Here is a 114,366-nt window from a genome sequence, read left to right as displayed (position 1 = left end):
GGATGGTAGAACAGGCCGTTACAGAGCGGCCGATGTCAGTTCAGCAGCTTGAATTCCAGCATCATGTTCCGTTGCAAAAACGAGTGGTTGTCGTCGGACACCAGAATGAGATGTGTCGAGCCGTCGGCCGCCTTGATGACATCCATCCCTTCCATGTTGTCGATCTGGTCGGAAAGGTCGGCTTCGATGAGGACTTCACCGTCAACCACCGCGCCGGGCCTTATCGTATCTGCCTTGATGCGACGGATGCGCATGCCGACGCCGACGGACAGTTCGAACCGTCGCTCGAGCAGCAACAGATCGCCATCAGGCAGAAACGCGCCATCCGTCACGGAATAGGAATGGTCGTGGGCAACGGAAAACAGTCCTTTTCGCGGACCTTCCAGAATGGCGGCAAACAGGTTTCCGTCACCGTCAAAGCTTGCCTCGGCAACCACAACCATGGAACCGCGAAGCGGCCCGTCTGCGGGAGACACGGCAATCGTCTCCATGCCTGCGTTACGGCGAAACTCGTCATCGGGTATGAGATGTGGCAGCTGCCCGATCGGCTTTGCCGCGTCCAGCGTCTCCGTCGAATAGATCATGATGCGGGGCCGCTGCTCGTAGCTGACGAAGGCTCGGTTGCCGCGCAGCGCCAACCCTTCCGAGTCCATCTCGCGTTTTCGTTTTGCCTCGTGGCCAGCCTTGTCGAGCATGGGCGCGATGCGGACCTGCGATAGCCCCGAAAGGTCGCCCGACGCATGACGCTCCACAGTGCCGGACAGGAAGTGGCCGGTATCCAGAACCGCAAGGAAACTGCGGCCATCGGGCATGAACCGGATGCTGGAGATAGCACCGAACAGTGGCTCGGGCGAGCGCATGACCAACCCGCCGACGAATTGAAGTTTGCCGAACCGTTTTTCCGGAGAGTCGACTTTGAACTGTGAGACCAGGCGCGCACTGACCGGCACATCGACCGTGCCGGCAGCCATGCCGGACGGGATGAGGGTTGTCGCCAGTGTCACTGCTAAAGCGGCAAACCCGAACCATCCACGTCTTGCCGACCTGCTACCGCGGGGCTTAGCCCGCACGGCGCATCCTGCCGGAACGGCGCGGAGCCGCACTGGTGTCTTCGAACAGGGCCGCAAGCTGCTCCGTCATCGCGCCCGCCAGTTCGTCCGCGTCCACGATCGTCACGGCGCGGCGATAGTAGCGCGTGACGTCATGGCCGATACCGATGGCCAGCAGTTCGACCGAGGACTTCGTTTCGATCTGTTCGATGACCGCACGCAGATGGCGCTCGAGATAATTGCCCGGATTGACCGACAGCGTGGAATCGTCCACCGGCGCGCCATCGGAGATCATCATCATGATCTTGCGCTGTTCGGGCCGGTTGATGAGGCGGTTATGCGCCCACATCAGCGCTTCGCCGTCGATGTTTTCCTTGAGCAGGCCTTCACGCATCATCAGGCCGAGATTGCGGCGCGAACGGCGCCATGGCGCATCTGCCGACTTGTAGACGATGTGGCGCAGGTCGTTGAGGCGACCGGGCGATGGTTGCTTCCCACCGGCCAGCCACTGCTCGCGCGACTGTCCGCCCTTCCAGGCCTTGGTCGTGAAGCCCAGGATTTCGACCTTGACGCCCGAACGCTCCAGCGTGCGCGCCAGAATATCGGCGCAGGTGGCCGCAACCGTAATCGGGCGACCACGCATGGAGCCGGAATTGTCGATGACCAGCGACACCACGGTATCGCGGAACTTCGTATCCCGTTCCTTCTTGAAGGACAGCGGCTGCATCGGATCGATGACCAGGCGCACCAGACGTGCAGGGTCGAGATAACCCTCCTCCAGATCGAAATCCCAGGAGCGGTTCTGCTGCGCCATCAGGCGGCGCTGCAAACGGTTGGCCAAACGGCCGACCGCGCCTTGCAGATGCGCAAGCTGCTTGTCGAGAAAAGCACGAAGACGGTCAAGCTCGGCTTCGTCGCAGAGTTCTTCGGCAGAGATTTCCTCGTCGAACTCCTGCGTGAAGATGCGGTAATCCACCTTCTCGTTGAAATCGTCGAAAGGGCTGTTGGGGCGACGGGTTTCGCCGGGTGTTTCGGAGTCCTCGTCCAGATCGTCGGACATTTCGTCCTCAGACATCTCGGCGCCATCCATCTCGCCGTCTTCCATCTGCTCCTGGGAGGCTTCGCTCTCTTCGGCAGGGGCGGCATCGGAACCGGCCTCTTCCTCGACCTGTTCTTCCTGCGTCTCGTTGCTGGCGGGCTGGTCTTCCTCGGATTCCGTTTCCTGGCTCTCGGGCTGATCGTCCTCGTCGCCGAAATCCTCCGCCATCTGCATCGAGGTCAGCATCTTGCGGATGAGCTTGGAAAACGCCTTCTGATCTTCAACGACCTTCGACAGATCTTGCAGGTCGGCGGATGCCTTGTCCTCTATGAAGGAACGCCACAAGTCCAACACCTTGCCAGCGCTTTCAGGCGGTTTTTCGCCCGTCAGCCGTTCGCGCACCATCATCGCAATGGCCTCTGCGAGCGGCGCGTCTTCCTGCGTATTGATGTTGACGAAATTCGCCTTGGCATATTTTTCGGTGTTCATCGCCCGCATGTTGGCGGCCATGCCGGGCATGCGCCGCGCACCGATGGATTCAACGCGCGCCTGTTCCACGGCATCGAAGATAAGCCGAGCATCCGGCCCCTGCGGGGCCATGGTGGCGTGCACATCGCTATCGTGACAGGCAATGCGCAATGCCATGGAATCGCCGAGGCCACGGGTGATCGCGATTTCCTGGGCGGTCGGCTTCTTGGAGATTTCCGGCAGGCGCATGCGCTCTCCGGCAAGACCGGGGCGCTCGTTGGCGAAGGTGACTTCGATTTCCGAATCGCCCGCAATCGAGCGCACACATCCGGTAATGGCCTGACGCAGCGGTTCCGCGTCGATCATCATTCCGGATTTGGGTCTCACATTGTCGCCACGGCCTGCCATTGTCTTTCCTGTCGATTCCAGACCGTCACCCCTCCAGCAAGGCAGCGGGGTGACGTCTTCAACTCATGGGTGATATCATCCGGAAAAGCCGGAAAATATCAGGCGCTGAGAACGATGTTCGCAGCGCTTTCCTTCAACTCGACGCCGAATGCGCGTTGATAATGCTCGGCCACCAGGGTCCGCTCCAGCTCATCGCACTTGTTGAGGAAGGTTACGCGGAAGGCGAATGCGACATCACCGAAAATATCGGCATTTTCCGCCCAGGTGATAACGGTACGCGGGCTCATGACGGTGGACAGATCGCCATTGACGAAGGCTGAACGGGTCAGGTCGGCAACGCGCACCATCTTCGACGCGGTTTCGCGACCCTTGTCGTTATCGAGGCTTTTGACCTTGGCGACGACGATGTCCACTTCCTGCTGATGCGGCAGATAGTTCAGCGTGGTGACGACAGACCAGCGGTCCATCTGCGCCTGATTGATCTGCTGCGTGCCGTGGTAGAGACCCGTCGTATCACCAAGACCGACCGTGTTGGCGGTCGCGAAGATACGGAAAGCGGGGTGCGGACGGATAACGCGGCTCTGGTCGAGAAGTGTCAGGCGGCCGGACGATTCCAGCACACGCTGGATGACGAACATCACGTCCGGGCGGCCCGCATCATACTCATCGAAAACAAGCGCGACATTGTGCTGATAGGCCCAGGGCAGGATGCCGTCCTTGAATTCGGTGACCTGCTTGCCGTCCTTCAGAACGATGGCGTCCTTGCCGACGAGATCGATACGGCTGACATGGCTATCGAGATTGATGCGCACGCAGGGCCAATTGAGGCGGGCAGCGACCTGCTCGATATGGGTGGATTTACCGGTGCCGTGAAAGCCCGAAACCATGACGCGTCGATTGTGCGCAAAGCCCGCAAGAATGGCGAGCGTCGTATCGCGATCAAAAAGGTAGTCAGGGTCCAGGTCCGGCACATAGGCGTCGCCCTTCGAATAGGCGGGCACGCGCAGATCGGTGTCGATACCGAAAACATCACGCACGGAAACGGTTGTATCCGGCAGGTTGGTAATATCCAGGTCAATTTTGCTCATAACGTCTCCAAGGCGGGTAGCAGCCACCCGGCCACATATCTATCAGGCGGTCACAGGAAAGGACTTAGCAGAAACCAGATTGCTTTAACAATTGGTAGGCTTGAATAACAGCCCGAAAACGATCTTCCGAACCACGATCACCACCATTAGCATCAGGATGATGCTTTTTGACAAGCTCCTTGTAGCTGCGTTTGATCTGTTCCTGCGTTGCATTGATGCTCAACCCCAAGGTATCGAAGGCCTTCTGCTCCAGTGTCTTGAGCTTGCGGGCCTGCTGATAACGCGGGCCACCCGAGCGCCCCTGGCCTGCAAAGCCGAAAGGGTCGCGAATGCGCGCATTCGCCGCGCCCGAGCGCAGCGTCGAATGCAGGGGGCTATCGCTGGCTGTCTTGTTGACGCCGACCGTCCAGGTGGGGCGATGGCCGGTAATGGCCTCTTTCTGGTACCGCGCGATCTCGCTATCGGAGAGGCCAGAAAAATAGTTGTAGCCCTTGTTGTAGTCCTTCACATGCTCGAAACAGAACATGAAGAACTGCCCCTCGGCATTGCGGCCGACGGGTGCGCGATGGACGCCCGGCTTGTCACACCCGTCCCACTGACAGGTCGGTGCCTTGATTTCAGGCTCCGGATCCCGTCTGCGGCGTGTGCGAATGCGGTCGAAATATTTCGAATCCAGTTTCATGGTATCCTAATTATGGGACGCGAAAACGCGCCAAACAAGAATTGACAAAGTGGAATGTTGCAGGCTTCTAGAGAGCCCCTTCGACGCGCAAGACTGATTTGGAGACCGAAACGATGGCCCTGCGAGAGCGTATAGAAAACAAGCTCAACGAGACGTTTTCGCCAATCCGGCTGAATGTTATCGATGAAAGTCACCTGCATGCAGGCCACCAGCCAGATATGACTGGCGCAGGCGAGACACATATGCGGGTCCAGATCGTCTCGGAAAGCTTTTCCGGCAAGTCACGGGTGGACCGCCACCGCGCCATCAATGCGCTGCTGAAGCCAGAACTCGATGCCGGACTTCACGCGCTCGCGATCGACGTGGCGGCACCGGGTGAAGCGACCCGGTTCTAACCGTGTCCAAGGCTTTCAGCCAGGGTGCTTTTCGCTGAGGAAAGACTGCACTTCGGATGCGGCAACATCATCGGCCACGAAGGATTGTCCGACGCCGTGGGTGAGGATGAAGGTGAGCTTGCCGCCCTTGACTTTCTTGTCCTGCGCGATCGCCGACATCAACGTCTCGACTGGCGGCAGTTGTCCTGGAATATCCTTCATCGTCGTCGGCAGGCCAACCGCCGTCAGATGCGCCTCGACACGGGCGGCATCATCAGGACTTGCAAGATTGAGGCGGGCGGAAAACTGGTGGGCGAGCACCATGCCGATGGCGACACCTTCGCCGTGGACGAGACGTTTGCTGTCGTATTCCGTCGCCGCTTCCAGTGCGTGACCGAAGGTGTGACCGAGGTTGAGCAATGCGCGAACGCCATTTTCCTTTTCGTCTGCCACCACCACATCGGCCTTGGCCTGGCAGCTCGTCGCAATCGCCTGAATGCGGGCCGGACCACCCTTCAAAACGTCTTGCCAGTTCTTTTCCAGCCAGGCAAAGAAATCAGGCTTGTCGATGAGCCCATATTTGACGACCTCGGCGTAGCCGGCGCGAAACTCACGCGGGCTCAGCGTATCCAGCACCGCCGTATCGGCCAACACCAGATCCGGCTGGTGGAAGACCCCGACGAGGTTCTTGCCATGGCGCGTGTTGATGCCGGTCTTGCCGCCCACGGACGAATCGACCTGCGCCAGAAGCGAGGTCGGTATCTGCACGAAGCGCACACCGCGACGCACGATGCCCGCGGCAAAGCCCGTGAGATCGCCGATAACGCCGCCACCCAGCGCAATCACGGCATCGTTGCGTTCGATCCGCGCTGACAGCACCGTGTCGCAAACCGTCATCAGATGCTCAAAACTCTTGGTCTTTTCACCAGCGGGCAAAGTCAGCGACACGGCCTCGATACCATCGGTCTGGAGACCGTCCATCAGCGCTTCGAGATAGAGCGGCGCGACATGTTCATCCGTGATAATGGCGGCGCGCCTGCCCTTGAGGCGTGAGGAAATCTCGCCACCGGCACGTGCCACCAGACCTGGACCAATCAGAATGTCGTAGGCACGTTCGCCCAGGGGCACGTGAACGAGGCGTTCGTCTGTAGAGAGGTCGTCGAATGTCATGGGATCAGGCCTTAAGTTCCGTACTGGCAATGGCTTCCAGTACCTCCTTCACGATGATGTCCTTGCGAACATCCCGCGATTCGATGGTTATGTCGGCTTCCTGATAGATCGGATACCGTCGTTCCATGAGTGCCAGTAACGTGGCCTTGGGGTTTTCGGTCTTCAGAAGCGGACGATGCTCGCGCTTGCTGACCCGCTCCCACAGGACCTCGATATCCGCTTTCAGCCACATGGAAATGCCGCCACGTTTGATATGCCTGCGCGTATTGTCATTGACAAACGCGCCGCCCCCGGTCGACACGACTTTCGGGCCGCCGCGCAGCAGGCGCTTGATCACACGCATTTCCAGCGCGCGGAACTCGTCTTCCCCGTAAGAAGCAAACAGTTCGGAGATCGTCATGCGCGATACGCGTTCGATTTCGGAGTCGGTATCAACGAAAGGAATTTTGAGCTGCTGGGCAACGAGCCTCCCGATGGCGGATTTTCCAGCGCCCATCAAGCCGACGAAAATCACGTTGCGTCTTCCAAGCTTTGCCCGGGCTTTCTCGCCGATAGTCTTGTCACCCAAACCAGAGTGAGGAGTCGTGCTGGTTTCGCTCATGAATGATGGCCCGTTTGGCATCGGTATCTGCAAATGTTTACCAAGCGTCAAGCCTAATTGCGCCTAATGGAAAGAGAATCGCCTCGGAGACGCGTTTCAAGGTCACGGCATCGGTCTTGCCGTTGATCCATGCGCATCTCATATACTGCAAGAGACCTGCCCGGAGTATCCATGCCAACTCTTTTCCGCTTCATTTTTGTTCTGGCTGCCATTGCGGGCATCATCTATGGCGGCATGATTTCGCTGGTCATGCTGGTGCAACCGCGCGAGCGCGAGGTGACGGTGCGCATACCCTCCGAAAAGCTGAACCCGCCCACACCATGATGACAGGGAAACACGCCTGAATGGCTGGACAGGACACAGCACGGCTGGAGAGCTTTCTGGAGATGATGAGCGCCGAGCGGGGGGCCGCGTTCAACACGCTTGCATCCTATGAGCGCGATCTCAACGATCTCAGAGACTTTCTGGCACCGCGCCATACGCCTGTCGCCGATGCGGCGACGTCCGATCTGTCCGCTTATCTCGGCCACCTCTCGGCACAGGGCTTTGCCGCCTCGTCACAGGCGCGGCGACTGTCCTGCCTGCGGCAATTCTACAAATTCCTCTATTCGGAAGGGCTGCGGGGCGACGATCCGACGAGCATTCTGGCATCGCCCAAGAAGGGGCACACGCTTCCCAAGCTCATGAGCGTCGCCGATGTCTCCGCGCTTCTGTCGCAGGCGCAAAAGGAAGCGGAAACGGAAGGGGCCGGGCAATTGTCACGCATTCGCATGCATCTTTTGCTGGAGCTGCTCTACGCCACCGGCATGCGCGTGAGCGAGCTTGTTTCCCTGCCCGCGACGGTGTTGCGCCACGAGGGCCGGTTTTTGATGATCCGCGGCAAGGGTAACAAGGACCGGATGGTGCTTTTGTCGCGCACGGCGATGGAAGCGATGGACACCTACGACCAGGCCCGCAAGAAACTCGTACCCACAGCGGAGGGAAAGCCCGACAGTGTGTGGCTGTTTCCATCCAACGGGAAAGAGGGCCATCTGCCGCGGCAGGTGTTCGCGCGCGATCTGAAAGATATCGCCATCAGGGCCGGATTGACGCCCTCGGCCATCTCCCCGCATGTCATCCGGCATGCCTTTGCCAGCCATCTGTTACAGAATGGTGCAGACCTGCGCGCCGTGCAGGAATTGCTGGGCCATTCGGACATTTCCACGACACAAATCTATACACATGTGCTGGAAGAACGGTTGCAAGAGCTGGTACAAACGCACCACCCTCTTGCCAAACAGGCCAAAAACCTTGAATAGAGCGGTCGGAACCGCCGGGGTCACCCGGTCAAACCTTGCGCAAAACGATCGGAAACGGATCTCATGCACAGCTACCTCGACTTCGAAAAACCTATCTCGGACCTTGAAGGCAAAATTCTGGAGCTGAAAAAGCTCGCAGCCGAAGACGAGAGCATAGACACCTCGGAGGAGATCTCGCGTCTTGAATCCCGCGTTCGGGACGCAATGCTGGACATCTACTCCAAGCTGAACGCGTGGCAGAAGACGCAGGTCGCGCGCCATCCGCAGCGCCCGCACTTCGTGGATTATGCCAAGGCGCTGTTCACCGACTTCACGCCGCTTGCCGGCGACCGCAAATTTGCCGAGGACGCCGCCATCCAGGCTGGTCTCGGCCGCTTCAACGGCCAGCCCGTTGCGATCATCGGACAGGAAAAGGGCAACGACACGAAGTCGCGCCTCAAGCATAATTTCGGCAGCCCCCGCCCTGAAGGATACCGGAAGGCCATCCGCGTTCTGGAACTGGCCGACCGCTTCTCGCTGCCGGTTATCACGCTGATCGATACGGCAGGTGCCTACCCCGGTGTTGGCGCTGAAGAGCGCGGCCAGGCGGAAGCCATCGCCCGCTCCACCGAAATGTGCCTCAACGCGAAGGTTCCGATCATTTCCGTCGTGATCGGTGAGGGAGGCTCGGGCGGCGCGATTGCGATTGCCACCGGCAACCGCGTTCACATGCTGGAACACGCCATCTACTCGGTCATCTCGCCGGAAGGTGCGGCCTCCATTTTGTGGCGTGATTCGACCCGTGCCAAGGAAGCCGCCACCAATATGAAGATCACGTCGGATGATCTTAAAGCGCTGGGTGTGATCGATTCCATTATTCCAGAGCCGCTGGGTGGCGCACATCGCGACCCGGCAACCGTCATCGAAGCGACCGGCAAGACCATCGCGGCCGCATTGAAGGACCTCACGCCCCTGTCCGGCAGCCAGCTTCGTGCGGAGCGCCGCCAGAAATTCCTCGATATCGGCCGCAACCTCTAACACCGCCGCCGACACACCGAACAGGGCCCACCAGCAAGCAAAGCGGTGGGCTTTTTTTGTGAAACAGTTCAGCTTCGCGCCAGCGCGTTCGTCGATAAAAGCGAACAACTTAACCATTAATGCGGCAACGTCTTGCATATGGGATAGACGCTGGATACGTACGAACAAACTTAAAAGCTACGGGGTCTGGGTTGGCAAAACTATCTGCGTTCGTTAGGCGAACAATGATCATGTTCGGTTTGGGCGTCCTGCTGCTTGTCGGCATGGTTGCGACCTCGCTATGGCTTGTGCAGGCGAACAATAAATACTCGCAGGAAACCGCTGAACTGCGTCGTTTGCGCGCTTCCATTCTGGACGTCCTGACCGCGATACAGGATGCAGAAACGGGCCAGCGAGGCTACCTTCTGACCGGTGACGAGCGCTATCTCGCGCCCTATCAGGACGCGCTGAAGACCTTGGGTGAAAAACGGCAAAGGCTTGTCGAGCGTATCGGTAACAAAGCCGAATATCTCGACGATCTGCCCCAGTTCCAATCCAACCTCGACGCCAAAATGGCCGAGATCGGACGAGCTATTCAGTTGATGAACGACAACCGCACGTCCGATGCCATCGAGTTGGTGCGCAGCGATACCGGCCTTGCCTATATGCGTGATATCAGAGCCACGCTCGGTCGTTACCAGGAAACGGCCGACAACCGGCTGCGCATCATCGTCGCAGATCAATTGGCGGCCGCCGAAAATTTGCGGTGGGTGACCGTCATCGGCGCTATCGCCATCCTTGCCGTGCTGACCGGCGCTGTGGTGCTGATGATGAAATATATCCGCGAGCTCATGCGTTCGCGTGAAGAAGTAGACGAACTGAACAGGGGGCTGGAAGAGCGCGTCGACGAGCGCACCAGAGACCTTGTCCGCGCCAACCAGGAAATCCAGAAGTTCGCCTATATCGTGACGCATGATCTGCGGGCACCACTGGTCAACATCATGGGCTTTCTGTCTGAATTCGATGCGTCCTTGAAGCCCGTTCAGGCTTTCGTGCTGGCGGATGGCAAGCCGCTATCCGACAATGATGTGCGCGATGCCAGGCTGGCCGTGGAAGAAGACCTGCCGGAAGCCATGCGCTTCATCCGCTCTTCGACCCGCAAGATGGACCAATTGATCAACGCCATTCTCAAGATTTCGCGTGATGGCCGCCGAAAGCTGCAGGCCGAGAAGGTGGATCTGAAAGATTTGCTGATGACGGCGGGGGCAAGCGTGCAGCATCAGGTGAGCGCCGTCGGTGGGAAAATCGATGTGGACGTGCAGAGCTTCACGGTCGTGACCGACAGGATTTCGATCGACCAGATTCTCGGGAATCTGTTCGACAATGCCGTGAAATACCAGATGCCCGGTCGTCCCCTGGAATTGACCGCCCGTATTCTGCCGCAAGGGCGCGGTATCGTTCGCATTGACGTGAGCGATAATGGTCGCGGTGTGGCCGAAGACGATCTGGAACGCATTTTCGAGCTTTTCCGCCGCGCGGGAACGCAGGACCAGCAGGGGGAAGGCATTGGCCTCGCCCATGTTCGATCGCTCATCAGAAATTTAGGTGGAGACATTACTGTCGCGTCCGAGCTCGGCAAAGGAAGCACGTTTCACCTGACATTGCCGACAGATCTACGGAAAATAACGCGAGGGAACGACATATGAAAGCAACGGGACAAGAAGTCACGATCGTCATGATCGAAGACGACGAGGGGCACGCGCGCCTCATTGAAAAGAATGTGCGCCGCGCAGGTGTGAACAACAAGATCGTGCCGTTCACGCTCGGCCATGAGGCGCTGGATTTCATCCTGGGTCCTGAACGGGACGGTTTGGTCAGCAAGGACCGTTACCTGCTGATCCTGCTGGATCTCAATTTACCGGATACGTCGGGCATTAAAATTCTTGAAGCAATCAAAAACAATGAATACACCAAACGCCTTCCGGTTGTGGTACTGACGACGACAGATGACGAAACCGAGATCCAGAAATGCTATGATCTCGGCGCGAATGTCTATATTACCAAGCCAGTGGACTATGAGGGGTTTGCAACCGCCATCAGAAATCTCGGTCTTTTCTTCTCCGTAATTCAGGTCCCGTGAACGCTTAATGACTTTACGAATACTCTATGTTGATGACGATCCTACCCTTGCTAAGCTCGCCCAGCGCGTGCTGGGTCGGCATGACATAGACGTCATTCATGCGTCCTCCGTGTCTTCGGGCCTCGAAGAATTTCACGCCGGCACGTTCGATGCCGTGGTTCTGGACCATTATTTCCAGAACGGCACGGGCCTTCAGTTCCTCGCCGCAATCGGCGATGCCTGCCGGGTGATTCCGGTACTCTATGTGACCGGAGCCAGCGAGGCCCAGATTGCCATCGATGCGTTGAAAGCCGGTGCGGCCGACTATGTGATCAAGAATGTCGCAGACGATTTCTTCCCGCTTCTGCTGAATTCCATCCATCACGCCCTTGATAACTTCCAGCTTCGCCGGGAAAAGGAAGAGGCCGAGCGGCAGTTGGTGCAGGCGAAAGAGCGGGCCGAACTGATTTCCAAGGAAATGAACCACCGGATCGCCAACAGTCTCTCTCTTGTGTCAGCCATGATCCGCATGCAGCTGAACGCCGTGACGACGGCCGAGGCCCGCACCGCGCTTCTGGAAACGCAGAGCCGCATTTCCGCCATCGCCGGCGTTCATCGCAGCCTCTACACGGCCTACAATGTCGGCGAGGTCGAACTCGATTCCTATCTGTCGTCCATCATTCAGGATCTTGCCAAATCCGCCCGCGACAGCGAAAAAGTCCAGATCTCCACACAGATGGAAGCCGTCAAGGCCTCACCCGACCAGGCCGTGGCACTGGGCGTGATCGTGACCGAGTTGACAACCAACGCGTTGAAATATGCCTATCCCGGTGGTGTCGGCGAAATTCGCATTCTTCTGACGATGGACGGCAGTCTCGTGCGGCTCATTGTCGAAGACGATGGCGTCGGCATGGACAGTACCAATCCGCCCAAGGGTACCGGCCTTGGCACAAGGCTGATCTCTGCCATGGCGCAGAGCCTGAAGGCACAGCTCACCCAGTTTCCAACGCCATCATCCCAAGGCGCATCCGTTTGCGTCGAGTGGGAAGGAAACATTCCCTCCCACTGAGCCAAGCGCTTTTCCGCTCAATAATATGGGTCCGGGTAGGGCTGATCCTGCATGGGTGCCAAGCCCGGTGCCACGGCCATCGATTGCGATTGCGACGCACCCGCACCGGCCATGACGACAATCGGTGTGCCGTCGGGCACGCGGTTGTAAAGATCGATGATGTCCTGGTTCATCAACCGTACGCAGCCCGATGACACCGACTTACCGATGCTCCACCATTCCGGCGAACCGTGCAGACGATAGATCGTGTCCTGTCCGTCTTTGAAGATGTAGAGTGCACGAGCGCCGAGCGGGTTCTTGAGGCCCGGCTCCATACCGCCATTGGCAGCACTGTAAGGCACAAGTTCCGGCTGGCGCGCTACCATCTCGTCCGGCGGTGTCCAGCGCGGCCATTGGCGCTTGTACTGGATGACGCCCCTGCCCGACCATTCGAAACCGGCACGGCCGAGGCCGACGCCATAGCGCATGGCCTGATTGCCCTCATAGGTCAGGTAGAGAAAATGGTTGGCGGTATCCACCACGATGACACCAGGACGTTCGCCCGTGGGGTTATCCACCATCTGACGATAAAAGCGCGGGTCGATTTTTTCGTATGGGATGGCTGGCAGCGGGAACTGCTCATCCGGCTTCGGCCCATAAATTTCGGCATAGAACGGATCCGCGACAGGACGAACTGTCCGCTGCGTCACCTCGCGCGGCGTGGTGTTACATCCGGCAAGCGCCGTTATGGCCAATCCTCCGGTACCCAAGAGGAAAGACCTGCGCGTCGTATAGTCCATTTTCAATCGGTGTCCTTGTCAGTCTGTTATCGCGAGCCCGCAAAGGGGTCAGCGAGGGCCGCTTCCGGGCGGCTGATCGGGTATTTCGTGCCGGATACCTTTTCCGCCATGCTCTTTGCGCCATTGTTCTTCAAAATGGCGCGGAAGCTGGGATGCATGCCGCCATCGACATAAGAGTTGACTGCGCTGGAGGTTCCCTCGTTCAGTGCTGCAACGAGCTTTTGGTTCTCGGCACTCAGCTTGGCGGCTACGGCGGGTTCCGTCTGGTTGATAACTGCGGGACATGCCGCGAGCGGATCGGTAGGCTCCCCGCCAGAGAATTCACTGTTGAAGACATAGCGACGGCCACAGACGGAGACTTTCGGCTGACGTCTTGTCAGTTCGAAACTGTCATAGCCTTCCTTAAGGGTCTTCCAGAACGGGAAGTTCGGGTCATCCTTATAGGCCGCCATGTTCTTGGCCGTCATGCGAAACGGATAGGCCTGAACCTGGAACCTGTCTTGCCCGCCTTTGAGCGCTCGATCGACAATCGCATAGATTTCACCCACCTGCTGGTCCGTCATGGCGTAGCAACCCGACGAGGAACACGCGCCATGTACCATCAGCGCCTCGCCGGTATAGCCCATCGCGGATTCCAGCCGGTTCGGGTAGCCGAGATTGAACGACACATAAAACTGCGAATTCGGGTTCAGCATGCCTGCCGAGACATGGTAGAAACCTTCAGGTGCCTGCCTGTCACCGCTTTTGGTCTTGGGGCCGAGTTTACCCGACCAGCGGCACATGGGGTAAGTCTTGAACAGCGCGTAGTTGCCTGACTTGTCCACCTTCCACACTTCAAGTTCGCTCTCCTGCTTGAAGATGCGCACGAGCACGGGGCTTTCTGGCTTCATTCCCTTGGAGGCCATGGAGGCGGCGACTTTGGACGACAGCTTCGGCGGTTCCTTTGAGGCGGTATCGAAACCCATGGATGTGCATGCGGCCAAAGCGCCGCACAGCGCCGCCACCGATGCCACACGCACGGATGCGTCCATGAATTTCCGCAGCCTCACGGGAACCAACCCTAGAAGATCTGTATACGCCATAAAGAGTCTTGCCCGCCTTATTCATGGAAACCGTACATAAAGAAGTTGACCGGATGACGGCAACCACGTCGCGAGACAAAGCTTCGTGAATTTGCGTTACTGTTTCGTTAATCATACGAACACAAGGCTGTGACGGCGCAGATCAGACGAGCAGGCCTTGCCCGCCATCGATCCAGACCGGGCTACCGGTGATATGGCGCGATTTCGAGCCCGCCAGAAACACGACGAGATCGGCCACGTCCTCGCTGGTTCCCGGATGTCCCTTGGAAATGGGGATTTCGCCCTGTGGCCATTCGACGGGAATGGCCGTCTCTTCTCTATCGCGGATCTGCGTGTTGTCATCGATATCGGTTTCGATGGCGCCAGGGCAGACGGCATTGACGCGGATGCCATAACGGGCCAGTTCCAGCGCCAGCTGCTGTGCCATCGCCAGCTGTCCTGCCTTGGTCACGCTGTAGGCTGTGGCACCTGGCGAGGTGAAGGTTCTGGTGCCATTGATCGAGGAAACGATCACGATCGAACCGCCGTGCTTTTTGAGATGCGGCACGGTTTTGTGGATGGTGAGATAGGTACCGCGCAGGTTGACGCTCATGGTTTTGTCCCACTCGTCCGGCGTCAGGTCCTCAATGGGCGCCCACACGCCGTTGATGCCGGCATTGGCCACCACCACATCGATCCGACCGAAGTGGTCGACCAGCTTCACTGTCGCTTCATCCATCTGGGCTTCGTCCGAGACATCTGCCAGGAGCGCGACTGCCTTGAACCCTTGCGCGACAATATCATCGACAACCGCATCCAGCTCTTCTTTCGTGCGGCCGAGAACGCCGATGTGATAGCCTTCCCTGGCAAGCGCAAATGCGGATGCTCTGCCAATTCCGGAGCCCGCACCGGTGACCAGTGCAACTTTCCCATCGATCATGCTGTTCTCCTTGCGATCGGATATTCGACTATTGATGTCATCTCATCAAACCATAACAGCACTTTCTCCGTGTTGTTCCCTCACGCGCGAGCCCGCATGAACCTCCTTCCGCAGAGTTATTATCTGAGAGACGCCGTGACGGTCGCCAAAGACCTGATTGGCTGCGCATTTCGCGTGAACAATACGGGCGGGATCATCGTCGAAACCGAGGCCTATAGTCCCGACGATCCGGCATCGCACAGTTTCAATGGACCGACCCGACGCAACAGGACGATGTTCGGGCTCCACGGACACCTCTATGTCTACAGATCCTACGGACTGCACTGGTGCGCCAATATCGTTTGCACACCGGGTTCGGCGGTTCTGATCCGCGCCATCGAACCCACCCACGGTATCGACCTGATGAAACTGCGGCGCAACACCGATGACATTGCCAATCTTTGCTCGGGGCCGGGAAAACTGACGCAAGCGCTTGGGATCACGCAAGACATGGACGGTCTGCCCGTGACGAAAGAGCCCATCGCCGTTTCGCATGGCGCCGATATCATCTCGACAGTCACCGGCCAGCGCATCGGCATATCGAAAGGCGTGGAGCAGCCCTGGCGTTTCGGGCTGGCAGGCTCGCGATTTCTCAGCCGAAAATTCTAATCGGCATACATTCTCCGCAATGCGGTGGTGCCATTACACCCGGCGTCCATCACTGCCGAAGACGTGCGCATTGGCGAGGTCGAAGGACAACGGGACTTTTTCTCCCATGCGAAACTGCTTTTGCCCCTCCAGCAGAACAGTTACGGGCTGGCCATCGGCTGTGTTGGTGTAGATGACGGTTGATCCGCCCAGATGCTCGACAAGCTGGATATCGCCCTCGCCCAACGTGGATGATTGTGTCTGCGCCTGAATATGTTCAGGACGAATGCCGAATGTCAGCGCTTCATCGATTTTGGCGTCCAGAGGACGCTCCAGCACGATGTGCTGACCGGCAATCTCGATGGTGCGGCGAGCGGTATCGGATGCGACAAGCTTTGCTGCCAGAAAGTTCATTTTCGGCGACCCGATAAAGCCCGCCACGAACTGGTTGTCCGGCCTGTTATAAAGATCGAGCGGACGCCCGACCTGCATGATCTTGCCTTCGCGCAGCACGACGATCTTGTCGGCCATGGTCATGGCCTCGACCTGGTCATGGGTGACGTAGATCATCGTGCTGCCGAGCTTCTGGTGAAGCTTGGCGATTTCCACCCGCATCTGCACACGCAGTTCCGCATCCAGGTTCGACAAGGGTTCATCGAAGAGGAAGATTTTCGGCTCCCGGACGATGGCACGACCAATGGCCACGCGCTGCCGTTGCCCGCCCGACAGCGCCTTTGGCTTGCGTTGCAGGAGAGGCCCGATCTGCAACACGTCTGCCGCCTTCTGGACGCGCGCCTCGATTTCCGGCTTCTTGTATCCAGCGGTTTCCAGACCGAAAGCGAGGTTCTTGTAGACGCTCATATGCGGGTAAAGCGCGTAGGACTGGAACACCATGGCGATACCACGCTTGGAAGCGGCTGTGTCGTTGACGCGCTGACCGTCGATACGAAGCTCTCCATCGGAAATCTCCTCAAGCCCCGCGATCATCCGCAACAGCGTGGATTTTCCGCAGCCGGAGGGGCCGACGAAAACGGTGAACTCGCCCGGTTCTATCTGAAGGTCGATGCCGTGCACGACGGGGAAAGCGCCGAAACGCTTGACGATCTTTTCAAGGGTAATGCTGCTAGCCATAGTGTTCCTCGCATCCGACGCTTATGGTCGCCAGCTGATATATTTCGGATGATCCCGGGTAATCGGCAGGGCGACATCCGTTTTCGTCTCGTTGGAATGATAGATCGCTGCGATGAGCGACAACGAACGCCTTGCATCTTCCGAGGTGACCGGCGGCTTCTCGCCGCTTTCCAGCGTGTGGTAAAAGGCTTCCATCTGCCCCGTAAAGCGACGCCCGGTGGGGACGATGTCCGCAAGCAGAGCTTCGATCCTGGCGCCGATCTCGTCGTTGGCGGGCAAGATGCGCCAGGGTCCATCGCCGGGTGAATAGGGTTCGGTGTTGCTTTCGAACATGACGTTTTCAAAGGCCAGCCGCAACCGGCTGATCTCATCCTGAGAGCCGAGCGTGGAGGTGGACGACACAAGCGCACCGCTTTCCATCAGGAAACTGGCCGATACGCAGTCTTCAACTTCAATGGCATTCACGCGGGTTGCGGTGCGGGCAAACACCCGCTCCACCGGCCCCATCAGATAGGTCAGCATGTCATGGTTGTGGATGGCATGGGTCATCAGCACGCCGCCAAGTTCGGTTGCCCAGCGCCCGCGCCAAGGATTGTCGTAATAGGCCGCGCCACGCTTCCAGAATGTCTCGACCGTCCCGGCATAGGGTTTGCCGGCCAGACCGCTGTCGATGATACGACGTGCCTGCTGCACGCCTGTGCCATAGCGATACTGGTAGATCGGCATCAGCACGCCTTTGGCGCTCGCTTCGGCAGCGGCCACATCGTCCAGTTCCTTGAGCGAGCCTGTCAGCGGCTTTTCACAGACAACGTGTTTTCCGGCAGCCAGCCCCTGCAAAACGAGTTTTGTGTGAATGGCGGGAGGCGTGCAGATATCGATAATGTCGATGTCATCCATGGCCATGAGTTCGTCGGAGGACCGGGTGCGGCCCTTGACGCCGAACGCGTCTGCAACGGCGTTCAACCTCACCTCATCCAGATCGCAAAGATATGCGACGTCGTATTTATCAGGATGGGCGGCGTAGCCTTCCTCGATATGCGTTCTGCCGATACCGCAGCCGATGATGCCCACTCTGTAACGCTTAGCCATGTTGATGACCCTCCGCAAATTGTTGAGCTTTGAGAGCGATCTCCATCGCTGCAAAGCAGCGCGCCTGCGGCATGGCAGTCTCGGTGCGATTGCGGATATCCGACAGGAGCTGCGAGCCATAGGGCAGCGGCACATTGGAGCAATCGAAATAATGCATGCCGGTCTTGTCGGTCAGGAACAGATGGTTTGCACCTTCACGTCCGGCCACATCGATATTCTTTCGGATTTCGATCGCACCTTCCGTGCCGGTGAGGAACAGGCGCCCATCCCCCCAGCTCGACAGACCATCCGGGGTGAACCAATCGACCCGAATGAAGCCGTCCACGCCCTTGGTCGACAGATGAATATCGCCGCTGTCCTGCAGGTCCGGTGTCTGCGGATTGGCCTTGTTGGCGACCTTCGCAAACAGGATATCGGCCTCCTGCGCATTGGTGAAGAACAGGAACTGTTCGCACTGGTGGGAGGCGATATCGACCAGAATGCCGCCATAGCGCTGCCGCTCGAAGAACCATGCCGGGCGGGTGGATGCCCTCAACCGGTGTGGGCCGAAACCCGCCATGGAGACCAGTTTGCCAATGGCGCCAGCCGCGATCAGTTCGCCAGCCTTGACCGTGGCGGGGTTTTCAAAATGCTCGGAATAAAGCACCGAAAAGATCCGGCCGGTTTCCGCCTGAACTTTCTTGACCTCGTCCAGTTGCGCCAGCGTTACCATGCCGGGCTTGTCGACCATCACATCCTTGCCGGCGCGCATGACCTCGATGGCAAGGGCCGCCCGCTCATCGGGAATACCCGCGCTGATGATGAGGTCGATTGCGGGATCGTCCAGCAAACGGCGCTTGTCATCGACGCGGGGAACATGGGGGAAGGCCTGCGCATATTCCTGCGCCAGATCATCTTCGATGGCGTGAAAGCCGACATGCTCGGCACCGGCCGCAAGCATGCAGCTCGTCTGTCCGAAGATGTGGTTGTGGTTGATACCGATTGTCGCAAACCGAACGGGTTTCATGGTGCAATGCCTTGATGTCAGCGCTTCATGCCAGTGGTGGCAATGCCCTCAATGAGGAGGCGCTGGAAGAAGAGGAAGAAAAGGAAAACAGGAATGAGCGAGAGGTTGGACATGGCAAACAGCGCCGTCCAGTCCGAACTGCCGGTACTGTCCACGAAGGAGCGAAGGCCGAGCTGAACCGTGTAGGTGTTGATATCGCTGAGATAGATCAGCGGTCCGAAGAAGTCGTCCCAGGTCCAGATGAAGGAGAAGATGGCAGCCGTAGCCAGAACCGGCGACGACAGCGGCAGCATGATTTTCCAGTAGATCCGGAACGGGCTGCATCCATCCATGACCGCCGCCTCATCCAGCTCCCGCGGAATACCCCGGAAGAACTGGACCATGAGGAAGATGAAGAAGGCATCGGTCGCCAGATATTTCGGCACGATCAGCGGCAGCGACGTGTTGACCCAGCCCAGCTCCAGAAACAGGATATATTGCGGGATGAGCACCACATGATAGGGCAGCATCAAGGTGCCCAGCATGAGCGCAAACCAGAAATTCCGTCCGCCGAACCGGAGGCGCGCAAAGGCGAAAGCGGCGAGCGAACACCCGACCACGTTGCCGAAGGTTGCCAGAACCGAGATGAAGAACGAGTTCCAGAAGAACTGCCCGAACGAGACCTGAAGACCGGTCCAGCCTCTGATATACCCGCCCCAGTCAATCGACGAGGGAATGAGTGAGGATGAGCCGAAAAGTTCATCCTGCGGGCGGAACGAACCCGAGATCATCCACAGGATCGGGTACATCATGGCGATGGAGGCGGCGATCAGAACGGCGTGGAGCAGAACCGACTTCCACAGCGGACGCTGCACCGTTTGCCCAGGACGAAGCGAAGAGACGGCATCAGTCATCGTAATGCACCCAGTAACGTGCGCTCAGGAAGGAAAAGGCCGTGAAGAGCGAGATGATAACGACAAGAATCCAGGCCAGGGCCGAGGCATATCCCATGCGGAAGAAGCCGAATGCTTCCTGATAGAGATAGAGCGTGTAGAACAGCGTCGAATTGATCGGACCGCCGGACCCTTCCGAGATGATGAAGGCAGGTGTGAAGGCCTTGAAGGCATCGATCGTCTGGATGACCGCGTTGAAAAAGATCACGGGCGTCAACAATGGCAAGGTGATGCGGAAAAACTGACGCATCTTGCCCGCTCCATCCATTTCCGCCGCCTCGTACATGTCCTGCGGGATTTGACGCAAACCGGCGAGGAAGATGATCATTGGCGAACCGAACTGCCAGACAGACAGGATGACCAGCGTATAGATCGAATAGTCCGGATTGGAAATCCAGCTTGGGCCTTCGTACCCGAAGGCCTGCCACAGGACCATGTTGACCAGACCGTCGGAGGCGAAAAGCTGACGCCAGAGGACGGCGATTGCAACGCTGGAGCCGAGCAGCGACGGCAGGTAAAAGACCGCGCGATACATTGTCAGCCCCTTGATGCCGCGGTTGAACGCCATGGCGACCATCAGAGCGAAGATCAGTTTCAGCGGCACGGACAAAAGGACGTAGGTGAACGTGACCTTCATGGCGGCTGCGAATTTTGGATCGGCAGTTGCGATGCGCACATAGTTGGAAGCGCCCACCCAATCTGGCGATTGCAGCAGATCGTAATTCGTGAACGACAGATAGAGCGACGCCAGCGCGGGACCAAGCGTCAGGCCGAAAAAGCCGATGAGCCACGGCAGCAGAAACACATAGGCGTGAAAATTGCGATCAAACGCTTTTCGCACACGGCCCTGCCCTGGAAGAGCCGCAGACCGGCCCTCTCCTGTTATCGGTTCGGATCGAAACGTCATGGATCGTTACTTCCGTTTGATCACGGTTTCCGCTTCGGTCACCAGCTGTTTGCCGCCTTGCTCAGGCGTCATTCTGCCGAAACCGACCTCTTCCGAGGTGCGCTTGAGCACGAAGGCGAACTCGCCGGCACCCGGAGGTGGTGACGGTGGCAATGCCCCCACACCCGGCGTAACCTCGGCGATGTAATCGACCATCGCCTTGCTGACCTCGTTGAGCTTGGGGCTGAGCTGATCCCGCATGGACGCAGACGCAGGAACGCCGCGTTCGACGCCGAGGATATCCACACCTTCAGGCACGGCCACGAGGAAGTTGATGAAATCCACCGCAGCCTCGATACCAGCACTACCATTGGCCACGCTCATCAGCATCGATGGCTTCAGATAATGACCGGACGGGCTGTCTGCCGCGACCTTCGGATAGGATGTGATCGACAGCTTGGCCTTGTTGATGGCCTGATAGCCGACGAACTGGTTGGAGTGGGCGAATGCCGTTGCCGCCTTGCCGGTCGTCAATGCATTGCTTTCGATGTTCAGCTGATCGAGCGCCTGAATGTCAGCGGGGACGCAGGCTCCGGCCTCGCGCATGGCCGCCCACATGGCAAACCATTCGCCGGCGTCCTTGGCATCGTACCCCAAACCGCCGCCTTCAACGAACAGCGATTTGTTTTTCTGACGCAGCCAGTTTTCAAAGCTCGGCTCGACGCCACTGGCATCGGCTGTGGCATAATAGCCGGGCTTGGGCTTGTTCTTGCCGAACTCTGCCGCGTTCTTGGCAAAGTCTTCCCATGACTGGCCAGCCGATGGTGGCTTGGCACCGGTCTTTTCCCAGCCCTTGGCGTCATAAAACACGGCGGATGAATTCACGCCGAGATTGATGCCGTAAAGCTTGCCGTCAACTCGGCCGGAATCGATGTTCGGGGTGCCGAAATCATCGATCTTCAGCGACTTGCCGAGATAATCATCAAGGGGCGCCAGAGCACCGCGACGGGCATATTCGAAAATATACCGATAATCCATCTGGATGAGATCCGGCGCGTTGCGTCCGGCGACCTGCGTGGCCAGACGGGGCCAGTAATCCGACCACCCGGCGAACTCCCCGGCGATATCGAGATCGGGCTTGACCTGCTTGAAGGCAGCGATTGCCTTGTTGGTGCGGTCAGCGCGCTCCTGAGAGCCCCACCACAACAAACGAATTCGCGCAGCCTGTGCGAAAGCGGGTCCTCCACCCACCGCCGCAAGCGAAAGCGCAGCCAGACCTGCCGAAAGTACGGCACGCCTCTGTAGCATCATGGACATTGGCAACTCCTCCCTAATTGAATGCCAAATTGAATGATGACGGCAATGAAGACTTGCCGTTTTATAACTATCTGGTTACATGGGAACACCGATCAACAGCATTGTCAAGCGACCTTTGAAGATGGATGAAACCAGCAAACCGGCGACCGAAGACACAAACGAGGAAACCGGGGCCAAGCCAACTTCAACACGAAAGAAGGCAGCAGCGCAATCTCGCAATCCCGAGCGAACACGCGCAGCCATTCTGGAAGCCGCCCGCCGTGAGGTGGCGGCCAAGGGGTTGGCCGGTGCGCGGATCGATGTGGTTGCAAGACGCGCCGGCACCAACAAGCGAATGATCTACCACTATTTCGGCGACAAGGATGCGCTCTATCTGGCCGTGCTGGAAGATGCCTATCAGCACATCCGCAATGCCGAACATCGGCTGGATCTGACCCGCAAGCCACCGGTGGAAGGTTTGCGGGAACTGGCCCTGTTCACGTGGCACTACTTTCTTGACCACCCGGAATTCCTGAGCATTCTGGCGACTGAAAATCTCAATCAGGCCAGATACTTGCGACAATCCTCGACGATTACGGAAATGCATTCGAACTTCATATCCGAATTGAAGGATGTGCTTTTGCGCGGTGAAAAGACCGGCGACTTTCGTCCGGGTCTCGATCCGGTCGATGTTTATCTGACGATTGCGTCGCTTGGATTTTTCTATCTTTCCAACCGCTATACGCTCTCGACGATCTTTCAGCGGGATCTCGTGGCACCCGCCGAGCTGGAGCGTTGGGGCCAGCACATCGTCAACACGGTCATTGCTGCACTGCGGCCGCTTTAACATCTGAAGCTAATTTATATAACAAGAACAATCGCCGCAACCTTCGCATGTGCGAAGGCGCAAAGGATGTGGGACGCCTCGTCACCGCTCCTGGAAATTTCCGTTTCTGTTCACCTCCGCGTTTTCATCTGAAAAACCACTTGACAGAAAGCCGGTTCGACAATCACAAATAACCAAACAGTTACAAATTTTCGATCTGATAAAATTGCGTCCTGACGGGAGTGGGATGCTTTGGGAGGAATTTTCATGCAACGTATCGGCGTCATCATGCACGGCATCACCGGCCGCATGGGGTATAACCAGCATCTCGTCCGCTCTGTTCTTGCGATCCGAGATCAGGGTGGGGTTACGCTGAAGAGCGGCGAGAAGGTCATGCTGGACCCCATATTGGTGGGTCGCAATGGCGATAAGATCGAGGCCATCGCCCAAAAGCACAACGTCGAGCGCTGGACGACCGATATCGATTCGGCTCTGGCCAACCCTGACGACACCTTGTTTTTCGATGCCGGGACGACGCAGATGCGCGGCAGTCTGCTGACCAAAGCCATCCAGGCGGGCAAGAACGTCTATTGCGAAAAGCCGATTTCCGACACTCTGGAGGAGGCCATTGCCGTGGCAAGGCTGGCAGAAAGCGCCGGTATCAAGCACGGCGTGGTGCAGGACAAGCTTTTCCTGCCGGGTCTTCGCAAACTGGCCATGCTGCGCGACAGCGGTTTTTTCGGCAAGATTCTCTCCGTACGCGGCGAGTTCGGATATTGGGTTTTCGAAGGCGACTGGCAACCGGCGCAGCGCCCCTCCTGGAACTACCGCGCAAAAGACGGCGGCGGCATCATTCTCGATATGCTGTGCCACTGGCGCTATGTGCTGGACAATCTGTTCGGCGACGTCAAAGCCGTCAGTTGCCTGGGCGCAACCCATATTCCGCAACGCTTCGATGAGCAGGGCAACGCCTATGTGGCAGATGCCGACGACGCGGCCTATGCCACATTCGAGCTTGAGGGCGGTGTCATCGCCCATATCAACTCGTCCTGGGCCGTGCGCGTTCGCCGCGACGATCTCGTCACCTTTCAGGTAGACGGTACCCACGGTTCGGCGGTGGCGGGCCTGACCAAATGCTGGACGCAGCACCGCACCAACACACCAAAGCCCGTGTGGAACCCCGACCAGCCACAGACGATCGATTTCTACAAGACCTGGCAGGAAGTGCCGGACAACGTGGTCTACGACAACGGCTTCAAGGCACAGTGGGAAATGTTCGTGCGGCATCTGGCCGATGACGAGCCGTGGCCTTACGGACTGATGGAAGGTGTCAAGGGCGTGCAGCTTGCAGAACTGGGGCTGAAATCCTGGAAGGAGCGCCGCTGGCTCGACGTTCCCGCGATTGTCTGAGGTGACCGGGATGACAGAACTGAGGCTACCGAGACATGATCGCTCCACCGAAACCTACCGCTTGACCGGTACACCGATCGCGCTGGAAAGACGCGATGCTGCCGATTTCAACCGCGTGGCCTTCGCCGCCGCGCATGTAGTGGCAGACCCGCTGGCCGACAACGACCCCTGGCTGACACCGGCCATCGACTGGGATGCTACGCTTGCCTTCCGGCACCGGCTGTGGGACCTGGGTCTCGGCGTCGCAGAAGCCATGGACACCGCCCAGCGCGGCATGGGTCTTGGCTGGTCACAGGCGCAGGAACTCATCACGCGGGCCTTGAAGGAAGCGGCAAGCCGCTCGGATGCTTTGATTGCCTGCGGTGTTGGAACCGACCATCTGACCGGCACCGGCTACAGTCTCGACCAGATCGTCGATGCCTATCAGGAACAGCTGGACTTTGTCCAAGGCCAGGGCGGGCGCGTCATTCTGATGGCCAGCCGCGCACTGGCGGCCAGCGCTCGTTCCCCGGATGAATATCTCGAGACCTATGCCCGTGTGCTCGCCCACGCCAATGAAAAAGTCGTCATTCACTGGCTCGGTGAAATGTTCGATCCCGCGCTGGAAGGGTACTGGGGTTCGTCCGACCATATGGCGGCGATGGACACCTGCATCGACATGATTGCTGCCAACGTGGACAAGATCGACGGCATCAAGATTTCGCTTCTGTCGAAGGAAAAGGAAATCGCCATGCGCCGCCGCCTTCCCGCTCTGGTGCGCATGTATACGGGTGACGATTTCAACTACGCCGAACTGATTGCCGGCGACAGCTACGGACATTCCGATGCCTTGCTCGGCATCTTCGACGCCATCGCTCCAGCGGCGTCCAGGGCGCTGGCCAGTCTGAAGCAGGGTAACGAAGCAGAGTTCTTCGATACGCTGGAGCCGACGGTGGCGCTATCGCGACACATCTTCAAGGCACCCACGCGCTTTTACAAAACAGGTGTGGTGTTTCTGGCCTACCTCAACGGCCTGCAGGACCATTTCACCATGATCGGCGGGCAGGAGAGCACCCGTTCAACTCTGCATTTCGCCGAACTTTTCCGGCTGGCGGACAAGGCCAATGTTCTTGCAGACACCGACCTTGCGACCCAGCGCATGAAGACGTTTCTCAGTGTGCGGGGCGTCAATTGAGATGGATGGAACCCGTGCGGGCAACTTTTGAGGAGGCCATGACATGAGCCTTGAAGGACTTTCCATTAACTTCGCCACCATCAAACAGGGCGGATCTTTCGCCACCCTGGTGGACGCATGTCTCCACCACGGCATCACAACGATTTCGCCGTGGCGGGACCATGTGCATGGCGTGGGCCTTGAAGAGGCGGCACGGATCGTCGCACAGAACGGTATAAGGCTGTCCGGTCACTGCCGGGGCGGGTTTTTTCCCGCTCATGACGCGCAGGGAAGGCGCGATGCAATCGAAGACAACAAACGCGCCGTCGATGAAGCCGCCGCCATGAACGCCGATTGCCTGGTGCTGGTCGTCGGCGGTTTGCCCGTCGGCTCCAAGGACATCAACGGCGCCCGACAGATGGTGGAGGACGGCATGGCGGCATTGCTGCCCTATGCCAGACAGGCCGGCGTGCCGCTGGCCATCGAGCCGCTGCACCCCTTTTATGCGGCGGACCGCGCATGCTTCAACACGCTCAAGCAATCGCTCGATCTGTGCGACAGGCTGGGTGAAGGCACCGGCGTCGCCATCGACGTCTACCACGTCTGGTGGGACCCGGAACTGGAGGAACAGATGGCGCGCGCGGGTCGAAATGGGCAGATTCTCGCGCACCATATCTGCGACTGGCTGGTGCCGACGACGGATCCACTCAATGATCGCGGGATGATGGGCGACGGTGTGATTGACCTCAAGGCGTTTCGCAGAATGATCGAGACGGCCGGTTTTACGGGTCCGCAGGAGGTCGAGATTTTTTCAAACACCTGGAACGCCAGGCCGATCGACCAGGTGTTGACGACGGTCGTGGAGCGTTATCGCGCTCTTTCCGCGGATTGAGCCATTTTCATCGGCTGTCACGGGTGTTGAATCAGATGATAATCGTCTAATACGAGGGACGGCCTCCCCGTCCTCATCTGCCCAACATCAGAGTTTTCTAATGCCCTCCCAGTCTATCGGTTACCTTTACGCGCTTGCCGCCTTCACGATTTTTGCAGCGCAGGACGGCATATCGAAGCATCTGGGTTCCGCCTATCCGCCCGTCTTCGTCACGATGCTGCGCTATTGGGCCTTCGCCATCTTTGTGATCATTCTTGCGATGAGATCGAGTGGTGGCATTCGCAAGGCCATTTCGACGGACAGACCATGGTTGCAGGCAAGCCGTGGCGTCGTTCTGGCCGTGCAGATCGTGCTTTCGATCTTCTCTTTCTCGCTGGTGGGCCTGGCCCATACGCATTCGATATTCGCGTCCGTTCCGCTGATCGTCGCGGCACTCTCGGTACCCATCCTCAACGAGAAAGTTGGATGGCGGCGCTGGTCGGCGATTCTCGTCGGTTGCCTCGGGGTGATCGTTATTCTCAAGCCCGACGAGAGCGGCTTCGACGCCACGCTTTTGATCACATTTGCAGCCGCCGTGCTGCTTGCCCTTTACGGTGTGATGACGCGGCTGGCCAGCCGCAGCGATCCGGCCATGACGAGCTTCTTCTATACCGGCGTTCCCGGTGCGATTGCCCTGACACTGATCGGGCCATTCTACTGGGTCAACATGGCGCCGGGCGACTGGGGCTGGATGGCGGCGCTTTGCGTGACGGGCATGACCGGCCACTACCTGCTGATCCGTGCTTTCGAGCTGGCCGATGCGGCGTCGGTCCAGCCATTTTCCTATTATCAGCTTGTGCTCGTCTCCATCGTTGGCATCACCATCTACGGCGAGATTTTGACGATAAACATGCTGATTGGCGCGGCCATCGTGGTTGCGGCGGGCCTGTTCACCATCTGGCGTGAGCAGATGGTGGCCCGCCGAAACCGGCAACCGCGGCTATGATGCCAATGCCGCGCGTGATTTTAACGATGCCTCGCATCTCAGCAGCATGCCATAGAGATCGCGCGGTTCGTCGGGATCGGCCAGGAGATCGAGCTCTTCGTAGAGGCCCGTCGCCTCAAGCTTCGATCTGACGTAGCGCAGAGCGGAAAAATCTTCCGTCGCAAAACCGACGCTATCGAAAAGGGTGATCTGTCCCTCTGACGTTCGCCCGTCGGCCGCACCCGTCATGACCTGCCACAGCTCGGTCACGGGATGATCCTTCGCCAATTGCTGGATTTCACCTTCAACACGGGTTTGTGGCGGATACTCCACGAAGATATCCGAGCGCAGCAGGATATTCCGGTGCAATTCGGTTTTACCGGGGCAGTCACCACCGACGGCGTTGATGTGAACGCCAGGGCCGACCATGTTGTCGGTCAGGATCGTGGCGCATTGCTTGTCCGCCGTGACAGTGGTGATGATCTCAACGCCTTCCACGGCGCGTTCGGCGCTGTCGCAGATCTCGATGGAAAATCCCAGCCCCTCCAGATTGCGCTGGCATTTCGCACTGGCCGCCGGATCGATATCGAACAGTTTAAGGGTGTCGATGCCCATAATGGACTTGAAGGCGCGCGCCTGAAACTCACTCTGCGCGCCGTTGCCGATGATCGCCATCGAGCGCGCGTCCTTGCGGGCCAGATACCTAGCGACGACGGCCGATGTGGCTGCCGTTCGCAAAGCGGTGAGGATCGTCATTTCCGAGAGCAGCATGGGGTAGCCGTTGCCCACATCCGACAACACGCCGAATGCCGTCACCGTCTGGCGGCCTTGCCTGGTGTTCTTCGGATGGCCGTTGACGTATTTGAAGCCGTAGAGCGTGCCATCGCTCGTCGGCATCAGCTCGATGACACCATCAGGGGAATGGGCCGCAATCCGCGGGGTCTTGTCGAAGGTTTCCCACCGCCGAAAGTCCTCTTCGATAACCTCGGCCAGTTCCCGCAGGAACGTGTCGATACCCACGGTCAGCACCAACTTCATCATATGATCGACGCTGACGAAGGGAACAGTGTTGAGATGTTGATTGAATGTCATGGCTGCACCCTCATCCGGCTCTCGTTGGGCGGTCCAGAACGCGTTTGCCCATCAGGCTTGCGGTCAGGTCCACCATCAGACGCGCGGTTCTCCCGCGCTCATCGAGAAACGGATTGAGCTCGACCAGATCGAGACTGGAGACCAGCCCGCTGTCGCACAGCATTTCCATCACCAGATGCGCCTCCCGGAACGTCGCCCCACCGGGAACGGTCGTGCCGACGGCGGGCGCGATGGAAGGGTCCAGAAAATCGACATCCAGACTGACGTGCAGAAGGCCGTGGGCAGCGGTCACCCGCTCCAGAAAGGCGCGCAAAAGCACACCCACACCATGTTCATCAATCATCCGCATATCGTGGATCGTCACGCCGGTTTCGCCCAAGGCGGCACTTTCGGCGGGATCGACACTGCGAATACCGATCATGCAGATATTCGCGGGATCGACAGGGTTGGGAACGGGAGGGAAATAACCGTCGAAGCCGTCGCGACCGCTATAATAAGCAACCGGAGTGCCATGCAGGTTGCCGCTGCGCGTCGTCTGCAGGGTATGATAATCCGTGTGCGCATCCAGCCACAACACGAAAAGCGGCCGGTTGCGTTGTGCTGCACGCCTGGCAACACCCACCACGCTGCCAGCCGAGAGCGCATGATCGCCCCCCAAAAAGATCGGCATCGCATTTTCGCTCTCGCGATAGGCAACCTCCATCAGCGCTTCGGTCCAGGCAACGGTTTCATCCAGATGATGCACGGCCTTGTTCGGATGATCGAACTTGCGAAAGGGTGCGGGCAAGACATTGCCGATATCGGCCACGGTGTGGCCCAGTTCTTCCAGCGCGGTTTTCAACCCGGCGATGCGCAGGGCGCTCGGCCCCATTTCACAACCCAGTTGCCCTGCACCGATTTGCAAGGGCACTCCAATCAGCGTGCAATCCATCGACTATTCTCCCCAGTCATCAGTGTGAGAATTCAAACATGACGACGCGGCGAATTGAACAATCAATATTGGCAATTTTTACAGTTTGATCTATCATTTCGATCATCTTAATAGCCAAAGTGATACGCCATGGATGACCTGGATACGAGGCTCGTTACGCTGCTGCGGCACAATGGTCGGCGCAGCATATCCGACCTCGCCCTCGAGACGTCCTCATCGCGGGCAACCGTCCGCGCCCGGATCGAGCGTCTGGAGCAGAGCGGTGCCATTTTGGGTTTCACCGTGATCTTGCGCGCGGATGCCGTCGAAGAAGCCGTCCGTGGCATCATGATGATCGAGATACAGGGGCACGTTACCGAGAAGGTGATCCGTGCGCTGGGCGGGTTTCCAGAAATATCCGAGATACACACCACCAATGGCCGCTGGGATCTTATCGCAGAACTCAGCGCCTCCACATTGGCAGGCTTCGATTCCGTTTTGCGTCGAATCCGTCTCGTGCCGGGCATTACGGGAAGCGAGACAAGCCTGCTGCTTTCAACGCCGCGCTCGACACGGGCGCGACTTTGACCGCGAAATGATCAGGATGCGACAGAACTTTCCACCGCCTTGAGAGTTTAAAAAGCCGGAGGAAACAATCATGCCGCTCGCTCTTGAAGGTCGCCAATATCTCGTGGTCGAGGACGAGTATCTCGTGGCCTCTCATCTCTTGATGACGCTTGAAGACGCTGGTGCGAGGGTCTTTGGACCGATATCGGACGTGAAGCGAGCCATAGAGGTCCTGTCTGATCCGGATTTTCCGGTTGATGCGGCCATACTCGATATCAATCTCGGTGGAGAACTGGTGTACCCGGCCGCCGAACTTCTGGCCCACCATGGAAAACCGTTCGTATTCGTCACGGGCAGCAATATCACAGCGATGCCCGCAGAGTTCCAACACGTGCCGCGATTGATGAAGCCGTACGATACCGATGAGCTTATTATCACGCTTCAACGTGTGACGGGATAACCCTCGATTATCTCCAAGAGGGGGGGGAGACCGGCGCAGCCGGTCCCGACTTCCTTATTGACCGGTCACGTGAAGAGCCCCGGCTTCACCCAAGCTGCGTTGAACGGCAGCGAATTGGCTGTTGGACACATCCGCAGAAACCTCGATTTCGCCTTCCAGTGGCGCATCATCACGCACGCCATCGGCTTGCGAGGCATCGCCACCCGATGGGGCTGAGCCGACGGTGTTTTTCGCGGTCGTGGACTGAATAAAAATATCCGGGCGCGGCACACCGTGCTGCTGGACGAGATGCTCGACCGCCAGATCTGCCGCGGCACGCGTTGCGAAGGTAGCGCGGATTGTGTTGGTACTGTCGTCTGCCATGGGGTGGCCTCCCTTTTTTATAAGCTACGTGAGCAAACGCCATGGGGCCGCGCTTGTTGCCAAGAAAAAACGATGGGCAAACAAAAAAATCATGGACGGTCTTGAAACTATTTTTGCCAAAACCAGATCATTCTCGTCGGTCGCCATCAAGGGGCCGACAAACCGGGGACGGGAATATCCACGTCTCCATTCCATCTCGCTTTACGGAGGATTTGGTTATGAGAAACGATCTAGATTTTGCACCCCTTTATCGCTCGAGCATCGGCTTTGACCGCGTTTTCAACCTGTTGAACAACGCGCAGCGCCTGCATGCCATCGACAGCTGGCCACCCTATGACATCGTCAAAACCGGTGACGATGCCTACCGCATCGAAATGGCCGTGGCAGGTTTCGGCGATGAGGAACTCGACATCACGCAGGAGCGCAATCTGCTCATCGTCAAGGGCCACAAGGCAGACGCCAAGGACGGCGAATATCTGCACCGTGGCATTAGCGGACGTACATTCGAGCGCAGCTTCGAACTGGCAGACCACGTCCGTGTCGAGACTGCCGCGCTGAGCAACGGCCTCTTGAGAATTTCGCTCAAGCGCGAGGTTCCCGAAGCCATGAAGCCACGCAAGATCGCGATCGGCACCGGCCCGGCAAAACCGGAGCCTCTTCAGATCGACGCTGAGCGTCAGGTCGCATAACGTCGATACAGAGCCATGCTTTTGCTGAGCTCTCAATGAGATAGACAGCGCCGAGCACCTCGGCGCTGTACGACTATGGCAAGCAATCGGGCTATGGAAAGGACAAGGCTATGAAACCCGATCTGTTCACCACACCTGTCAACGTCCTCGTCGGCCTAGGCTTGCCCACGCCGATACATTCCGTGACGGACGCCTACCAGCTTTTGATGGACTGGCGCGGTTCACCCCATGACGGCGCAAAAGCCATGGCCCTGAAGGCTTGCAAGGCGGCGTTAAAGGGCGAAATAGATCCGGATGTCGCCCGCGGCGTGTTTGTCGCCTATGCCGAAAAGCACGATCTGCTTGCGCCAGATGTTGCCGCACCCGCTTTCAAACGCGCGCACAGTCGCAATCCCCACACGTGTTGATCGTGAAGGCAGCCACAGTTCGCTTCCGAACGCGCGGCGTTATCCGACATAATCGGGGAACGTCGCGCTAATGACATCTGCCACGGAAAGCGTGCCGGACAGGTGGGCTCTCAGGGCCGACTGCGCCTGATCAGGTCTGCCCGACGCGATTGCGCTGACGATGGCCTCATGGTCGGCGATGACCGTCTGCATCTTGCCAGGCATGGGCAGGTTGAGGCGCCGCAGCCGATCAAGATGGACACTCTGGCGCCGAACATTGCTCCACAGCTGCAATATGCCCGTTTTCTCATAAAGTTTACGGTGAAATTCACGGTCTATATCATCGAAGAGATCGTAGGTTGCCGGAGCCGCTACCGCTTTTTGCCGATCCAAGATATCGCTGAGTTCCGACGCCGTTTGAGCAGCGGCCTCCTTGGTTAAGCGCCTCACGGCCTCAAGCTCAATGGAGAGCCGCAGGAACTGGGCTTGTTTTGCGTGCTCGATGTCGATCTTCGCCACCACGGTTGCGTATTGTGGATAGACATCGACGATGCCTTCCTCCTGCAAACGCATCAGCGCATCCCGCACCGGCGTCTGACTCACGCCAAATTCCAGTTGCAACGAAGCCCGCGACAAAACCGTTCCCGGCGCCAGTTGCACCTTGAGAATACGCTCGCGCAAAATATCTTGGATCTGAAGCGAGACCTGCCGTGATCGATCCAACTGCCCGCCCCTGATCATTCCAACCATACACACCCCGCTGTCGTTCTCATGACGCCACTAAACCACATATCAGGGATTGATGCACTGATGTTTTAGTGCTTCAATGTCTGCAAGTTTGTAACCGGACTTGCAACTGCCCTTGATGAACTGTGACGTGTTCGAAGGGCGGAAACGTAACATCCGGACCAGAGCAAATGACGACCAGCGTGAATGTCCGGCGCAGCTTAGCCACTTTCACTCTCCCCTGATTAGGTCACATGCCATGACAGACAGAAAAACACCTGAAACGCTGCGGAGCGCACGGTGGTTCGCGCCCGACGACCTGCGCACCTTCGGCCACCGCTCGCGCATGATGCAGCTTGGATATTCCGAAGAGGATTTCGCAGGAAAGCCGATCATCGGCGTGCTCGACACATGGTCGGAGCTCAACACCTGTCACGCGCATTTTAAGGAACGCGTACAGGATGTGAAACGCGGTGTAATGCAGGCGGGCGGTTTCCCGGTGCAGATGCCCTCGCTGTCCGTCGATGAGAGCTTCACCAAACCCACCTCCATGCTCTATCGCAACATGCTGGCGATGGAGACGGAAGAGATGATCCGCTCTCACCCGCTGGATGGCGTGGTGCTGATGGGCGGCTGCGACAAGACCACGCCCGGCCTCGTCATGGGTGCGATTTCCGCAGGCGTCCCGATGATCTATCTGCCTGCTGGTCCGATGCTGCGCGGCAATTATGCGGGGAAAATTCTGGGCTCCGGCTCCGATGCCTGGAAATACTGGGATGAGCGCCGCGCTGGCAATATTTCAGACGAGGAATGGCTGGGCGTGCAAGGTGGTATCGCCCGTTCCGCCGGCACGTGTATGACGATGGGCACCGCATCCACCATGACCGCGATTGCCGACGCCATGGGGCTGACATTGCCCGGTGCGTCCTCCATCCCCGCCGTGGATGCCAACCACCAGCGCATGGGCGCAGATTGCGGCCGCCGGATCGTCGACATGGTGTGGGAAAACCTCACGCCGGACCGCATCGTGACCGAGGCCGCATGTCGCAACGCCGCCATCGTTGCCATGGCGACAGGGTGTTCCACCAATGCCGTCGTGCATCTGATTGCAATGGCGCGCCGTGCCGGTGTCGATCTGACATTGGATGATCTCGACGCGCTTGGCCGCGTCACCCCGCTGATCGCCAATGTTCGCCCTTCAGGCAAAGATTACCTGATGGAGGATTTCTTCTATGCGGGCGGTTTGAGAGCACTGATGAAGCAGATCGAGGACCGGCTCGATCTCACCGCACTGACGGTGACCGGCAAGACCATGTGGGAGAATCTGGAGGGTGCAGTTGTTTACAACGACGATGTCATTCGCCCGCTCTCCAATCCGGTCTACCATGAGGGTTCGCTTGCCGTTGTGCGCGGCAATCTCTGCCCGAATGGCGGCGTCATCAAGCCCGCGGCCTGCGATCCCAAATATCATGTGCATGAGGGACCGGCGATGGTGTTCGACAGCTATCCGGAAATGAAAAAGGCCATCGATGACGAGAACCTCGACGTCACGCCGGAACATGTGCTGGTCTTGCGCAACGCAGGCCCGCAAGGTGGTCCGGGCTTTCCCGAATGGGGCATGCTGCCCATTCCCAAAGCTTTGATCAAGCAGGGTCATCGCGACATGCTGCGCATTTCCGACGCGCGCATGTCCGGTACGTCCTATGGTGCCTGCGTGCTTCATGTGTCGCCCGAGAGCTTTGTCGGAGGCCCGCTGGCACTTCTCAGGAACGGTGACACCATTCGCCTCGACCTGCCCAATCGCACCCTCGACATGCTGGTGAGCGACGAGGAACTTGCGCAGCGAAAGGCGGAATGGAAAGCGCCGGAACCACGCTTCCAGCGCGGCTATGGCTGGATGTTCTCCCGCCATGTGACCCAGGCCGATCAAGGCTGCGACTTCGATTTTCTGGAAACCGGTTTCGGCAAGACCGCAGGCGAACCGGACATTTACTGAACCAAGGAAAGAGACTGCCATGACCGACTATGTGTTGAGCGAAGCCACGCGCCAAAAGTTCAAGAAAATTTCCACCGCTTCCATTGCCACTGCCCTGTTCAAGCGCGGTTTGCGAAACCAGTTCATTCAGGGCGTTGTCCCGGTTTCTCCAAAGCCCGAAGTGATGGTCGGTCAGGCATTCACCTTGCGATACATTGTTGCCCGCGAAGACAGAAATCCGATCACCGTCTTTCGCAATGCAGACCACCCGCAGCGCGTGGCGATCGAAACCTGCCCGGTAGGCCACGTGCTGGTGATGGACAGCCGCAAAGATGCGCGTGCGGCAACCGCAGGTTCGATCCTGATCACACGACTGGCGCTGCGCGGTGCAGCGGGCGTCGTCACCGATGGCGGATTTCGCGATGCCGCCGGCATCGGCGCACTTGGCATGCCATCCTATTACGCGAAACCATCGGCACCCACCAATCTGACACTCCACGAAGCCATCGACATCAACGTCCCCATTTCCTGCGGTGATGTTGCTGTGTTCCCCGGCGATGTTCTGGTGGGAGACAATGACGGCGTCATGGTCATTCCCGCCCATCTGGCGGATGAGCTTGCCGAGGAATGCACCAGCATGGAAAGCTATGAGGAATTCGTGCTCGAACAGGTGAATGCGGGCGAAGCCATCATCGGCCTCTACCCCTGCACAAAGGACGAGTATCAGCAACGCTACGACGCGTGGCGCGAAAAGACCGGGAAATGATCTAGGGCCGGATTTATGTCAACGAAGCCTGATGGTGTCGATCAGGCGCGTGATGTAACCGGAAAAGACGGTCACCATGTCGAACTCTTCAGGTGATCTCAGCCAGAGCATCTGAAGTCCGTCCATCATGCTGATCAGTTCGGCGGTAATGGCTTCCGGGTCGGTCTCCGGCCTGATTTCGCCATCTGCGATCCCTTTTTGCAGACAGAATGCAAGATTGGTCTTCAGCGTCACGACGCGTGCGGCAAACCACGCACTTGCCGGATGATCGGCGGTGAGGCTTTCGGCGTTGAGGACGGCAAAAGCCTGCACCACATTCGGGATCGTCTGGTTGATCGCCGCGATCTCCACCAGACCGTGCAGTACCTTGCGCCAATCCAGATAATCTTCCCCCACGCTCGACGCGCTGTCGAGATCGCGCTTTTCGAGAATGGCGAGCAACAGAGCGACCTTCGTCGGAAAATAATGAAGAAGTCCCGGCAAGGACAGGCCGACATCGGCAGCGATGGCTGCAAAGGATGCGCTTTGATATCCATCTCTCGCAAAATGCTGCATGGCCGTCGTCAGAATAGCCTCTTTTCGGGCCATCCCTTTCGGCGATTTGCGCCGTCTGGGCGGTGCTTGGTCCAAGACGGGACCGTCATTCATCTTATCAGTCATAGCCATTCCATATCATCTGCATCGCATCGTCTTTAGACGGAATTTTGCTGTTTTGTCCCGTTGGCCCGGCCTTCGATCATGGCAATTGCAGGATACAAAAAAGTTGACTAATTTCAATTACCGAGTAGTCGGTAGGTTTATTGCAACGTTCGTTGGGGGATGACGTTGTTGTCAAGTTATTGCGGTGGAGGGTTTTATCATGAGTATGACAGCATCAACTATTGCCGCCGGGTCGTCCGGCAAACCCATTGAAAAATCGGTTGGCCTCCCGTTTATTCTGACCTACGGGCTGGCCAGTGTCGGCTTTTTCACGGCTGTCATGACACCCGTCGCCATGACACTGGCCGTTCGCGTCAACACGCTTGATCCTGTCGACAAAGGTGCAAGTCTCGGAACGATCCTCGGCCTCGGTGCGCTCTTTGCGCTTCTGGCGAATCCGATTTTCGGCCAGCTTTCGGATCGCACGCGCTCACGCTTCGGGCGGCGCAAACCCTGGCTGCTCGGCGGTGTGATCGTCGGCAGTCTGGCGCAGGTCTTCATGGCCTACACGTCCAGCCTGATCGTCATCGGCATTGCGTGGTGCGTGATCCAGGCCGCGTATAACGCCATGCTGGCAGCACTTGTCGCAACGGTGCCGGACCAGGTCCCGGAACACCAACGCGGCCTCGTATCAGCGCTGGCGGGCATGTCGATCTACATCGCTCTTCTGATCGGCAGCGGCATTCTCGCTTTGACGGGAACGACCAGCAACGCGATGTTCCTCATCCCCACGGCAATCGGTCTCGTATCGGTCATCATCTTCGTACTGGTGATCGAGGACCGCCCTTTGACCGACACCTCGGAAAAGTCCATCCCAAGCGTGGCAGAACTGCTGGGCAGTTTTTGGGTCAACCCCGTCAAGCATCCGGATTTCGGTTATGCCTGGCTCAGCCGTTTCATGGTGTTCTTCGGCTTTGCCGTTCTCACCTCCTATCAGGTCTATTATCTGATGGACCACTTGAAGATCGCGGAAGCCGATATCGGCGACATCATGTTTTTCTCAACGCTGATTACCGCCATCTGCGTCGTCGGCTCGTCGTTCGTTTCGGGATACGTCTCTGATCGCATCGGTCGCCGCAAAGCCTTCGTGCTGCTGGCTGCCATGACCTACGCGCTGGGCATCGTCGTCATCGTTTTCGCAAGCGATCTGGCGGTGTTTTACAGCGGCATCGCCGTTACCTCAGTCGGCTTTGGGGTCTATATGGCTGTCGATCAGGCGCTGGTGGTGGATATTCTGCCCGACAGGGAAACGCATGCGGCGAGAAATCTGGGCGTTCTCAACATTGCCAACGCCGTCCCGCAATCCATTGCTCCGGCTGTCGCACCCTTTCTTCTGGCTATCGGCAATACCGGCGGGCAAAACTATGGCGTTCTCTATGCCGTGGCAGCCGTCTGCGCCTTCCTCGGGGCGCTGGCCATCGCACCCGTTCGCGGTGTTCGTTGATACTGTAAATTTCTCTCTAACCAACAGCCAATATCGGAGGCTCGTATGATCGAGAACATTTTGACCCAGATGACGCTTGAAGAGCAGGTTTCGCTGCTGGCCGGTGCCGACTTCTGGACAACCGTGCCGGTCGAGCGCCTTGGCGTTCCGAAGATAAAAGTCACCGATGGACCCAATGGTGCACGTGGTGCAGGCTCTCTGGTCGCGGGCGTCAAAGCGACCTGCTTTCCCGTGGCCATCGCGCTGGGCGCGACCTGGAACCCCGAGCTTGTCAAACGCATGGGGGTGGCACTGGCAGGACAGGCAAAAAGCAAGGGCGCTTCGGTGCTGCTGGCACCGACCGTCAACATTCACCGCTCGGGCCTCAATGGCCGTAATTTCGAGTGCTATTCCGAAGATCCATTGCTGACGGCAGATCTTGCCGTTGCCTATATTCAAGGTGTGCAGAGCAAGGGTATTGCAGCAACCATCAAGCACTTCGCAGGCAACGAATCCGAGATCGAGCGCCAAACGATGTCATCGGATATCGATGAACGCAGCCTGCGCGAAATCTATCTGCTGCCATTCGAACGGGCGGTGAAGAAGGCCGGCGTGATGGCGGTGATGTCGTCCTACAATCGTCTCAACGGCACCTATACCAGCGAGCACGATTGGCTGCTGTCGACCGTCTTGCGCGAGGAGTGGGGCTTTGATGGGATCGTGATGTCGGACTGGTTCGGCTCGCATTCCACCGCCGCCACGGTCAATGCCGGCCTTGACCTCGAAATGCCTGGACCGACCCGAGACCGTGGCGAAAAGCTTGTTCAGGCCGTGAAGAATGGCGAGGTGAAAGCAGAAACCGTACGCGAAGCAGCCCGCCGCATCCTGACGCTTCTGGAGCGTGTCGGCGCGTTCGAAACAGCGCCCGATCTCACCGAAAGCTCGCTCGATCTGCCCGAAGACAGAGCCCTCATCCGCCAGATTGGCGCGGAGGGAGCCGTTCTGCTGAAAAACGAAGGCGTGTTGCCCCTCGCCAAGACCACGCTGGATAGCATCGCGGTTCTCGGCCCCAATGCCGCCGAAGCGCGCGTCATGGGAGGCGGCAGTGCACAAATCGCGGCGCACTACACCATCAGCCCGCTTCAGGGCATCAAGGCAGCGCTTTCCAACGCCAATAGCGTGCACCACGCGATTGGATGCAGCAACAATCGCCTCATCAATGTGTTCAGCGGCGATATGCATGTCGATTATTTCAAGGGTCGGAAGCTGGAAGGCTGCCCCGTACACAGCGAACCTGCCGCCAAGGGCGAATTCTTCTGGTTCGACCTGCCATCGCCAGATCTCGATCCAGCCAGCTTTTCCGCGCGGATCATCGCAAGTTTCGTCCCCGCTGAAAGCGGAGAGCACATCTTCGGCATGACGAATGCCGGCCTCGCCAAACTCTATGTGGATGGAAAACTGGTCGTGAACGGCTACGACGACTGGACGCCTGGCGACAATTACTTCGGCACGGCCAACACCGAACAGAGACAGGCGGTGGAACTGGAGGCGGGACGCAGCTACACGCTGGCAATCGAATATTGCTCGCCAGCAGATACCACGGATGGAATTCACCTGACGGCCATTCGCTTCGGTGTGGAAAAGCCGCTGGGTGATGCTGCAATAGAGGACGCTGTTGCCAAGGCTGCGGCCTGCGATGTCGCCATCCTTTTCGTTGGCCGTGAGGGCCAATGGGACACGGAGGGTCTTGACCTGCCCGATATGCGGCTTCCCGGGCGTCAGGAAGAGCTAATCGAGAAGGTTGCGGCCGTCAACTCGAACACGGTGGTCGTGCTGCAAACGGGCGGCCCTGTGGAAATGCCTTGGCTGGACAAGGTTCAGGCGGTTCTACAAATGTGGTATCCGGGCCAGGAACTTGGAAACGCGGTCGCCGACGTTCTGTTTGGCGATGTCGAACCCGGCGGTCGTCTGCCGCAGACGTTCCCGAAGTCGCTGTCCGACAACTCCGCCGTCACCGACAATCCACGTGTCTACCCCGGTCAGGACGGCCATGTGCGCTATGACGAGGGTGTCTTCGTCGGCTACCGCCACCATGACAGTCATGGCGTGGAGCCGCTCTTCCCGTTCGGCTTCGGGCTTGGATATACGCAATTTGCGTGGAGCGACGCCAAGGCATCCTCATCTCAGATGGGTGAAGACGGGATCACCGTCACGCTCGACGTCACCAACACGGGTGCGCGCAAGGGCTCTGAGGTGGTGCAGCTTTATGTGCGACCACTTGGTTCTTCTGTTTCAAGGCCGGATAAGGAATTGCGGGCCTTCGCCAAGCTTGAACTCGAGCCAGGCGAAACCAAAACGGCAACGTTGAAAGTGTCGGTACGCGATCTCAGCTTCTTCGATGTCGACGCAAAGGCGTTCCGGTCGGAGGCTGGTGACTATGAATTGGTGCTGGCCGCCAATGCCGCCGATATCAGAAGCCGGATCGCGATTACCAACCCGGCAGTTTGGTTGGGCAAAGCCAGCGACGTCTCAATCTGAGAAATCGGTCGGCACAGGTGTCTATTCCCCTGTGCCGACCGCCAGCACACCCCTCTACACTCAGATTTGGCCGCCACGTTGGCGCGTGAGAGATGAGAGGTCGCGACGCAGATAGCCGCCCTGCCCGATCTGTTGAGCAAAATGCCCGTCTTCCACAATGGTCTTGCCGCGCAACAGCAACCGGACCGGCCATCCACGGATATCCAGCCCCTCGTAAGGCGTGTAATCTGCACCGTGATGCAGCATATCATTGCGGACGGTGACGCTTTTGTTTGGATCCCAAAGCGCGATATCGGCATCGGCGCCAACAGCGATGGTGCCTTTGCGGGGGTAGAGCCCATATAATTTGGCGTGATTGGTCGATGTCAGCGCCACGAACTGGTTGATGTCGATCCGGCCCTTCATCACGCCTTCCGAAAACAGGATCGGCAGGCGCGTTGCAACGCCGGGGATGCCATTCGGAATCCAGCGAAAGTGTCGCTTGCCCTTCTCGTTGAGCTTGCCTTCCGGATCATCGAAGCGGAAGGGGCAATGGTCGGACGAGAACAGATCAAAAACGCCCTGTTCCAACCCTTCCCAGCAGGCGTCCTGACTGGACTCATCGCGCGGCGGCGGCGAGCAGACGTACTTTGCGCCTTCCATCTCGCTCTGATCAAGATCGTCGGCGGTCAGCATAAGATATTGTGGGCAAGTCTCACCGGCAATTTTCTGGCCACGCTGGCGCGCTCGGCGGATTTCCTCCATCGCCTCGCGGTTGGAGACGTGAACGATGACGATGGGCACATCAACGATTTCAGCCAGCGACAATGCCCGGTGGGTCGCCTCGCGCTCGGCAGCAATCGGTCGCGTCGTGGCGTGGAATTTCGGTTCAAATTTGCCGTCTTCCTCGTGGCGACCGATCAGGTAGCGGATAGCATCCTCGTTTTCGCAGTGAACCATGACCAAAGCGCCGGTGCGCCGTGCGGTATCCAGCGTGGCGAGGATTTCGTCGTCACGAAGCCGCAGGCCCTCATAGGTCATGAAAACCTTCAGTGAGGTATAGCCATCCTCGACCAGCGCCGGCAGTTCCTGCCCGAGCACTTCTGCGGTTGGATCGGTAATGACCAGATGGAAGGACACGTCGACATGGCATTTGCCTTCCGCCTTGGCGTGATAGACCTTCAGCGCCTCACGCAGCGATTGCCCCTTTTCCTGCATGCAGAATGCCAGAACCGTGCTGTTGCCGCCGATGGCGGCCGAGCGGGTGCCGCTGTCGAAATCATCGGCCATGACAATGCCGTCGCCTGAGGGCTGGTCGAGATGGACGTGGCTGTCGATGCCGCCGGGTAGGACAAAGAGGCCTGTGGCGTCGATGATCTCGTCCGCCTCGGTCAATTCAGCGGCCAGTGCGGCGATGCGGCCATCCTTGATGCCGACATCGCTGACGAAGGTGTCACTCGCTGTCACCACGGTTCCGTACCTGATCACCGTATCGAAACGCATCATTCCATGTCCTTCTTGTCGTTCATATGGTCAGCTTGCCTTTGCAAATCCCGCATCGCCAGAGAGGATGCGGTCAAGTGCAGCCGTGAAGCGATCGACCTCTTCAAGCGTGTTGTAATGCACCATCGAGACACGCAGCATGCCGCCATGGTCGGTCAGGCCGAGATATTCGGCAAGCCGTCTCGAGTGGAAATCACCAAAGCGCATGGCAATGTGGTCGTTATCCATCGCCTTGCAGAGCTCGCCAGCATCGCGGCCATCGAAGCGGAAGGCAATCGTCGGTACGCGTGTCTCATCATGGTTGAAACGCTGTCCGACGATCCGGCAATCATTGCGGGAGCGCAGGTAGCTCAAGAGCCGCTCAGCCAGCAGGTTTTCCTGTGCCGTGATGGCTGCAAACGCCGCCTCTATCTTCCGGCGCACCGTGCCTGTCTCGCCTGCCTGCTCACCAAGAGCGGTGAGGTAGTCAACGATACCGCAGGTGGAATAGGCAAGCTCGTAATTCGGGTTGCCCGGCTCCAGCTTGCCCGGCACTTTGTCCTTGCCGTAAAAGTAGTGATAAATCGTATCGAGCTCGAGCAGCAGATCGTACTTGCCATACATCATCGCGTAATGCGGGCCATAGGTCTTGTAGAGGCTGAAGACGTAATAATCGACATCGAAGGCCTGCACATCGACGGCCCGGTGTGGGGCATAGGCTACAGCGTCGACACAAATCTTTGCTCCGCGCGCATGGACGAAATCGGCGATCTCCCGGATAGGATTGATCGACCCGAGGATGTTGGAGACGTGCGTGACGCAAACCATTTTCGTCCGCTCGCTCATCAGTGGCTCCAGATCGGCCAGATCGAGCTGAAGCGTTTCCTTGTTCAGCGGCCAGAATTTCAGCGTAATGCCCGCATCCTGCAACCTGTCCCAAGGCCCAATGTTGGATTCGTGATCGCTGACGGTGACGATGATCTCGTCACCGGTGGACAACTGGCTTTGCATGGTGCGGGCCAGATTTTGCAAAAGCGAGGTCGTGGAACTACCAAAAACGATCTCCTCCGGACGCGAGGCGTTGACCAGATGCATGGCGGCGGTGCGGGCTTCGTAGAGCGCTTTCGCGGCGTTCTGCGACACCTCGTAAGAGCCGCCGATCTGGACGTTTGTCTCGATCAGGAAGGTCGTGATGCGCTCCAGCGCGCTTTTGAGGATTTGCGATCCGCCCGCATTGTCAAAATAGGTCCAGCCGCGAGATAGGCCCGGAAACTGACTGCGGACATAATCCATGTCGAGTGGTGAAGGTGTGGTCATCGCTGATATCTCCCGGACTGTATCTTTTTTTAATGATTGAGAACGGCGCGGAGAAAGCCGCGTGTTCGCTCTTCTTTCGGAGTGTCGAAAATTTCTGATGGCGCACCCCATTCAACAAGGCGTCCGCCATCCATGAAGATGACGCGATCTGCGACCTGTCGGGCAAAACCCATTTCGTGCGTGACGATCACCATCGTGACACCGGTGCCTGCCAGCTTGCGCATCACGTCCAGAACCTCGCCGACCATTTCCGGGTCGAGTGCCGATGTGGGCTCATCGAAAAGCAAGACACGCGGCTCCATGGCCAGAGCGCGAGCAATCGCCACGCGTTGCTGCTGGCCGCCGGAAAGCTGCCCGGGAAATTTCTCCGCCTGCTCGGAAATACCGACACGCGCCAAAAGCTCGCGGGCCTTGCGTTCTGCTTCTGCTTCCGGCGTTTTTCTCACCCGGATGGGCGCGATCATGACGTTTCTCAGCACCGTCATATGCGGAAACAGGTTGAAGGACTGAAACACCATGCCAACTTCGGCGCGTACCTTGGCCAAAGCCGGACCGGGCGCAACGCGGATGCCATCCACGGTAATGGTGCTTTCGGGGGCAAAGGCCTCCAGATGATTGATGCAGCGAATGAGTGTCGATTTGCCGGAACCGGATGGACCGATGACACAGACAACCTCCCCCTCGGCGACATCGAGATCAATGTCGTGCAGAACGGTGAAAGTGCCGTAGGCTTTGGTCAATCCGCGTATGGAAATGAGGGGCGTGCCGTTCTTTTCCATTACCGTTTCCCCCGGTTGAAGTGCTTTTCAAGGCGCGCGACCACCGCGACCATGGGCCAGAGCAGGGCGATGTAAATAAGGGCGGCCCCGATCAGCGGCGTCGGGTTGGCATTCAGGGCCTGCGCCTGCGTTGCCTGTTTCAACAGGTCCGGCATGGCGACCACGGACGCAAGAGCGGTGTCCTTCATGACATTGATGCAATTATTGGTCAGCGGTGGAATGACGATGCGGATGGCCTGCGGCAGAATGATGTCGACCATCGTGTTGCGGTTGGAGAGGCCAAGTGCAGCGGATGCCTCAAACTGACCATGGGGAACAGCCTCTATGCCAGCGCGAAAAATTTCCGCGGTGTAGGCGGCGGACACGAGCGACAGTGCGGTGACCGCCGAGAGAAAGGGCGACAGTCTGATACCGACGAACGGCAGGGCGTAATAAACGACAATCAGCAGGACAAGCAGTGGTATGGACCGAAAAATATCGATGTAAACGCGGATCAGCAGTTTGACGAATGCCGGCGCATAAAGACGCGCCACCGCCAGAAAAAGACCGCCGACCAAGCCGCAGATAATGCTGGTCATGCCGATCTGGAGCGTGACGGCCAGTCCCCAGAGCAGTTGCGGCAGACTGTTGAGAAAGACTGAAGCATTGAAGAAGGTGTTGATGAGGTTCATGCCGGACAGGCTCCCTTGGCGATCCGGCGAGACAAGCTTGTCCCGCCGGATGCTGTTTAAACCTTACTTGGCCTTCGGCATATCGAGAACGGCAACGGTCGAGGTCGTGTCCTCGGCCTTTGCACCGAACCATGTCTCGTGCAGCTTGGCGATGAAGCCTTCGCCCTTCAAAGTGGTGATGACCTTGTTGACCTCTTCTGCCAGTGGATCACCCTTGTTGAACATGATCGAGTATTTCTCGCCAGTCGGAATACGCTCGACAACCTTCAGCTCCGGCTTGTCCTTGGCGTAGTAGAGCAGGGCCGGAATGTCGGAGATATAGCCGTCGATCCGGCCCGCAACGAGGTCGAGCATGGCAGGCTGCAAGCCTTCGAACTTGCGGATTTCACCAAGCTTGTATTCACCCTTGTGAGCTTCTGCCCACATATCGCCTGTCGATGCCGTATCGACACCGACGACCTTGTCGCTCATGCCTTTGAGACCGGTGATGCCGGAGGCGGCTGTCACCGTCAGAGACTGGTCGCTATCGTAGTAGGGCTGGGCGAAGGTAACGGATGCCAAACGTTTTTCGGTAATGGTGATCGAGGAAATCGCCATGTTGATGCGGCCGGATTGGACGGCTGGAAACAGGCCGTTGAATGGCGTGTTGACGAATTCGACGGACTTGCCGAGACGCTTTGCGATTTCGTTGACAAGATCCACCTCAAAGCCGGTGACCTTGCCACTGGCGTCTTCAAATTCCCATGGAACGTTGCCGATATTGGCGCCGACCGTCAGATCTGCAGCCTGAACGTTGACTATACCAAGCGCTGAAACCAGCCCGGCGAGAAGTGTGCTTTTGATGCGCGAAACGTGGTGCATTCGAGAACCCCTTGTTTTATGTTTTAAGCCAATCTACGTTGGTCTAACTGGTCAGACCAGTCCGACCAAACAAGCACGTGGTTTTGTGCTTTGCAAGACGTTGCTTAAAAAATATATCGGATGGGCCGCGGCTGCTTCACGTCAATAGGGATCGAATGCTCAACAAAACGCTTGTGCCACAATCAGTTGCCCGCGAAATCCAGGCCATGATCCAGGCCGGGCAATTGAAGGCCGGCGAGAAAATTCCGTCACAGCGCGAATTCTCCCAAAGATTCGGCATCAGCCGGGCATCCCTTCGTGAGGCGCTGCTGACCCTTGAAACGCTTGGCCTGCTGAAAACAGAAGCTGGGCGCGGAACGTATGTGGCTGCGATTGACGCAACGGCAGGTCAAGCCGGACATATGGCGCCGTGGCGCTATTCGGAAAGCCACTCGGTTTTCGACGTCTTCCAAACGCGCATCCTGCTCGAGGGAGAAATCGCCCGGCTTTCGGCTGGGCGACTGTCCCAGACACAGCTCGAAAAGATGGAAAAGGCGACGAAGACGATGGAGGATTGCTGGGCCAATCAGGATCTGCTCGCCAATGTCGAAGCCGATCTCGCGTTCCATGGCACCATCGTATCCGCCTGCTCCAACACGATGCTGAAGGCGCTGTATCAGACAGTGCGGGACCAGGTGACCGAAACCCAGCGCCAGCCTATCCCCATCACCGACCCGGAAAGAATGCGGCAATCCATTGCCGAACACCGCCGCATCATTGCCGCTCTCAAGGCAAATGACGGCGCTTTGGCCCGGGTCGAGATGGAGTCTCATATTCGCAATACGGCACGGTGTGCTGGCTTGCAGCCCTGATCGCCTCGAAGGCTAAAGATGATGATAGGCGCGCTTGTAATAGATCAAGGCCTTGTCGGCGTCGCTTTGACGAAGGGACTTCACCGCACAAAACAAAACCCTGTGTGTGCCGATATCCTGCATATCCGAAATCACACACTCGAACGATACCATCGCATCGTCCAGCACGGGCGCACCTGTTACGCCAGCGTGCCAGTTCGCCGCAGCAAAACGGTCATCGACCGGCGTTTTTCCACCGAACAGCGATGACAGCGTTTCATGCTCTGCAGTCAGCACATTGACGCAAAGCGTCTTGTTTTCCATCACCGCGTTGAACACGGATGCAGTGCGGTTGAGGCATATCAACAGTGTCGCGGGACTGTCTGTCACGCTGCAAACTGCGGTCGCAGCAAAGCCTGCCTTACCCCCCGGTCCATCCGTCGTGATAATGGTGACGGCGGCACCCATTTTCGCCATGGCATCGCGGAAGTCTTGCTGACTGACATCCACAACAGCCTCCACCGGTGATGAGAGATTTGGCATCGTGTTCATTTGATCGTCCTTTCTCCATTCCGAATTGTCATGACGCGGTTCACGCTGCCGATGCGACGCGCGCCATTGCAGGAAGCGCTAGCGCCGTCTCAAGTCTCAAAGCCACACTCGCTGCGAGGTCTTCACGCCAAGGCCGCGCCACGACTTGCAGAGCAACGGGCAATCCGCCAGCAGAGATCGACACCGGCACGGACACAGCTGGCAGGCCGAGATAGCTGAAGGGGCGTGTGAACGAGGTCATGGCACTTACCACCGCATTCATCGTGGGGCTTGTGCCGACATCCACCTCCGAAGACAAAGGCGGCACGAAGGGCATGGTAGGCGCGATGAGCACATCTGATTGGGCAAAAGCGACATTGAGAAAGTCTTGGAGCATGACCGACCGTATCTGCAAAGCCCGCAGGTAGATGGGGGCGGGCACCGCAAGGGACTGCGACAACCGCATACGGATTTGCGGACCGTAATCGTCGGGGCGCTCACGCATCCAGTCAAAGTGCACAGCACCGGCTTCCGCCATGGCAACGACATTGGCGAGTTCTGCAATTGTTGACAGATCGGGCATGGACGCCTGCGCGATGCTGGCAACCTCTGATTTCAGGGCTGTGATGGCTATATCGACGCCCTGCGAAACATCGCTATCCAGCCCCGACGTGAAGAGACCACCCGCGATGCCGATGCGGATGGACGAGAGATCGGTGTGAAGCGGCCCAGGCTTTTCAACATCCATGCATGTCGTATCGCGATCATCCGGGCCGGAAATGAGTTGTAACATCAGATAGGCGTCTTCGACCGTGCGCGCCAAAGGACCCACGCAGTCTTGCGAGAAAGACAATGGCATTGCCCCATGTCGGCTCACACGGCCCTGCGTCGGCTTGATACCGACAACACCACAGCATGCGGCGGGCAAGCGGATCGAGCCGCCGGTATCGGAACCAAGTGCCCCCAATACGACACCACCTCCCACCGCGGAACCGGAGCCGGAGGACGAGCCGCCGGTGATGCGCGCCGCCTCAATCGGGTTCAATGCCCGGCCATGGTGGAAATTGTGGCCGGTCGGCCCCATGGCGAATTCACTCATATTCAGGCGACCGATGGACAGCGCGCCTGCGCTTTGCAAGCGCTCCATCACGGTGGAGGTGGAGGTTGCCACGTGTCCCGCCCGTATTTTCGAGCCGCAACCGGTCACGAAACCGGCGCGATCATACATGTCCTTGTGGGCGAGCGGAACGCCGTGCAACGGCCCCACGCTGTGGCCGGATGCAAGCGCGGCATCGGCCCTCTTCGCCGCATCGAGTGCAGCTTCGTGTTCAATATCGATGAAGGCGTTCAACCGTGTCTGGCCGGCGGTCGCGCGATCGAGCGCAGCCTGCGTCATCTCCAGCGAGGTGATCTTTCCGGCACGGATCGCGTCTGCGGCCTGTGTCAACGAGGTGGGATTATCGAGGCTCATCGCTTTGCCTCGGACATCAGAAGTGCATCGAAATGCGCGGGTTCCACATTGAACAACGCGCCACCTTTGCCCAACGGCGACGGTGCGATTGCAGCGATATCGCGGGCCATCTCTCCGGCCATGGCCACCAGTTCCGCTTCGACCGCAGGCCGCGCCCAATAGGCTTGCGCCAAAGCAGCGACCATATTCGTGTTATCCATCAGCTGAAATCCTGTGGTTGACGGTTGCGGACGAGCTGGCTGAGCGACACGGCAACGACAAGCGCTCCTCCGTAAAACAGGTTCTGCACGTAGGCATCCGCGCCCAGCATGGTCAGCCCGGTGATGCCGGTGACGAGGAAGTAGACGGCGATGACGGCGCCGAAGGCATTGAACCTGCCCGGCGAGATGGTCGTTGCACCCAAGAAGGCCGCGGCAAAGGCGGGAAGCAGGAGGTTGAGGCCCGAGAGCGGATCGGCAGAGCCGGTCATTCCCGCATACAGCATGCCCGCAAAGGCCGAAATCAGGCCCGATAATATGAAGGACGTGGCGCGGACGCGGTCGACATGGATGCCGCTCAGGCGAGATACTTCCCGACCACGCCCGACAAATAGGAGCTTGCGACCGGCGATGGTGAATTCCAGTGCATACCACAGGATGACGGCCAGGATCATGGCGTAGAAAAAGGCCAGGGGAATACCCAGGAAACGGTTGATGATGACCCATTTGACGAGGTCCATGGAAACGCCCGAGATCGTTTGCGAATTGCTGACCCAAAGGATCAATCCGTTAACGAAGGTCCCGACGCCGAGCGTCACGATCAGGGAATGGATGCGAAAATAGAGGACAAAGAAAGCATTGACGGCACCAATCACGATGCCGCTGAGAAGAGCCAGCAGGATGACGGGGACGATCGGCCAACCGAGTTTCACATTCAGCACGGCGATCAGCATGCAGCTCATCGTCAAGGTCGATGCCCCAGACAGGTCGAAATCCCCTGAGGTGAGCGGTATGATGATGGCAAGCGTCAGCACCACGAGAATGGCCTGAGAACCGAACAGAGTCGAGAAACTGCGCCAGCTTAAAAAGGAATCCGGCATGAGGGTACCGAAAATGACGATGAGCAGCAGCCAAGCGCCAACCAGCGCAAAGCGCTCGCCCTCCGTCTTCAGGGTAAACCGGCTTTTTGGCGGCGATGCCAATTTGGTTGTCGGCATGTCGAGCGTCGTCATTCTGCGGCCTCCGCTTCATGGCTGTGGAAACAGGCTTCCGTAATGACGCGGCGGCTGATCTGCGAGCCTTTCAGCTCGATTACCGGGCGACCGCGCGAAAAGACGATGATGCGATCACATATCTGTTCCAGTTGTTCGTTGTCGGTCGAGGCGCAGAGAATGGCGGTGCCATCCGCCGCTGCCCGGTCCAACGCTTTGAAGATTTGCTGGCGCGCACCGAAATCGACGCCCTGGGTGGGTTCGTCCAGCATCAAGAGCTTCGGCTTGACCTGCAACCATTTGGCCAAGAGGACTTTCTGCTGGTTGCCGCCAGACAGAGACGCAAGCGGCAAATGCGGGTTCTGCGGCCTGACATCATAGAGCTGCGCCAGCCGCGCTGCGTCTCGGGTCATGGCCGATCGGTCAAGTCCGTAGGGTTTCAGCAAATTGTCGAGAACGGGCAACGTGATATTGTCGGTGACGGAAAGGGTTCCGACACCAGCGGCACCCAGCCGATCGCCCGGTAGAAATGCGATGCCCATCTGCTGAGCGGCAAACGGTGTCATTGCGCCAACGCCAGACGTCTTGCCTGCAAGCATGATTTCACCTTCGCCGCGCCTTGCGCCATAAAGCAGGTAGGGAACTCGGGCAAAGCCGGAGCCGATCAAGCCCGTGACGCCCAGTGTTTCGCCCTCGCGAATGTCGAAATCAAACGGTGCGGTGGTACCATCCGACAATCCTCTCACGCGCACTGCCGCCGCAACCCCGCTGGGCGCCATACGCCTTTTCTCGAACGCATCGACACGTGATCCGACGATGGTATCCAGGATGGATTGGCGCTCCGAACTGTGTGTATCCATAATGCCGACGAGTTCGCCGTCCCGCAGCACTGCAACACGGTCGGTAATGTCACGCACTTCATCGATGTCATGGGTGACGATAACAACGGAAGCGCCGGTTTTCACGATGGAACGGATGAGAGCAAACAGCCTTTTGACATCTTCGGCCGGCAGAAACGGCGTTGGCTCATCCAGCACCAATATACCTTCCCCGCCATAGCCTGCATCCGACGCTTTCAGATCCTCGAAGGCCCTGATAATGGCAACGAAGGCACGCTCCACCGGTGACAGCGACGCCACAGTTTGAAACGGATCGATAAACAGGTCGAACTGCGCAAACAGTTTCGATATCGCCGACGCTTCACGTCTCCAATTGACGAACCAGGGTGATTTCTGACCAAGGGCGGTGACCCGCATATTCTCCAGCACGGTCAGCGATGACACGAGACCGAGATGCTGGTGGACAAACGCCACACCGCGCTTCTTAATCTCCATGGGATCGAGCGGCAAAGGCATTTTCTGCCCCCAGAGAATGACCTCGCTGCCTGGCTCCGGCTGGTGGAAACCCGCCAGAACCTTGATCATGGTGGATTTCCCCGAGCCGTTCTGACCGAGAAGTCCGAACACCTCGCCGCGCCGGATCGACAGCGACACGCCCTTCAGCGCATCGTAACTGCCAAAGCGCATGCGGATGTTTTTCATGGTGAGCACGGCATTATCTGTCATGATGCTGCTCCCGCTTCAACGGCTGATTACTTCAGTTTCCAGAGCTTGCGGAACCCGTCCAGATGGGCATCGCCGTAGCCATCGTTGAAGTTGGCGGGCGTCCCTGCGGTCGCGATATTGCTTTCGTCAAACACCAGCAAGGGGACATTCAGCTTCGCCACCTCAGGCTTGCCGCACAGCATGCGCATGATGTTGTCGATGGCCGCATAACCTGCCCAGCCGAGGCTTTCGCCGACATCCATCTCCACCTGACCTGCCCGGACCATATCCAGCACGAAAGGAGTTCCGTTGAAACTGGCAAGCTTGACGCTGCCCTCCGCACCGGTGATGCGCATGGCGGGGATAACGAACTGCGACATGGAGTCGTAGATCGGCAGAATATAGTTGATCGACGGATCAGCCAGCAAAGCGGACTGGGTGCCCGATTGTATCTTCGTCGCCCATTCGGAGACGGGAACGTCGAGATGTTTTACCTTGCAATCCGGGCAAAGCGCCGCCAGTTGATCCTTGATGGCCTGGACGAACGGGATGGAGGGCAGGACATCGGATGAGCCGATGACCAGCACATTGGGCTTGCCTTCCGTCTGGGCATAGGCCCAGGCTGCCAGCAGCTTTCCGGCGCCGGTGAAATCAACCTTGCCGGAATAGTCGACGCTCGGGACCGCCTTTTGGGTCACGTCATAAAAATGGGTGGTGGAGATTTTCAAACCGGCAGCGCGGGCCTCGCCCAGTTGGGGCCCAAGCACTTCGGGGTTCAGACCACCAGCCAGATCAAGAGCGTCATATTTCTGGCTGATGGCCTGGGAAACACCTTGAACCCACTGGTCTATTTTCAGTTGGTTATCCCACGTCGTATAGGTGAAGCCGACTTCCTTGGCCGCCTCAGACATCGCTTTTTGTAGCTCGACATTAAACGGAATCGTCATGGAAATGGGAATGGAGAGAACCTTCTTGCCCGCCATGCAGGACTTGGCATCGAAGGCTTCGCCCGGAGGCGTGAAAACCGGCATGGCGCGGTGTTGCTCGACGATGGCTTTGGCATCCGCCATGGGGTCTGCGGAGGCTGGGCACGACATGGCCGCGAGAGCGGAAACAGCCAACACTGAACTGACGGCAAGCAGGCGCATGAACAACATTCCCCTCTTTGATCCCGGTCCATCCCGGTGTTTTCAAGGCCGCTAATGAGCGGCTTTACGGGTAATGTACGTACATATTCAAACTGCCGTCAATCGCTTTTTGCCTATTTTTTTGCACTGCACACAAAAGCGGCGAATGCCGAAAAGCCCGACAATACATCGCTTCAATTGTGATCATTCCGACGCCGGAATCCCTTTGCGATGAGCGCATAAAGATGCCCGACCGCCGGGACGACGGTTCTTATGTCTGCACATATGGAGGTTGATTAGTGGCGAGTTGCGTTCGCATGCCATGCGATAATCATTCCCGCAAAACCAAACAGCGAGAAGATCAGAAAGCTCGTCCCGTAATGTCCGCTGATCGCATAGACGCTAGCGAACGAGGACGGTCCAACGATGACGCCGATGAATGTATAGACCAGGACGCCGCCGGTGATGGCACCAACCCTGCCCTCCGGCGCGTTGTGCGCAACCTCGGCCAGAAGCACGCCATTCCAGCCGATCGTTACCGCACCCATCGCAACGAACAGCGCCACCTGCGCCATGACCGGCAGCTCCGGCAACCAGTACAGCAGAACATAACCGACCCCACCCAGCAAGCCGAGCAGGGAGAGCGTGATATATCCACCGCCAATGCGATCGGCGACGACACCCCAGAAAATACGTCCGAAGGCCCCGGCAAACTGCATCGCGGCAGCGACAGAACCAGCCGCCAGAAGCGACCACCCCGCATCATGCACCAGTGTGACGACCGCGAAGGCGGACACGGAAAGTTGCATGGCCGAGTAGGCAAATCCGAGACAACTCAGCGCACGTAGACGCGGATTGCGCCAGATCGTCGATTGCTCATCGATCAGCCCTCGCAACAGGGACGGCACTTTCTTCTGCATCTTGGGTTCCGCCGCATGGGTCATCGCCAGCAAACCCATCGTGAGAAGCGGAGCGACAGCGCCAATCAACAGAGCCACATGCCAATCGACATAGCGCGACAGAAACGGAAAGGCGAAGCTGGCAAGGATACCGCCCAGCGGCACGCCTGACTGCTTCAGGGAAAAGACGATATTGCGCCTGTTTTGCGGTGTGACGCGGCTGAGCATCTCAGACGAAGCCGGGTTGTTTAGGCCATAGCCAATCCCGATCAACAGAGATGCCAATATGATCAACAGGATATTCGCAGTCGCTATCCCGGCAAAGCCGATGACGAAGCAAGTAAGCGCGATCTGCTCGATCTTGACAGGACCGAAGCGCTGTACAAGCGTTCCCGCAACAGCCGAAGAGAACATGCCGGACGCGTAGATGAGGCTGATCTGGTAACCGATCCAGTAAGCGCCAATATCGAGGTCCGCCGCCACGGTTGGCGCAATCGCCGTCAAGGCGAGCACGCTGGCCGTGGCAACAATCTGGATGAGCGTGGCTGCAATCAATGTCTGCGCGAGCGAAGATGCAGGGTGCGTTGGCGGGACCTGTTCGGCGACTAAATCCGACATGCGTATCAATATCCTGGGAAATGTACATCCGGTATATGTACGTACTAATTGATTTGACGCCACCTCGCAAGCATCCCCGTGCCAGGTAGACCGCCAACTGAATTTTGTTTGCGTTTGGATGGCAAAGAGGATTGAACATCTTGCTACAAGAATGCGGCCACACGCGCTGAGATGGGATGAGACGGGCTTGGATCATAAAGGCACTGACTGGAAGCCGGAAATCGATACCGCGCCTCTCTACTTACAGGTCGCACATCATCTCGAGAGCCGCATCAACAAGGGCGACTATCCCGTCGGCTCCCTGCTTCCCACCGAAAACGAAATTGCGATCAGTCTTGGCGTGAGCCGCCAGACTGTCCGTCAGGCGATTGGCACATTGCGGACAAAAGGCCGCCTTTCGGCGCGCAAAGGCGTGGGAACCCGCGTCGAGGCCGGGTTTGATCCGGAAAACAAACGTTTCATTGCCCATTCGCGCTCCGAGCTGTTCGAGATTGCTGCCGAGACGGAATTCGTGATCGACACGAAAGAGGAAATTTCCGCGCAGGGCAAACTGGCCGTCGAGCTGGGCTGCCGTCCGGGCCGCAAATTCTACCATATGGCGGGTATCCGGTACTCGGGCGGCGGCAACAGAGCCTTTTCCTGGAACGAAGTCTACGTCGACGCCAAACTGTCGGCTGCGGTCAAAGACATCACTGTCGCCCGCAGCGCCATCTTCCATTACATAGAGCAGTTTACCGGTGAAAAAATCCAGGAAATCCAACAGGATATCAAGCCTCTTGCACTGGATGAGGTGACCGCCGGCAAGCTTGGCGTGAAGGCTGGAGATCTCGCACTCGTTGTGACACGACGCTATTACGGGTCTGGTCGGCGACTGCTGGAATATGCGTTTCAGGTTTTGCCTGCCGAGCGCTTCACCTTTACCACGACGCTTCGCGCCGAAAGCTGAAGCCCGCGCCGATGGTGCATTAGACAGCCCATATTTGCTGAATTGATTGGCGATCTGCCCTCCTGCCTGCTGTTTGACGATTTTGGCAGCAGAGCGTGTCTGCGCCCAAAAACACCAAATGATCAATAAATAGGCAAGCCTAAACTTACGTCATTTTTGGCTTTACAGCCCCAAATATTTTTGCATTAGTTCGTACATACTGCTCCAAATTTCCACCAGGTAAAAAGGGGAACCACATGGATATCGGTGTTTTCATTCCCATCGGAAACAATGGCTGGCTTATCTCCACCACGTCGCCGCAATACATGCCCAGCTTCGAGCTCAACAAACAGATCGTTCAGAAAGCCGAAAAATATGGGCTGGAATTTGCCCTGTCGATGATCAAGCTGCGCGGCTTCGGTGGCAAGGCGGAGTTCTGGGACTACAATCTGGAAAGCTTCACGCTGATGGCCAGTCTGGCAGCGGTGACCGAGCGGATCAAACTCTTCGCATCGACTGCGGTTCTCACATTGCCGCCTGCCATCGTTGCACGCATGGCCACGACCATCGACAGTGTCGCGCCTGGCCGCTTTGGCGTGAACATCGTCTCCGGCTGGCAGATGGCTGAATATGACCAGATGGGTATGTGGCCCGGCAACGACTATTTCGGTTACCGATATGACTATTCGACCGAATATGTGCATATCATGAAAGAGCTCTGGGCCAACGGCGAATGCAGTTTCGAAGGCACGCACTTCACCATGAAGGACTGCATGATGAAGCCTACGCCGCAAAACAAGATCGAGATCGTTGCCGCCGGGCAAAGCCCGCGGGGAATGGAATTTGCCGCGCAATATGCCGACTACAACTTCGTCATGGGGGCCGGTATCAACACGCCGACAGCCTACGCGCCCAACAACACCAAACTTCTCGAGGCCGCAGCAAAGACCGGTCGCGATGTCGGCGCTTACGTGCTGTTCATGCTGATTGCCGAAGAGACGGACGAACTCGCCAAGGCAAAGTGGGAAAGCTACCGCGAGGGTGCCGATGTCGATGCCTTGGCATGGATGGCCGATCAGGGCAGCAAAGACGCGACCGCCGACGCCAATTCGACGGCCAAGCACATCAACCTGCCCGAAGGTGCCGTCAATTTCAACATGGGGACATTGGTCGGCTCCTACGCCAATGTCGCGCGCATGCTGGACGAAGCGGGTAATGTTCCCGGCACAAAGGGCATCATGCTGACATTCGATGACTTTCTGGTTGGCCTTGACAAGTTTGGAGAGCGCATCCAGCCCCTGATGGCATCGCGAAATGCAACGCAGATCGCAGCCGAATAAAATGAACCGGACGCCTCCCGCAATGGTGGTCGCCGACCCGGCGATCAAGATCGGTCATGCGTTCGATCCTCTCGAGCTTATCGACCCCGGCCTGGCAGATCGAACCTATCGTTTGGCGCCAGCGCCGGACAATGGACTGGCCGCCGCGCCGGTCCCGTCCTTATCTGCCGATCTGCCATGGCGCACGGCTGGCGTCGAAGAACTCCTTTCGGCGTTTGCGGAAAATCGCATCTCACCCACCGGCGTTCTGGATGAACTGAACGATGCGATCCGGTCCAGCACGGCTGGTGCTGAGGCCGTGTTGCGTTTTGTACCGGGCTTTGAGGCTGCGGCTCGAGACAGCGAAACACGCTGGCGCAACGGCACGGCGAGGCCGCTGGAGGGTATACCCTTCGGCGTGAAGGATATTATCGACGTCGCCGGTGCAAGCGTCACCTCCGGCTCACATTTTACAGGCAAGCGCATTGCACCTGATGATGCCGCCGTCGTAGCGCGATTGCGCGCAGCTGGCGCCATACCCTTTGCCATGACGGCCACCACCGAATTTGCAACCGGTTCACCGCACAATCCGCGTTTTGGCACGGTGACCAACCCGTGGGATAAAACCCGCTGGACCGGGGGCTCGTCCACCGGGTCCGGTGCCGGGCTTGCCGCCCGGCTCATGCCGTTGGCGCTGGGGACGGACACCGGCGGCTCCATCCGCGTTCCCTCCTGCTGGTGCGGCACGACCGGGCTGAAACCCAGTCGGGAGCGCGTGTCTCGCGCAGGCGTCGCCCCCCTATCGTGGACGCTCGATCATATCGGCCCAATGGCGCGTTCTGCCAGGGATATTGCCCGTGTCCTGCCTTTCATGACGGCGCAATCCGAAGCGGATCTCAATGCGCACTGTGGGGATGTTCTGGCCGATCATGCGGTCAAGGGACTACGGATCGGCGTGCCCGCAAACTGGTTTACAGAGCTGGTCGATGACGCGGTTCTGGTCAATTGGGAACTGGCGCTGAAAACGCTGGAAGCCCTTGGCTGCAGTCTCGTGCCTTTGCCAAGGATCGATCTAGCGCCCTGGCATGAAGCCGGTTGGATCATTCTTCAATGCGAATTGGCCACCCTGCATTCGCAAAGGCTCGACCGCGCGGAACTCTTCGATCCCGGGCTATTGCACCGGCTGACGAATGGGCTTGCATTTTCTGCGGTTGACTATGCGCGGGCGCTTCAGGTGCGGGCAGAGGCGCAGATGGGTTTTCTCAGCGCCATGGCCGATGTCGATCTCGTCATGACACCCGGTGTTGGTGGCGAAGCCGGTCGGCTCGATAGCCTGACCGTCGATGTCAACGGCGAGGCTCAATCCTTTCAGTCGCTGATCTCCCGCAACACCATGATTTTTGATGTGACGGGACTGCCTGCTCTGATGCTGCCAGCGGGCCTTGGTCACACCGGCTTGCCGACCGGAATCCAGATCGTGGGGCGACCCAATGCCGATGCGCTGTGCCTGCGTGCAGGTGCGGCTTTTCAAGCAAGCACCTCCCATCATCAGTTGAGCCCGCCCGGCCTGCTTTCATGATCATGGCTGAAGGACAAACATGAAACGAGGGAATGATAGTCCGTGACAGACACCGAACTGATGGCGAACTACGCCAGCGCCTATAACAATCGCATCGGCTTCGGCAAAAAGCCTGCTTTGGTGCTGGTCGATTTTGTTCAGGCCTATTTCGAACCGGACAGTCCGCTGTTTGCTGGCGTTGACGCCGCTCTCGCAAGCGCGCTGAGAATACGCACGCTGGCACGGGAAAAGAGTATTCCCGTTATTTTGACCGGTGTGACACTCCATCCAAGCGGGCTCGACGGTGGCCGGTTTTTTCAAAAAGCCAAACCACTGTCATGCTTCACAGCAGGTAATCCAATGGGGGCGTGGCCCGAGGGGCTGGCTCCCTATCCGGATGAATTTGTGGTGACCAAACAATATCCCAGCGCATTTTTCGGCACATCGCTTGCGTCTCTGTTGACCGCGATGGGAATCGACAATGTTATCCTCACCGGCCTGACGACCAGTGGCTGCGTCCGCGCATCCTGCGTTGATGCCATGTCGCACGGCTTCATCACCACCGTCGTGCGCGACGCCTGTGGTGACCGTCACCCGGCGCCGCACGAGGCCAACCTGTTCGACATGAATGCCAAATATGCCGACGTTGTTTCAGAGTCAGAGATTACGGCGTTTATTAAAGGGCTTTGATTGATGCTCAAGCCAGGGCAATGTCGAACGCCGCATCCGTTTTCGAGCGTATCTCATCGACAGACACGCCGTCGGCCAACTCGATCAACGTCGCCGTGGGATGTCCTTGACGCGCAAGGGTAAAGACACCCAGGTCGGTGATGAGAAGATCGGTGACGCGCCTGCCCGTGAGCGGAAGACTGCATTCCCTCAGGAATTTCGGCTCGCCCTTCGCCTCGTGTTCCATGACCACGACGACGCGCTTGACGCCCGCCACCAGATCCATTGCGCCGCCCATACCCTTGACCATTTTGCCGGGGATCATCCAGTTGGCGAGATCGCCGCTCTCGGAAACCTGCATGGCGCCAAGGATCGAAAGATCAATATGGCCGCCGCGAACCATCGCAAAACTGTCGGCCGATGAAAAATAGCTGGTTTTGGCAAGCTCCGTGATCGTCTGCTTTCCGGCATTGATCAGGTCGGCGTCTTCCTCTCCCTCGAATGGAAAAGGCCCCATGCCCAGCATTCCGTTTTCACTTTGTAGCGTCACTTCTATGCCGTGCGGAATGTAATTCGCAACGAGGGTCGGGATGCCGATGCCCAGATTGACGTAGAAGCCATCCTGTAGTTCTGTCGCGGCGCGGGCCGCCATTTGTTCCCGGGTCCAGGCCATCTTAGACGTTCTCCTGCTGCGTCTTGCGAACGGTGCGCTGCTCGATCCGTTTCTCAGGGTCGGGAACATGGACCACGTGCTGAACGAAAATGCCCGGCGTATGGACATGGTCGGGATCGATCTCTCCCGCGGTCACGAGGTGCTCGACTTCGGCAACTGTCAGTTTCGCAGCCGTTGCCATGACCGGGTTGAAGTTGCGCGCGGTTTTTCGGTAGACGAGGTTGCCTTCAGTGTCGCCGATATGGGCATGGACAATCGTCAGATCCGCAACCAGTCCGGTTTCCATGACATAATCGCTGTCGCCAAACCGACGAACCTCTTTTCCCTCCGCGATAAGTGTACCAACACCTGTCTTGGTGTAAAAGGCGGGGATGCCTGCGCCACCCGCACGGATGCGCTCCGCCAAAGTCCCTTGGGGGTTAAACTCAAGCTCCAGAGCACCAGACAGAAACTGCTCGGCAAACAGCTTGTTTTCACCCACATAGGACGAAATCATCCTCCGGATCTGTTTTGTTTCCAAAAGGATGCCGAGGCCAAACCCATCGACGCCAGCATTGTTGGAAATGACAGTGAGGTCTTTGACACCGGACAGGCGAATGGCCTCGATGAGGCTGTTTGGAATGCCGCAGAGACCAAAGCCACCCGACATGATCGTCATACCGTCGTGCAATGCACCCGCAAGCGCGTCCACGGCCGTCGTTTTTACCTTGCGCATCTCTCCTCCTTTTCCACCGCAAAACCGCGCGGCAGAGACCTAAAAGCTATGCTTGATTATCGGGGCAGGTTAGCCGTATTTATACGGCATGGAAGAGGGCAAAGGTTGAAAGACGATCAGGACGAAACGCGTGTTCTTTTGAGCGAGATACCGGTGCCGATGGTGTATGCCACGCATCGGATCATCCGGGATTGCAACGAGGAATTCGCCGGACTTTTCGGCTATGAACGCGCAGAGCTGGTCGACCAGAGCTTTGCCCGTCTCTACCCCAAACATGCCGACTTTGTGCAGACGGGACGCATGTGGAAAGCGCATCTTCCCGGCGGGAAGGTCTATTACGATGAACGCATCATGACGACGAGTGATGGCAGGCGGTTCTGGTGCCAGGTCCATGGCAGGACACGCCACGCGACAGACCCTTTTGCACAGGCGCTTTATTGTTTTCAACCCATTACCCGCCCCGTTGTTCAGCAACGCCTGAGCCTGACGGACCGGCAGAGACAAATCGTGACGCTGGTTTCGCAAGGCAAAACCAACGCGGCCATTGCCGCCGAACTTGGTCTATCACCGCGAACCATCGAGTCCCATCGCGCAAGACTGATGAAGACTGCCGGGCTAAAAAACACGGCAGCCCTCGTCGCGCATTTTACCAGCGACTCTGATGACGCCTAGCGGAAGCGGGCCAGCGGGTTTTCCAGTTCGCCGATATATTGAAGGCTGTCCTCGGGATTCAGCAAATCCAGCATCTGCTGGTTGTTGTTGAGTTGCAGCCTGTTCAGGCAATTGCGCACAAAGCGCTCTGCGAAAAAGTCGTAGCGCTGGTATTTGTCCGCATGCTCAGGATGTTCGGCCTGATAGGTGCGGAAGCATTCCGCGACCAGGCTCCAGAAGCGGTCCTCATGCAGGGTGTCCGTTTCATGCAGCGTTGCAGAGAGGTACCGGAAGAAGCAATCGAACACATCGGTGAAGATGCAGTTCGGCTTCATCTTTTCGTCCAGCGTATAGGATATCCGCGATATCTCTTCTGGCACCTCGATCGAGCCGTTCAGAATACCGATTTCCTCTCCGATATCCTTCATGATGGCGCGAACCGGAACATTGTCTTCCAGCACGAGAATGAGATTTTCGCCGTGGGGCATAAAAGCCAGATCATAGCGATAGAAGCAATGGATAAGGGGCGCCAGATAGGCTTTCAGGTAGGCCGCTATCCAGTCTTGCGCATCCAGCTTTGAGGCGGCAATCAATTCCGCCACCAGGGATACGCCATCCTTATCCTTATGCAGCAGCGCTGCCATCGTCATGATCCGCTCGTTTGCGCGCAGGCGCGGCAGAGGACTTTCGCGCCAGAGCGCCGAAAGCATTTTCTTATAGGGCGAATCGAGCTTCAGTCCCTGATCGTAGTAGGGATAACGGTAGCCAATGGCGGCGACTTCGCGCAAAATACTGAAGCCGTTCGGGCGCAGATACGCGTCGGTCGATATGAGGTCATCCAGCCATTCGTTGATAGCGGGTGTCGCCAGCATATATTTGGGTGACAGGCCGCGCATGAAGCCCATATTCAGAACGGAAATCCCGGTTTTGACATAGTGCTTGCGATTGTCGGTCGCGTTGAAAAACGTTCTGATCGATTGCTGCGCCGTGTAGCTGTCGTTTCCATAGCCAAGGCACACGATGTAGCGGCGCGCTACGTCTGCGGCAAAGGTTATCGCCAGCTTGTTGAACCATTGCCAGGGATGCGCCGGCATCAACCAGTAATCATCCGGGTTCAAGCCAAGCCGTGTCAAGCGTGTCTCGAAGCCATCCAGACTGGCTTCATCAAGTTCCTCTGCAATCAGGCTGTGATAGTCGAGTTCCGTGATCGAGGTGAAGGTCGCCCGCTCCTTGCTGACCGCCAGCCAGACAATCTGGACGGGGTGCGCGGCTTCAGGTGTGTAAAGTCGGTAGTCGATGGCGTCGAAACCGATGCGCCCATTATTGGCTATGAAGGTCGGATGCCCCTCCGTCATGCCCGCCTCGATCGTCTGATAATCAGCCAGAGCCAGCTGCTTGGATGAGATATGGCGCTCCTCGCGTTTGTATGACGCGCCATAAAGTGTCGTGGACACCTCTTCCAGATAGGTGGGCAGCATGGCGTCCTTGATTCCCAATACAGGCGCAAATTCGAGGATGAGCGAAAGTGCATCCAGCGGCGCGTCATGGCCCGCGACAGTCTTTTCGATTGTTTCAGGGTCTATGGACCAATGGTCCAGCGCCAATCGTCTTGCCTTGAAGCGATAGACGGTCGCACTCTGCTCTTCCGAGCACACCTCATAAAGTCCCCAATCGCCTTCGCTTGAAAGACGTTTCGGAGCGAGAAGCAGTTCATGGGAAAACTCTGCCAGCGCCTTGTGCACGAGGTGTCGGTTGACATCCTCCCAAACCAGCGGGCCAAGATGTGCGGATGCCTTTTCAGGCGAAAAGGAGGGTGTTGGGAACGCGGAGATATTCATTCGTTTATGTCCTGTTCAAGAGTTTTATAAAACGCGTCTCGGGTGACGAAAGACAAAAGCGCCGTCTTTTCTTCCAGCTCAATGGTACGGGCGCTGACGAAGCCGACCTTGCGGTTGAGTTCATGAACCTTTTCGTTTCGAACATCCGGCTCGACCACGAGGCGTTTGACGAGCGGATTGTCGAAGTGGAAGCTCAAGACCGTGCGGATGATGGCCAGCGTAAAGCCGGAAATTGTCCGGCGCGGGGGGGCGACGAGAAAATGCATGCCCCAATCTCCCGCCTCTACCTCGTAATGCTTGCCCACCTGATCATGTTTGGGATCGTAGGATTCGACGATGAAGGCGGGATGGCCCTCGAAAAAGCCCATGTAGCTTGCCGCATGACCACTGGCATTGAGCTGTGCATAAAAGGTCGCAATCTCGTTTTGCGAATAATGTCCCATGTTCCAGAAACGCGCATAGTCTCGTGTGAACCAGTCATGCAGCTTTGCGCTGTCGGCGTGCGGTTCAAGCGGGCATAGAGACAGTTCCCCGACATTTGCATGGTCTTGCGCAAAGACTATCGGACGTTCTGTTGCGGTTGAGAGTTTGGTGTTGAGCATGATCATCCCCTTGTCAGGCAAGTTGTGGGCCGGGGTCGGCTGACCCGAGGTTCGGTCTCAAGGTCACGCGGTACAGAAACAGCGTGGCAAGCACGACGATGGCTGCAACGGCAAAAGAGAGCCCTGCACCGAAACGCTGGCTCAGCACGCCGCTCACCAGGGCAGCGAGCATCACGCCGCTGTTGCGGGCAATGTTGAGAAGGCTGAAGCCTGATGCATAGTGAGCCTTTTGGGCCCGTTCGAAAAACAGCGCATCAAGACCGATGGTGACGCGATAGAGCCCGATTCCGTAAATGATGCGGCCTATGATGATGCAGGCCTGATCCGGAACAGCTTGGACCGCCAGACCTAGGCCCGTGAGGACGAGGCCGATTTCGTTTCGGCGCCAGACCTGGCTGCCACCACCGCGCCAAAACCCATGCGCCAATATGGCAAGGGCTACGAAACCCGGTATGGCATAGACGATGCCGGCCAGATCCGGTGAGGCGCCGATAGCAACCGACTGCCACCACACGGTCATGAACGGCATCGACATGTAAAAACCGAAGTAGAAGAAGAACATCACGATCAGGAGGGACGTAAAACTCTTCTTGTCTTCCGGCATCACGGCAACGATGCTTTTTGTGTCCTCGGCGCTGGATTGCCGGGCCCTTGCCACGGAAGCTGTCTTGAGCAGGATGGCACAAATACCGGCCTGTATGATATCGCCCAGACCCATGATGACGTAGGGCAACGCATAGCCCCAGGAACCCACGACATGGCCACCGGATACGGCACCGACAATGCCGCCGAAATGGACGATAACGGCCAGCGCACCGATTGTCGCCGCATGCTTTTCCACGGGCTGCATGGCAATGACGTAGGGATACATCAGCAGATAGCTCGCCTTGAAGCACACCATCACGAGGGATGAGACCCAGAAGCTGGCAATGTCTGTTGCCATGTAGCAGGCGAGGCTGAACCCGGCAGCAGCCAGTTGTGTCCAGATCAGCACACCAATCGTGTCATGTCGCCTGGCAATGGCAACCCATGCCGGAAACGCCAGCATGACCGCGAGCGATATCGACGCCAGATAGGCGCCGACGGTAAACGGTGATGAAATGTCGAACCGCGCGACAAACAGCTGCGGATAGTAAGGCAGAAGCATCGTGTCACTGACAACGGCGATGGCGGTCATCGCCAGCAGAGCTGTTCTCAGCATCATGCCACCACGCGGGCTGACGTGACTTCGCTCAGACCGCGGACATCGAAGGTCTGGAACGCGGTTTCCTGTTCGATTGCGTAGACCTCGTATCCTGCAATTTCACGCAAAATCGTGGCGTTTCGCAAGCATGCCATGCCAAGGTCGGGTGCGACAAATCCGTGCGTGTGGATATCGAGGTTTTGAACGAAGACTTCACCTCCCGCATGGTCCACCGCATAATTGGCGCCAACATCAAGCCTGCCTTTGCCGTCACGCTTCAAGCGCTCGGCGATACCGCTCAGGAACTCCGGCTCCTTGTAGTCGTAGCCAGTGGCCAGAATGACGGCATCTGCCTGTCGCGTGAATGTGATGTCCTGTTCCCGCTGCCGAAACTCCAGCGAAAATTCCTGCCGTCCGGGCGAGTGGCGCACATCCACAAGCTCACTGTTGGGAATGAGATGGGTCGCGACAGGTCCCTTCAGGCTTTTGCGATAGAGAAGGTCGTAAATGTCCTTCAGCAGACTGGCATTGATGCCCTTGAAAAGGGCTGACTGCTCCTGCAGAACCCGGTCCCGGGTGTCGTCCGGCAGATTATGGAAATAATGGGCGTAATCAGGCGATGTCATTTCCAGATTGAGCTTCGTCAAGTCCAGAGGAAAGAACCGTTGCGACCGCGTGACCCAGTCGATGCTGTAATCGTGGTTATCGATATCAGATAAGAGGTCGTGATAAATTTCGGCTGCACTCTGCCCACTGCCGACGATCACAATCGATTTGCGGGCTTGAAGCTGCTTCTTGTTCGCCAGATATTGTGACGAATGGGTCATATGCTGCGCCAGCTTTTTGCAGCAGGCGGGTACCGATGGCGATGTTCCCGTTCCCACGACCAATCGACGGGTTTCTATCTTTTTGATCCCGCCGAGACGATCCGCGACTGTCAGCTTGTAGAGGCTGGCTCCCCTGTCGTATCTGACATCCTTCACCGTGTGACCGAATTTCAGATTGTCCAGTTTGGCAGCCGCCCACTGGCAGTAAAGATTGTACTCGCTGCGCAGAAGGAAGAAGTCTTCTCGCGTGTAGAACGCGTAAATCTTGCCTTGCTCCTTCGCATAATTAAGGAAAGTGAAGGGGCTGGTCGGATCCGCCAGGGTGACGAGATCGCCCATGAACGGGGTCTGCAAGGTCGCATTCTCCAGGAGCATTCCCGGATGCCAGTTGAATCCATGGTTCCGGTCGAGGAAGACAGACCGTAATTCAGGGACCGGGCTGGCAAGGCAAGCCAGACCGAGATTGAACGGGCCAAGCCCGACACCGGTGAAATCATAAATTGTATTTTCCATTGGCGCCTCCGACGTTGCGCTCGTTTTTATAAATATGACAAAATAAATCAAGTATTATTTTGCTAATTTTTTGGGGGTAAAAAATAGATAGGTACGGAATGAAAAATAGGATGGTAAGGGCATAATTTGGCCCCGAATTTTTACCAAAAATTCTGTTATATCAGTGATCTTGAGCAGATTAACTCGCCCATCCGCGGTCGTGTTCCGCGATGATGGTGACAATGGCCGTCTCTAGCTATTTGATTTTATCGCCACCATTTCTAAGTGGTCGACAGATATCGAAAAATACAATTTATAAGTTAATCAGGATGCAGCTGCCAGAGCCGCACTCCGCCTTGAAAGCAGCAGGATGGCGGGAGCAGCGAGTGCAGATATGCCGGCAGCAACCAGGAAAGATGTGTGGTAGCCGAAACGCTCAGCAATTGCGCCTGCACCGACGCCTCCGGCCATGCTGACAATGCCATCCATACATTGGAATAGGGTGAAATCCACACCCGCCTGTTTTGGATCGCACCAGCCCATGAAACTTGCATAAAGGGCGACAAACCCAATCGACATGACACCGGATGAACTGGTGATCGCAATCGTCATGACGACCCAGTCGGCAATGTCGCGGTGAAGGCTGAAGGCAGCGAAGGCGCAGAGCAAAATCGCCTGGACCACGATCGATAAGACAAGGACCCGCGACGAACCATAAAGACGCACCAAAAACCCGCCCAAAAGCGCGCCGCCGAAGCCGACGACCATGCTTCCGACGCCGTTGAAAAGTCCCAATGTTGCCAGATCGAACCCGTAATCGATCAGGAAGGGCCCCAGCATCGCCAGCCCCCATTTTTGAGCCGCAACATAGATCGCGGCGATGATGAGACCGATTTGTATGTGGGGACGCTTCAGCGCGCGCAGGATGGATGGTCTCTGGTCGCGGGTCTCGACCTTGGCTTTCGCGGCGGGTCCGAAGACAAACGGCACGGCAAGCACAAGCACGAGGCCTGCCATGACCAGTGTCGCGCTTTTCCATCCGTACCAATCGACAAGAACAAGGAACAGGCCTGCTCCTATGGCAGAGCCAAGATAGGCGCCACCGACCTGTGCGGCATTTGCCCATCCGTGGTGCTTGACCGCCAGTGTTTCGACAGCGTATCCATCGCAGGCGATATCGACGGTCGCAGTCACCACCGCAATAACGAACAGAATGGCGATGGCCGTGCTGACAGGGGATGGCCCGGTAAATGCCAGGACGACCAGACCGCATGCGCAGATCGCCACCCCCGCGCCGACGATGAGCCGTGATCTGTTTTTCCCCACACGCGGCAGCCGGTAGCGCTCGATGAGGGGTGCCCAGAGAAACTTCAATGCCCACGGCAAAACGATCAGATACAGAAGACCGATCTGATCCAGCGGAAGCCCGGCGGTTCTCAAAACCGCCGGAAGACCGAGAAATGTCAGCCCGCCGATGACGCTTTGTCCGACATAAAGACCGCTGACCGCCGCGAAGACGGCAAAAGGGGACGGCCTTGTATCAATGGGCGTGCGACGTATCATCAGAAGCTGTACTTGACGCTGGCAACAAATTTTCTGCCCTCATCGTAGAGGCAGTAACCGGTCGTGCAAACCTGTTTGACCTCATCGAGAAGGTTGCTGGCATTAACTTGCAGCTTCACGCCTTCCATCGCGTCATTGAGCTTGCCGAGATCATAACGCAACGCCGCGTCAACGAATGTCCGGGCCTCATTGGTTATGACTTTTGTATGGGCATCATCCCCGAAACTCGAGCCGACATATCGCACGCCAGCGCCCAGGCCAAGACCTTCGAGTGCTCCACTCTGGACTTCGTAATCTGCCCAGAGCGAAAACATGTGATAGGGTGAGGAATTGAGCTGATTGCCAACCGTTGCAGGGCTCTGCCTAGTGATTTCGGCGTCGTTGTAGGAATAGCCACCGGTAAAGCTCAAACCGTTGTCGAGGGATGCTGTCACTTCGAGCTCAACGCCACGTGAACGAAGGTCAAGTTGCCTCAGGGACATCGTGTTGGTATCAAAAAGAGAGGAATCCTTTTGCCTGATGTCAAAATAGGCCGCAGAGAGAAGAATATTCTGGTCCGGTATCTCATATTTGACGCCAATCTCGTACTGCTTGCCGCGGGTCGGATTGGCCTGGTTAGTCGCACCGGTCAAGACCACGCCTGTGTTGGCGAGGTATGAGGTGCCATAACTGATATAGGGCATGACGTTCCATGACGTCACATAACCGATCGACGCCCGTCCTGTGGTCACGCTGTCCTTTCGCGATCCCCCTGCGCCGGCACTCGTGTAGTCGCTATCGTGCCAGTCATGCCTCAGACCAAGTCCGATACGCCAGGCATCAAGTTCGATTTGATCCTGAACGTAAAGACCAATCGAGTTCTGCTTCTGCGTCTCCACGTAGTTGACGGCAGGGATGTAGGTGAAGGTTGGGGTGAACAGGTTTGGCCCGGAGCCTTGCCGCGATTCATATTCCATGAAGCTGTAATCAATGCCGCCGATCAGTTTATGCTGGGCAGCTCCTGTCTGGAAATCCGCCTCAAGATATGTGTCGGTCGCCAACCCTCTGTTGTCTTCATAGACAATGCCTGGAAAGTTGCTGTCGACGTATTCCTGACGGGTCGAGAGATCGGAGTAGCGCAGCTTGTGATGCAGCGTCAGAGTATCGTTGATCTCATGTTCAAGCTCATAGCCGATCCGCCACTGCTTTTGCTCAAAGTCGTTGAAACGGCTGTCGCCACTGTAGATGGGCTGCGCACCCGTGGACACATTATTGCTGTCGAAGGTGTTGACGTAGCCCCAGGTTCCGCCCGTGGTCGAATCCATATATTCACCGAGGATCGTGAACTTGGTGCCTTCGTCCGGCTTCCAAGTTACCGCCGGAGCGATCATCACGCGGTCATCCTTGATCGCTTTGATCTCGTTGCGACCATCACGCGCAACACCTGTCAAACGATACAGGACCGAGCCGTCATCCGTAACGGGGCCGGACAGATCGAAGGCGCCTTGAACGCGCCCATAGGAGCCATATTGAAGCTCTACTTCTCGGATCTGTTCTTCCGTCGGGCGCTTTGAAATCATGTCGACAATGCCGCCGGAACTGCTGGCACCGTAGACAGAGGCCGCCGGCCCACGTAGAATGGTCAGCGCTTCCAAGCCGTAAGGCTCCAACCGGAAAAGCCCATTTGGACTGCTGATCTGGCGCAGACCATCGCGGAAGACACCGGAATATGTCAGGTCTATCCCGCGAAGCTTGAACGTGTCGAAGCGTGGCTCCGTGCCATAGGCACCGCTTCTGGCGCCCGGGGTGTAATCGATCGCTTCTTTCAGATTCTGCGGCTGCCGGTCATCCAGTTGTTTCCGGCTCACCACCGATACCGACTGTGCGGTCTCCGCCACCGGAGTGTCTGTTTTCGTTGCCGAGCGGCCGGATTTTGCGAGATAGCCATTCGTTTCGATGATGCCGGCCACGCCTCCCGTGCCAGAGCCTTCAACGACGATTGTTTCTAGAACCGTCGAGCCATCATTGCTGACGGCCGCCTGTGGCGTTGCCGTCGAAGGATCGAAAATTCGAACCGTGTTGGAGCCTGTAATGGTGAAATTGAGGCCTGAGCCTGCCAGAAGCTGTGTGACTGCCGCCGAGACACTCAGAGGTCCACGAACACCAGCCGTGGTTTTTCCTCTTGTGATCGCCGACGGGTAGAGCATGCGCAAATTGGCTTGACGACCCAGCGTGAGGATAGCGCTTTCCAGGGGACCCGCAGGCACCGACAACGTGGCGGAAGCAGGCGTGGCAGCGGTGGTCTGCGCCTGCGCACGCGCGGCCCCCACAACGGTTACCAGCGATAGCCCCATCATCGCCGTTGTCGCCAGCCACAGTTTTGTATGTACCCGCTTCGCTAAAATCATCCTAGTGCCCCTTTACGCCTGAACAGCAACGCACTGCGCAAGCACGCAATGCATTCTGTTGACCTAGAGTGAAAAGGACACCGACCTCCTGACGTGCTCCAAGAGAAAATTATCGGGAGCGGACAAGGACCATCATGTCGGACAGCTTCGTCACCGTCACGGGCAGACTGCTTTCCAGGATACGCAGCGCTTGATTGGTGTCATGAAGATCGAAAATGCCCGAGACGCTCAAGCGCGCCGCCGTGTCGTCAAGGACGACAATCCGGCCATGGCGATATTGCGCCAAGACCTGAAGAACCTGTCGCAGCGACTGGCCGGAAAAAACAAGTTTGCCCTCACGCCAGGCCGTGTTGTTGCTGATATCCTGCCGCGAACGGACGGTGGCGCCATCGCTGTCCAGCGTTACCGCCTCCCCGGCCCTCAGTCTTGCACGGCCGGAAATCGTTTCAACCTCGACTTCGCCTTCTTCAACCTGCACCTCCTGCGGCAAAGAGCCATTTCCCGCGCGCACCGCATAATGGGTTCCCACCGCCTGCGCCGTCAAACCATCGTTATCGACAATGAAGGGGCGTTGCGGATTTTTGGCCACGTCGAAAAATGCTTCACCCCGCAACAGAACGATGCGCCGTTCGCGGTCGGAATAGCGCGTTTCGATCGCCGTATCGGAGTTGAGGCTGACCCTGGTGCCATCCTCCAGCATGATCATGCGGGTTTCACCAACCGAGGTATAGTGATCGGCCTGAAGTCGGTCGATAAGCCCGGTTTGGCGAGACAGCAGGACCGCTGCCCCGAGAAGACAAAGGAGACAGAGCGCGGTCAGCACTTTCTTGGCTGAGCGTGCCTTTTGATCTGATGCCGAGGCAAGAGTAACCGCACGCATATCGCCCCACAGGGCCGCCATGTCCTCATAGGCATCTCTATGGGATGGATCTGACGCCAGCCACACCCCGAACGCCTCGCGATCTGATGGCGATGCATCGGCCGACTGCATCCGCGCCACCCAAAGTGCTGCCTGTTCAGCAAGACCCTCATCGTTCGGGTCGCTGTAATGGTCATGCATAGAGATCGCCATTCTCAATCAGGTTACGTTTAGCATCCTTATATATTGAGTGAAAAACATGCGAGCGCCTGACGTTCTACCGGCTGTTTATTTTTGCCCGTGCCTGACGGCAGTGGAGCAGGGCTTTTATGATGTGCTTCTCAACCATGTTGCGAGAGATTCCGAGCCGCGTCGCGATCTCGCCATTGGGCAGGCCGTTAATGCGGCTGAGCACAAAAACCTGCTGGCAACGCTTCGGCAAAGCCTCTATTTCGCGCGTCATGGCTACCAGATGCTGGCGCCCGTTGACGATCTGTTCCTGATCCGGCCTGTCGCAGGCCACACCGAGCTCGTCTTCCAACGAAACCAGCAGCGGACGTTCGCGGGACTGTTTGATGATGGTCAGTCGCGCAACCGATTTCGCGATCTGAAAGAGATAGGCCTGCGGATTTTCTATCGATGTTGTCTGAGAGACCTGCAAAACGCGCAAAGCCGTTTCCTGCATGGCATCGGCGGCATCTTCACGATCCCGAAGGCGGTGGCGGAAAAACCGCATAAGACGATTGCTCTCGTCCGTTTTCAAAAGGTGTAACAACGCTGTACTCATCGACCGACAACATCCAACAGCTTTTTTCGTCGATCCCCACCCTGGCCGTGTGAGGCGACATCGATTTAACATGATATAATTTGTCATGTTTATAAAGCTTGCAGTCTCAGTTCCAGATCAAAGATCTATGGTTGCGGAGGAGGAGGAAATTATCCGAGGCGCTGTGGCCGATTTGCACGGGTTGGCTTTAGACCAAGGTACCGTCATCGAGCTTCTTCAAAAAAACGCGAGCGCTTTGCGTGTAATCATTGCGTTTCTCATCGCTCATCCGGCGCCAATTTGCATAGGGCTGCGCCAGCCTGCGATTGGATGACAGTTTCTCGGCGTTTCTGTCCAGAAAATCCCAGTAGAGTGCGTTGAACGGACACGCGCCCTCACCGGTCTTGCGGTTCACATCATAGCGACAGCCTTCGCAATAATCCGACATTCGGGAAATATAGGCGCCGCTGGCCGCGTAAGGCTTGGAGCCCAGCAACCCGCCATCGGCAAACTGGCTCATGCCGATGACGTTGGGCAATTCTACCCACTCATAGGCGTCCGCGTAGACCTCGAGATACCACTCATGCACAGCATGGGGATCGAGCCCGGCCAGCATGGCGAAGTTGCCGGTGATCATGAGGCGTTGAATGTGATGGGCATAGGCGTTGTCGATGGTTTCGCCGATAACGGTCGAGAGACAGGCCATATCCGTCTTTCCGGTCCAGAAGAAATCCGGCAGCGGACGCGTTGCGCCAAAGAAATTGCGGTGTGCGTAATCCGGCATGAACATCCAGTAGACGCCGCGAATATATTCCCGCCAGCCGATGATCTGACGAATAAAGCCTTCCACGGCATTGATGGGGGCGTGACCCTGCAGGTAGGCGCGTTCTGCGGCCTGACACACGGCAAGGGGATCAAGAAGACCGATGTTGATGTAGAAGGACAGGAGCGAATGATTGAGATAGGGATCGCCTTTCACCATGGCATCCTGGGTTTCTCCGAATTTCGGCAGGAAATCTGCAATGAAGGTATCTGCTGTCTTCTCAGCCTCGGACCGCGTCACGGCCAGCGAGAAACCCTCCGATGAACCCATGTGATCGGCAAACCGGCAATCGACGAGACCCATGACCTCGCGCGTGGTTTCATCCGGCGAGAAGGTGGGATGACGGGGACGAAACAGATCCGGTTTTGCGGGCGCGCGGTTTTCGCTATCGAAATTCCAGCGGCCCGACGTCGGCGCATCACCCTCCATCAAAAGGCCCGTCTTGCGGCGCATCTCGCGATAGAAGAACTCCATCGTCAATTGACGGCGCCCCTCGGCCCAAAGGCGGAAGTCTTCGTGGGAGCAGAGAAACCGGGTGTCTGGCCGGATGTCCACCGAGAGACCTGTCTCCCTGTCCCAACCGTCCATCGCTTGCCTCACGCGCCACTCACCGGGCTCCGTCACAACGATGTTTTGCGGGCGCAGCGCCTCCACTGCCCTTTTCAGTTCTTTCGTGAAAGACCCGGTGTTATCGGCATCATCCAGCTTGATGTAGCGGACATTAAAACCTCGCTCAGAAAGCTCCGTACAGAAATGGCGCATGGCGGACAAAACGAAGATGATCTTTTTGCGGTGATGACGCACATAGGTCGTCTCCTCCGCGACCTCGCAAATCAAGATGACGTCATGTTCTGGCTGCGCGTCCCTCAACGACGAAATCGCCGTGGAGAGCTGGTCACCGAGGATGAAAATGAGGTTCCGGCATTCAGGCATCGTTCGACTATCCAGATGTTTTTAATGGAGTACGCAGGGCGACGACCAGCGGATTACAGGAATAAGAACCGGCAGACGAAAAGGTGCCAGAGTTTTTCAGTCCGACCCGAAACAGCTTCCGTTGAAGCCAAAAATACGCTGCAGGTAACAGCAAAAATCTCCACCGACCTGCGCTTGACACGTATGAACTAACTGGTACAAACATTACATTGCGACCATCAAAACGCGGGAGGCGTTGAAGCCGACAGAGCGAAGGTCAAAAGTAAAAACAGTTCTACCGTCGGATTTTGACGGTAGCGGCCTGAGGAGAGCGGCAAAACCGCTTTGGTCGAATTGGGGAGGATGGATGTCTTACGCGCTTGATTTTTCCGCAGTCTATGACCGCCTGCCCGAGCTTTTTCTGGCGTGCCTGGCGACGATCGGCCTCGCAATCGCCGGGATGTTCTTTGCAACGATCATCGGTGTTTTAGGCGTCATTGCCCGCGGCTCCAACGTCAAGCCTCTTCGTGTGTTGGTCATCAGCTTCGTCGAGCTCATCCGAAACACACCGTTTCTCGTACAGATCTTCTTCATCTTCTTCGCGCTTCCGCAACTTGGTCTGCGATTGAACCCAACGACGACGGCCATCGTCGCGCTGGCATTGAATGGTGGGGCCTACGCCATCGAAATCATTCGTGGCGGTGTGGATGCCGTGCCGAAAGGGCAAATCGAAGCCGGGCTAGCACTTGGTCTGCGTCGCGCACAAATCTTCCGTCACATCATTCTCAGACCTGCTTTGCGCGCCGTTTATCCCTCGCTGACCAGCCAGTTTATCATGCTGACCTTGACGACATCGGTCTGCACATCGATTGCGGCTTATGAGTTGACGTCGGTGGCGCAACGGATCGAAGCCGAGACCTTCCGTTCCTTCGAGGTCTACTTCTCCATCACACTGCTTTACCTTGTCATTTCCTCCCTGATGATGGGCGTGTTCGCGTTGATTTCGCGCCTTTCCTTCAGCTATCCGGTCAAGTGAGGCGAAAACAATGTTCTTAATCGGTCCCAACGAATTGTTTTTCCTGATGCAGGGTCTGAAATGGACCCTTGCGCTCACGGTCATCGGCTTCATCGGCGGCGGCGTTTTCGGTCTGTGCGTGGCACTGGCCAGAACTGCCGAGAGCAAGGTCAGCCAGCGGGTGACGGCCGGCTACATCACCGTATTTCAAGGCACGCCGCTCTTGATGCAACTCTTCGTCGTCTATTACGGCGTGGCGCTGGTAGGCCTGGATATCGACGCATGGATCGCCGTGGCCATCGCCTTTACACTCCATGCCAGCGCGTTTCTCGGTGAAATCTGGCGCGGTGGTATTCAGGCCGTCTCCAAGGGACAGACGGAAGCTGCCAAAGCACTCGGTCTTCATTACGTCTCGCGCATGAAGGACGTGGTTTTGCCGCAGGCCCTGAGGATTTCCCTGCCTGCGACCATCGGCTTTCTCGTTCAGCTCATCAAGGGCACATCGCTTGCCGCCATCGTCGGTTTCGTGGAGCTATCCCGCGCGGGGCAGATCGTTTCCAACCAGACATACAAGCCGCTGACGGTCTTTGCGATCGTCGGGCTCATCTATTTTCTCATCTGCTGGCCGCTTTCGCTGTGGGGCGCCGGTGTCGAGAAGCGGCTTCAAACCGCATCTCGTTAATTTATCATCAGCTTTGTAAGGAGGAGCAAAAGATGAAATCCAAGAGCATGACACTCAACCGCCGTATGCTGCTAGCACTCGCCGCAGCAACCGTCGCCCTGCCATTCGTGGCACCGGTCGATGCGTCCGCGGCTTCGGTCGAAGACGCGAAAGCCAAGGGCAAGGTCGTCATCGGCATTCAGGGTGACAATTCCCCATGGGGCTTCGTCAATTCCACTGGCGTTCAGGACGGTCTCGATGCCGATATCGGCAAGGCTTTTGCCGATTACCTCGGCGTGAAGGTAGAGTTCGTCCCGCTGGCCGTTGCCAACCGCATTCCTGCATTGATGACCGGAAAGGTCGACGTCCTGTTCGCCACGATGGGCATGACGGCAGAGCGCGCTAAGACGATCCAGTATTCGCAGCCTTACGCCGGTAACGTCCTGTCCGTCTATGGTCCGAAGGACAAGAATATCTCCGGTTACGACGACCTCTCTGGCGTTGCCGTCGGCGTGCCGAAGTCCAGCGCGATGGACACCGCAATCACGGCAGGTGCCAAAAGTGCAAACATCCTGCGCTTCGATGACGACGCCGCAAACATTCAGGCCCTCATCTCCGGCCAGGTCGAAGTTGTCGGTGGCAACCAGTTCTACGGCGATCGTCTGAATGCCGCCGCGCCCGACAAGTATGAGACGAAGTTCGACCTGACGACACTTTACAACGGCGCTGCCACGCGTCCCGGTGAAAAGGACTGGAACGAAACCATCAATGCCTTCCTGGTACAGATCAAGGGCGATGGCGAACTGGCAAAGATCTACACCAAGTGGATGAAGCGCGACGTTCCGGCCTTCCCGGAATCAATGCCTGACGTTCCCTTCACCGTAAAGTAAGCAGGAGGTCACCATGCCGCAAACCAACGCCGCTCAGGATCCGCTGATCGCCCTTGAAGGCGTCGAAAAGTGGTATGGAGCCTTTCATGCGCTGAAAAACATCAATCTGACAGTCCGCAAAGGCGAGAAAATCGTTCTTTGCGGGCCGTCCGGCTCCGGCAAGTCGACGCTGATCCGCTGCATCAACCATCTGGAGGAGATCCAGGAGGGTACGATCACGGTCGAAGGAACCAAGCTGACGAGTTCTGCCAGCGCCATCGACACGGTGCGCCGGGAAGTCGGCATGGTGTTCCAGAATTTCAACCTGTTCCCGCACAAGACTATTCTGGAAAACTGTACGCTGGCGCCCATGCGGGCAAAAGGTCTGGCGAAGGCCGACGCCGAGAAGACGGCACGCAAATATCTCGAGCGTGTGCGCATTCTGGACCAGGCGGACAAATACCCGGCGCAACTTTCTGGCGGACAGCAGCAACGCGCGGCAATTGCCCGTGCATTGTGCATGGAACCCAAGGCCATGCTGTTCGACGAGCCGACGTCGGCACTCGACCCGGAAATGGTCAAGGAAGTGCTCGACACCATGATCGGTCTGGCCCGCGATGGCATGACGATGATTTGCGTTACCCACGAAATGGGCTTTGCGCGTCAGGTTGCCGACCGGGTCGTCTTCATGGCCTCCGGCGAAATCATCGAGGAAGCTCCTCCCGAAGAGTTCTTCCGCGACCCCAAACATCAGCGGACGCGCACCTTTCTGGGTGAGATTCTCGCCCATCACTGATGGGCGCCTTTCTTGCCCTGTGCCTGTCCCATCACCTTATTCGATGAGTAATGCTCCGCCATGACAGACAGACCATCCTTGAAAGTCGCCCTGATCGGTGCCGATATCCAGCTTTCCAAAACGCCGCCCATGCATATGCGCGAGGGGGCGGCCCATGGAATCGACTATTCCTACGAGTTGCTCGACATCCATGCCCGCGAACTGCCTGAAAGCGCTTTGCCCGCGCTGCTGGATGAAGCGGAAAAGCGTGGCTTTGCGGGTGTGAATATCACCCACCCCTTCAAACAGCTGGTCATTCCGCACCTCCATACACTGTCCGACGATGCGCACATGCTGGGTGCGGTCAACACCGTCGTTTTTCGCGATGGAAAACGGACCGGGCACAACACGGACTGGTACGGTTTTTACGAGAGTTTCAAGCGCGGACTGCCCAACGCCAAGCGCGACCGTGCTTTGCTGATCGGCGCCGGTGGCGCGGGCGTGGCCGTTGCCCATGCGGCGTTGAAACTCGACATTGCGCATCTCGACATATTCGATCAGGATCTTAACCGCGCAAAACAACTTGCGGAAAAGCTCAACGAGCGATTTGGTGATATCAGGGCCTTCGCTGTTGATGACCCTTCGCAGTCGCTTCCTCATGCCGATGGCCTGATCCACGCAACGCCTGTGGGCATGCCAGCGCATCCCGGAATACCGGTGCCAGAGACATTGCTCGAGAGCCGCCACTGGGTTGCCGACATTGTCTACATGCCGCTGATGACAGCATTGCTCGCTGCTGCGGCTCTAAAAGGCTGCAAGACCCTTCCGGGCGGCGGCATGGCCGTGTTTCAGGCCGTTGGGGCATTCCGGCTGTTTTCTGGCCGGGAACCGGACCCTGCCCGCATGAGTGCACACTTCAGAGAACTCTGTGAAATCGAGGCTGCGGCATGAGCGGTTTTGAGGTCGTTTGGTCCGATATCAACGTCCCGGGCATCACCGTCGAGGGGATCAAAAACCCTAGCCGCCGTTTTCTGTAGCACCGATATGATCGACCCGAAGCACATAGCGCAGCACCATATCAGCGACATGCTTCGACAAGGCTTCCTGACCGTCTTCTGTAAACAGGCTGTTGCCGAAGATGAACGAGAAAGTGGCGACATTCGAGACGTTGAAAAAAGACAGTGCGCTGATCTGCCAGTGCAGTTCCAGCGCTTCTATCCCGGTGCGAAAAACGCCCTGCTTCTGGCCCCGGGCCAGCACGCTTTCCAAAGCCTCGATAGCCGGACGGTTCAGCTGGCGGATCGTCTCGGAACCCTGCATATGCCGTCCGTGGTGAACATTTTCGATCATGACCATACGGATGAACGACGGATGGCGGCGATGGTGTTCAAAGGTGAAACGACAGAGCTTGTCGAGAGCCGCACGCGGCTCCATGTCGTCAAGCTCAAGGTCGCTTTCGCCACCGCGTACCTTGGCATAGGCTTCTTCAAGAGCCTGCTGATACAGGCCCTCCTTGTCGCCGTAATAGTAGTAGATCATGCGTTTGGACGTGCGGGTGCGCGCAGCAATCTCATCAATGCGCGCTCCGGACAGACCGTTTTGGGAAAACTCTTCCATCGCCACCGACAGAATATCGCGGCGCACGCCCTCGGGATCCCGCTTTGCCTGCCGCGTCACACTCGCGTTGATAGAAGTCGCGGCTTTGGTCATTGTCCACCCATCCACGGTTGGCCCGTCCCCAGCCATTACCACCGTTATTAACCAAATAGTACATAACACTGGAAAGGAAGGCAATATGGTCATCCCCGGCACTCAGCAGCAAAAGCTGCCCATGCGGACCTCCATCGCAACAGTTTCCATCAGCGGGGAGTTTCCCGAAAAACTGGCGGCCATCGCAAAGGCAGGTTTCTCAGGCGTCGAGATCTTCGAAAACGACTTCCTCACTTACGATGCCTCCCCGCGCGAAGTCCGTAAAATGGTTCTCGACCACGGCCTTGAAATCACGCTTTTCCAGCCCTTCCGCGATTTCGAGGGCATGCCAGACCAGCACAGGCAGCGTGCGTTCGAGCGTGCCGAGCGCAAATTCGACATTATGGGAGAACTCGGCACCGACCTGATGCTGATCTGCTCCAACGTCTCGCCGATTTCGTTGGGCGGCATCGACCGCGCTGCCGGCGATTTCAACGAACTGGGCGAGCGTGCCGCAAAGCACGGTCTGCGTGTCGGTTATGAGGCTTTGGCCTGGGGACGCCACATCAGCGACCATCGCGACGCCTGGGAGGTGGTGCGCCGCGCCGACCACGCCAATGTCGGTATCATTCTTGACAGCTTCCATACGCTTTCCCGTAAAATCGATCCGAATTCAATCCGCTCGATACCCGGCGATAAAATCTTCATCGTGCAACTGGCGGATGCGCCTTTGTTCGACATGGATCTTCTCTATTGGAGCCGCCATTTCCGCAACATGCCGGGGGAAGGCGATCTGCCGGTGGTGGATTTCATGCGCGCTGTTGCCGCGACCGGCTACTCCGGCCCACTGTCGCTGGAGATTTTCAACGATCAATTTCGTGGGGGGTCTGCGCGCCTACTCGCGGAAGACGGACACCGGTCCCTCATTTATCTCATGGACCAGGTGCGCCGGTTGGAGCCGGACATCCGCATATCCATGCCGGACATGCCGAGCCCGGTGGAGACTGAAGGCGTCGAGTTCGTGGAGTTCACCACGGGAGCAACCGAAAAGGCCGAGCTCGAAACACTGCTTGCGACACTTGGTTTTTCAAAATCGGCGCGACATCTCAACCGTGAGGTCGAACTCTACACGCAAGGCGACATCCGCATCGTCATCAACACCGACAGCACCGGCGAAAGCTTTGCAGGATCGTCCTATTCCGTGCACGGCACCAACGCGTATGCCTTTGGCATGAAAGTTGCCGATGCGAACGCTGCGCTGGAGCGCGCAGCCGCCATGGGTGCACAGACCTTCATCGAACCCAGACAGAGCGGAGAGATCACCATTCCCGCCATTCAGGGTGTCGGCAACGGCGTTATCTATTTCCTCGACGACTCTCCTGCCCTTGCATCGATCTGGAAACAGGAATTTACACCTCTGGAACCGGAAAGCCCGGGCGATGCGGGTTTGACGCGGATCGACCATCTGGCGCAGACAACACGCTACGACGAGATGCTCACCTGGCTATTGTTCTATACCTCGATATTTTCCATGCGGCGTACACCGATGGTGGATGTTGTCGAGCCAGGCGGGCTTGTGCGCAGTCAGGCCATTGAGAGCCTGCCAAAGGCAGACTTCCGACTGACCATGAACGGTGCCGACAACCGCAAGACATTTGCAGGCAAGTTTCTGGCGGAAGGCTTCGGCACCAGCATCCAGCATATCGCATTCTCGTCCAACGACATTTTTGCCACCGCCAAGGCGCTCCAGCAACGCGGCTTTCGCGCCCTGCCGATCTCGCGCAATTATTACGACGATCTCGAAGCACGGTTCGGCCTGGAACCAGAACTGTCGGATGCGCTGCGTGCCTCCAGCATTCTTTACGACCGCGACGACAATGGCGAGTATTTCCAGATCTATAGTCAGACCTTTGGCGAAGGATTTTTCTTCGAGATTGTCGAGCGGCGCGGTCAATATGTCGGATATGGCGCCATGAACGCACCGTTCCGTATCGGTGCGCAGCGACGTTTACTGCGTCCGGCAGGTATTCCAAGCGATTAAGGAACCGATTGCTGGCGGATCAGCCCCGGCCGACAAACGGCATTTTTGTCGCCATGACCGTCATCGTCAGCACATTGGCGTCTAGCGGCAGGCTTGCCATATAGACAACGGCGTTGGCAACATGGGTGGCATCTATGGTCGGTTCGACCATCACCTCACCGTTGGCCTGACGTACGCCGTTCGACATCCTTTTGGTCATATCGGTCGAAGCGTTGCCGATATCGATCTGGCCGCAGGCAATGTCGAAATCGCGTCCATCAAGTGCCAGAGATTTTGTTAGCCCGGTAATGGCATGCTTGGTCGCCGTGTAAGGCGCGGTGTTCGGTCGTGGTGTGGTCGCAGAAATGGAACCGTTATTGATGATGCGGCCACCGTATGGCTTCTGACTTTTCATCAGCCGGAACGCTTGCTGACTGCACAGAAATGCGCCGGTGAGATTGGCAGCCACGATGGCACTCCAATCCTCGAAAGTCTGATCTTCGATTGCAACACTGGGCACGTTGATGCCGGCATTGTTCACCAAGAGATCAAGCCGACCATACGTGTCCGAAATCGCATCGAACAAGGCGCGCACGGAAGATGGATTGCCGACATCGGCTGAAATGGCAAGGAAGTCTGCCCCGGTTTCAGCACCGAGTTCTGTAGCAGCACTTCTGATAACCTCTTCGCGTCGACCTGAGATGACGACCGTATATCCCGCAGCGCCCAATGCCTTTGCGATAGCCCGGCCAACGCCGGTTCCGCCACCCGTAACCAGCGCAATTTTTGCCTGCCCCGTCTCCAATGTCGTCATCATGCAATCAACCCTCCCAGTTCGTCGCAAACTCGCTGAGCATCTTGAACGATCAGCTTATGGGGACGCAAGAGCATCTTTAAGCCCAAGGCCCTGCCGGGGGTTCAGATCGAGATCCGCTTCGATGTGATCGATATGACGGATCATCAGGGCGCTGGCACTGTTTCCATCACCTTTTTCCAAAGCGTCCAGCATGGCCGAATGTTCCGAGTGCCCGCAGCTCGATATACCCGAGCGACCGTATAGGGCAATGACCAGCGAGGAGCGCGCCACGAGCTCGTCCATAAACTTCTGGAGAATGACGTTGCCCGCTACGGTCGCCAGCATGAGGTGAAAGTCACCTGAGGCCTTTATTTCGCCGCGCCGAGCGGTGGGGCCTCGCTCGTTCATGTAGCGCGCCTCCTCATCCAGCTGGCGGCGGAAATTCGCGATATCCGTAGACGTGATCCGCTCGATAGCGCAGGCAACGATCCCGGGTTCAATCAGCCGACGCGATGCAAAAATTTGCCGGGCTTCGTCTGGTGAGGGGTTTGACACGAAGGCGCCCCGGTTTCGCTCGGTCTTGACCAGTCCTTCGAAGGTCAACATCTGCAAGGCTGCACGCGCAACCGTGCGGCTGACATCAAACAGCGCACCGACTTCGTTTTCAGAAAGCTTCGTGCCCGGCGTCAGCCGTCGGTCGATGATGGCATTGCGCAAGGACTCGCGGATAGCCTGCGCCCGGTCCTCCTGGGACGTATCTGAGATAAAGAGTTTTTCGCTGATAGCCATCGCTTGGTCCAAACACCTCGTCTTTCTACCGCGATAAGCCACCCTATGCCAAGCAGATTGTTTTTTATCTCACTACAGGATTGCATACGATTTGCGCAATGGATCGAAAACGATCGCTTCATTTTTAATCGGACGTCGACACCGTATGTGACACCACCAAAACTAATCAAGTATTTTTAATGGTTTAGCGAAACTGGCACGATTGATGCTTCCCACTGCATGACGCAAGGGAGCGCCGGATGACCAAAGCTGCTGAAATCGATATCATATCCGTCTCGAAGATCTACGGTACGACCACCGCCGTTCATCCTATAAGCCTGAAGATACCGGCGGGCACCTATTGCTGCCTGCTCGGCCCGTCCGGCTGCGGCAAGACATCCACGCTTCGCATGATCGCTGGCCACGAAAGCATTACATCCGGCGATGTTAGGCTTGGTAATACGGTGGTGACCGACCTGCCGCCCGCCAAACGCGGCACGGCCATGATGTTCCAGTCCTACGCTCTGTTTCCGCATCTCGATCTCATCGACAACGTCGCCTTCAGCCTCAAAATGAAAGGTGTGGCCAAGGACGAACGTCGCGCAAAGGCGATGGAGATGTTGCAATTGATGCAACTCGAAGCCTACGCAACGCGTCGCCCCGCCCAACTGTCCGGCGGGCAACAACAGCGTGTCGCGCTGGCGCGTGCTCTCATCACAGATCCCGAAGCGCTGCTGCTCGACGAACCACTCTCGGCGCTCGACCCGTTCTTGAAGATCCGGATGCGTGCGGAACTGAAAAAACTCCAGACATCGCTCGGCATCACCTTCGTGCACGTGACCCATAGCCAGGAAGAGGCCATGGCACTTGCCGATGTCATGGTCATCATGAACGACGGACGCATCGAACAGGCCGCACATCCCCGCGTCATCTTCGAAAAGCCTGCCACTGCTTTTGTTGCCCGCTTCATGGGCGACCACAATGTCATCTCAGGGCGCATAACCGAGATCGTCGGAGATGCCTTGATGATTTCCGTGCCTGCGGGTGGAGAGTTTCTAGCCAGTGGCGACCGGGGAGAGTTGACCGATACAGCCGATATCGCCGTGCGCACCGATCATGTCCGGATCGGCCCTCCTCCAGAAAAAGGACTCGGCTTTACCGGGTCCATTACCAACATCGAATATCGGGGCTCGTCCGTCAAACTGTCTGTCACGGGCGCCGGTATCGATGATTTTACCGCCATTCTGACGGACACCGAATTCTTCGCCAATCCCGTCAAGGTTGGTGAAGCGATACCGCTTTGCTGGGCACGCGAGGACGCAATCGTTCTCGGGCGCCTGAAAAACTGATGCCCACCATAAAACCAAACAGAGGAGAACAGGCAATGACTGAAACCAAGAAAACAACGAGCATTTCAAGACGCACGCTCTTGAAGACGGCATCCGCCGCCGCGGGCCTTGCCGCGGGCTCCGGCGCCATCACCGGCTTCCCGACGATCTGGGCACAAAACCCCATCACGCTCCGCCAGTTCGGAACCGGTGTATCCAACCTCAACGCCATTGCCGAAAAGTGCAAGGCAGACCTCGGTATCACGCTGGAGATGACGGCGACAGATTCCGACGCGGCGGCCCAACGTGCAGTAACCCAGCCCAATTCCTACGATATTGCCGATATCGAATACTGGATTCTCAAGAAGGTCTACCCGGCAGGCGTCATCCAGCCGATGGATGTCAAGAAACTCAAATATTACGACAAGGTTGTGCCGCTGTTTAAAAACGGCAAGCTGAAGCCGGATAGCGTGATTGCCCAGGGCACGGCACCGCACACTGTGGGCTTCGTCGAAAAGCCCGGCACCAAAACGTTCGCAAAGAGCGAAACGGAATGGTTCACGATGATGCCGACGATCTACAATGCCGATACGCTCGGCATCCGGCCTGACCTGGTGGGCCGTGAGATATCGACATGGGCTGATATCATGGATCCCAAGTTTAAGGGAAAAACCTCTATTTTGAACATTCCGTCCATCGGCATCATGGATGCGGCAATGATCATGGAAGCCATGGGCAAGATCAAATATGCCGACAAGGGCAACATGACCAAGGAAGAGATCGACAAGACAATCGAATTCCTGATCGAAGCGAAACAGGCAGGCCAGTTCCGCGCGTTCTGGAAGTCGTTCGATGAGAGCGTCAATCTGATGGCATCGGGCGAGGTGGTTATCCAGTCCATGTGGTCACCGGCTGTTGCTGCCGTCCGCTCGAAAGGCATTGCCTGCAAATACCAGCCTCTGAAGGAAGGCTATCGCTCATGGGGCGGCGGGCTTGGTCTGGCCAAGCATCTCACCGGCGCGAAGCTGGATGCCGCCTATGAATACATCAACTGGTACACATCCGGTTGGGTCGGCGCCTATCTGAACCGTCAGGGCTACTATTCGGCAGCCATGGAGACGGCCAAGGAACACATGTCAGCTGACGAGTGGGGATACTGGATCGAAGGCAAGCCAGCACAGGGCGATATCGTCGCTCCCGATGGCAAGGTCATGGAAAAGGCCGGTGCAGTGCGCGATGGCGGTTCATTCGAAGAGCGGATGGGTCATGTTGCTTGCTGGAACTCGGTGATGGAGGAAGACCGCTATATGGTCCGTCGCTGGAACGAGTTCATCGCGGCGTAATCCACTGAAAGCATGGGAGGAGCCTGTCGCGGACGACCGGCCCCTCCTCTCCAGACATCGACGCATCGCGCGCTAAGAGGAAAAGATCATGGCGACTGTAACGTCCCCTGAAACCGAAAAGATCGGCGAAACCAACGCCAGAAACTTTCGCCTGTCGCCGGTGCTCGTGTCTTATCTGCAGGCCACACCTCTTGCTGTCATTCTCGGTGCCTTTCTGCTCCTGCCGATCCTCATGATCACCGTCGTCAGCTTCTGGGATTACGACTTCGCCCAGATGTATCCCGATTTTCTGACGATGAATTACGCGGAAACGCTGGGCTCGTGGGTGACGTGGAAAACCTATCTCAACACGCTGAAATATGCATTTCTGGTCTGGACCATTACGCTCGTCATCGGCTTTTGGGTGGCCTATTTCCTGGCGTTTCACATCCGCACCAGTGCGATGCAAATGGTGCTCTTTCTGGTCTGCACAGTGCCGTTTCTGACGTCGAACATCATCCGCATGATATCGTGGATACCAGTGCTGGGTCGCAACGGGCTGGTCAACTCAACGCTGATGAGCACGGGCGTCACGTCGCAACCCGTGGAATGGCTTCTCTACTCGGACTTTGCGGTGGTGCTTGCCATGGTTCATCTTTACACGCTTTTCATGGTCACGCCGATTTTCAACACGCTGATGCGCATCGACAAATCCCTGGTCGAGGCCGCGCGGGATGCGGGAGCCACCAGCTGGCAGACACTGACCAATGTCATTTTCCCCCTGGCAAAGCCCGGCATGGCGATCGGTACTATCTTCGTCGTCACACTTGTCATGGCTGATTTCTCGACGGTGCAGGTCATGTCCGGCGGGCAGAGCGCATCGGTTGCGCTGATGATGAAGAACCAGATGTCGCTTTTGCAATACCCCGCCGCAGCCGCCAACGCCGTGGTGCTGCTCGTTCTCGTCTTGATGATGGTTGCCGGCATTCTGCGCATCGTCGATATCCGCAAGGAGCTTTGAGATGCACAGCGATAAACGCGGCCGCGAGTTTTATATTCTGGCGATCTTCTTTGCCATCTTCGTGCTGTTTCTTTACGGCCCGTTGTCAGCAATCCTCATCCTTTCGTTCCAAGGGCCGAACGGGGGTCTCACATTCCCGTTGAACGGCGTATCGCTGCGCTGGTTTGCCAACCTCTTTGAAACCCAGGCGGTGGGAGACTTCGGTGGCTCCTTCAAGCGCTCTGCCACGCTTGGGATCATGGTGATGCTGGTAACGGTCGGCGTGTCCCTCCTTGCGGGTCTCGCCTTCCGCCGCCGGTTCATCGGCGCAACTGCGCTTTTCTATCTGGCGGTCGCAAGCCTCGTGGTGCCGTCCATCATCATTTCGCTCGGCATCGGCGTCGTCTTCCAGCAATTGGGGTTGGAGCCCTCCTGGTACACATCCGCTTTTGGCGCGCATCTGACCTGGACCCTGCCCTTTGGAGTCCTCATCATGTTTGCCGTTTTCAACCGCTTTTCCCCGGCCTACGAGGAAGCTGCCCGCGATCTGGGTGCGAGTTCATGGCAGACCTTCGCCCATGTCGTGTTGCCGATGATCGCGCCAAGCCTTATTGGCGTCGGTCTCTTCGGCTTTACACTGTCCTATGACGAATTTGCCCGCACATTGATGACGGCAGGCACCTTCAACACGCTCCCACTCGAAATCTACGGTATGACGACGAATGTGACAACGCCGGTGCTTTACGCCTTGGGCACAGTGACAACGGTTTTCTCTTTCCTCGTTATTGCCGCCACCCTCGGGCTCATCGTCCACCTCAACCGTCGCCGTTTGCGGTCATAAAGTGAAATCCATGCGCATTCTCATCGTCAATCCAAACACGACGGCCACCATGACCGCAACCATCGCGGATTCGGCTGTGAGGGTGGCGAGTACCGACACCACAATCAGCGCTGTCACATCCTCGATGGGACCGGTATCGATCGAGGGCTATTACGACGAAGTCTTCGCAGTACCTGGCCTGCTGATGGAAATAGCAAAGGGCGAGAAGGCAGGTGCGCAGGCCGCGATCATAGCGTGCTTCGACGATACCGGCTTGGATGCCGCCCGCGCTTTGGCCAATATTCCAGTCGTCGGCATCTGCGAGGCAGCCCTTGCCACAACCTCGTTTATTGCCCAGAGGTTCACCATCGTCACGACGATGGAGCGGTCGCGCCAACCACTGGAACACCTCGTCCATCGTTACGGAATGTCGGGCCGCTGCAATGTTCGTGCGGCAGATATTCCGGTGCTCTCGCTGGAACACCCCAGCTCTCACGCCCGCGACAAGCTGCGCCTAGAGATCAGAGCTGCGCTTACTGAGGATCGAGCCGAGGCGATCGTTCTTGGTTGCGCTGGCATGGCAGATCTGACCGCAGAGTTACGCAACGAATTCGACGTTCCCGTGATCGATGGTGTCGCCTGTGCCGTCAAACAGGCAGAAGCCTTGATAACGCTTGGCCTCACCACCGCAAAAAGTGGCGCCTACGCGTCACCTGTCTCCAAGCGATATACGGGACTGCTTGAGATGTTTGAGCCACAGCACATGGGCGGCAATTGATCGCTGCGGATATTCTCCACCAGTTCAACAATCCACCATCACGAGAAAAGATGCCAAGTCCGCGATCAGATCGGATTTGAGGCTTTGGCGCGAAGCTATTCGGGTTGAAAGAGAGGCTCGGCCAACCCCTGGAAAGGAAGATCAACGGCATAGACATCACCGCCGGGGCCGCTGCCGCCAGCCCGCAAGGACGTGATAAATGCCGTTTTGAGATCCTTACCGATAAAGCACATATTGGTGGCGTTTGGCACATCGACGCGGATTTCCGCATCGATGACACCGGCCGGCGTCATACGAAGGATGCGCCCGCTGTCGCTCGCGGCAATCCAATAGCAGCCATCGATATCCATGGCCGCGCCATCCGGGCGTCCTCCGAGCGTAGCATGATCGGCAAACAGGTGCCCTGCACCGATCTCTCCCGTCTCTGTATCGAAGTCATGCCGCATGACATGCGGATTGAGCGGGTTGGAGTCCGAAACATACATGGAAGAGCCGTCCGGGCTCCAGGCGAGACCGTTTTGAGTGCGAAAACGCCCGCCTTTTTCAACAATTTCAGCCCTTTGCCCAATGCTGAAAAGCGTGCCGAATGCACCCGGTGCGGACGTATCCGGCGCCATGGAGCCGGACCAGAAACGCCCTTGTCGATCGCAGGCCCCATCATTCATGCGCCAGCCGGGTTCGAGGTTCGGGCCACCGGCATAATCGAGCTGAACGGCGTCATCTTCCAAAGTCAACGTTGCAAACCCGCGTTCGGTAGATGCAATGAAACCGCCACCTGCCCGGATGGCGAGAGCGCCGATTTTGACCGGAAGATCGAACCGCTGCATGACACCATTCGGATAGGTCATACGATATAGGGCAAGACCGGGTGCATCGACCCACGTCACCCGCGACCGATCCGGCTCCCAGACGGGCGTTTCACCCGTAATACAGCCCGGTCGAGCGACCCTCTCGGCGACAAAAACCGGTCTATTCCTGCTTGCCATATGTTTTCAGCCTGATCTTGCTTGTGTTGCCACAAAGTTACGATACGGCGCTCGTTTGCTTTGTCAAACAACAGCGCCTTGCCATTTGCGGTACTCAAACCAACTTGATCGTCCATGTGTCGCGAGCTGCGGCTCTTTGAGGAAACAAGCACTTCAGGGACGCACCGACATCTTGAGACTCACTTGGCCTCCAGCGCAGATAATTCCGCTTCCGCCTCGTAGTGCAGCCCTTCAGGGCGGTAATCAATCTGCGACGCCCGTTGGCCGGCACCAAGGCCGATTTCGATCAACCGGGTACCGAACCCGCGTTGCTGCGGCGCGGTCACGAGCGGACCACCCTCTTCGGTCCACGTGAACCTCAGTGTTTTCGGGGTGTCCGGAGACGCCCCTTCGACGCTCCAGCTTATGTCCACGCGTCCCTCCGCAACAGAAAGGGCGCCATATTTCAAGGCATTGGTAGAGAGCTCGTGAAGGACAAGGGATAGCGCAAGCGAGGCTTGCGGACCAAGCAGAACATCTGGGCCTTTTGCGCTGATACGGTCGCTACCGGCATGGATGGATGTGGCAGATCTCACGAGTTCCGCCACAAGGGCAGCATCGCGATGACCCGTCAACAATGTTTCATGGGCCGTTGCCAGTGCATTGATGCGCGGCGCGAGCGTCCTCTGCGCCGACTTCACATCGGGTGCCGACCGCAACGTCTGACTCACGATGGACTGGACGATGGCCAGTGAATTTTTGAGCCGGTGAGAAAGCTCGCGGTTGAGCAGGGCGCGTCGTTCTTCTGCCTGCTTGCGATCCTCGACATCAATGACCAGAGCCAGCGTCGCCAGAATGCCACCGCTGTGGTCTCGAACAGGCGTGGTCGTCACTTCGTATCTGCGGTTTTCGCCCCGCTCGTTCTGATGTTCGATGAGGCGCTCGGCCTCCGCTGCATCAGGAACGAGCACTCCGAGCGAAAGAACTCCGCCTTTTGTCGTTACCTGTTGACCGAACATCTGTTCAAGCCGGGTGTTGAACGTCTCGTGACCATCGGCGTAAATGATGGATATTCCGATAGGCGCCTGCTGGACGACGGCCTCGAGAAGACCGCGCTCGACATGAAGCTGTTTCTGGCTTTCAAGCAGTTCCGCTTCTGCCTTTTGTAGCCGGGTCAGGTCCAGCATCGCGCCAATCATCCGGCGTGGGCGACCCTGTTCGTCTCGAATAACGTGGCCCCGATCAAAGACCGGCGCATAGGTGCCATCAGCCCGCTTGAAGCGATAGCCATCGGTCCATTCAGTGGCAGTCCCGTCGATGACGGCGTGTATCGAGTGATCGATCCTCTGACGGTCATCTGGGTGGATATGATCGATCCACCATGCACCCGTCGGCTCGACCCTATCCGGTTCATGGCCGTAGGCGGTGGTCAAAGCCTCGTTCCAAAGGACGAAATTGGTTTCGAAATCCCAGTCCCAAATTGCGTCGTTGGTCGCGCGACTGGCGAAGCGGTAACGCTCTTCCGCCTCGCGCAGGCGGCGTTGCGCCTCCCCTGCCCGCGTAATATCTCTGACAGTACCGATGAAGCGAAGCGCGTTCGTACCGTGGAAGAAGGTTTTGCCCTTTGCGGCGACCCATCGCTCCACACCATCGACCAATCCGATCGTACGATATTCCACATCGAAAATGCCGTCGCCCTGCGGGTCTATCGCAGCCTTGACGGCTTCATGCGTCCGCTCCTGGTCATCCGGGTGCAGGCCCGTCAAAAAAGTCTGATAGTCGACGTCGGCATCTGGCGGCAACCCAAACAATGTGCGGCACCGATCATCCCACACCAGAGTGTCTGCGACGAGGTCGTAATCGAATGTCCCCATCTCCGTCACGTCAAGAGCAAGCTCCAGCGTTTCCTGCGCTTTACGCAACTTCTCTTCGACTTGCCTGCGCGCGGTGATGTCACGCGTAACGCCTATGAACCCGACCGGGCGACCACTATCATCGAATTGAAAATCGCCTTTTCGTGCGATCCAGCGGATTTCCCCCGTGTCGGCTTTTCGAATTCGATATTCCACATCGGTCGGAGCTTCACCTGTCCGTCGGTTCTCCTCGTGAGAGACCAGCATGTCATCCATGGGGATCACAAGGCTTTCCAGCTCCTGTGCCGGGCGCTCATCCAGATGTTCAAGGCCGAATGTGCGCGAAAATTCCTGCGTTCCCTTGACCATGTTGGTCGCGATATCGAGCGTGAAAAGGCCCACGCCGCCAGCTCTCTGGGCCGCGGCTAGCTTTTCAGAGACTTCCTGATACTGCGCCTGGTTCTCTATCCGCTCGGCAAGCATGCGCGTGCGGTCCGTGGCCAACTTGCGCAGTTCCAGCTGCATGATGACCTGACGCGCAAGCGCTTCAAGTCCGCCTCGCTGCGGTTCCGTCAGGCCCTGAGGTCGCGGTATGTGATCCAGCACGCACAAAGTGCCCAGCGTATGCCCGTTCGATGTGATGAGCGGTGCGCCTGCGTAGAATCGAATGTGCGGCGCATCCACGACCAAAGGGTTGTTTGCCGTACGCGGGTCTTTGGTCAGATCAGGCACTTCGAGGATTTGGGTCATGCCCAACACATGACGACACACGGAGCTTTCAAGGTTCGTCTGGCAGGGATCGAAACCCTTGCGTGCCTTGAACCATTGCCGGTCGCTGTCGACGAAACTCACGAGGGCTACTGGCGCATCACACAACAGCGTGGCAAGGCCAACGATATCGTCGAAGCCAGCTTCGGGCGGCGTATCCAGTATGCCGTAGGATTGCAGCTCAGCGAGGCGCGGATCGTTCGTTTCGTGACGTGTCAAATTCGGCATCCGCTCTGGATTGCCGCGGCGGCGATCCCCTCATTGATACATGTAGTCTATGAAATGCATTCGGGAAAGAGAAGTTGCGCGCTGCGCGATAAACTTGGCACACAATACAAAAGGGCACACTGCATGTTTGCCAACGCGATCAGTGATGCGACAGGGACAATCGTCAACACCAAGACTTGAACAGCGGCATCGGCGTCCCCATTCATGTAGAGGGATATTTTACCGTTTGCTGATGGAGCACATCATGGCCGAAAAAACATGGAATGCCAGCCACGCCGGTGGTGATAACGCACATGAGTTCGTTGACACTGCAGTACGACTGCGTCGGCTGCGGCGACTCTCGGGCGTTGCCCGTCTGATGGACACAGCCATCGGCATTCCTGGAACCCGCCTTCGCTTTGGTGCAGATTCCATCTTGGGCCTCGTGCCTCTCGTTGGAGACGGCGCAGGCGCGCTGGTCGGCCTTTACATCGTAAACGAAGCACGCCGCCTTGGTATTCCGCCAGAAAAACTGGCCCGCATGGTTGGTAACGTTGCTCTAGATTCCATGGTTGGCAGCGTCCCGCTGCTGGGCGACATCTTCGACCTCTATTTCAAGTCCCACCGTCGCAATGTCGATATGATTTTCGATCATTTCGGCGTTGATCGGGACGACCCGCACCGCAAGACGTGATTCACCCGATCATCGTCGCGCATTTCACATAACGCTCATGAAACAATGCGACCTTGCCGCCGCACAACGAGCGGAGACACGAAATGCGCGAAGGCAAACTGCGAGAAATCGAAAAAATAGCCGAGACCATCAAGGGTCTGGCGGAGCCCGGCATGAAACCAAAAGCTCTGATCGATGCGGTGAAAAACCAACACCCGCAGGCGACAAAGAAGGAAATCGCGCGCGCGGCGTTTCTCAGCGTCATTCTGACTGCAGAATATGACCCCGAAGATACGCAAGCATTGCATGACCTCGCGATGGAAACGCGCGACGGCGATCAAGACTGATTGATCCATTTATCATTGTATTCAAAGATATTTGGTTCTCCGTAGGAACCTGTCGCGTCGCAAACACCTTTACCGCCCAGCATCGACAACGGGAGTTTGACAAGATGGCATATGTAGAAGCAAAAGACGGTACGCAGTTACACGTCAAGGACATGGGTCACGGTAACCCCGTTATTCTCATCCACGGCTGGCCGCTGACAGGCGATATGTTCGAGTACCAGACCGTGGCGCTCCTTGAAGCGGGGTTCCGTGTCATCACCTATGACAGGCGCGGATTTGGCCAGTCCGGCCATCCGGCAAGCGGTTACGATTATGACACCTTCGCTGATGACCTCTCGGCTGTTATCGACAGTCTGGACGTGCAAAACGTTTCACTCGTCGGATTTTCCATGGGTGGTGGCGAAATCGCGCGGTATCTGTCCAGACACGGTGCGTCCAAAGTCTCCAAAGCCGTTCTCGTGGCGTCCGTCGCCGGTTACCTGCTGAAAGATGAGACAAACCCCTATGGCGTGGACGGCAGCGTCTTCGAGGATATGAAAAAAGACATCCGAAAGGACCGCTTTGCGTTCCTTCAGAGCTTCGCAAAGACATTCTATGGTGTTGGCTTCGTGACCAGCCCTGTGAGCCAGGGCATTCTTGACTGGTCCTTCGTTCTGGGTGTCATGGCAAGTCCCAAGGCGACGGTAGAGTGCGTGGATGCCTTCGGAAAAACCGACTTCAGACCTGATTTTTCGGCGTTTACCGTACCAACACTGGTGATCCACGGCACTGGCGACAAGACGGTGCCAATCGAGCCATCTGGGCGCGCAGCCGCCAACGGCATTTCAGGCGCAAAACTCATCGAATATGAAGGCGAACCCCATGGCCTGTTCGCTACCGTTCCCGACAGACTCAACCAGGATCTCATCGACTTTCTGAGATGATGTTCAAGGCGCACCGATGGCAATCGGTGCGCTTTTTGTCTTGTAAGCAGCGCGCCGGCACCTCAGCCAGACAATCAAGCCTGGAGAAACCGCTCCGCGAGTCTTGCCCACATCGCAGCGCCCACAGTCAGACTACCATCAGCAAAATCATATTTCGAACTGTGCAATGTCGACGAATTGACGCCATTGCCGAGGCGTAGGAATGTCCCTGGCTTGTGTTCGAGAAAATAGGCGAAGTCTTCGCTGCCCGGGATCAGATTGCAGGTTGAAACGTTTTCGGCGCCGACCAGTTCTTCGGCAACGGTACGGGCGAACACGGTTTCAGCTTCCGAATTCACAACGACCGGGTAGCCGTGTTCATAGTCGATGTCGATCGTAGCCCCGAACCCTTCCACAATCGCGTCCGCTAGTTTTGTGATCCGCGCTTGCAGCACGTCACGGATGCCGGGCTTGAAGCAGCGCACGCTCAGCGCGAGCTTGGCATATTCGGGAATGACGTTGACGGCCTCTCCAGCGTGAATGGTGCCAACCGTCACCACGGCTGTCTGCGTCGGATCGATGTTGCGTGACACCACGGTCTGGAGCGCAACGACAAGATTGCAGGCGATGACGACAGGATCGATCGTCAGATGCGGTCGAGACGCGTGGCCTCCCTTGCCTTTAATCGTCATCTTCACCGTATCGGACGAGGCCATCATTGGGCCCGACCGCAACAGAAATGCTCCTTCCGCGGCACCGGGGTGATTGTGCAGACCGAAGATCGCGTCGATGGGAAACCGGTCGAACAGGCCGTCGGCGATCATCTGCTGCGCGCCACTCGGCTTTCCATTTTCCTCGGCGGGCTGAAAGATCAGCGTGACCGTTCCGTCGAAATGGCGTGTCTTGGCCAGGTACTCTGCGGCGCCCAGCAGCACTGCCGTGTGGCCATCGTGGCCGCAGGCATGCATCTTTCCGGGTGTCTTGCTGGCATAGGGCAATCCTGTCTCTTCCAGAATCGGCAGCGCATCCATATCCGCGCGAATGCCAATGCTCTTTTTACCGCTACCGTTCGTCAGACATGCAACGACGCCGTGGCCACCGACATTGCGGGTGACCTCATAACCCCAGGCTTCCAGCTTTTCGGCAACGAAGCGCGCGGTTTCCGTTTCCTCCCGCGACAGTTCAGGGTGGGCGTGAAGGTACTGGCGCGTTTCTTTCATGTCCGCTTCCATCGGTTCGAGATCGGAAACACGGGCATATCTGTTATCGTTGAGCATGACATTCCTCCAATATCTGGAAAAAGAGCGGCAGTCGAAAGACCGACGAAGTTGCGGGGAATTGGGGCGCAAACCTAAAGGAAGCGGGATAGAAAAGTCTTTGTGCGCTCGTGTTGCGGGTTGCCGATCACCTCTTCCGGACTGCCCATTTCCACGATGTGGCCGCCATCCATAAAAACAACCCGGTCCGCCGCCTCGCGCGCGAAGCTGATTTCGTGCGTAACCACGATCATCGTGAGACCCTGACGGGCCAGATCACGCATGGTGTTCAACACTTCACCCACCAGCTCGGGATCGAGTGCCGAGGTTGGTTCGTCAAACAGCATCAGCTTGGGTCTGATGGCAAGTGCGCGAGCGATTGCAACACGCTGCTGCTGGCCACCTGAAAGCTGGCGCGGATAGTTTTCTGCCTTATCAGAAAGTCCGACCCGTTCCAGAAGCTGCATGGCATGTTGGATCGCAGCAGCCCTTGTCTCGCCATGTACGCCCACCGGCGCCTCGATGATATTTTCAAGCACTGTCAGATGCGGATAGAGGTTGAAGCTCTGAAATACCATTCCAATCTTGCGGCGCTGTGCAGCAATGGCATTTGCCGACAGCTTGACCAACCGGTTGCGCTGCATGCGATAGCCGATCTGGTCACCATCCACATCGATCGATCCTTGATTGATGGATTCAAGGTGATTGATGCAGCGCAGGAAAGTCGACTTCCCGGAACCGGAAGGACCGAGAATGGCGACGACTTCGCCCGGCACGACATCGAGATCGATGCCTTTCAGCACTTCCAGCTGGTCATAGGACTTGTGAACATTGCGCGCCCTGACGAGCGGCTCTCTGGTGTCTGCTGCGATCAATGGCTGGCCTCCTCGATAATCGCCGGTGCGGCGGGCTTGGCGGCGGGGTCACTGCGACGGTCACCACGGCTATAATACCGCTCGATATAGGCTTGTCCCACATTGAGAACGGAGGTGATCAACAGATACCAGATGACCGCAACCAGCAGCATCGGGATGATTTCAAAGGTCCGGTTGTAGATCGACTGAACCGAATAGAGCAGATCGGCCATGGCAATGACGCTGACCAGCGACGTCGCCTTGATCATGCTGATCAACTGGTTGCCGGTGGGAGGTACGATGGAGCGCATGGCTTGCGGGATGATGATGCGGCGAAGAGCGCGCGCCCGCGTCATGCCGAAGGCTTCGGCTGTCTCGGCCTGCCCACGATCCACGGACAACAGCCCACCACGAATGATTTCTGCCATATAGGCCGCTTCGTTGAGCGCCAGGCCGACGATGGCCGCCGTCATCGGTGTGATCACCGAATTGGTATCCCAACTCGCCAAGGTTGGGCCGAACGGGATTGCGATGGAAAGTTCTGGAAACAAGGTCGACATATTGTACCAGAAGATGAGCTGGACGAGCAGCGGCGTTCCCCGGAAAAACCAGATGAAAAGCGACGCAAAAGAGCTTGCCAGACCATCGGTGGACATGCGCGCAATCGCCAGCAACAGTCCCAACATAACACCGATGATCATGGCAACCACGGTCAAGCCGAGGCTTACATAAAGGCCCTGAATAACGGTGGGGTCGAAGAAATAGGCGGCGACGATCGACCAGCCGAAATTTTCGTTGTTGGCGACGATCCAGACAAAATTGACCACGACGAGCGCAATGATGGCCCATAGCGCGAAGCGGTCATAGCGAAACGGAGTGTGAGCGTTTGCCACATCTCTCTCGGACCCATCGCCGGATAACGACACGCTGGTTCTGGCGTCCATGATCATTTTGGCAGCGCCCCACCGAGATTGATGCCGGGCTCTTTCAGCATATTGTTTTCAAGACCCCACTTTTTCATGATCGTGGCATAGGTTCCGTTGTCCATGAGAACTTTGACACCATCGCGCAGCACGGCTGCGAGCGGCGAGCCCTTGGGAACGACTGCACCCTGATAGAGGCTATCGAAGCCGTTTTTCTCACCGACGCCTGTGAGTTCCAACTGACCGTTCGCCTGGCTGACAAAATAGGTCAGCGGTGCCTGTGACGAGAAAAACGCATCGGAACGTTTGGAGCGGACAGCAAGGATTGAGCTTGGCTGGTCGGTAAAGGACTGCACTTCGATAGGCTTGCCATCGGCGCTGCATTTTTTATTCTGTTCCTGAATGACCCGTTCGGCTGAACCGCCCGCCATCACCGCGATGCGATGGCCACATGCCGTATCAAGCGAAACGATGCCTTTGGGGTTGCCCTTTTGAACCGCGAACACGACGAATTCCTGCACCCAGTCGACAAAATCATTGGATTCCTCGCGACTTTTGAAATCGCCGATTGGCCCGAATGCAAACTGGTACCGGCCTGAATTGACGCCGGAAAGAAGGGCTGGCAGGCCGCCCACTGTCGCATGATGGATCTTGACACCGAGGATCTGGCCAAGCGCCTCTGTCAGATCGGCGCTGGCGCCGGTCATCTGCGTACCAGTCACGATTTCATAGGGCGGAAACGAGCCATTGTTGACGGATATCATCTCGCCAGCGGTCCGAATTTTTTCCGGCAGACGCGCATGCAGCGCCTCATCCTTTTTCTGGGCCGGAATTGCTGCGTCCTGAGCAAGGCTCATCGTTACAGACAGTAGACCCGCAAGCACAGTCGATGTCACCATTTTGATTGTCATTTCGGCATTCCCCTTGTTTATCGATATCTATGCAAATTTCGGAAAGAGATCGGCGGGCGACAGGCGCCGAGGCAGAATTTTCTGCTCGTATAGCTCTTCTGCGAAATCAGAAATCATTGCCTCATTCGCGGCCATCCCGCTCTTGTTCCAGCCCGTTGGCAGATCAGCAGCGCAGCGGCTCAATTCATCGATCATCCATGGCGTCGTATCGGCATATTTTTCACGTTTCGCCAACCAGATACGCTGGGACTCGTCGATCATATGGCTGAGTTCATCCATGACCCATGGATTGTCCACAACGATGCCCGCCTTGATCCCGATCAGATGCATGCCCGGGACATAACCGACATCGTTTAGATAAGCGATTTCGGACGCGCGATAATCGGCCAGCACCTGACGGAACGGCGATGCCTTGTCAAAAAAACCTTCTGGCATAAAGGGCGTAAAAATCGCGTCAAGGCCGCCCTCACGAAGAAGCTCCACCATCGGGCGCTCTGCGGGGACAGCCTCAATCCGCCCTTGTCGACAAAAGCCATCGAGCCGGTCGGTAATCGGATGCGCTTCGGTCAGGCGACCTGCATACCACATGGCGTCTTCCACGCCGACACCTTCGCGACGAACCGCCGCGCGCGTCCACGTGTTGCCAGAATCCCGCCAGCCCGTAACGCCGATTTTTTTACCTGCCAGATCACTCAAACGGTGAACTGAACTCTCTTTCGTCGTGATGATACAGCGGTGACGAAAACCCCGCATGATGAAATTCGGCAGGCCGATGACATGATCCTCGCCATCATGGCGCATCTGCGCATAACGGCTGAACGACATTTCGGCGGCATCGTGGCGCTCGTCGGTCGCAAGGTTGGAGACCAGCGTACCAACGCGGTCCACTTCGACCTTAAGGCGGAAAGACGAAACATCGCCCAGAACCAGCGGCGTCATATAGTCCCAGTCACGCAATGCGAGACGAATTTTCAACGGCATTTTCAAGCTCACGGTTTCTTTCACCAGACCGAAATTAAATGTTCATTTGATAGATCACAAATGTTATTTTGTTATTGAACATTTAAAGGTGACTGAAAAATGAGCGACATCATTTCTGCTGCTTGGTTTGCTGAAAAAATAACCAATCGCACGAAACGCGGAATAGCGATGGAAACCAGTGCCTTGGTGCGCGCTGGTGTCCTTCCTTTGGGCGTTCGCTTACCGGCCATTCGCGATATTGCCTATGAACTCGGCGTAAGTCCTGCCACGGTTTCAGAAGCATGGAGTGAGCTGCGTCAACAGAAAATCATCACCGGGCGGGGGCGAAACGGTACGTGGGTATGCGGCGAGCGCTTTGTTGCCAAGCCGGAACGGCTCGCAAGTTCCGGCAACTACGGAGCAGGCTCTATCGACCTGACACTCGCGGTTCCCGATCCTGCGCTCCTTCCTGAACTGGCCCAGGCAATGGCGCACGGGGCATCGGCAACGGGAACCAACAGTTATGAGCGCAGCCGGATCGTGCCCGAATTACGGGAAGCCGCCGAAAAAACATGGCCCTATGCAGCCGAGGCATTTTTGGCCACGAACGGCGGATACAACGCGATTTACACCCTCTTGCACGCACTGGTGCGACCAGGCTCTGCGGTGGCGATCGAACACCCTACCGCGATGCGACTGCTGGATATCCTTGAGGATATCGGCGTGGTTATCCTGCCTGTTCAATGCGATGAACAAGGCCCCCTGCCATGGTCGCTGCAGGAGGCGATGGCGCACCGGCCAGCGGCCTTTCTCTTTCAGCCGAGAATTCACTCCGTCACCGGCAGGTCAGTGAGTGTAGAACGCTTCGGCGCTCTTGGCGACATTCTGGAAGGGTCCGGCACGTTGATCGTGGAGGATGACGGAACGGCCGATCTTTCGCCCGACGCGCCACGGTCACTGGGAGGGCGGTTTCCTGACAGGACGATCCACATCGTATCCTATTCCAAAACGCTGAGCCCAGATCTGCGGCTGGCGATTTTATCCAGCACAGCCGAAATCATCGGGCAGATCCAGTCATACAGAAGCTTCAGTTCGGGCTGGACCAGCCGCATCTTGCAAGGCGCGACCGCATGGTTGTTGAACCAGCCATCGACATGGGAGACAATTGCGCGCGCCCGCGAGCACTATCGTGAGCGCTGCACCGGGCTTGCAGCTGCCCTTCGAGCACGGGGCGTCAATGTCGAGAATGGGAGTGGCCTTGCACTATGGATTCCCGTTGAGTCCGAGCCCTTTGCTCTGGTGACGTTGGCTGCCAGGCGGATCGCGGTTAATCCAGGCTCGAAATTTTCAATCCTGCCCAGCCACCATATACGCGTGGCGACTAGCATGTTAACGGATCAGCGTGACGCTGTTGCCGATGCGATTGCCTTGGCTCACAAGCTTTAAGCCGACAGACCGCAAACCCAGCGCCTTCACACTTCAAAGATCTCAGGAAGAGCGCGGACGAAGGTCTTTTTACCCCCCTTCCACCCGGCAAGCGTCGGCGCGATAGATCGGATTGCGGTTCGATGATCATGAGCGTCAAGAATGACGATATCGGCAGGGGCACCCACGACCAAACCGTAATCAGCCCGCATGAGAGCCGAGGCGCGTGCGCTCACCATGGCAAAGACATCGTCGATATCCTGATCACGGGAAAGCTGTGCGATATTGGCGTAAAGATTTGCCATGCGTGCCAGTGACGTGTCACCAAATGGGGTGAAGGGGTTGAGAATGTTGTTTGTGGCGATGGCTGCCTGTACCCCGTCGGCCAGAAACAGATGCGCGGGCGTGACGCCACGCGGAATGTTCGACTGACGATCTCGCCCCATCAAGAAAAGATCCGTCGCGGGCAGAACCGTGACGGCAATGCCGGCAGCGGCGATGTTGCGTGCGATGACCGAACGCGCCACCGGATCGAGCGCAGAAAGGTTGGTGACATGGCCGACCGTCACGCGGCCACCGTAGTTGTGCGCGTGTGTCGCTTCGATAACGGCTGGCAAGTCGGTCTTTGCCGGATCGAGGCTGAAATCCAGGTGAAAATCCACATCCACGTTATGTTTTTTGGCCAGCGCAAAAATCCGTCTTATGTGCTCATCCGGTCGCGGATCGGTATAGGGACAACCGCCGATAAGATCGGCACCGGTGCGCAATGCCTCGTCCAGCATCTGCTCCGTTTCAGGCTCCTGCGTCAGGCCTTCCTGGGCAAAGGCACAAATCTGGATATCAATCGCGAACGAGAACCGCTCTCGAACGCGCTTTATAGCCTCGAATGAGCGCATGCCGGCGCGAGGGTCGATCTCTACAAAACTCCGCATGCGCGTCGTGCCGTGAACGATGGCCTGGCGGACGACGGACGACGCGCGGTCGAAAACATCTTCTTCGGAAAATCCGCTTTTGGCTTTTGCCGTTTCGCGCACAGCTTCTTCCAATGTCCCGGCGCAGATTGTGCAGCGTTCCAGAATGCAAGCCTTGTCGAGATGGACATGCGCGTCAACGAAGCCGGGAAATGCAACATGTCCTTCTACATGTTCCTCAGCGACGGCATCGCACCTCATATGGGCGCCAATTGCCGCGATGCGGCCACCCTTGACCGCGATATCCACGGGACGCGGCTTGTCGATCAGTTGCGCATTTCGAAAAACGAGATCAAACACCATTTCAGCCTCAAATACCGATTGCACAGCCGTCGCTGCGGGGATCATGCGCGCCATCGATCCTGCCATCACCGTCCATTCGGATCGCTCCCGCCTGCCCGGCCAGCGCATTGAGCGCAGGTATGGCGATGGTTTCATGGCCCATCGCATGCAATGTCGCGATGATATCGGCGCCCACGGACGCCTCTATTTTGAGATTGTCTCTGACATCGGAAAAGGTTCGCCCGAGCAAAAACCGGGGTGTGGAGAGTGCAGAAAGCGGATCGAAACCATGGTCGATCAACCGGCTCAACAGCAACGCCAATGTCTGCGGCTGTCCATCCGCGCCTTGGGTGCCATACAGAAGATGCGGCTTGCCGTCTTTCAAGCCGATGCCGGGGTTGAGCGTATAGAACGGCCTTTTCCCCGGTGCCAGACCGTTCGGGCTCACAGGATCGACACTGAACGCTGCGCCGCGATTTTGCCAAAGGATGCCCGTGTCCTCCAGCAATACGCCACTTCCCCAATCATAATAGGTGCTTTGCAAGACACTGGCGCATCGTCCTTCGTTATCGACAGCCGCAAGGTAAACCGTATCGCCGGTTTGATGAACAGCAGGCCAGGGCTGGGCAATTCCACGGTCGATTGCTGCGGCCTTGCGCGAAAGAACGGCTTCGCTCAACCAGTCACAGCAAGCCTGCGCCACGAAATCCGGGTCGGCAATCGCGCCTCGTTCAAGAAAGGCCTGCTTCACCGCTTCGATGCAAAGATGATAGAACTGCGCAGATGACGGATCGATATCGGCCATATCGAAATTCGACAGGACGCCCATGATGCAAAGCGTCGTTACCCCTTGAGATGGTGGCGGTGGCGCCAGAAGTTCGATGCCGCGATAGACCGTAGACACGGGATCGACCATCTGCGCGGTCGTCCTTTGCAGGTCGTGCAAACGGATCGGGCTGCCCGCGGCCTCCAGACCGTTTGCAATGCGTCGGGCGAGCTTGCCATCGTAAAATTCGCGGTGCCCGTAAAGGGCGATCCGTTGCAAGGTCGATGCCAATTGTGGCTGACGCTGAATGCCTTCGGTGACAAAATGAGCCTCGAAACCCGGCCAGCCGGTAATTTCATTGGCCCGAAATTCATGCCAATGCTTCTGCGACCGGCTGACCGGAAAACCATCCTCAGCCAGCTCAATCGCGTCGGCCAGCAGCGTCGCCAAACTCTCCAATCCTTGCCAATTCTCGCAAGAATACTGCAAGGCTTTTCCCCAACTGTCGACCAAGGCCGCCGTTGTCAGTGCAGATAACGGTCCGCGTTGCGGTATCGCGTCTAAGACAGGGAGATGCTGCGCCGCCTGACCTACCCCCATGATCGTCTTTCGCCGACCGGTCCTGTCCGCCACGATCCATATCGCGTCGCCGCCCAGCCCGCAAAAATGCGGATAGAGAACGGTGAGCGCCGCCCCCGCCGCAATCACCGCCTCGATCGCCGTGCCGCCCCGACGCAAGACCTTCGCACCCGCTTCACTCGCCACGTCGTGCGGAGACGTGACCATGCCGTTGTTCGAGCGGGCCACGGAATGTCCAGACTGACGCATGGATGCTCCTAATCGGCCAGCGACATATAGCGGCTGAGAATTGCGGTTATGTCCAAACCATGATCCTTGTCGTCCACCGTGGCTCTATCCTCAACCGCATGCAGGTGATGATCCATGATGCTGACAGCAGCTTCCGGATCTTGGTTTTTCAATGCCTCGATCAACTGGATATGCTCATCAATGCCGCATTCGGCAGAATGTGGACGACCAAAACGGGCGAGAATCAATGAGGAGCGCGAAACGACCTGGCTGATGAAATCAATCAGCAGCTTGGAGCCCGTCAACTCGGCAAGAAGAATGTGAAACTCGCCTGCCAAACGGATAGACCGTGGAGATGATGCCTGTAGCGCGCGCTCTTCCTCACGCACGTGGCTGACGAGGGCATCAATCCCATCTCTCGGCATGCGCATGCACAGGCGGCTGATAACCTCACGCTCAAGACAGCGCCTCAGGGCAAAAACCTCTTGCGCCTCTTCCAGGGCGGGCATCGCAACCGCCGCGCCTCGATTGGGCTTGATCTCAACCAGACCATCGGAAGCGAGACGCAGAAGTGCATTACGAGCACTTGTCCGGCTGACACCAAACGTGTCGCCGATGGAATCCTCAGGCAGCTTCGTTCCTGGCTTCAAAGCCTGCTCAAGAATGGCGCGACGCAGAGACACATAGATCGCATCGCTTCTGCTGAGGTTTATCGACATCCATCCGGTCCAGCGCATCATTGCAACAAATTGCTGTTTGACACAGATATCGCATGTAATCCACGAAAATTATTGCATGCAATATATATTGATCTTGCGTGCATATCTATTTAGCCTGCTCCTGCGAAATAGAATTCCGGAGCCGATACAGATGACGAAAACAGTCTTTACCAACGCCAGACTGGCCGATGGCATGTCATACGACATCGGCGTCGATAACGGACGAATCGTCTCGATCGATCCTGCCGGATTGAAGGCAGCATTGGAGCCGACCGTCGATCTCGCGGGAGAACTGCTGGTTCCCGGTTTTGTGGAAGGGCATATTCATCTCGACACCAGCTTTTACGGCGACACCTGGATACCGCATCGTCCCTGTACCAATGGTTTTGACGTCCATGAGCGGGTCGCCTTCCAGGCACAGAATATGGCCGTGGCGGCGCCGATGGACAGACGCGCCCGTGATCAGCTTGATCTTTGCATCGGCAACGGGACGCTTCATATGCGCAGCCATGTCATGGTGGATGGCTCGGTCGGGCTGAAATCGCTGGAAACCATTCTGGCAGTTCGTGACGACTATAAAAATCTTATCGATATCCAGATCGTTGCCTTTCCCCAAAGCGGAATTCTGAAAAGCCTGGGCACACCGGCATTGCTGGATGAGGCAATTACCCTCGGTGCGGACCTCGTCGGCGGTCTCGACCCGGCAAGTTTCGACCGGGACGTGAATGGCCATCTCGATGTCGTCTTCGGCGTTGCCGAAAAACATGGCGTGGATATCGATATCCATCTGCATGATGCCGGAAGTATGGGTGCTTTCACGATCGAGGAAATTTGCGCCCGGACGGTGGTCCTTGGCATGCAGGGACATGTGGCCATCAGCCATGCCTACGGGCTGGGCGATCTGCAACAGGACGCTGCCCGCAAGATTGCCGCTACGATTGCGAAAAGCGGTGTATCGATCATGACGAACGCGCCCGGCAATCACAGTTTTCCGCCGGTCGCGTTGTTGCGCCAGGAAGGTGTCACGGTTTTCAGTGGCAATGACAATATTCGCGATTCATGGTGGCCCTATGGTGATGGCGATATGTTGCATCGCGCCGAAATCATCGGTTACCGCTCTGGCTTCTACACGGATGAAGAATTGAAAGCGGCATTCGAGATCGTTACCAGCGAAAGCGCAAAAGCTCTCCGGATAGAGGAATACGGTATCTACGTTGGCGCGAAGGCCGATTTCGTCACGCTCGCGGCTGGAAATATCCCGGAAGCGGTCGTTTCCTTTCCGAGGGGCCGCAAAGTGTTCAAGGCTGGCAAGCTGGTTGCCGAGGGCAACCAGGTCATCCGGTAACGGCAACAGTCTGTGGCGATGACGCTGGTTTCAGTATAGAACGCAGTCTCAAACCACAGAATGGCGGCGCGCTATCGCGTGTCCGCGACCGAGGATCACCATTTGGCCCCTTCGAGCCCGACATTATCGCTCAACATGCTGGGCTGGTCCGATTTTTTTGCGGATCAGGTCAAGCCGGGCGAGACGCATCTCGTGCCTGCGCGTGTGGCGTCGGTGCACCGCGCGCGTATCGACGCGATCAATGTCGAAGGCCCCGTCGACCTTGAGCTTCCTCCCAATTCCAACACTGCGGACTTTGCGGTTGGCGACTGGGTGCTCGCCGATCCCGTCACGGGCATCCTCACCGTCCGCCTGGAGCGAAAAACCGTATTTCAACGACGTCTGGAAGGTGGGCACGGGCACCAGCTTGCTGCGGCCAATGTCGATACTCTGCTGATTGTCACATCATGTAACGCCGACTTCAACCTCTCAAGGCTGGAGCGCTATCTCATCATGGCCAATCAGGCCGAAACAAACCCTGTGATCGTTCTGACCAAGGCCGACACGACGGATGAGGCAAGCGCATTCGAACAGCAGGCGAAGACGCTTCAGCGTGACCTGCCCGTCGTGGTCTTGAATGCACGTTCAGCCGATGCGGTTTCTCTGTTGCAACCATGGTGTGGCGCTGGCCAGACCGTGGCACTGGTCGGCTCGTCAGGCGTTGGAAAATCAACGCTGGTCAACACTCTCTCCGGCCTTGGTCCCGAGGCGGCGCAAAAAACCGGCACCATCCGCGAACAGGACGCAAAAGGCCGGCATACGACGACGGCACGGTCTCTTCATGCCATGTCCGGAGGCGGCTGGATCATCGATACCCCTGGCATCAGAACACTCTTTGTCAGTGATGCGAGCGACGGGATCCACACGCTGTTTGCCGAGATCACCGAACTCGCACCGCTCTGCCGATTTCGTGATTGCACCCACGCCCACGAACCCGGATGTGCCGTTCAGGCAGCGGTCAAAAGCGGCGTGCTGGACAGCGCGCGCGTGGCGCGCTGGCGCAGCCTGCTTACCGAAAACCGCGAGAGAACGCCTGTTGCCAGCGGGCCGAAGGGCAACAAGACGTTTAAGAAGAAGAAATACTGATAACGCAGCGTGAACAGTTGGCAAACATCAAAATATCAGGCCACAGAACCATGCCCCAGACACCAACAACGTTTGTAACCTTGCGCTTCAGAAGACGCTGTAAACGGTTCGGCAGAGGAAGATCAGATGACCAAGCCAACAGTTCCTTCCATCTGGCGAACACCGATTGACCGATATTTTAAGAAGCACTTCGAACTGAGCTTGGAAGACCACCTTGCAGTCCGCTATGCACGAAAGGAGCCATTGCCTTTTGGCCGCTTTGCCGCGTTTTTGACACTGTGTACACTTTTTGCAGGACTGACGATGGCATTCAACTGGTGGAAAAGCGGAGAGCGATGGCTGGCGGTGACGATTGTTGCAGGCGCTATTGCCGCTGGACCGGCGCTCGCCTGGCTTCTTTATGGGTTTTTCCGCGATCTCTTTCGAGGTTTCTGGAAAGGCTTTCTCGGTTCTCGCGAAGCGATTGACATCCCGCTGGAGATGACGATCGACGCTGGTGGTGTTCTGGTTGTCATCCGGCAACAAAGTTGGTTCTGCCCTTGGCAAAGCCTTCAGAGTGTTGAGGAAGATGGAGAACGTTATTATTTCTGGACATCGAAAACACAAACGCACGTCTTGCCCAAACGTCTGTTCGATGATGCAGAGGCGGTGGAGTTCGCCTCGGCCCTACGCAAATGGTGGGGTCAAGAACCTATTTTTCCGCCCCGCCGAGGAGCGTCCAAAGCGTAGTCTGGCAGGCAAGAAGCCAAGCTTTTAGGGCAGAGCGGGGTCAGCAAATTCAGCCACCGCGGTTTCGCTGACGGCGGTGGCTGAGCTGATGTAAAGGGCTCTCGAGTATCAGGCTGTTCTGTAGCGTTCCAGCCAATGAGCGTATTGTGCGGGAAGTGTCCAGGACGGCTTGTCGACACCCAGTTCAAGCGCCGCTTGGTACGGCCAGTGGCTGTTGGCAAGAAGCGGGCGGCCAAGCGACACCATATCGACCATATCATCCGCGATCAGTGCGTCGGCCTGCTTTGGCTGGCTGATGAACCAACTGGTGGTGGCTGGAAGTCCAACTTCGCGCCGGACCCGTTGGGCAATCGGTGCCATGAAGGCAGGTCCCCAGGGAATATTCGCAGTCGGCGTCGAGAACCCGATGCTGACATCGATTATGTCCAGGCCACCGTCCTTGAAGCGGCGAACCATCTCGATGCCTTCTTCCAGGTCATCTGTTCCATCGAATTCCGTGACGCCGAAGCGGGCGGCGAGCGGGAGGTGCTCGGGCCAGACATCGCGAACGGCAGCAAGCGTTTCGAGCAGGAATCTGGCCCGCCCATCAAAGTTACCGCCGTAATTGTCGGTCCGCTTGTTGGACCAGGTCGAAAAGAAGTTCTGTCCGAGATAGCCATGCGCAAAGTGAAGCTCTAGCCATTCAAAGCCGGCCGCTAGCGCCCGCTTGGCAGCAGCCACGAAGTCTGCCTTGATGCGCTCGATATCGGCAATCGTCATGGCCTTTGGCACTTTGGGAAGATTTGCTCCAAACTCAATGTCTGAAGGCGCCAACGTTTCCCAGCCGCGCGGATCAGACGCAGCAATATGGTCATCACCTTCCCACGGGCGATTGGCGCTAGCCTTGCGGCCAGCGTGTCCGATCTGGATGCCGGGTACGGCACCTGCAGCCTTCATCAAGCCCACCGCCTTCTTCCAAGGCTCGATCTGCTCATCGCTCCAGATGCCAGCGCATCCGGGTGTGATACGGCCTTCAGGCGATACGGCTGTCGCCTCGGCAACCACCAAGCCTGCTCCGCCACGCGCAAGTCCGGCGAGATGAACATGATGCCAATCATTGACGACGCCGTCTTCGGCCGAATACTGGCACATTGGCGACACCACGATGCGATTTCTCAACGTCACGTCTTTGAGTGTGAAAGGGGTAAACAAGGATGACATGGTAGCTCCGACTGTTAACGAGACATCATCCTATAGAGCTTCGATAGTTCGAATACAATCGAACTTTCAAATAAGATTTTGTCGTGCTAGGGTTTTCTCATGCGCGCCATACCACATCCCGCCCTTAAAGACGTCACGCTTGCCCAAGTGCTCTACGCCCTCAGTGATCCCGTTAGATTGGGCGTGGTGCGCCAGCTTTCCCGTGAGGGACAAGCCACTTGCTCGGCACTGGATGGTGGCCGACCGAAATCCAGCATGTCTCACCACTTCAAAGTCTTGCGAGAGGGAGGTCTCGTCTTTACGCGCACGGATGGACCAGCGCATCTGAATGAACTGCGTCGCGACGAAATCAACGAGCGGTTTCCGGGTCTGCTGGACGCCGTGCTGGATGCAGCACGTCAGCAGGACTGAGACAAGACACAAAACATTCCTTCTAATCGGGGAGGTCTTTGAGCATCAACACACGGTTTCCAGGCGTGTAGGCAATCACCTTGTCCTGCTCCAGCGCATTCAGGACGCCGATGATCTCGGACTGCGAGAAACCCACCGCTTTCATTGGCGCGCTGATATCGTTTAGATTGATCGACACCTCAGGGGCGGCCTTTAGATTACGCAGGCGGCCAATCAGGACTTCTTCGGTTTCTGAAAATCTGCTCATGCCGGATTATAAGCGTGTTTCGATCGGATTGTCTTCAGGACGAACATCCACACGCAAACTATGCACGACATCATGTCGACCAGCGTCAGTTCAGGCTTCCCGAGACGCTCGGGCTAAATCCTGAAATGCCGTAAACGCGGCATAACGCTTGTCATGGATGTCGGCCAAAGCCCCTTCGACAGGTGTGTAGACACGTGCCACACGGCAGAGATTCGTCATCGCCGAACGCATATCGGTGAAGGCACCGCTGGCAACAGCGCCAAGAATGGCGGAACCGAGCAGGACCGGCTCGTCCGAAACCGTCGCCACCACCGGCTTACCACAGGCATCGGCCAGAATTTGGCGAACGAGATCATGCTGACCGGCACCACCGCTGACGACCACTCGCTCGATATCAGCCCCGGCATTCTTCTGGACGTCTATGATTTGCCGCAGGCCATAGCCGATGCCGCAGAGACCGGCGACATAAAGCGCAACGAGACTGTCGAAGTCACGCTCCATCCCAAGGCCAACGATGACGGCCCGCGCATGGGGATCGGCAAAGGGCGCACGGTTGCCGAGAAACTCGGGAACGACGTGCAGACCCGTGGCAAGGCGAATGACTTCGGAGGCGTTGCCATAGGTTGCAGCAGCATCGGCAATCAGCACCGGCAATGGCACACCTTGGGCGAAAGCCCGTGCCTGGGCATCTGCCGCTGCCGGATGGAAGGACAGCAATTGGTCGATTGCGGCACCCGCAGCACTCTGACCGCCTTCGTTGAGCCACATGCCGGGGACCATGGCGGAGAAATACGGCCCCCATACTCCTGGCACGAAGACCGGCTCGATTGTGGATGTCATGGTGCAGGAAGACGTGCCGAAGACATAGGCAAGATTGGACTGCGGGCCGCTGCCAACACCGGCCGTCCCAATACCACCGGCATGGGCATCGATCATGCCGGCGGCAACAGCAGTGTTTGGTTTTAGCCCCATGGCGTTCGCCGCCTCCGGCGTCAAACCTGTCCCGAGCGGCGTGCCCGGCTCCACGATCGTGGTGCCGATCCGGGAAAACCCTTCATCCGCCAGGACGCCAAGACCGATCTTTTGAAAATAGCTCGGGTCCCATTTCCCCTCATGCGCCAGATAGGTCCACTTGCAGGTTACGGTGCAGGTCGAGCGCGCGAGATCGCCAGTCGCCTTCCAGGTCAGGAAGTCAGCGAGATCGAAGAACTGCCATGCAGCCTCAAATGTCTTCGGGTGGTTTTCCTTCAGCCAAAGAATTTTCGGCGTTTCCATTTCCGGCGAAATGCGCCCGCCAACATACCGCAACACCTCATGCCCCAGATCGTTGATCCGCTCTGCTTGCGAAACGGCACGATGATCCATCCACACGATAATATCGCGGCTGTTATCGCCCGACGACCCCACTGGCAGCGGCCGCCCTCCCTCGCCAAGCACCACCAACGAGCAGGTTGCATCGAAGCCAAGGCCAATAATCTTCGCCGGATCGACGCCACTCTTGCTGACCACCGCCCGCACGACGGTACAGACGGCATCCCATATCTCCGTGCTGGACTGCTCGACGATCGCGCCGGTCTCACGAAACAGCGAGATATCCTGCTTGACCGATGCCAGCAGATGGCCATCCAGATCGAAAAGGCCAGCCCGCGCGCTTCCAGTACCGACATCGATACCGATGAGGTAGCCCGACACGGTCGTGTTCGCTGCTTTGTTCATTGTACTTGGCTCTTGAAAGTCTTGGGGTCAAAAATGGCCGCTGACATCGATCAGAGATCGACACTGTTGGGCAGGATGACGAGATCGCGGATGGTTATGTTACGCGGTCGTGACAACATGAAGAGAACAGCGTCTGCCACTTCCTTCGGCTGCATCAAGCTGCCATTGGCAAGTGCATCGTCCAGCTTGGCTTTCGGCCAATCATCAATCAGCGCCGTCACCACCGGTCCGGGCAGCACCGCGCCAACGCGCACGCCATGGGGTGCGACCTGGCGACGGGTGGAGTGCACGAAAGCCTGAACTGCGAACTTCGATGCCGTGTAGATGGGCTCCCAGACGACCGGAACCACTCCGGCGATCGAACTGGTGAACAGAATATCGCCCGACTTCTGGGCAATCATATGCGCAAGCACGGCGTGCACGGAGCGGAAAGCAGCGTTGATGTTGAGGTTCAGCATCCGGTCCCAGGCATCCGGGTCTCCTTCAGCCACCGCCCCGCCGACATACGCACCGGCGTTGGCGTGGAAAATGTCGAGTCCACCAGCGACTTCCAGAATACGCGGCAACATGCCAGAGACCTCAGGTCCGTTCAGCAGGTCGACGACCAAAGGCTTGGCATTTTCTCCGAGTTCGGCACACAGAGCCTCCAGTTTGTCCTTGGCGCGGTCGATCAACACGACGGTTGCACCTTCGGCCAGCAGCGTGCGGGCGCATTCCAGGCCGATGCCCGATGCGGCACCTGTTATAGCGGCAATCTTGCCCTTCATGAGTTCAGTCATCAGTTTTCCTCCAAGATGGTCCTAGGCACGGCCATGGCTGACGCGGGATTGACGCGCCAGCGAATCGACGATGACCGCGATGGCGAGCACAGCGCCGGTGATCATGTAGCGCAGCGATGAATTGAGATTGAGAAGGGTCAGACCATTCGAGATTGCCTGGATGACAATGATGCCAAGCAAAGCCGAATATGCGCTGCCACGGCCACCGAACAGGCTGGTACCGCCGATCACGGCCGCGGCGATCGCATTGAGATTGACGTCGCCGGTTCCGGCTTGCTGGCTTGCCGAAGCCAGACGCGACGCCGACAACACCCCGCCCAGCGCCCCGAGCGTCGAGCATAGCATGAAGGCGCTCATATAAATCCGGCGGACATTGATACCCGAGCGGCGCGCCGCTTCTCTGTTCCCGCCGACGGCAAATATTGATCGACCCCACTGTGTCTTGGTCAGGGCATAGTTGAGAATGACGACCAATGCGACGAAAAGGCCGAACATGTAAGGCACGCCGCGACCCCGGTTCAGATAATAGACGGCGAATTCAAAGATCAACGTCAGCACGACCGCCTGGACGAAGAGGCTGCTCAACGGTTTGGCGGACAGATTGACCGACAGGCGACGCTGGCGAACGAGATAACCCGAGATCACCAGGACCAGACCGGGGATCAATGCCAGCAGATAGGACAGCCAATCCGGCATGACGAGGATCTGACCGAAGCGCACGAGTGGCGAGGCATAGGGCAGATTGATGCTGCCAGTCGGCCCGAGGATGTAGAGTTGCAAACCAAGCAAGGCGAGCAGACCGGCAAGCGTTGCCACGAAACTCGGCATGCCCAGCCGGTTGTACATGACCGAATACAAGGCACCGACCAGTGCACCGAACACCAGAGCTGCGAAAATCGCCACCGCGATCGGCAAACCGGTATTCACCCAGAGCACGCCTATGATGGCGGACGACAGGCCGCTCATCGAGCCGACAGACAGATCGATCTCTCCAAGCAACAGCACACAGACGATGCCAAGTGAGATAATCCCGACAGTGGCGCAGTCGAACAGCAGGTTTACGAGGTTGTTCGGCGCCAGAAACACCGGATTGAGAAGGCTGAAAACCGTCGAGATGACGATCAGGCCTATGGCAACCGGGAGCATTCCGAGATCCCCCGATCTGACCCGCGTGAAGAAACCGCGCACCATTCCCGAAATACCGTCGTCGTGCCGGACGCGGATATCACTGCGGTCGAGCGCAGATGCCTCGTTTGGTTTATCATTGGAGATGTTCTGGTTCATAGGGTGCTCCCGGTCGTTTCCGTTTGCTCGGCTTTGCGCTCATTGCGGCGTGAAACCGAGTTTTCGGTCGCTCCGGTGATGGATGCGACGAGTTCCTGGTTGGAGGCATCCGGTTCAAAGACGCCATTGTTGCGCCCAAGCCGCAGCACGACGATACGGTCGGCGACGGCGCGGACGTCTTCCATGTTGTGACTGATGATGATCACGCCCAGACCGCGATCGCGCACACGTTCGATCAGGTTCAGCACCTCGGCAGTCTGGGCAACACCCAAAGCCGCGGTCGGCTCGTCCAGCATGATGATTTTCGGGTCGAGCAGGAGCGAACGCGCGATCGCGACCGTCTGACGCTGGCCGCCCGAAAGTGAGGCGATCGGTTCGCGAACCGACGGAATACGCGCGGCCAGCTCTTTCAGAAGTGTCCATGCACGAACTTCCATGGCAACTTCGTCAAGGTTCCACGTCGATATTTCATGGCCGAGAAAGAGATTGGCCACCACATCGAGATTTTCGCAGAGCGCCAGATCCTGAAAGACCGTGGCGATACCGAGTTCGAGTGCGCGGCTTGGGCTATCGAGCGAGACCTGCTCACCACAAAATTCGATTGTCCCGGAGGTCGGCTGGTGAACACCAGCAAGGACCTTGACCAGAGTTGATTTTCCCGCGCCATTATCCCCCACAAGCGCAACCACCTCGCCGGCCCGCACATCCAGGTCGATATCGGTCAGTGCCGACACCGCACCAAATTTTTTCGAAATTTTGCTCAGTCTGAGAAGGGTACTTCCCTTCTTCGGGACGATTGTGTCCGATTGCACCATGAGATCAGGCTCTTTTCTGGTTCCGGATATGCCCGATCGGATACCGAGATCCGATCGGGCAACGTCAAACAGGTTTACTGTGTGATGCCGAGCTTCTTGCACCCGGCGAGGTATTCACCGGTGCAAACCTCCTCGACGGTTTGTATCTTCTTGTCGAAGATTTCAGCCTTGATGTTGTCGGCTGTGACAACGGCGGGAATGAAAAGTTCGGAAGGCGTATCGTAAAGCGAGGTTTTGGGCTCTGGCTTCTCACCTTTCAGAAACTGCACCGCCACTTTGGCCGCCGCCGCAGCCACGATTTCGGAAGGCTTGGAAATCGTATTGTACTGGTCGCCGGAAATGACGAGCTGCAACGCGGCGATGGTCGCATCATTGCCTGTCACCGGCGGCACCGGATTGACACCAGCGGCCTTGAAAGCGGCAATCGCACCGCCACCCGTGCCGTCATTGGCGGCAACGACGCCCTTGATGTCAGCACCGAAGCGGGTGATCTGGCCAGCTGCCCATTCCTGAGCCTTGGGGGGAGCCCATTCCGGCGTGTCATATTCGGCAAGCGTCTTGTAGCCCGAATCCTTCAGACCGAGATGCACGCCATCGCGGATCAGGCCAGCCGCCGCATCGGTGGGTGAGCCATTGATCTGGAGAACGCCTGCGCCCGCAGGAACCCCACTTGCCTTCAGATGCGCAACCAGCGACTTGGCGATTGCCTCGCCGATACCCTGATTGTCGAAGGAAACATAATAATCCGCTGGCTTAGCCGGGATCGGACGGTCATAGGCAATGACCTTGACCTCCTGCGACTGTGCAATTTCAACGAGAGCCGCGGCAGCCGCTGAATCGACCGGGTCCAACACGACGACCTTGGCGCCCTGGGCAATGACGGAGTTGAACTGCTGCTGCTGAAGAGCTGCATCGCCGTTGGCGTTCTGGTAGATCAGCGTGCATTTTTCGCAAAGCTTTGCCATCTCGGCCTTGAAGCCCGGGTAGTCGTGATTTTCATAGCGTGTCGATGCCTGATCCGGCATCAGAAACGCAACCGTCGCGGCCTCCTGAGCTTGCGCCGAACCAGAAAAAAGGGCAGCGGCAGCGGCCGCAACCGACACCATCATCATTGAACGAAGTTTCATAGTCTCCTCCTTAGAATTCAAAATTCGTGCCGAGACGCGTTCCGGTTTCACGCCAAGCCTTTTCCCTCTTCATTGATCATGACGCACGGCTTACTTGCCACGGCCAAAGCAGCACTTGCGCGACAATCTTCGTGGAAACTGACTTGAATGCCTCCCGGCCGACCCTCCACAGTCAACCCAATAACATCGATTGCGCAACCATGCTCAATCGATGAAGCAGATTGCTCCGTTCTCGGTTTGATGTCAAGCTGTGTTTGAAGTGGAGTCATTTGTGAATCAGCGTAGACCACCCAAGAAGACCACGATCTACGATTTGGCAGCACTGGCGGACACGTCAGCCAGTGCTGTGAGTGCGGTGCTCAACGGAAACTGGAAAAAGCGGCGGATCAGCAGCCAACTGGCGGAAAAGATCACGCAGATAGCTGAAGAGCAGGGTTACGCCCTCAACATGCAGGCCAGCCTGCTGCGCAGGGAAACGTCGAAGATCATCGGCATGATCGTGCCGAAATACGACAATCGCTATTTCGGATCGATTGTTGAGACATTCGAGAGCATGGCCCGCGAAAGGGGGCTTTTCCCAATCATTACCTGCACGCGACGCGACCCAGAACTTGAAGTCGAGGCGGCACGGACGATGCTCTCCTATCAGGTTGAATGGTTGATCTCGACCGGCGCAACTGACCCGGATCGCATCAGTGATCTGTGCACTGCCGCTGGCGCGCGCAGCCTCAATCTCGACTTGCCGGGAAAGAAGGCGCCGTCGATCATTTCCGATAATTTTTCAGGCGCGCGGGAACTGACGCGGCGCATTCTCGCCAACAGCAAACGCAGGCTGGGTGCTGCGCAACCCCTTCTCTTCATAGGGGGCCGCGGCAGCGATCACAACACGGCCGAGCGCGTGCGAGGATTTCGCGCCGCACACGACGATATTGGCATTCCCGTCGATGACAGCCATATTCTAGCCAGCGGCTACGCACCCGAAAAGGCCGAACATTCTCTTCGCGCACTGGCCGCTTCCGGTGATGCGCTCCCAGTTGGCATGTTCGTGAACTCGACCATCTCTCTGGAAGGTGTCATGCATTGGATCAAACGATCCGGCCACTACAAAGACCGGACGCCCGTCATAGGCTGCTTCGACTGGGACCCCTTCGCAGCGTTGTTGGGAGATGAGATCGAGATGGTACGACAAGACGTCCAGGGCATGTTGGACGCGGTGTTCAACGTAATAGACCACGGCACCACGGCTGACGGACTGATAGAAATCCCGCCCATATTCATTGATGCTGAGCAAAGGTAAAATGGGGTTGGTTTCCTGTCTTGGATCGTTTCCCAGGGCGTGGTGTAGCTTCGGCCATCGCCGTGCCTTCCGGACGGAGCCGGGAATGAATCAGCTTGCGGCTTGCAGGCTAATGAGTGGATCATCGCTCATTGTAGCGATTGTCTCAAGTGTCATGTAGCGGGATCGCTGAACGGCCCACTCGTCATTCTGCTCAAGAAGCAGCGCGCCGACGAGCCTGACGATGGCCTCGTCGTTGGGGAAGATACCGACGACCTCTGTGCGCCGCTTGATCTCGCCGTTGAGGCGTTCGATCGGGTGTGTTGAATGAAGCTTGGCCCAGTGCTGCTTGGGAAAGGTCATGTAGGCGAGCACGTCCTGCTCGGCACTGTCCATGAGATTGGTCAGTTTCGGCACCTTCGGCCTGATCTGGTCGGCGACATTGCGCCACTGGGTGCTTGCCGCCTCCGGCGTGTCCTGAGCGAAGGCCGTAGCAATGAAGGCGGAGACGACGCGCCGTCCGCTCTTTCCAGCATGGGCCAAGGCATCGCGCATGAAGTGGACCCTGCAGCGCTGCCAGGTGGCGCAGAGCACCTTCGATACTGCGGCTTTGATGCCCTCATGGGCGTCGGAGACGGCGAGCTTGACGCCACGCAGCCCCCGCCGGGCCAGTTTTCGAAGAAATTCGGTCCAGATCGCCTCGGCCTCGGACGTGCCGATCTCCATGCCGCGTACTTCGCGTCGGCCGTCGGTGTTGACGCCGACGGCGATGATGACTGCAACAGAGACGATGCGACCGCCGCGCCGGACCTTCAGGTCGGTGGCATCGATCCAGAGGTATGGCCACTCGCCCTCGATGGGACGGTCGAGGAAGG

At 57.5% G+C, this 114,366-nt stretch carries 111 protein-coding genes; 47 read left to right on the top strand and 64 right to left on the bottom strand.

Going from position 1 to position 114,366, the window contains the following annotated elements:
* Window positions 1-35: 35 nt before the first annotated feature.
* From EKM04_RS00555 to EKM04_RS00540, 4 genes are all read right to left on the bottom strand, one after another.
* Window positions 36-971, bottom strand: coding sequence for an esterase-like activity of phytase family protein (locus EKM04_RS00555; protein ID WP_183895075.1), 936 nt, complete (start codon window positions 969-971; stop codon window positions 36-38).
* 88 nt (window positions 972-1,059) lie between these two features.
* A complete protein-coding gene (gene cobT, locus EKM04_RS00550; RefSeq protein WP_174156033.1) occupies window positions 1,060-2,964 on the bottom strand; it encodes a cobaltochelatase subunit CobT in 1,905 nt (634 codons plus the stop codon).
* 98 nt (window positions 2,965-3,062) lie between these two features.
* Window positions 3,063-4,052 (bottom strand): cobaltochelatase subunit CobS, encoded by a 990-nt coding sequence (gene cobS, locus EKM04_RS00545; protein ID WP_174156032.1) that lies wholly within the window; start codon window positions 4,050-4,052, stop codon window positions 3,063-3,065.
* A 64-nt stretch (window positions 4,053-4,116) separates the two neighbouring features.
* Complete coding sequence (locus EKM04_RS00540) at window positions 4,117-4,734, bottom strand: J domain-containing protein (protein ID WP_183894633.1); 618 nt, start codon at window positions 4,732-4,734, stop codon at window positions 4,117-4,119.
* Between the two features lie 113 nt (window positions 4,735-4,847).
* Between EKM04_RS00540 and EKM04_RS00535 the strand changes: the two genes are divergently transcribed.
* A complete protein-coding gene (locus EKM04_RS00535; protein ID WP_183894631.1) occupies window positions 4,848-5,129 on the top strand; it encodes a BolA family protein in 282 nt (93 codons plus the stop codon).
* Between the two features lie 15 nt (window positions 5,130-5,144).
* Here EKM04_RS00535 and aroB read toward each other — a convergent pair whose 3' ends face one another.
* A complete protein-coding gene (gene aroB, locus EKM04_RS00530; protein WP_174156029.1) occupies window positions 5,145-6,278 on the bottom strand; it encodes a 3-dehydroquinate synthase in 1,134 nt (377 codons plus the stop codon).
* 4 nt (window positions 6,279-6,282) lie between these two features.
* On the bottom strand, window positions 6,283-6,879 hold the full coding sequence (locus EKM04_RS00525) for a shikimate kinase (protein WP_183894629.1): 597 nt from the start codon (window positions 6,877-6,879) through the stop codon (window positions 6,283-6,285).
* Window positions 6,880-7,050: 171 nt separating this feature from the next.
* Between EKM04_RS00525 and EKM04_RS00520 the strand changes: the two genes are divergently transcribed.
* From EKM04_RS00520 to EKM04_RS00495, 6 genes are all read left to right on the top strand, one after another.
* Window positions 7,051-7,203: a hypothetical protein gene (locus EKM04_RS00520; protein WP_174156027.1), complete on the top strand. Its 153-nt coding sequence runs from the start codon at window positions 7,051-7,053 to the stop codon at window positions 7,201-7,203.
* 20 nt (window positions 7,204-7,223) lie between these two features.
* Entirely contained in the window at window positions 7,224-8,177 is a 954-nt protein-coding gene (locus tag EKM04_RS00515) for a site-specific tyrosine recombinase XerD (protein ID WP_183894627.1), read from the top strand.
* Window positions 8,178-8,240: 63 nt separating this feature from the next.
* Complete coding sequence (locus EKM04_RS00510) at window positions 8,241-9,194, top strand: acetyl-CoA carboxylase carboxyltransferase subunit alpha (RefSeq protein WP_174156025.1); 954 nt, start codon at window positions 8,241-8,243, stop codon at window positions 9,192-9,194.
* Window positions 9,195-9,424: 230 nt separating this feature from the next.
* Complete coding sequence (locus EKM04_RS00505; RefSeq protein ID WP_183894625.1) at window positions 9,425-10,879, top strand: sensor histidine kinase; 1,455 nt, start codon at window positions 9,425-9,427, stop codon at window positions 10,877-10,879.
* On the top strand, window positions 10,876-11,313 hold the full coding sequence (locus EKM04_RS00500) for a response regulator (protein ID WP_174156024.1): 438 nt from the start codon (window positions 10,876-10,878) through the stop codon (window positions 11,311-11,313). The genes EKM04_RS00505 and EKM04_RS00500 overlap by 4 nt, the downstream gene beginning before the upstream one ends.
* Window positions 11,314-11,320: 7 nt before the next feature.
* Window positions 11,321-12,361, top strand: coding sequence for a histidine kinase dimerization/phosphoacceptor domain -containing protein (locus EKM04_RS00495; protein WP_183894623.1), 1,041 nt, complete (start codon window positions 11,321-11,323; stop codon window positions 12,359-12,361).
* A gap of 17 nt (window positions 12,362-12,378) precedes the next feature.
* On the opposite strand, the gene EKM04_RS00490 is transcribed toward EKM04_RS00495, so the two are convergent.
* The 3 genes from EKM04_RS00490 to EKM04_RS00480 form a co-directional block, all read right to left on the bottom strand.
* On the bottom strand, window positions 12,379-13,140 hold the full coding sequence (locus EKM04_RS00490) for a L,D-transpeptidase (RefSeq protein WP_183894621.1): 762 nt from the start codon (window positions 13,138-13,140) through the stop codon (window positions 12,379-12,381).
* A 26-nt stretch (window positions 13,141-13,166) separates the two neighbouring features.
* Window positions 13,167-14,171 carry a L,D-transpeptidase family protein gene (locus EKM04_RS00485; RefSeq protein ID WP_183895073.1) on the bottom strand — a complete coding sequence of 335 codons (1,005 nt, stop codon included), beginning with the start codon at window positions 14,169-14,171 and terminating at the stop codon, window positions 13,167-13,169.
* A 193-nt stretch (window positions 14,172-14,364) separates the two neighbouring features.
* Window positions 14,365-15,141, bottom strand: a complete 777-nt coding sequence (locus EKM04_RS00480) for an SDR family oxidoreductase (protein ID WP_174156021.1) — start codon at window positions 15,139-15,141, stop codon at window positions 14,365-14,367.
* A gap of 96 nt (window positions 15,142-15,237) precedes the next feature.
* Here EKM04_RS00480 and EKM04_RS00475 point away from each other — a divergent pair, with 96 nt between their 5' ends.
* Window positions 15,238-15,789, top strand: coding sequence for a DNA-3-methyladenine glycosylase (locus EKM04_RS00475; RefSeq protein WP_183894619.1), 552 nt, complete (start codon window positions 15,238-15,240; stop codon window positions 15,787-15,789).
* 33 nt (window positions 15,790-15,822) lie between these two features.
* On the opposite strand, the gene EKM04_RS00470 is transcribed toward EKM04_RS00475, so the two are convergent.
* Genes EKM04_RS00470 through EKM04_RS00445 form a run of 6 tightly spaced genes read right to left on the bottom strand, consistent with a single transcriptional unit; the run spans window position 15,823 to window position 22,129 of the window.
* Complete coding sequence (locus EKM04_RS00470; RefSeq protein WP_183894617.1) at window positions 15,823-16,899, bottom strand: ABC transporter ATP-binding protein; 1,077 nt, start codon at window positions 16,897-16,899, stop codon at window positions 15,823-15,825.
* A 21-nt stretch (window positions 16,900-16,920) separates the two neighbouring features.
* Complete coding sequence (locus tag EKM04_RS00465; RefSeq protein WP_183894615.1) at window positions 16,921-17,988, bottom strand: Gfo/Idh/MocA family protein; 1,068 nt, start codon at window positions 17,986-17,988, stop codon at window positions 16,921-16,923.
* The gene (locus EKM04_RS00460) at window positions 17,981-18,994 is read right to left on the bottom strand and encodes a Gfo/Idh/MocA family protein (RefSeq protein WP_183894613.1); all 1,014 of its coding nucleotides are present in this window, start codon (window positions 18,992-18,994) and stop codon (window positions 17,981-17,983) included. Before EKM04_RS00460 ends, EKM04_RS00465 begins: the two co-directional genes overlap by 8 nt.
* Before the next feature lie 17 nt (window positions 18,995-19,011).
* Window positions 19,012-19,887 carry a carbohydrate ABC transporter permease gene (locus tag EKM04_RS00455; protein ID WP_174156016.1) on the bottom strand — a complete coding sequence of 292 codons (876 nt, stop codon included), beginning with the start codon at window positions 19,885-19,887 and terminating at the stop codon, window positions 19,012-19,014.
* Window positions 19,880-20,833, bottom strand: a complete 954-nt coding sequence (locus EKM04_RS00450) for a carbohydrate ABC transporter permease (protein ID WP_174156015.1) — start codon at window positions 20,831-20,833, stop codon at window positions 19,880-19,882. Before EKM04_RS00450 ends, EKM04_RS00455 begins: the two co-directional genes overlap by 8 nt.
* A 6-nt stretch (window positions 20,834-20,839) precedes the next feature.
* Window positions 20,840-22,129 carry an ABC transporter substrate-binding protein gene (locus EKM04_RS00445; RefSeq protein WP_183894611.1) on the bottom strand — a complete coding sequence of 430 codons (1,290 nt, stop codon included), beginning with the start codon at window positions 22,127-22,129 and terminating at the stop codon, window positions 20,840-20,842.
* 121 nt (window positions 22,130-22,250) lie between these two features.
* Between EKM04_RS00445 and EKM04_RS00440 the strand changes: the two genes are divergently transcribed.
* From EKM04_RS00440 to EKM04_RS00420, 5 genes are all read left to right on the top strand, one after another.
* Window positions 22,251-22,955 (top strand): TetR/AcrR family transcriptional regulator, encoded by a 705-nt coding sequence (locus EKM04_RS00440; RefSeq protein ID WP_174156013.1) that lies wholly within the window; start codon window positions 22,251-22,253, stop codon window positions 22,953-22,955.
* Window positions 22,956-23,201: 246 nt separating this feature from the next.
* Complete coding sequence (locus EKM04_RS00435; RefSeq protein WP_183894609.1) at window positions 23,202-24,344, top strand: Gfo/Idh/MocA family protein; 1,143 nt, start codon at window positions 23,202-23,204, stop codon at window positions 24,342-24,344.
* A gap of 10 nt (window positions 24,345-24,354) precedes the next feature.
* Window positions 24,355-25,518, top strand: coding sequence for a dihydrodipicolinate synthase family protein (locus EKM04_RS00430; RefSeq protein WP_183894607.1), 1,164 nt, complete (start codon window positions 24,355-24,357; stop codon window positions 25,516-25,518).
* A 43-nt stretch (window positions 25,519-25,561) separates the two neighbouring features.
* The gene (locus EKM04_RS00425) at window positions 25,562-26,389 is read left to right on the top strand and encodes a sugar phosphate isomerase/epimerase family protein (protein WP_183894605.1); all 828 of its coding nucleotides are present in this window, start codon (window positions 25,562-25,564) and stop codon (window positions 26,387-26,389) included.
* 100 nt (window positions 26,390-26,489) lie between these two features.
* Complete coding sequence (locus EKM04_RS00420) at window positions 26,490-27,374, top strand: DMT family transporter (RefSeq protein WP_174156009.1); 885 nt, start codon at window positions 26,490-26,492, stop codon at window positions 27,372-27,374.
* On the opposite strand, the gene ocd is transcribed toward EKM04_RS00420, so the two are convergent.
* Together ocd and rocF are read right to left on the bottom strand one after the other, a co-directional pair.
* Entirely contained in the window at window positions 27,369-28,445 is a 1,077-nt protein-coding gene (gene ocd / locus EKM04_RS00415; RefSeq protein WP_174156008.1) for an ornithine cyclodeaminase, read from the bottom strand. The two genes, EKM04_RS00420 and ocd, sit on opposite strands and share 6 nt — an antisense overlap.
* Before the next feature lie 10 nt (window positions 28,446-28,455).
* Window positions 28,456-29,376 (bottom strand): arginase, encoded by a 921-nt coding sequence (gene rocF, locus EKM04_RS00410; RefSeq protein ID WP_183894603.1) that lies wholly within the window; start codon window positions 29,374-29,376, stop codon window positions 28,456-28,458.
* 129 nt (window positions 29,377-29,505) lie between these two features.
* On the opposite strand from rocF, the gene EKM04_RS00405 reads away from it, so the two are divergent.
* Both EKM04_RS00405 and EKM04_RS00400 read left to right on the top strand, forming a co-directional pair.
* Entirely contained in the window at window positions 29,506-29,943 is a 438-nt protein-coding gene (locus EKM04_RS00405) for an Lrp/AsnC family transcriptional regulator (RefSeq protein WP_174156006.1), read from the top strand.
* Window positions 29,944-30,013: 70 nt separating this feature from the next.
* Entirely contained in the window at window positions 30,014-30,382 is a 369-nt protein-coding gene (locus EKM04_RS00400; RefSeq protein WP_183894601.1) for a response regulator, read from the top strand.
* A 54-nt stretch (window positions 30,383-30,436) separates the two neighbouring features.
* Here the strand turns inward: EKM04_RS00400 and EKM04_RS00395 are convergent, their stop codons facing one another.
* Window positions 30,437-30,745 carry a hypothetical protein gene (locus EKM04_RS00395; RefSeq protein WP_183894599.1) on the bottom strand — a complete coding sequence of 103 codons (309 nt, stop codon included), beginning with the start codon at window positions 30,743-30,745 and terminating at the stop codon, window positions 30,437-30,439.
* Window positions 30,746-30,963: 218 nt separating this feature from the next.
* On the opposite strand from EKM04_RS00395, the gene EKM04_RS00390 reads away from it, so the two are divergent.
* Window positions 30,964-31,434 carry an Hsp20 family protein gene (locus tag EKM04_RS00390; RefSeq protein WP_183894597.1) on the top strand — a complete coding sequence of 157 codons (471 nt, stop codon included), beginning with the start codon at window positions 30,964-30,966 and terminating at the stop codon, window positions 31,432-31,434.
* A 110-nt stretch (window positions 31,435-31,544) separates the two neighbouring features.
* Window positions 31,545-31,841: a DUF982 domain-containing protein gene (locus tag EKM04_RS00385; RefSeq protein WP_183894595.1), complete on the top strand. Its 297-nt coding sequence runs from the start codon at window positions 31,545-31,547 to the stop codon at window positions 31,839-31,841.
* Window positions 31,842-31,880: 39 nt separating this feature from the next.
* On the opposite strand, the gene EKM04_RS00380 is transcribed toward EKM04_RS00385, so the two are convergent.
* Window positions 31,881-32,570, bottom strand: a complete 690-nt coding sequence (locus EKM04_RS00380; RefSeq protein ID WP_183894593.1) for a GntR family transcriptional regulator — start codon at window positions 32,568-32,570, stop codon at window positions 31,881-31,883.
* A gap of 235 nt (window positions 32,571-32,805) precedes the next feature.
* Here EKM04_RS00380 and araD point away from each other — a divergent pair, with 235 nt between their 5' ends.
* Both araD and EKM04_RS00370 read left to right on the top strand, forming a co-directional pair.
* Complete coding sequence (araD, locus tag EKM04_RS00375) at window positions 32,806-34,542, top strand: L-arabinonate dehydratase (RefSeq protein ID WP_183894591.1); 1,737 nt, start codon at window positions 32,806-32,808, stop codon at window positions 34,540-34,542.
* A 19-nt stretch (window positions 34,543-34,561) separates the two neighbouring features.
* Complete coding sequence (locus EKM04_RS00370) at window positions 34,562-35,287, top strand: ribonuclease activity regulator RraA (protein WP_183894589.1); 726 nt, start codon at window positions 34,562-34,564, stop codon at window positions 35,285-35,287.
* 18 nt (window positions 35,288-35,305) lie between these two features.
* Here the strand turns inward: EKM04_RS00370 and EKM04_RS00365 are convergent, their stop codons facing one another.
* Window positions 35,306-35,947, bottom strand: a complete 642-nt coding sequence (locus EKM04_RS00365) for a TetR/AcrR family transcriptional regulator (protein ID WP_234910894.1) — start codon at window positions 35,945-35,947, stop codon at window positions 35,306-35,308.
* Window positions 35,948-36,146: 199 nt separating this feature from the next.
* Between EKM04_RS00365 and EKM04_RS00360 the strand changes: the two genes are divergently transcribed.
* Window positions 36,147-37,430: an MFS transporter gene (locus EKM04_RS00360; protein WP_183894587.1), complete on the top strand. Its 1,284-nt coding sequence runs from the start codon at window positions 36,147-36,149 to the stop codon at window positions 37,428-37,430.
* A gap of 45 nt (window positions 37,431-37,475) precedes the next feature.
* The gene (locus tag EKM04_RS00355) at window positions 37,476-39,947 is read left to right on the top strand and encodes a glycoside hydrolase family 3 C-terminal domain-containing protein (protein WP_183894585.1); all 2,472 of its coding nucleotides are present in this window, start codon (window positions 37,476-37,478) and stop codon (window positions 39,945-39,947) included.
* Window positions 39,948-40,007: 60 nt separating this feature from the next.
* On the opposite strand, the gene hydA is transcribed toward EKM04_RS00355, so the two are convergent.
* The 5 genes from hydA to EKM04_RS00330 all read right to left on the bottom strand — a co-directional run bounded on the left by hydA (window position 40,008) and on the right by EKM04_RS00330 (window position 45,036).
* The gene (hydA, locus tag EKM04_RS00350; RefSeq protein ID WP_183894583.1) at window positions 40,008-41,429 is read right to left on the bottom strand and encodes a dihydropyrimidinase; all 1,422 of its coding nucleotides are present in this window, start codon (window positions 41,427-41,429) and stop codon (window positions 40,008-40,010) included.
* A 30-nt stretch (window positions 41,430-41,459) separates the two neighbouring features.
* A complete protein-coding gene (locus tag EKM04_RS00345; protein WP_183894581.1) occupies window positions 41,460-42,725 on the bottom strand; it encodes a cysteine desulfurase-like protein in 1,266 nt (421 codons plus the stop codon).
* A gap of 29 nt (window positions 42,726-42,754) precedes the next feature.
* Complete coding sequence (locus EKM04_RS00340) at window positions 42,755-43,504, bottom strand: amino acid ABC transporter ATP-binding protein (RefSeq protein ID WP_183894579.1); 750 nt, start codon at window positions 43,502-43,504, stop codon at window positions 42,755-42,757.
* A complete protein-coding gene (locus EKM04_RS00335; protein WP_174155995.1) occupies window positions 43,504-44,175 on the bottom strand; it encodes an amino acid ABC transporter permease in 672 nt (223 codons plus the stop codon). The genes EKM04_RS00340 and EKM04_RS00335 overlap by 1 nt, the downstream gene beginning before the upstream one ends.
* Before the next feature lie 63 nt (window positions 44,176-44,238).
* Window positions 44,239-45,036, bottom strand: a complete 798-nt coding sequence (locus EKM04_RS00330; protein WP_183894577.1) for an ABC transporter substrate-binding protein — start codon at window positions 45,034-45,036, stop codon at window positions 44,239-44,241.
* Window positions 45,037-45,191: 155 nt separating this feature from the next.
* Here EKM04_RS00330 and EKM04_RS00325 point away from each other — a divergent pair, with 155 nt between their 5' ends.
* Window positions 45,192-45,887, top strand: a complete 696-nt coding sequence (locus tag EKM04_RS00325; RefSeq protein ID WP_183894575.1) for a FadR/GntR family transcriptional regulator — start codon at window positions 45,192-45,194, stop codon at window positions 45,885-45,887.
* A gap of 12 nt (window positions 45,888-45,899) precedes the next feature.
* Here the strand turns inward: EKM04_RS00325 and EKM04_RS00320 are convergent, their stop codons facing one another.
* The 7 genes from EKM04_RS00320 to EKM04_RS00290 all read right to left on the bottom strand — a co-directional run bounded on the left by EKM04_RS00320 (window position 45,900) and on the right by EKM04_RS00290 (window position 53,245).
* The gene (locus EKM04_RS00320) at window positions 45,900-46,409 is read right to left on the bottom strand and encodes a flavin reductase (protein ID WP_412762957.1); all 510 of its coding nucleotides are present in this window, start codon (window positions 46,407-46,409) and stop codon (window positions 45,900-45,902) included.
* Window positions 46,410-46,458: 49 nt separating this feature from the next.
* Complete coding sequence (locus EKM04_RS00315; protein WP_183894571.1) at window positions 46,459-47,868, bottom strand: amidase; 1,410 nt, start codon at window positions 47,866-47,868, stop codon at window positions 46,459-46,461.
* Complete coding sequence (locus EKM04_RS00310; protein ID WP_183894569.1) at window positions 47,865-48,068, bottom strand: hypothetical protein; 204 nt, start codon at window positions 48,066-48,068, stop codon at window positions 47,865-47,867. Before EKM04_RS00310 ends, EKM04_RS00315 begins: the two co-directional genes overlap by 4 nt.
* Window positions 48,068-49,078: an ABC transporter permease gene (locus EKM04_RS00305; RefSeq protein WP_174155989.1), complete on the bottom strand. Its 1,011-nt coding sequence runs from the start codon at window positions 49,076-49,078 to the stop codon at window positions 48,068-48,070. The genes EKM04_RS00310 and EKM04_RS00305 overlap by 1 nt, the downstream gene beginning before the upstream one ends.
* Window positions 49,075-50,622: a sugar ABC transporter ATP-binding protein gene (locus tag EKM04_RS00300; RefSeq protein ID WP_183894567.1), complete on the bottom strand. Its 1,548-nt coding sequence runs from the start codon at window positions 50,620-50,622 to the stop codon at window positions 49,075-49,077. The genes EKM04_RS00305 and EKM04_RS00300 overlap by 4 nt, the downstream gene beginning before the upstream one ends.
* A gap of 26 nt (window positions 50,623-50,648) precedes the next feature.
* Window positions 50,649-51,749 carry a sugar ABC transporter substrate-binding protein gene (locus EKM04_RS00295; protein ID WP_183894565.1) on the bottom strand — a complete coding sequence of 367 codons (1,101 nt, stop codon included), beginning with the start codon at window positions 51,747-51,749 and terminating at the stop codon, window positions 50,649-50,651.
* Between the two features lie 275 nt (window positions 51,750-52,024).
* The gene (locus tag EKM04_RS00290; protein WP_174155986.1) at window positions 52,025-53,245 is read right to left on the bottom strand and encodes an MFS transporter; all 1,221 of its coding nucleotides are present in this window, start codon (window positions 53,243-53,245) and stop codon (window positions 52,025-52,027) included.
* Between the two features lie 187 nt (window positions 53,246-53,432).
* Here EKM04_RS00290 and EKM04_RS00285 point away from each other — a divergent pair, with 187 nt between their 5' ends.
* The 4 genes from EKM04_RS00285 to EKM04_RS00270 all read left to right on the top strand — a co-directional run bounded on the left by EKM04_RS00285 (window position 53,433) and on the right by EKM04_RS00270 (window position 57,737).
* Complete coding sequence (locus tag EKM04_RS00285; protein ID WP_183894563.1) at window positions 53,433-54,191, top strand: GntR family transcriptional regulator; 759 nt, start codon at window positions 53,433-53,435, stop codon at window positions 54,189-54,191.
* 236 nt (window positions 54,192-54,427) lie between these two features.
* Window positions 54,428-55,510 (top strand): pyrimidine utilization protein A, encoded by a 1,083-nt coding sequence (gene rutA, locus EKM04_RS00280; protein ID WP_183894561.1) that lies wholly within the window; start codon window positions 54,428-54,430, stop codon window positions 55,508-55,510.
* A 1-nt stretch (window position 55,511) separates the two neighbouring features.
* Window positions 55,512-57,068, top strand: a complete 1,557-nt coding sequence (locus EKM04_RS00275; protein ID WP_183894559.1) for an amidase — start codon at window positions 55,512-55,514, stop codon at window positions 57,066-57,068.
* 60 nt (window positions 57,069-57,128) lie between these two features.
* Entirely contained in the window at window positions 57,129-57,737 is a 609-nt protein-coding gene (locus tag EKM04_RS00270) for an isochorismatase family protein (protein ID WP_183895069.1), read from the top strand.
* Between the two features lie 7 nt (window positions 57,738-57,744).
* On the opposite strand, the gene EKM04_RS00265 is transcribed toward EKM04_RS00270, so the two are convergent.
* Both EKM04_RS00265 and EKM04_RS00260 read right to left on the bottom strand, forming a co-directional pair.
* Entirely contained in the window at window positions 57,745-58,389 is a 645-nt protein-coding gene (locus EKM04_RS00265; RefSeq protein ID WP_183894557.1) for a 3-oxoacid CoA-transferase subunit B, read from the bottom strand.
* A gap of 1 nt (window position 58,390) precedes the next feature.
* A complete protein-coding gene (locus tag EKM04_RS00260; protein WP_183894555.1) occupies window positions 58,391-59,104 on the bottom strand; it encodes a CoA transferase subunit A in 714 nt (237 codons plus the stop codon).
* Window positions 59,105-59,209: 105 nt separating this feature from the next.
* Here EKM04_RS00260 and EKM04_RS00255 point away from each other — a divergent pair, with 105 nt between their 5' ends.
* Window positions 59,210-59,776 (top strand): LuxR C-terminal-related transcriptional regulator, encoded by a 567-nt coding sequence (locus tag EKM04_RS00255; protein ID WP_268842295.1) that lies wholly within the window; start codon window positions 59,210-59,212, stop codon window positions 59,774-59,776.
* Here EKM04_RS00255 and EKM04_RS00250 read toward each other — a convergent pair.
* From EKM04_RS00250 to EKM04_RS00210, 9 genes are all read right to left on the bottom strand, one after another.
* Window positions 59,773-61,593 carry an IucA/IucC family protein gene (locus tag EKM04_RS00250; RefSeq protein WP_183894551.1) on the bottom strand — a complete coding sequence of 607 codons (1,821 nt, stop codon included), beginning with the start codon at window positions 61,591-61,593 and terminating at the stop codon, window positions 59,773-59,775. The two genes, EKM04_RS00255 and EKM04_RS00250, sit on opposite strands and share 4 nt — an antisense overlap.
* On the bottom strand, window positions 61,590-62,195 hold the full coding sequence (locus EKM04_RS00245; RefSeq protein ID WP_183894549.1) for a GNAT family N-acetyltransferase: 606 nt from the start codon (window positions 62,193-62,195) through the stop codon (window positions 61,590-61,592). Before EKM04_RS00245 ends, EKM04_RS00250 begins: the two co-directional genes overlap by 4 nt.
* Window positions 62,196-62,208: 13 nt before the next feature.
* Window positions 62,209-63,396 carry an MFS transporter gene (locus EKM04_RS00240; RefSeq protein ID WP_183894547.1) on the bottom strand — a complete coding sequence of 396 codons (1,188 nt, stop codon included), beginning with the start codon at window positions 63,394-63,396 and terminating at the stop codon, window positions 62,209-62,211.
* Window positions 63,396-64,718: a lysine N(6)-hydroxylase/L-ornithine N(5)-oxygenase family protein gene (locus EKM04_RS00235; protein ID WP_183894545.1), complete on the bottom strand. Its 1,323-nt coding sequence runs from the start codon at window positions 64,716-64,718 to the stop codon at window positions 63,396-63,398. Before EKM04_RS00235 ends, EKM04_RS00240 begins: the two co-directional genes overlap by 1 nt.
* Before the next feature lie 303 nt (window positions 64,719-65,021).
* Entirely contained in the window at window positions 65,022-66,260 is a 1,239-nt protein-coding gene (locus EKM04_RS00230; protein WP_183894543.1) for an MFS transporter, read from the bottom strand.
* A complete protein-coding gene (locus EKM04_RS00225; protein WP_183894541.1) occupies window positions 66,260-68,647 on the bottom strand; it encodes a TonB-dependent siderophore receptor in 2,388 nt (795 codons plus the stop codon). The genes EKM04_RS00230 and EKM04_RS00225 overlap by 1 nt, the downstream gene beginning before the upstream one ends.
* A 109-nt stretch (window positions 68,648-68,756) precedes the next feature.
* On the bottom strand, window positions 68,757-69,707 hold the full coding sequence (locus EKM04_RS00220) for a FecR family protein (RefSeq protein ID WP_234910893.1): 951 nt from the start codon (window positions 69,705-69,707) through the stop codon (window positions 68,757-68,759).
* 76 nt (window positions 69,708-69,783) lie between these two features.
* Window positions 69,784-70,293, bottom strand: coding sequence for an RNA polymerase sigma factor (locus tag EKM04_RS00215; protein ID WP_183894538.1), 510 nt, complete (start codon window positions 70,291-70,293; stop codon window positions 69,784-69,786).
* Between the two features lie 187 nt (window positions 70,294-70,480).
* Entirely contained in the window at window positions 70,481-72,028 is a 1,548-nt protein-coding gene (locus EKM04_RS00210) for a cryptochrome/photolyase family protein (protein ID WP_183894537.1), read from the bottom strand.
* 346 nt (window positions 72,029-72,374) lie between these two features.
* Between EKM04_RS00210 and EKM04_RS00205 the strand changes: the two genes are divergently transcribed.
* The 5 genes from EKM04_RS00205 to EKM04_RS00185 are packed head-to-tail and all read left to right on the top strand — an operon-like array spanning window position 72,375 to window position 76,278.
* On the top strand, window positions 72,375-73,043 hold the full coding sequence (locus tag EKM04_RS00205) for an amino acid ABC transporter permease (protein ID WP_174155970.1): 669 nt from the start codon (window positions 72,375-72,377) through the stop codon (window positions 73,041-73,043).
* A gap of 10 nt (window positions 73,044-73,053) precedes the next feature.
* The gene (locus EKM04_RS00200) at window positions 73,054-73,704 is read left to right on the top strand and encodes an amino acid ABC transporter permease (protein ID WP_174155969.1); all 651 of its coding nucleotides are present in this window, start codon (window positions 73,054-73,056) and stop codon (window positions 73,702-73,704) included.
* Window positions 73,705-73,736: 32 nt separating this feature from the next.
* The gene (locus EKM04_RS00195) at window positions 73,737-74,573 is read left to right on the top strand and encodes a transporter substrate-binding domain-containing protein (protein ID WP_183894536.1); all 837 of its coding nucleotides are present in this window, start codon (window positions 73,737-73,739) and stop codon (window positions 74,571-74,573) included.
* Between the two features lie 13 nt (window positions 74,574-74,586).
* Complete coding sequence (locus EKM04_RS00190) at window positions 74,587-75,348, top strand: amino acid ABC transporter ATP-binding protein (RefSeq protein ID WP_183894535.1); 762 nt, start codon at window positions 74,587-74,589, stop codon at window positions 75,346-75,348.
* Window positions 75,349-75,408: 60 nt separating this feature from the next.
* On the top strand, window positions 75,409-76,278 hold the full coding sequence (locus EKM04_RS00185) for a shikimate dehydrogenase (protein WP_183894534.1): 870 nt from the start codon (window positions 75,409-75,411) through the stop codon (window positions 76,276-76,278).
* 66 nt (window positions 76,279-76,344) lie between these two features.
* On the opposite strand, the gene EKM04_RS00180 is transcribed toward EKM04_RS00185, so the two are convergent.
* On the bottom strand, window positions 76,345-77,037 hold the full coding sequence (locus EKM04_RS00180; RefSeq protein WP_183894533.1) for a TetR/AcrR family transcriptional regulator: 693 nt from the start codon (window positions 77,035-77,037) through the stop codon (window positions 76,345-76,347).
* A 121-nt stretch (window positions 77,038-77,158) separates the two neighbouring features.
* On the opposite strand from EKM04_RS00180, the gene EKM04_RS00175 reads away from it, so the two are divergent.
* Window positions 77,159-79,057 (top strand): bifunctional sugar phosphate isomerase/epimerase/4-hydroxyphenylpyruvate dioxygenase family protein, encoded by a 1,899-nt coding sequence (locus EKM04_RS00175; RefSeq protein WP_183895067.1) that lies wholly within the window; start codon window positions 77,159-77,161, stop codon window positions 79,055-79,057.
* Window positions 79,058-79,076: 19 nt separating this feature from the next.
* On the opposite strand, the gene EKM04_RS00170 is transcribed toward EKM04_RS00175, so the two are convergent.
* Both EKM04_RS00170 and EKM04_RS00165 read right to left on the bottom strand, forming a co-directional pair.
* Window positions 79,077-79,850, bottom strand: a complete 774-nt coding sequence (locus EKM04_RS00170; protein WP_183895065.1) for an SDR family oxidoreductase — start codon at window positions 79,848-79,850, stop codon at window positions 79,077-79,079.
* Window positions 79,851-79,907: 57 nt separating this feature from the next.
* Window positions 79,908-80,621 carry a GntR family transcriptional regulator gene (locus tag EKM04_RS00165; RefSeq protein WP_183894531.1) on the bottom strand — a complete coding sequence of 238 codons (714 nt, stop codon included), beginning with the start codon at window positions 80,619-80,621 and terminating at the stop codon, window positions 79,908-79,910.
* Window positions 80,622-80,860: 239 nt separating this feature from the next.
* Here EKM04_RS00165 and EKM04_RS00160 point away from each other — a divergent pair, with 239 nt between their 5' ends.
* The 5 genes from EKM04_RS00160 to EKM04_RS00140 all read left to right on the top strand — a co-directional run bounded on the left by EKM04_RS00160 (window position 80,861) and on the right by EKM04_RS00140 (window position 85,848).
* Complete coding sequence (locus EKM04_RS00160) at window positions 80,861-81,949, top strand: ABC transporter ATP-binding protein (protein ID WP_183894529.1); 1,089 nt, start codon at window positions 80,861-80,863, stop codon at window positions 81,947-81,949.
* Window positions 81,950-81,984: 35 nt separating this feature from the next.
* Window positions 81,985-83,271 carry an ABC transporter substrate-binding protein gene (locus tag EKM04_RS00155; RefSeq protein ID WP_183894527.1) on the top strand — a complete coding sequence of 429 codons (1,287 nt, stop codon included), beginning with the start codon at window positions 81,985-81,987 and terminating at the stop codon, window positions 83,269-83,271.
* An 88-nt stretch (window positions 83,272-83,359) separates the two neighbouring features.
* Window positions 83,360-84,271, top strand: a complete 912-nt coding sequence (locus EKM04_RS00150) for an ABC transporter permease (RefSeq protein WP_183894525.1) — start codon at window positions 83,360-83,362, stop codon at window positions 84,269-84,271.
* Between the two features lies 1 nt (window position 84,272).
* Window positions 84,273-85,091, top strand: coding sequence for an ABC transporter permease (locus EKM04_RS00145; protein WP_183894523.1), 819 nt, complete (start codon window positions 84,273-84,275; stop codon window positions 85,089-85,091).
* A 10-nt stretch (window positions 85,092-85,101) separates the two neighbouring features.
* Window positions 85,102-85,848 (top strand): aspartate/glutamate racemase family protein, encoded by a 747-nt coding sequence (locus EKM04_RS00140; RefSeq protein WP_183894521.1) that lies wholly within the window; start codon window positions 85,102-85,104, stop codon window positions 85,846-85,848.
* Window positions 85,849-85,943: 95 nt separating this feature from the next.
* On the opposite strand, the gene EKM04_RS00135 is transcribed toward EKM04_RS00140, so the two are convergent.
* Both EKM04_RS00135 and EKM04_RS00130 read right to left on the bottom strand, forming a co-directional pair.
* On the bottom strand, window positions 85,944-86,834 hold the full coding sequence (locus tag EKM04_RS00135; RefSeq protein WP_183894519.1) for an SMP-30/gluconolactonase/LRE family protein: 891 nt from the start codon (window positions 86,832-86,834) through the stop codon (window positions 85,944-85,946).
* 179 nt (window positions 86,835-87,013) lie between these two features.
* Window positions 87,014-89,653: a PAS domain-containing protein gene (locus tag EKM04_RS00130; protein ID WP_183894516.1), complete on the bottom strand. Its 2,640-nt coding sequence runs from the start codon at window positions 89,651-89,653 to the stop codon at window positions 87,014-87,016.
* A 253-nt stretch (window positions 89,654-89,906) separates the two neighbouring features.
* Between EKM04_RS00130 and EKM04_RS00125 the strand changes: the two genes are divergently transcribed.
* The 3 genes from EKM04_RS00125 (at window position 89,907) to EKM04_RS00115 (ending at window position 91,584) form a co-directional block, all read left to right on the top strand.
* Window positions 89,907-90,335 carry a DUF4112 domain-containing protein gene (locus EKM04_RS00125; protein WP_174155955.1) on the top strand — a complete coding sequence of 143 codons (429 nt, stop codon included), beginning with the start codon at window positions 89,907-89,909 and terminating at the stop codon, window positions 90,333-90,335.
* 83 nt (window positions 90,336-90,418) lie between these two features.
* Window positions 90,419-90,661, top strand: a complete 243-nt coding sequence (locus tag EKM04_RS00120; protein ID WP_174155954.1) for a hypothetical protein — start codon at window positions 90,419-90,421, stop codon at window positions 90,659-90,661.
* Between the two features lie 104 nt (window positions 90,662-90,765).
* Window positions 90,766-91,584: an alpha/beta fold hydrolase gene (locus EKM04_RS00115; protein ID WP_183894514.1), complete on the top strand. Its 819-nt coding sequence runs from the start codon at window positions 90,766-90,768 to the stop codon at window positions 91,582-91,584.
* 74 nt (window positions 91,585-91,658) lie between these two features.
* Here EKM04_RS00115 and EKM04_RS00110 read toward each other — a convergent pair whose 3' ends face one another.
* From EKM04_RS00110 to EKM04_RS00090, 5 genes are all read right to left on the bottom strand, one after another.
* On the bottom strand, window positions 91,659-92,840 hold the full coding sequence (locus EKM04_RS00110) for a M20 aminoacylase family protein (RefSeq protein ID WP_183894512.1): 1,182 nt from the start codon (window positions 92,838-92,840) through the stop codon (window positions 91,659-91,661).
* A gap of 74 nt (window positions 92,841-92,914) precedes the next feature.
* Window positions 92,915-93,694, bottom strand: coding sequence for an amino acid ABC transporter ATP-binding protein (locus EKM04_RS00105; protein WP_174155951.1), 780 nt, complete (start codon window positions 93,692-93,694; stop codon window positions 92,915-92,917).
* Complete coding sequence (locus EKM04_RS00100; RefSeq protein ID WP_174155950.1) at window positions 93,691-94,623, bottom strand: amino acid ABC transporter permease; 933 nt, start codon at window positions 94,621-94,623, stop codon at window positions 93,691-93,693. Before EKM04_RS00100 ends, EKM04_RS00105 begins: the two co-directional genes overlap by 4 nt.
* On the bottom strand, window positions 94,620-95,507 hold the full coding sequence (locus EKM04_RS00095; RefSeq protein WP_174155949.1) for an ABC transporter substrate-binding protein: 888 nt from the start codon (window positions 95,505-95,507) through the stop codon (window positions 94,620-94,622). Before EKM04_RS00095 ends, EKM04_RS00100 begins: the two co-directional genes overlap by 4 nt.
* A gap of 27 nt (window positions 95,508-95,534) precedes the next feature.
* A complete protein-coding gene (locus tag EKM04_RS00090; RefSeq protein WP_183894510.1) occupies window positions 95,535-96,488 on the bottom strand; it encodes a substrate-binding domain-containing protein in 954 nt (317 codons plus the stop codon).
* A 99-nt stretch (window positions 96,489-96,587) separates the two neighbouring features.
* Here EKM04_RS00090 and EKM04_RS00085 point away from each other — a divergent pair, with 99 nt between their 5' ends.
* Window positions 96,588-97,913, top strand: a complete 1,326-nt coding sequence (locus tag EKM04_RS00085) for an aminotransferase-like domain-containing protein (RefSeq protein WP_183894508.1) — start codon at window positions 96,588-96,590, stop codon at window positions 97,911-97,913.
* 26 nt (window positions 97,914-97,939) lie between these two features.
* Here the strand turns inward: EKM04_RS00085 and EKM04_RS00080 are convergent, their stop codons facing one another.
* The 3 genes from EKM04_RS00080 to EKM04_RS00070 are packed head-to-tail and all read right to left on the bottom strand — an operon-like array spanning window position 97,940 to window position 101,437.
* The gene (locus EKM04_RS00080; RefSeq protein WP_183895061.1) at window positions 97,940-99,166 is read right to left on the bottom strand and encodes an amidohydrolase family protein; all 1,227 of its coding nucleotides are present in this window, start codon (window positions 99,164-99,166) and stop codon (window positions 97,940-97,942) included.
* Window positions 99,167-99,173: 7 nt separating this feature from the next.
* Window positions 99,174-100,739, bottom strand: coding sequence for a gamma-glutamyltransferase family protein (locus EKM04_RS00075; protein ID WP_234910891.1), 1,566 nt, complete (start codon window positions 100,737-100,739; stop codon window positions 99,174-99,176).
* An 8-nt stretch (window positions 100,740-100,747) separates the two neighbouring features.
* Window positions 100,748-101,437, bottom strand: coding sequence for a GntR family transcriptional regulator (locus EKM04_RS00070; protein WP_174155946.1), 690 nt, complete (start codon window positions 101,435-101,437; stop codon window positions 100,748-100,750).
* A 151-nt stretch (window positions 101,438-101,588) separates the two neighbouring features.
* Here EKM04_RS00070 and EKM04_RS00065 point away from each other — a divergent pair, with 151 nt between their 5' ends.
* From EKM04_RS00065 to EKM04_RS00055, 3 genes are all read left to right on the top strand, one after another.
* On the top strand, window positions 101,589-102,782 hold the full coding sequence (locus EKM04_RS00065; RefSeq protein WP_183894506.1) for an amidohydrolase family protein: 1,194 nt from the start codon (window positions 101,589-101,591) through the stop codon (window positions 102,780-102,782).
* A 60-nt stretch (window positions 102,783-102,842) separates the two neighbouring features.
* The gene (rsgA, locus tag EKM04_RS00060; RefSeq protein WP_183894504.1) at window positions 102,843-103,907 is read left to right on the top strand and encodes a ribosome small subunit-dependent GTPase A; all 1,065 of its coding nucleotides are present in this window, start codon (window positions 102,843-102,845) and stop codon (window positions 103,905-103,907) included.
* A gap of 126 nt (window positions 103,908-104,033) precedes the next feature.
* Entirely contained in the window at window positions 104,034-104,636 is a 603-nt protein-coding gene (locus EKM04_RS00055) for a YcxB family protein (protein ID WP_183894502.1), read from the top strand.
* A gap of 108 nt (window positions 104,637-104,744) precedes the next feature.
* Here EKM04_RS00055 and EKM04_RS00050 read toward each other — a convergent pair whose 3' ends face one another.
* Entirely contained in the window at window positions 104,745-105,836 is a 1,092-nt protein-coding gene (locus EKM04_RS00050; RefSeq protein WP_183894500.1) for an NADH:flavin oxidoreductase/NADH oxidase, read from the bottom strand.
* A gap of 99 nt (window positions 105,837-105,935) precedes the next feature.
* On the opposite strand from EKM04_RS00050, the gene EKM04_RS00045 reads away from it, so the two are divergent.
* The gene (locus EKM04_RS00045; RefSeq protein WP_174155941.1) at window positions 105,936-106,247 is read left to right on the top strand and encodes an ArsR/SmtB family transcription factor; all 312 of its coding nucleotides are present in this window, start codon (window positions 105,936-105,938) and stop codon (window positions 106,245-106,247) included.
* Between the two features lie 22 nt (window positions 106,248-106,269).
* Here the strand turns inward: EKM04_RS00045 and EKM04_RS00040 are convergent, their stop codons facing one another.
* From EKM04_RS00040 to EKM04_RS00015, 6 genes are all read right to left on the bottom strand, one after another.
* Complete coding sequence (locus EKM04_RS00040) at window positions 106,270-106,494, bottom strand: hypothetical protein (RefSeq protein WP_174155940.1); 225 nt, start codon at window positions 106,492-106,494, stop codon at window positions 106,270-106,272.
* Window positions 106,495-106,584: 90 nt separating this feature from the next.
* On the bottom strand, window positions 106,585-108,210 hold the full coding sequence (locus tag EKM04_RS00035) for an FGGY-family carbohydrate kinase (protein WP_183894498.1): 1,626 nt from the start codon (window positions 108,208-108,210) through the stop codon (window positions 106,585-106,587).
* Window positions 108,211-108,260: 50 nt separating this feature from the next.
* Complete coding sequence (locus EKM04_RS00030) at window positions 108,261-108,989, bottom strand: SDR family oxidoreductase (protein ID WP_183894496.1); 729 nt, start codon at window positions 108,987-108,989, stop codon at window positions 108,261-108,263.
* A gap of 21 nt (window positions 108,990-109,010) precedes the next feature.
* Window positions 109,011-110,273 (bottom strand): sugar ABC transporter permease, encoded by a 1,263-nt coding sequence (locus EKM04_RS00025; RefSeq protein WP_183894494.1) that lies wholly within the window; start codon window positions 110,271-110,273, stop codon window positions 109,011-109,013.
* A complete protein-coding gene (locus tag EKM04_RS00020; protein ID WP_183894492.1) occupies window positions 110,270-111,088 on the bottom strand; it encodes an ATP-binding cassette domain-containing protein in 819 nt (272 codons plus the stop codon). Before EKM04_RS00020 ends, EKM04_RS00025 begins: the two co-directional genes overlap by 4 nt.
* A gap of 74 nt (window positions 111,089-111,162) precedes the next feature.
* Window positions 111,163-112,200: an ABC transporter substrate-binding protein gene (locus EKM04_RS00015; protein WP_412762956.1), complete on the bottom strand. Its 1,038-nt coding sequence runs from the start codon at window positions 112,198-112,200 to the stop codon at window positions 111,163-111,165.
* 286 nt (window positions 112,201-112,486) lie between these two features.
* On the opposite strand from EKM04_RS00015, the gene EKM04_RS00010 reads away from it, so the two are divergent.
* Window positions 112,487-113,512 carry a LacI family DNA-binding transcriptional regulator gene (locus tag EKM04_RS00010; protein ID WP_183894488.1) on the top strand — a complete coding sequence of 342 codons (1,026 nt, stop codon included), beginning with the start codon at window positions 112,487-112,489 and terminating at the stop codon, window positions 113,510-113,512.
* Between the two features lie 90 nt (window positions 113,513-113,602).
* On the opposite strand, the gene EKM04_RS00005 is transcribed toward EKM04_RS00010, so the two are convergent.
* On the bottom strand, window positions 113,603-114,366 hold a 764-nt coding region (locus tag EKM04_RS00005), incomplete at its 5' end, for an IS256 family transposase (protein ID WP_252094029.1).

This window comes from Rhizobium skierniewicense Ch11 (assembly GCF_023757665.1).
In the GTDB taxonomy this organism is placed as follows: Bacteria; Pseudomonadota; Alphaproteobacteria; order Rhizobiales; family Rhizobiaceae; genus Agrobacterium; species Agrobacterium skierniewicense.
This window is presented reverse-complemented; position numbering and strand designations above follow the sequence as displayed.

Coding starts and splice junctions, on each gene's coding strand:
- EKM04_RS00555 (WP_183895075.1), bottom strand. CDS start 971: ATGGCTGCCGGCACGGTCGATGTGCCGGTCAGTGCGCGCCTGGTCTCA.
- cobT (WP_174156033.1), bottom strand. CDS start 2,964: ATGGCAGGCCGTGGCGACAATGTGAGACCCAAATCCGGAATGATGATC.
- cobS (WP_174156032.1), bottom strand. CDS start 4,052: ATGAGCAAAATTGACCTGGATATTACCAACCTGCCGGATACAACCGTT.
- EKM04_RS00540 (WP_183894633.1), bottom strand. CDS start 4,734: ATGAAACTGGATTCGAAATATTTCGACCGCATTCGCACACGCCGCAGA.
- EKM04_RS00535 (WP_183894631.1), top strand. CDS start 4,848: ATGGCCCTGCGAGAGCGTATAGAAAACAAGCTCAACGAGACGTTTTCG.
- aroB (WP_174156029.1), bottom strand. CDS start 6,278: ATGACATTCGACGACCTCTCTACAGACGAACGCCTCGTTCACGTGCCC.
- EKM04_RS00525 (WP_183894629.1), bottom strand. CDS start 6,879: ATGAGCGAAACCAGCACGACTCCTCACTCTGGTTTGGGTGACAAGACT.
- EKM04_RS00520 (WP_174156027.1), top strand. CDS start 7,051: ATGCCAACTCTTTTCCGCTTCATTTTTGTTCTGGCTGCCATTGCGGGC.
- EKM04_RS00515 (WP_183894627.1), top strand. CDS start 7,224: ATGGCTGGACAGGACACAGCACGGCTGGAGAGCTTTCTGGAGATGATG.
- EKM04_RS00510 (WP_174156025.1), top strand. CDS start 8,241: ATGCACAGCTACCTCGACTTCGAAAAACCTATCTCGGACCTTGAAGGC.
- EKM04_RS00505 (WP_183894625.1), top strand. CDS start 9,425: ATGTTCGGTTTGGGCGTCCTGCTGCTTGTCGGCATGGTTGCGACCTCG.
- EKM04_RS00500 (WP_174156024.1), top strand. CDS start 10,876: ATGAAAGCAACGGGACAAGAAGTCACGATCGTCATGATCGAAGACGAC.
- EKM04_RS00495 (WP_183894623.1), top strand. CDS start 11,321: ATGACTTTACGAATACTCTATGTTGATGACGATCCTACCCTTGCTAAG.
- EKM04_RS00490 (WP_183894621.1), bottom strand. CDS start 13,140: ATGGACTATACGACGCGCAGGTCTTTCCTCTTGGGTACCGGAGGATTG.
- EKM04_RS00485 (WP_183895073.1), bottom strand. CDS start 14,171: ATGGACGCATCCGTGCGTGTGGCATCGGTGGCGGCGCTGTGCGGCGCT.
- EKM04_RS00480 (WP_174156021.1), bottom strand. CDS start 15,141: ATGATCGATGGGAAAGTTGCACTGGTCACCGGTGCGGGCTCCGGAATT.
- EKM04_RS00475 (WP_183894619.1), top strand. CDS start 15,238: ATGAACCTCCTTCCGCAGAGTTATTATCTGAGAGACGCCGTGACGGTC.
- EKM04_RS00470 (WP_183894617.1), bottom strand. CDS start 16,899: ATGGCTAGCAGCATTACCCTTGAAAAGATCGTCAAGCGTTTCGGCGCT.
- EKM04_RS00465 (WP_183894615.1), bottom strand. CDS start 17,988: ATGGCTAAGCGTTACAGAGTGGGCATCATCGGCTGCGGTATCGGCAGA.
- EKM04_RS00460 (WP_183894613.1), bottom strand. CDS start 18,994: ATGAAACCCGTTCGGTTTGCGACAATCGGTATCAACCACAACCACATC.
- EKM04_RS00455 (WP_174156016.1), bottom strand. CDS start 19,887: ATGACTGATGCCGTCTCTTCGCTTCGTCCTGGGCAAACGGTGCAGCGT.
- EKM04_RS00450 (WP_174156015.1), bottom strand. CDS start 20,833: ATGACGTTTCGATCCGAACCGATAACAGGAGAGGGCCGGTCTGCGGCT.
- EKM04_RS00445 (WP_183894611.1), bottom strand. CDS start 22,129: ATGTCCATGATGCTACAGAGGCGTGCCGTACTTTCGGCAGGTCTGGCT.
- EKM04_RS00440 (WP_174156013.1), top strand. CDS start 22,251: ATGGATGAAACCAGCAAACCGGCGACCGAAGACACAAACGAGGAAACC.
- EKM04_RS00435 (WP_183894609.1), top strand. CDS start 23,202: ATGCAACGTATCGGCGTCATCATGCACGGCATCACCGGCCGCATGGGG.
- EKM04_RS00430 (WP_183894607.1), top strand. CDS start 24,355: ATGACAGAACTGAGGCTACCGAGACATGATCGCTCCACCGAAACCTAC.
- EKM04_RS00425 (WP_183894605.1), top strand. CDS start 25,562: ATGAGCCTTGAAGGACTTTCCATTAACTTCGCCACCATCAAACAGGGC.
- EKM04_RS00420 (WP_174156009.1), top strand. CDS start 26,490: ATGCCCTCCCAGTCTATCGGTTACCTTTACGCGCTTGCCGCCTTCACG.
- ocd (WP_174156008.1), bottom strand. CDS start 28,445: ATGACATTCAATCAACATCTCAACACTGTTCCCTTCGTCAGCGTCGAT.
- rocF (WP_183894603.1), bottom strand. CDS start 29,376: ATGGATTGCACGCTGATTGGAGTGCCCTTGCAAATCGGTGCAGGGCAA.
- EKM04_RS00405 (WP_174156006.1), top strand. CDS start 29,506: ATGGATGACCTGGATACGAGGCTCGTTACGCTGCTGCGGCACAATGGT.
- EKM04_RS00400 (WP_183894601.1), top strand. CDS start 30,014: ATGCCGCTCGCTCTTGAAGGTCGCCAATATCTCGTGGTCGAGGACGAG.
- EKM04_RS00395 (WP_183894599.1), bottom strand. CDS start 30,745: ATGGCAGACGACAGTACCAACACAATCCGCGCTACCTTCGCAACGCGT.
- EKM04_RS00390 (WP_183894597.1), top strand. CDS start 30,964: ATGAGAAACGATCTAGATTTTGCACCCCTTTATCGCTCGAGCATCGGC.
- EKM04_RS00385 (WP_183894595.1), top strand. CDS start 31,545: ATGAAACCCGATCTGTTCACCACACCTGTCAACGTCCTCGTCGGCCTA.
- EKM04_RS00380 (WP_183894593.1), bottom strand. CDS start 32,570: ATGGTTGGAATGATCAGGGGCGGGCAGTTGGATCGATCACGGCAGGTC.
- araD (WP_183894591.1), top strand. CDS start 32,806: ATGACAGACAGAAAAACACCTGAAACGCTGCGGAGCGCACGGTGGTTC.
- EKM04_RS00370 (WP_183894589.1), top strand. CDS start 34,562: ATGACCGACTATGTGTTGAGCGAAGCCACGCGCCAAAAGTTCAAGAAA.
- EKM04_RS00365 (WP_234910894.1), bottom strand. CDS start 35,947: ATGACTGATAAGATGAATGACGGTCCCGTCTTGGACCAAGCACCGCCC.
- EKM04_RS00360 (WP_183894587.1), top strand. CDS start 36,147: ATGAGTATGACAGCATCAACTATTGCCGCCGGGTCGTCCGGCAAACCC.
- EKM04_RS00355 (WP_183894585.1), top strand. CDS start 37,476: ATGATCGAGAACATTTTGACCCAGATGACGCTTGAAGAGCAGGTTTCG.
- hydA (WP_183894583.1), bottom strand. CDS start 41,429: ATGCGTTTCGATACGGTGATCAGGTACGGAACCGTGGTGACAGCGAGT.
- EKM04_RS00345 (WP_183894581.1), bottom strand. CDS start 42,725: ATGACCACACCTTCACCACTCGACATGGATTATGTCCGCAGTCAGTTT.
- EKM04_RS00340 (WP_183894579.1), bottom strand. CDS start 43,504: ATGGAAAAGAACGGCACGCCCCTCATTTCCATACGCGGATTGACCAAA.
- EKM04_RS00335 (WP_174155995.1), bottom strand. CDS start 44,175: ATGAACCTCATCAACACCTTCTTCAATGCTTCAGTCTTTCTCAACAGT.
- EKM04_RS00330 (WP_183894577.1), bottom strand. CDS start 45,036: ATGCACCACGTTTCGCGCATCAAAAGCACACTTCTCGCCGGGCTGGTT.
- EKM04_RS00325 (WP_183894575.1), top strand. CDS start 45,192: ATGCTCAACAAAACGCTTGTGCCACAATCAGTTGCCCGCGAAATCCAG.
- EKM04_RS00320 (WP_412762957.1), bottom strand. CDS start 46,409: ATGCCAAATCTCTCATCACCGGTGGAGGCTGTTGTGGATGTCAGTCAG.
- EKM04_RS00315 (WP_183894571.1), bottom strand. CDS start 47,868: ATGAGCCTCGATAATCCCACCTCGTTGACACAGGCCGCAGACGCGATC.
- EKM04_RS00310 (WP_183894569.1), bottom strand. CDS start 48,068: ATGGATAACACGAATATGGTCGCTGCTTTGGCGCAAGCCTATTGGGCG.
- EKM04_RS00305 (WP_174155989.1), bottom strand. CDS start 49,078: ATGACGACGCTCGACATGCCGACAACCAAATTGGCATCGCCGCCAAAA.
- EKM04_RS00300 (WP_183894567.1), bottom strand. CDS start 50,622: ATGACAGATAATGCCGTGCTCACCATGAAAAACATCCGCATGCGCTTT.
- EKM04_RS00295 (WP_183894565.1), bottom strand. CDS start 51,749: ATGCGCCTGCTTGCCGTCAGTTCAGTGTTGGCTGTTTCCGCTCTCGCG.
- EKM04_RS00290 (WP_174155986.1), bottom strand. CDS start 53,245: ATGTCGGATTTAGTCGCCGAACAGGTCCCGCCAACGCACCCTGCATCT.
- rutA (WP_183894561.1), top strand. CDS start 54,428: ATGGATATCGGTGTTTTCATTCCCATCGGAAACAATGGCTGGCTTATC.
- EKM04_RS00275 (WP_183894559.1), top strand. CDS start 55,512: ATGAACCGGACGCCTCCCGCAATGGTGGTCGCCGACCCGGCGATCAAG.
- EKM04_RS00270 (WP_183895069.1), top strand. CDS start 57,129: ATGGCGAACTACGCCAGCGCCTATAACAATCGCATCGGCTTCGGCAAA.
- EKM04_RS00265 (WP_183894557.1), bottom strand. CDS start 58,389: ATGGCCTGGACCCGGGAACAAATGGCGGCCCGCGCCGCGACAGAACTA.
- EKM04_RS00260 (WP_183894555.1), bottom strand. CDS start 59,104: ATGCGCAAGGTAAAAACGACGGCCGTGGACGCGCTTGCGGGTGCATTG.
- EKM04_RS00250 (WP_183894551.1), bottom strand. CDS start 61,593: ATGAATATCTCCGCGTTCCCAACACCCTCCTTTTCGCCTGAAAAGGCA.
- EKM04_RS00245 (WP_183894549.1), bottom strand. CDS start 62,195: ATGCTCAACACCAAACTCTCAACCGCAACAGAACGTCCGATAGTCTTT.
- EKM04_RS00240 (WP_183894547.1), bottom strand. CDS start 63,396: ATGCTGAGAACAGCTCTGCTGGCGATGACCGCCATCGCCGTTGTCAGT.
- EKM04_RS00235 (WP_183894545.1), bottom strand. CDS start 64,718: ATGGAAAATACAATTTATGATTTCACCGGTGTCGGGCTTGGCCCGTTC.
- EKM04_RS00230 (WP_183894543.1), bottom strand. CDS start 66,260: ATGATACGTCGCACGCCCATTGATACAAGGCCGTCCCCTTTTGCCGTC.
- EKM04_RS00225 (WP_183894541.1), bottom strand. CDS start 68,647: ATGATTTTAGCGAAGCGGGTACATACAAAACTGTGGCTGGCGACAACG.
- EKM04_RS00220 (WP_234910893.1), bottom strand. CDS start 69,707: ATGCATGACCATTACAGCGACCCGAACGATGAGGGTCTTGCTGAACAG.
- EKM04_RS00215 (WP_183894538.1), bottom strand. CDS start 70,293: ATGAGTACAGCGTTGTTACACCTTTTGAAAACGGACGAGAGCAATCGT.
- EKM04_RS00210 (WP_183894537.1), bottom strand. CDS start 72,028: ATGCCTGAATGCCGGAACCTCATTTTCATCCTCGGTGACCAGCTCTCC.
- EKM04_RS00205 (WP_174155970.1), top strand. CDS start 72,375: ATGTCTTACGCGCTTGATTTTTCCGCAGTCTATGACCGCCTGCCCGAG.
- EKM04_RS00200 (WP_174155969.1), top strand. CDS start 73,054: ATGTTCTTAATCGGTCCCAACGAATTGTTTTTCCTGATGCAGGGTCTG.
- EKM04_RS00195 (WP_183894536.1), top strand. CDS start 73,737: ATGAAATCCAAGAGCATGACACTCAACCGCCGTATGCTGCTAGCACTC.
- EKM04_RS00190 (WP_183894535.1), top strand. CDS start 74,587: ATGCCGCAAACCAACGCCGCTCAGGATCCGCTGATCGCCCTTGAAGGC.
- EKM04_RS00185 (WP_183894534.1), top strand. CDS start 75,409: ATGACAGACAGACCATCCTTGAAAGTCGCCCTGATCGGTGCCGATATC.
- EKM04_RS00180 (WP_183894533.1), bottom strand. CDS start 77,037: ATGACCAAAGCCGCGACTTCTATCAACGCGAGTGTGACGCGGCAGGCA.
- EKM04_RS00175 (WP_183895067.1), top strand. CDS start 77,159: ATGCGGACCTCCATCGCAACAGTTTCCATCAGCGGGGAGTTTCCCGAA.
- EKM04_RS00170 (WP_183895065.1), bottom strand. CDS start 79,850: ATGACGACATTGGAGACGGGGCAGGCAAAAATTGCGCTGGTTACGGGT.
- EKM04_RS00165 (WP_183894531.1), bottom strand. CDS start 80,621: ATGGCTATCAGCGAAAAACTCTTTATCTCAGATACGTCCCAGGAGGAC.
- EKM04_RS00160 (WP_183894529.1), top strand. CDS start 80,861: ATGACCAAAGCTGCTGAAATCGATATCATATCCGTCTCGAAGATCTAC.
- EKM04_RS00155 (WP_183894527.1), top strand. CDS start 81,985: ATGACTGAAACCAAGAAAACAACGAGCATTTCAAGACGCACGCTCTTG.
- EKM04_RS00150 (WP_183894525.1), top strand. CDS start 83,360: ATGGCGACTGTAACGTCCCCTGAAACCGAAAAGATCGGCGAAACCAAC.
- EKM04_RS00145 (WP_183894523.1), top strand. CDS start 84,273: ATGCACAGCGATAAACGCGGCCGCGAGTTTTATATTCTGGCGATCTTC.
- EKM04_RS00140 (WP_183894521.1), top strand. CDS start 85,102: ATGCGCATTCTCATCGTCAATCCAAACACGACGGCCACCATGACCGCA.
- EKM04_RS00135 (WP_183894519.1), bottom strand. CDS start 86,834: ATGGCAAGCAGGAATAGACCGGTTTTTGTCGCCGAGAGGGTCGCTCGA.
- EKM04_RS00125 (WP_174155955.1), top strand. CDS start 89,907: ATGGCCGAAAAAACATGGAATGCCAGCCACGCCGGTGGTGATAACGCA.
- EKM04_RS00120 (WP_174155954.1), top strand. CDS start 90,419: ATGCGCGAAGGCAAACTGCGAGAAATCGAAAAAATAGCCGAGACCATC.
- EKM04_RS00115 (WP_183894514.1), top strand. CDS start 90,766: ATGGCATATGTAGAAGCAAAAGACGGTACGCAGTTACACGTCAAGGAC.
- EKM04_RS00110 (WP_183894512.1), bottom strand. CDS start 92,840: ATGCTCAACGATAACAGATATGCCCGTGTTTCCGATCTCGAACCGATG.
- EKM04_RS00100 (WP_174155950.1), bottom strand. CDS start 94,623: ATGATCATGGACGCCAGAACCAGCGTGTCGTTATCCGGCGATGGGTCC.
- EKM04_RS00095 (WP_174155949.1), bottom strand. CDS start 95,507: ATGACAATCAAAATGGTGACATCGACTGTGCTTGCGGGTCTACTGTCT.
- EKM04_RS00090 (WP_183894510.1), bottom strand. CDS start 96,488: ATGCCGTTGAAAATTCGTCTCGCATTGCGTGACTGGGACTATATGACG.
- EKM04_RS00085 (WP_183894508.1), top strand. CDS start 96,588: ATGAGCGACATCATTTCTGCTGCTTGGTTTGCTGAAAAAATAACCAAT.
- EKM04_RS00080 (WP_183895061.1), bottom strand. CDS start 99,166: ATGGTGTTTGATCTCGTTTTTCGAAATGCGCAACTGATCGACAAGCCG.
- EKM04_RS00075 (WP_234910891.1), bottom strand. CDS start 100,739: ATGCGTCAGTCTGGACATTCCGTGGCCCGCTCGAACAACGGCATGGTC.
- EKM04_RS00070 (WP_174155946.1), bottom strand. CDS start 101,437: ATGTCGATAAACCTCAGCAGAAGCGATGCGATCTATGTGTCTCTGCGT.
- EKM04_RS00065 (WP_183894506.1), top strand. CDS start 101,589: ATGACGAAAACAGTCTTTACCAACGCCAGACTGGCCGATGGCATGTCA.
- rsgA (WP_183894504.1), top strand. CDS start 102,843: ATGGCGGCGCGCTATCGCGTGTCCGCGACCGAGGATCACCATTTGGCC.
- EKM04_RS00055 (WP_183894502.1), top strand. CDS start 104,034: ATGACCAAGCCAACAGTTCCTTCCATCTGGCGAACACCGATTGACCGA.
- EKM04_RS00050 (WP_183894500.1), bottom strand. CDS start 105,836: ATGTCATCCTTGTTTACCCCTTTCACACTCAAAGACGTGACGTTGAGA.
- EKM04_RS00045 (WP_174155941.1), top strand. CDS start 105,936: ATGCGCGCCATACCACATCCCGCCCTTAAAGACGTCACGCTTGCCCAA.
- EKM04_RS00040 (WP_174155940.1), bottom strand. CDS start 106,494: ATGAGCAGATTTTCAGAAACCGAAGAAGTCCTGATTGGCCGCCTGCGT.
- EKM04_RS00035 (WP_183894498.1), bottom strand. CDS start 108,210: ATGAACAAAGCAGCGAACACGACCGTGTCGGGCTACCTCATCGGTATC.
- EKM04_RS00030 (WP_183894496.1), bottom strand. CDS start 108,989: ATGACTGAACTCATGAAGGGCAAGATTGCCGCTATAACAGGTGCCGCA.
- EKM04_RS00025 (WP_183894494.1), bottom strand. CDS start 110,273: ATGAACCAGAACATCTCCAATGATAAACCAAACGAGGCATCTGCGCTC.
- EKM04_RS00020 (WP_183894492.1), bottom strand. CDS start 111,088: ATGGTGCAATCGGACACAATCGTCCCGAAGAAGGGAAGTACCCTTCTC.
- EKM04_RS00015 (WP_412762956.1), bottom strand. CDS start 112,200: ATGATGATGGTGTCGGTTGCGGCCGCTGCCGCTGCCCTTTTTTCTGGT.